The organism is Lactobacillus leichmannii, assembly GCF_024701915.1.
In the GTDB taxonomy this organism is placed as follows: domain Bacteria; phylum Bacillota; class Bacilli; order Lactobacillales; family Lactobacillaceae; genus Lactobacillus; species Lactobacillus delbrueckii.
The window spans coordinates 1-93295 of record NZ_QOCY01000054.1; the positions used below are offsets into that span (position 1 = coordinate 1).

Annotated in this window: 92 protein-coding genes, 1 tRNA gene, 5 pseudogenes and 1 riboswitch; of the genes and pseudogenes, 39 read left to right on the top strand and 59 right to left on the bottom strand. The window is 50.0% G+C overall.

Annotated elements, in window-relative coordinates:
* Positions 1-148 precede the first annotated feature (148 nt).
* Positions 149-784: a helix-turn-helix domain-containing protein gene (locus tag DS743_RS08215; RefSeq protein ID WP_035184031.1), complete on the bottom strand. Its 636-nt coding sequence runs from the start codon at positions 782-784 to the stop codon at positions 149-151.
* 48 nt (positions 785-832) lie between these two features.
* Positions 833-1921 (bottom strand): D-alanine--D-alanine ligase family protein, encoded by a 1089-nt coding sequence (locus tag DS743_RS08220; protein ID WP_016395952.1) that lies wholly within the window; start codon positions 1919-1921, stop codon positions 833-835.
* 147 nt (positions 1922-2068) lie between these two features.
* On the opposite strand from DS743_RS08220, the gene DS743_RS08225 reads away from it, so the two are divergent.
* Together DS743_RS08225 and DS743_RS08230 are read left to right on the top strand one after the other, a co-directional pair.
* Positions 2069-3388 (top strand): CAP domain-containing protein, encoded by a 1320-nt coding sequence (locus DS743_RS08225; protein ID WP_141372444.1) that lies wholly within the window; start codon positions 2069-2071, stop codon positions 3386-3388.
* Positions 3389-3425: 37 nt separating this feature from the next.
* A complete protein-coding gene (locus DS743_RS08230) occupies positions 3426-4076 on the top strand; it encodes a Crp/Fnr family transcriptional regulator (protein ID WP_141372446.1) in 651 nt (216 codons plus the stop codon).
* Between the two features lie 39 nt (positions 4077-4115).
* Here the strand turns inward: DS743_RS08230 and DS743_RS08235 are convergent, their stop codons facing one another.
* The 5 genes and pseudogenes from DS743_RS08235 to DS743_RS08255 all read right to left on the bottom strand — a co-directional run bounded on the left by DS743_RS08235 (position 4116) and on the right by DS743_RS08255 (position 8350).
* The gene (locus DS743_RS08235; protein ID WP_035160908.1) at positions 4116-4949 is read right to left on the bottom strand and encodes a hypothetical protein; all 834 of its coding nucleotides are present in this window, start codon (positions 4947-4949) and stop codon (positions 4116-4118) included.
* A 10-nt stretch (positions 4950-4959) separates the two neighbouring features.
* Positions 4960-5630, bottom strand: a pseudogene (locus tag DS743_RS08240) (TetR/AcrR family transcriptional regulator).
* Between the two features lie 181 nt (positions 5631-5811).
* Complete coding sequence (locus tag DS743_RS08245) at positions 5812-6813, bottom strand: ribose-phosphate diphosphokinase (protein WP_171031037.1); 1002 nt, start codon at positions 6811-6813, stop codon at positions 5812-5814.
* Between the two features lie 93 nt (positions 6814-6906).
* Positions 6907-7566 carry an alpha/beta fold hydrolase gene (locus tag DS743_RS08250; RefSeq protein WP_003616211.1) on the bottom strand — a complete coding sequence of 220 codons (660 nt, stop codon included), beginning with the start codon at positions 7564-7566 and terminating at the stop codon, positions 6907-6909.
* Positions 7550-8350, bottom strand: coding sequence for a glycosyltransferase family 2 protein (locus tag DS743_RS08255; RefSeq protein ID WP_051977302.1), 801 nt, complete (start codon positions 8348-8350; stop codon positions 7550-7552). Before DS743_RS08255 ends, DS743_RS08250 begins: the two co-directional genes overlap by 17 nt.
* Before the next feature lie 206 nt (positions 8351-8556).
* On the opposite strand from DS743_RS08255, the gene DS743_RS08260 reads away from it, so the two are divergent.
* The gene (locus DS743_RS08260) at positions 8557-9513 is read left to right on the top strand and encodes a DUF1002 domain-containing protein (RefSeq protein ID WP_013438967.1); all 957 of its coding nucleotides are present in this window, start codon (positions 8557-8559) and stop codon (positions 9511-9513) included.
* 87 nt (positions 9514-9600) lie between these two features.
* Here DS743_RS08260 and DS743_RS08265 read toward each other — a convergent pair whose 3' ends face one another.
* Positions 9601-10368 (bottom strand): ribonuclease H family protein, encoded by a 768-nt coding sequence (locus tag DS743_RS08265; protein WP_035184043.1) that lies wholly within the window; start codon positions 10366-10368, stop codon positions 9601-9603.
* A 72-nt stretch (positions 10369-10440) separates the two neighbouring features.
* Here DS743_RS08265 and DS743_RS08270 point away from each other — a divergent pair, with 72 nt between their 5' ends.
* Together DS743_RS08270 and cls are read left to right on the top strand one after the other, a co-directional pair.
* A complete protein-coding gene (locus tag DS743_RS08270) occupies positions 10441-11385 on the top strand; it encodes an alpha/beta hydrolase (protein ID WP_013438965.1) in 945 nt (314 codons plus the stop codon).
* Position 11386: 1 nt separating this feature from the next.
* Positions 11387-12850 (top strand): cardiolipin synthase, encoded by a 1464-nt coding sequence (cls, locus tag DS743_RS08275; protein WP_035184045.1) that lies wholly within the window; start codon positions 11387-11389, stop codon positions 12848-12850.
* Positions 12851-12901: 51 nt separating this feature from the next.
* On the opposite strand, the gene DS743_RS08280 is transcribed toward cls, so the two are convergent.
* Positions 12902-13381, bottom strand: a complete 480-nt coding sequence (locus DS743_RS08280; protein WP_035184046.1) for a hypothetical protein — start codon at positions 13379-13381, stop codon at positions 12902-12904.
* Positions 13382-13491: 110 nt separating this feature from the next.
* Here DS743_RS08280 and DS743_RS08285 point away from each other — a divergent pair, with 110 nt between their 5' ends.
* Positions 13492-14190, top strand: coding sequence for an NAD-dependent protein deacylase (locus tag DS743_RS08285; RefSeq protein WP_035184049.1), 699 nt, complete (start codon positions 13492-13494; stop codon positions 14188-14190).
* Here DS743_RS08285 and DS743_RS08290 read toward each other — a convergent pair.
* The gene (locus tag DS743_RS08290; protein ID WP_002877770.1) at positions 14177-14548 is read right to left on the bottom strand and encodes a DUF488 domain-containing protein; all 372 of its coding nucleotides are present in this window, start codon (positions 14546-14548) and stop codon (positions 14177-14179) included. The two genes, DS743_RS08285 and DS743_RS08290, sit on opposite strands and share 14 nt — an antisense overlap.
* 82 nt (positions 14549-14630) lie before the next feature.
* On the opposite strand from DS743_RS08290, the gene DS743_RS08295 reads away from it, so the two are divergent.
* From DS743_RS08295 to DS743_RS08305, 3 genes are all read left to right on the top strand, one after another.
* A complete protein-coding gene (locus DS743_RS08295) occupies positions 14631-15257 on the top strand; it encodes a DNA-3-methyladenine glycosylase (RefSeq protein ID WP_003611679.1) in 627 nt (208 codons plus the stop codon).
* 93 nt (positions 15258-15350) lie between these two features.
* Positions 15351-15526, top strand: a riboswitch (Lysine riboswitch).
* Positions 15527-15645: 119 nt separating this feature from the next.
* Complete coding sequence (locus DS743_RS08300) at positions 15646-17229, top strand: ABC transporter substrate-binding protein/permease (protein WP_035184053.1); 1584 nt, start codon at positions 15646-15648, stop codon at positions 17227-17229.
* Between the two features lie 3 nt (positions 17230-17232).
* The gene (locus DS743_RS08305) at positions 17233-17994 is read left to right on the top strand and encodes an amino acid ABC transporter ATP-binding protein (protein ID WP_035184056.1); all 762 of its coding nucleotides are present in this window, start codon (positions 17233-17235) and stop codon (positions 17992-17994) included.
* Between the two features lie 47 nt (positions 17995-18041).
* Here the strand turns inward: DS743_RS08305 and DS743_RS08310 are convergent, their stop codons facing one another.
* From DS743_RS08310 to DS743_RS08325, 4 genes are all read right to left on the bottom strand, one after another.
* Positions 18042-18500 carry a hypothetical protein gene (locus DS743_RS08310; protein WP_231128245.1) on the bottom strand — a complete coding sequence of 153 codons (459 nt, stop codon included), beginning with the start codon at positions 18498-18500 and terminating at the stop codon, positions 18042-18044.
* A 200-nt stretch (positions 18501-18700) separates the two neighbouring features.
* Positions 18701-19828 (bottom strand): C40 family peptidase, encoded by a 1128-nt coding sequence (locus DS743_RS08315; protein ID WP_035184058.1) that lies wholly within the window; start codon positions 19826-19828, stop codon positions 18701-18703.
* Positions 19829-20057: 229 nt separating this feature from the next.
* Complete coding sequence (locus DS743_RS08320; RefSeq protein ID WP_035184060.1) at positions 20058-20969, bottom strand: HNH endonuclease; 912 nt, start codon at positions 20967-20969, stop codon at positions 20058-20060.
* Positions 20970-21090: 121 nt separating this feature from the next.
* Positions 21091-21225 carry a hypothetical protein gene (locus DS743_RS08325; protein WP_003616231.1) on the bottom strand — a complete coding sequence of 45 codons (135 nt, stop codon included), beginning with the start codon at positions 21223-21225 and terminating at the stop codon, positions 21091-21093.
* Between the two features lie 591 nt (positions 21226-21816).
* Between DS743_RS08325 and DS743_RS08330 the strand changes: the two genes are divergently transcribed.
* From DS743_RS08330 to DS743_RS08345, 4 genes are all read left to right on the top strand, one after another.
* Positions 21817-22974: an SLC13 family permease gene (locus tag DS743_RS08330; RefSeq protein ID WP_003616233.1), complete on the top strand. Its 1158-nt coding sequence runs from the start codon at positions 21817-21819 to the stop codon at positions 22972-22974.
* Between the two features lie 157 nt (positions 22975-23131).
* Positions 23132-23686, top strand: coding sequence for a LemA family protein (locus DS743_RS08335; RefSeq protein WP_003616234.1), 555 nt, complete (start codon positions 23132-23134; stop codon positions 23684-23686).
* Between the two features lie 16 nt (positions 23687-23702).
* On the top strand, positions 23703-24602 hold the full coding sequence (gene htpX, locus DS743_RS08340) for a zinc metalloprotease HtpX (RefSeq protein ID WP_003611681.1): 900 nt from the start codon (positions 23703-23705) through the stop codon (positions 24600-24602).
* A gap of 145 nt (positions 24603-24747) precedes the next feature.
* Complete coding sequence (locus tag DS743_RS08345) at positions 24748-25413, top strand: helix-turn-helix domain-containing protein (protein WP_231128246.1); 666 nt, start codon at positions 24748-24750, stop codon at positions 25411-25413.
* A 168-nt stretch (positions 25414-25581) separates the two neighbouring features.
* On the opposite strand, the gene DS743_RS08350 is transcribed toward DS743_RS08345, so the two are convergent.
* From DS743_RS08350 to DS743_RS08380, 7 genes are all read right to left on the bottom strand, one after another.
* Positions 25582-25761, bottom strand: coding sequence for a hypothetical protein (locus DS743_RS08350; RefSeq protein ID WP_035184062.1), 180 nt, complete (start codon positions 25759-25761; stop codon positions 25582-25584).
* A gap of 92 nt (positions 25762-25853) precedes the next feature.
* Entirely contained in the window at positions 25854-26006 is a 153-nt protein-coding gene (locus DS743_RS08355; RefSeq protein ID WP_181406065.1) for a hypothetical protein, read from the bottom strand.
* Between the two features lie 32 nt (positions 26007-26038).
* Positions 26039-26803, bottom strand: a complete 765-nt coding sequence (locus DS743_RS08360) for an ABC-2 family transporter protein (protein ID WP_035184063.1) — start codon at positions 26801-26803, stop codon at positions 26039-26041.
* A complete protein-coding gene (locus tag DS743_RS08365) occupies positions 26800-27546 on the bottom strand; it encodes an ABC-2 family transporter protein (RefSeq protein WP_035184064.1) in 747 nt (248 codons plus the stop codon). The genes DS743_RS08360 and DS743_RS08365 overlap by 4 nt, the downstream gene beginning before the upstream one ends.
* A complete protein-coding gene (locus tag DS743_RS08370; protein ID WP_035184065.1) occupies positions 27543-28367 on the bottom strand; it encodes an ATP-binding cassette domain-containing protein in 825 nt (274 codons plus the stop codon). The genes DS743_RS08365 and DS743_RS08370 overlap by 4 nt, the downstream gene beginning before the upstream one ends.
* A gap of 138 nt (positions 28368-28505) precedes the next feature.
* Positions 28506-29354: a helix-turn-helix domain-containing protein gene (locus DS743_RS08375; protein ID WP_035184066.1), complete on the bottom strand. Its 849-nt coding sequence runs from the start codon at positions 29352-29354 to the stop codon at positions 28506-28508.
* Positions 29355-29417: 63 nt separating this feature from the next.
* The gene (locus DS743_RS08380; RefSeq protein ID WP_035184067.1) at positions 29418-30893 is read right to left on the bottom strand and encodes an MFS transporter; all 1476 of its coding nucleotides are present in this window, start codon (positions 30891-30893) and stop codon (positions 29418-29420) included.
* 299 nt (positions 30894-31192) lie between these two features.
* On the opposite strand from DS743_RS08380, the gene DS743_RS08385 reads away from it, so the two are divergent.
* The 3 genes from DS743_RS08385 (at position 31193) to DS743_RS08395 (ending at position 33722) form a co-directional block, all read left to right on the top strand.
* Entirely contained in the window at positions 31193-32548 is a 1356-nt protein-coding gene (locus DS743_RS08385; RefSeq protein WP_035184069.1) for an ATP-binding cassette domain-containing protein, read from the top strand.
* Between the two features lie 9 nt (positions 32549-32557).
* Positions 32558-33226, top strand: coding sequence for an energy-coupling factor transporter transmembrane component T family protein (locus DS743_RS08390; RefSeq protein WP_072544262.1), 669 nt, complete (start codon positions 32558-32560; stop codon positions 33224-33226).
* Between the two features lie 130 nt (positions 33227-33356).
* A complete protein-coding gene (locus tag DS743_RS08395; RefSeq protein WP_002877735.1) occupies positions 33357-33722 on the top strand; it encodes a pyridoxamine 5'-phosphate oxidase family protein in 366 nt (121 codons plus the stop codon).
* 64 nt (positions 33723-33786) lie between these two features.
* Here the strand turns inward: DS743_RS08395 and DS743_RS08400 are convergent, their stop codons facing one another.
* From DS743_RS08400 to yycF, 10 genes are all read right to left on the bottom strand, one after another.
* On the bottom strand, positions 33787-34128 hold the full coding sequence (locus tag DS743_RS08400) for a hypothetical protein (protein WP_003611927.1): 342 nt from the start codon (positions 34126-34128) through the stop codon (positions 33787-33789).
* A 98-nt stretch (positions 34129-34226) separates the two neighbouring features.
* Complete coding sequence (locus DS743_RS08405; RefSeq protein ID WP_231128247.1) at positions 34227-34421, bottom strand: hypothetical protein; 195 nt, start codon at positions 34419-34421, stop codon at positions 34227-34229.
* Between the two features lie 18 nt (positions 34422-34439).
* Positions 34440-34562 carry a hypothetical protein gene (locus DS743_RS08410; protein WP_257786108.1) on the bottom strand — a complete coding sequence of 41 codons (123 nt, stop codon included), beginning with the start codon at positions 34560-34562 and terminating at the stop codon, positions 34440-34442.
* A 228-nt stretch (positions 34563-34790) separates the two neighbouring features.
* Complete coding sequence (gene rlmH / locus DS743_RS08415) at positions 34791-35270, bottom strand: 23S rRNA (pseudouridine(1915)-N(3))-methyltransferase RlmH (RefSeq protein ID WP_003620648.1); 480 nt, start codon at positions 35268-35270, stop codon at positions 34791-34793.
* A 499-nt stretch (positions 35271-35769) separates the two neighbouring features.
* Positions 35770-37053, bottom strand: a complete 1284-nt coding sequence (locus tag DS743_RS08420; RefSeq protein WP_035160882.1) for a S1C family serine protease — start codon at positions 37051-37053, stop codon at positions 35770-35772.
* Positions 37054-37147: 94 nt separating this feature from the next.
* Entirely contained in the window at positions 37148-37945 is a 798-nt protein-coding gene (locus tag DS743_RS08425; RefSeq protein ID WP_035184071.1) for an MBL fold metallo-hydrolase, read from the bottom strand.
* Positions 37946-37963: 18 nt separating this feature from the next.
* The gene (locus DS743_RS08430; RefSeq protein ID WP_003616258.1) at positions 37964-38764 is read right to left on the bottom strand and encodes a two-component system regulatory protein YycI; all 801 of its coding nucleotides are present in this window, start codon (positions 38762-38764) and stop codon (positions 37964-37966) included.
* Positions 38765-40339, bottom strand: a complete 1575-nt coding sequence (locus DS743_RS08435; protein WP_035184073.1) for a hypothetical protein — start codon at positions 40337-40339, stop codon at positions 38765-38767.
* Positions 40329-42224, bottom strand: coding sequence for a cell wall metabolism sensor histidine kinase WalK (gene walK / locus DS743_RS08440; protein WP_072544264.1), 1896 nt, complete (start codon positions 42222-42224; stop codon positions 40329-40331). The genes DS743_RS08435 and walK overlap by 11 nt, the downstream gene beginning before the upstream one ends.
* Before the next feature lie 46 nt (positions 42225-42270).
* Positions 42271-42999, bottom strand: coding sequence for a response regulator YycF (gene yycF, locus DS743_RS08445; RefSeq protein ID WP_035184076.1), 729 nt, complete (start codon positions 42997-42999; stop codon positions 42271-42273).
* 126 nt (positions 43000-43125) lie between these two features.
* Here yycF and DS743_RS08450 point away from each other — a divergent pair.
* The 4 genes from DS743_RS08450 (at position 43126) to DS743_RS08465 (ending at position 45822) form a co-directional block, all read left to right on the top strand.
* Positions 43126-43198, top strand: a tRNA-Lys gene (locus DS743_RS08450).
* Between the two features lie 62 nt (positions 43199-43260).
* Entirely contained in the window at positions 43261-44037 is a 777-nt protein-coding gene (locus tag DS743_RS08455) for a lysophospholipid acyltransferase family protein (protein ID WP_035184077.1), read from the top strand.
* Between the two features lie 27 nt (positions 44038-44064).
* Complete coding sequence (locus DS743_RS08460) at positions 44065-44889, top strand: glycosyltransferase (RefSeq protein WP_035184078.1); 825 nt, start codon at positions 44065-44067, stop codon at positions 44887-44889.
* A 63-nt stretch (positions 44890-44952) separates the two neighbouring features.
* Positions 44953-45822, top strand: a complete 870-nt coding sequence (locus DS743_RS08465; RefSeq protein WP_035184080.1) for a 1-acyl-sn-glycerol-3-phosphate acyltransferase — start codon at positions 44953-44955, stop codon at positions 45820-45822.
* Between the two features lie 44 nt (positions 45823-45866).
* On the opposite strand, the gene DS743_RS08470 is transcribed toward DS743_RS08465, so the two are convergent.
* From DS743_RS08470 to DS743_RS08480, 3 genes are all read right to left on the bottom strand, one after another.
* The gene (locus tag DS743_RS08470; protein ID WP_003616266.1) at positions 45867-46115 is read right to left on the bottom strand and encodes a hypothetical protein; all 249 of its coding nucleotides are present in this window, start codon (positions 46113-46115) and stop codon (positions 45867-45869) included.
* 734 nt (positions 46116-46849) lie between these two features.
* Positions 46850-48973: a glycoside hydrolase domain-containing protein gene (locus tag DS743_RS08475; protein WP_035184082.1), complete on the bottom strand. Its 2124-nt coding sequence runs from the start codon at positions 48971-48973 to the stop codon at positions 46850-46852.
* Between the two features lie 160 nt (positions 48974-49133).
* Entirely contained in the window at positions 49134-49328 is a 195-nt protein-coding gene (locus tag DS743_RS08480; RefSeq protein WP_003611908.1) for a hypothetical protein, read from the bottom strand.
* A gap of 166 nt (positions 49329-49494) precedes the next feature.
* Between DS743_RS08480 and DS743_RS08485 the strand changes: the two genes are divergently transcribed.
* A complete protein-coding gene (locus tag DS743_RS08485; protein ID WP_003611906.1) occupies positions 49495-50115 on the top strand; it encodes a LexA family protein in 621 nt (206 codons plus the stop codon).
* Positions 50116-50221: 106 nt separating this feature from the next.
* Positions 50222-50767 carry a hypothetical protein gene (locus DS743_RS08490; protein ID WP_072544265.1) on the top strand — a complete coding sequence of 182 codons (546 nt, stop codon included), beginning with the start codon at positions 50222-50224 and terminating at the stop codon, positions 50765-50767.
* A 300-nt stretch (positions 50768-51067) separates the two neighbouring features.
* On the opposite strand, the gene DS743_RS08495 is transcribed toward DS743_RS08490, so the two are convergent.
* The 4 genes and pseudogenes from DS743_RS08495 to DS743_RS08510 form a co-directional block, all read right to left on the bottom strand.
* Positions 51068-51304: a hypothetical protein gene (locus tag DS743_RS08495; protein ID WP_072544266.1), complete on the bottom strand. Its 237-nt coding sequence runs from the start codon at positions 51302-51304 to the stop codon at positions 51068-51070.
* Between the two features lie 2 nt (positions 51305-51306).
* Positions 51307-52497 (bottom strand): ATP-binding protein, encoded by a 1191-nt coding sequence (locus DS743_RS08500; RefSeq protein ID WP_035184085.1) that lies wholly within the window; start codon positions 52495-52497, stop codon positions 51307-51309.
* A gap of 146 nt (positions 52498-52643) precedes the next feature.
* Positions 52644-53132: pseudogene (locus DS743_RS08505) on the bottom strand (hypothetical protein).
* Between the two features lie 212 nt (positions 53133-53344).
* On the bottom strand, positions 53345-55222 hold the full coding sequence (locus DS743_RS08510; RefSeq protein ID WP_035184223.1) for a flavocytochrome c: 1878 nt from the start codon (positions 55220-55222) through the stop codon (positions 53345-53347).
* A 160-nt stretch (positions 55223-55382) separates the two neighbouring features.
* On the opposite strand from DS743_RS08510, the gene DS743_RS08515 reads away from it, so the two are divergent.
* A complete protein-coding gene (locus DS743_RS08515) occupies positions 55383-56309 on the top strand; it encodes a LysR family transcriptional regulator (protein ID WP_035184087.1) in 927 nt (308 codons plus the stop codon).
* A 44-nt stretch (positions 56310-56353) separates the two neighbouring features.
* Here the strand turns inward: DS743_RS08515 and DS743_RS08520 are convergent, their stop codons facing one another.
* The 3 genes and pseudogenes from DS743_RS08520 to DS743_RS08530 all read right to left on the bottom strand — a co-directional run.
* Complete coding sequence (locus DS743_RS08520) at positions 56354-56497, bottom strand: shikimate dehydrogenase (protein ID WP_035184089.1); 144 nt, start codon at positions 56495-56497, stop codon at positions 56354-56356.
* A 115-nt stretch (positions 56498-56612) separates the two neighbouring features.
* Complete coding sequence (aroD, locus tag DS743_RS08525) at positions 56613-57167, bottom strand: type I 3-dehydroquinate dehydratase (RefSeq protein WP_080730893.1); 555 nt, start codon at positions 57165-57167, stop codon at positions 56613-56615.
* Positions 57168-57200: 33 nt separating this feature from the next.
* Positions 57201-57597, bottom strand: a pseudogene (locus DS743_RS08530) (shikimate dehydrogenase family protein); the annotation flags it as partial.
* A 184-nt stretch (positions 57598-57781) separates the two neighbouring features.
* On the opposite strand from DS743_RS08530, the gene DS743_RS08535 reads away from it, so the two are divergent.
* Positions 57782-58702: a LysR family transcriptional regulator gene (locus DS743_RS08535; protein WP_035184092.1), complete on the top strand. Its 921-nt coding sequence runs from the start codon at positions 57782-57784 to the stop codon at positions 58700-58702.
* Between the two features lie 33 nt (positions 58703-58735).
* On the opposite strand, the pseudogene DS743_RS08540 reads toward DS743_RS08535, so the two are convergent.
* A pseudogene (locus tag DS743_RS08540) lies at positions 58736-59032 on the bottom strand (hypothetical protein); the annotation flags it as partial.
* On the opposite strand from DS743_RS08540, the gene DS743_RS08545 reads away from it, so the two are divergent.
* The 3 genes from DS743_RS08545 to DS743_RS08555 all read left to right on the top strand — a co-directional run bounded on the left by DS743_RS08545 (position 59022) and on the right by DS743_RS08555 (position 62168).
* Entirely contained in the window at positions 59022-59174 is a 153-nt protein-coding gene (locus tag DS743_RS08545) for a hypothetical protein (protein ID WP_231128248.1), read from the top strand. The pseudogene DS743_RS08540 and the gene DS743_RS08545 sit on opposite strands and share 11 nt — an antisense overlap.
* A 117-nt stretch (positions 59175-59291) precedes the next feature.
* On the top strand, positions 59292-60518 hold the full coding sequence (locus DS743_RS08550) for an MFS transporter (protein ID WP_035184096.1): 1227 nt from the start codon (positions 59292-59294) through the stop codon (positions 60516-60518).
* Between the two features lie 726 nt (positions 60519-61244).
* Positions 61245-62168, top strand: coding sequence for an L-lactate dehydrogenase (locus tag DS743_RS08555; RefSeq protein WP_035184097.1), 924 nt, complete (start codon positions 61245-61247; stop codon positions 62166-62168).
* A gap of 51 nt (positions 62169-62219) precedes the next feature.
* Here DS743_RS08555 and DS743_RS08560 read toward each other — a convergent pair whose 3' ends face one another.
* Positions 62220-63158, bottom strand: a complete 939-nt coding sequence (locus DS743_RS08560) for an ROK family glucokinase (protein WP_002877686.1) — start codon at positions 63156-63158, stop codon at positions 62220-62222.
* A 166-nt stretch (positions 63159-63324) separates the two neighbouring features.
* Positions 63325-64449 (bottom strand): 5-methyltetrahydropteroyltriglutamate--homocysteine S-methyltransferase, encoded by a 1125-nt coding sequence (locus DS743_RS08565; RefSeq protein ID WP_035184098.1) that lies wholly within the window; start codon positions 64447-64449, stop codon positions 63325-63327.
* 135 nt (positions 64450-64584) lie between these two features.
* On the opposite strand from DS743_RS08565, the gene DS743_RS08570 reads away from it, so the two are divergent.
* The 9 genes from DS743_RS08570 to DS743_RS08610 all read left to right on the top strand — a co-directional run bounded on the left by DS743_RS08570 (position 64585) and on the right by DS743_RS08610 (position 76712).
* Positions 64585-65493, top strand: coding sequence for a LysR family transcriptional regulator (locus DS743_RS08570; RefSeq protein WP_003612481.1), 909 nt, complete (start codon positions 64585-64587; stop codon positions 65491-65493).
* 238 nt (positions 65494-65731) lie between these two features.
* Positions 65732-66433 carry a hypothetical protein gene (locus tag DS743_RS08575; protein WP_025895635.1) on the top strand — a complete coding sequence of 234 codons (702 nt, stop codon included), beginning with the start codon at positions 65732-65734 and terminating at the stop codon, positions 66431-66433.
* 80 nt (positions 66434-66513) lie between these two features.
* A complete protein-coding gene (locus DS743_RS08580) occupies positions 66514-68421 on the top strand; it encodes an endonuclease MutS2 (RefSeq protein ID WP_035184101.1) in 1908 nt (635 codons plus the stop codon).
* Positions 68422-68688: 267 nt separating this feature from the next.
* A complete protein-coding gene (locus DS743_RS08585; RefSeq protein ID WP_014564481.1) occupies positions 68689-69858 on the top strand; it encodes a hypothetical protein in 1170 nt (389 codons plus the stop codon).
* Positions 69845-71407: an ATP-binding cassette domain-containing protein gene (locus DS743_RS08590; RefSeq protein ID WP_035184105.1), complete on the top strand. Its 1563-nt coding sequence runs from the start codon at positions 69845-69847 to the stop codon at positions 71405-71407. The genes DS743_RS08585 and DS743_RS08590 overlap by 14 nt, the downstream gene beginning before the upstream one ends.
* On the top strand, positions 71404-72981 hold the full coding sequence (locus DS743_RS08595; RefSeq protein WP_025895631.1) for an ATP-binding cassette domain-containing protein: 1578 nt from the start codon (positions 71404-71406) through the stop codon (positions 72979-72981). Before DS743_RS08590 ends, DS743_RS08595 begins: the two co-directional genes overlap by 4 nt.
* Before the next feature lie 162 nt (positions 72982-73143).
* Entirely contained in the window at positions 73144-74739 is a 1596-nt protein-coding gene (locus DS743_RS08600) for an acyl-CoA dehydrogenase family protein (protein WP_035184107.1), read from the top strand.
* A gap of 586 nt (positions 74740-75325) precedes the next feature.
* Complete coding sequence (locus DS743_RS08605; protein WP_002879583.1) at positions 75326-75805, top strand: S-ribosylhomocysteine lyase; 480 nt, start codon at positions 75326-75328, stop codon at positions 75803-75805.
* A 25-nt stretch (positions 75806-75830) separates the two neighbouring features.
* Complete coding sequence (locus DS743_RS08610; RefSeq protein ID WP_035184109.1) at positions 75831-76712, top strand: MetQ/NlpA family ABC transporter substrate-binding protein; 882 nt, start codon at positions 75831-75833, stop codon at positions 76710-76712.
* A 44-nt stretch (positions 76713-76756) separates the two neighbouring features.
* Here DS743_RS08610 and DS743_RS08615 read toward each other — a convergent pair whose 3' ends face one another.
* Positions 76757-77188: a peptide deformylase gene (locus DS743_RS08615; protein WP_003612488.1), complete on the bottom strand. Its 432-nt coding sequence runs from the start codon at positions 77186-77188 to the stop codon at positions 76757-76759.
* Positions 77189-77376: 188 nt separating this feature from the next.
* Here DS743_RS08615 and DS743_RS08620 point away from each other — a divergent pair.
* Positions 77377-78774: pseudogene (locus tag DS743_RS08620) on the top strand (FAD-binding oxidoreductase).
* Between the two features lie 289 nt (positions 78775-79063).
* Complete coding sequence (locus tag DS743_RS08625; RefSeq protein ID WP_035184111.1) at positions 79064-80065, top strand: D-2-hydroxyacid dehydrogenase; 1002 nt, start codon at positions 79064-79066, stop codon at positions 80063-80065.
* A gap of 257 nt (positions 80066-80322) precedes the next feature.
* Here the strand turns inward: DS743_RS08625 and DS743_RS08630 are convergent, their stop codons facing one another.
* The 10 genes from DS743_RS08630 to DS743_RS08675 form a co-directional block, all read right to left on the bottom strand.
* Positions 80323-80886 (bottom strand): cob(I)yrinic acid a,c-diamide adenosyltransferase, encoded by a 564-nt coding sequence (locus DS743_RS08630; protein ID WP_002879589.1) that lies wholly within the window; start codon positions 80884-80886, stop codon positions 80323-80325.
* Positions 80879-81427 (bottom strand): ECF transporter S component, encoded by a 549-nt coding sequence (locus tag DS743_RS08635; RefSeq protein WP_003616303.1) that lies wholly within the window; start codon positions 81425-81427, stop codon positions 80879-80881. Before DS743_RS08635 ends, DS743_RS08630 begins: the two co-directional genes overlap by 8 nt.
* A 1-nt stretch (position 81428) precedes the next feature.
* The gene (locus DS743_RS08640; protein WP_013438904.1) at positions 81429-81866 is read right to left on the bottom strand and encodes a DUF4430 domain-containing protein; all 438 of its coding nucleotides are present in this window, start codon (positions 81864-81866) and stop codon (positions 81429-81431) included.
* A 64-nt stretch (positions 81867-81930) separates the two neighbouring features.
* A complete protein-coding gene (nrdJ, locus tag DS743_RS08645; protein WP_035184117.1) occupies positions 81931-84150 on the bottom strand; it encodes a ribonucleoside-triphosphate reductase, adenosylcobalamin-dependent in 2220 nt (739 codons plus the stop codon).
* A 296-nt stretch (positions 84151-84446) separates the two neighbouring features.
* Positions 84447-85304 (bottom strand): aldo/keto reductase, encoded by an 858-nt coding sequence (locus DS743_RS08650; RefSeq protein ID WP_016396011.1) that lies wholly within the window; start codon positions 85302-85304, stop codon positions 84447-84449.
* 118 nt (positions 85305-85422) lie between these two features.
* Complete coding sequence (locus tag DS743_RS08655) at positions 85423-86331, bottom strand: L-lactate dehydrogenase (RefSeq protein WP_035184120.1); 909 nt, start codon at positions 86329-86331, stop codon at positions 85423-85425.
* A gap of 187 nt (positions 86332-86518) precedes the next feature.
* Positions 86519-87058, bottom strand: coding sequence for a cyclophilin-like fold protein (locus tag DS743_RS08660; RefSeq protein ID WP_002879652.1), 540 nt, complete (start codon positions 87056-87058; stop codon positions 86519-86521).
* 79 nt (positions 87059-87137) lie between these two features.
* A complete protein-coding gene (locus DS743_RS08665) occupies positions 87138-87965 on the bottom strand; it encodes an exodeoxyribonuclease III (protein WP_025895623.1) in 828 nt (275 codons plus the stop codon).
* Between the two features lie 57 nt (positions 87966-88022).
* Positions 88023-88181, bottom strand: coding sequence for a hypothetical protein (locus DS743_RS08670; protein WP_035184121.1), 159 nt, complete (start codon positions 88179-88181; stop codon positions 88023-88025).
* 49 nt (positions 88182-88230) lie between these two features.
* Entirely contained in the window at positions 88231-88944 is a 714-nt protein-coding gene (locus DS743_RS08675) for a YjjG family noncanonical pyrimidine nucleotidase (RefSeq protein ID WP_002879656.1), read from the bottom strand.
* Positions 88945-89341: 397 nt separating this feature from the next.
* On the opposite strand from DS743_RS08675, the gene DS743_RS08680 reads away from it, so the two are divergent.
* Positions 89342-89893: a biotin transporter BioY gene (locus tag DS743_RS08680; RefSeq protein ID WP_035184123.1), complete on the top strand. Its 552-nt coding sequence runs from the start codon at positions 89342-89344 to the stop codon at positions 89891-89893.
* Positions 89894-89984: 91 nt separating this feature from the next.
* Here the strand turns inward: DS743_RS08680 and DS743_RS08685 are convergent, their stop codons facing one another.
* The 4 genes from DS743_RS08685 to DS743_RS08700 all read right to left on the bottom strand — a co-directional run.
* The gene (locus DS743_RS08685; protein ID WP_025895621.1) at positions 89985-90806 is read right to left on the bottom strand and encodes a hypothetical protein; all 822 of its coding nucleotides are present in this window, start codon (positions 90804-90806) and stop codon (positions 89985-89987) included.
* 75 nt (positions 90807-90881) lie between these two features.
* Positions 90882-91535, bottom strand: coding sequence for a histidine phosphatase family protein (locus DS743_RS08690; protein WP_035184125.1), 654 nt, complete (start codon positions 91533-91535; stop codon positions 90882-90884).
* Entirely contained in the window at positions 91532-92116 is a 585-nt protein-coding gene (locus DS743_RS08695) for an SGNH/GDSL hydrolase family protein (RefSeq protein WP_035184128.1), read from the bottom strand. Before DS743_RS08695 ends, DS743_RS08690 begins: the two co-directional genes overlap by 4 nt.
* Before the next feature lie 381 nt (positions 92117-92497).
* A partial coding sequence (locus DS743_RS08700; RefSeq protein WP_258945823.1) for an RNA-guided endonuclease TnpB family protein occupies positions 92498-93295 on the bottom strand: 798 nt, incomplete at its 5' end.

Genomic DNA, 93295 nt, shown 5'->3' on the forward strand with positions numbered 1-93295 from the left:
AAGACACTAGTAAAGACTAGCGACTAGCATTTAAACATATTTTGACATTTAAATCGCCTACTGCAAGATACCCTTATTATTTTAAGCAAAAAAGGACCGCTTTCGCGGTCCCCTTTGATTCTTAAGTATAACTTAGCAAATCACGCGATTATTTGAAAATCTTCTTCCACCAGGGAGTCTTCTTGGGCGCCAGCTGCATGTCAGCCAGGGTCCGGTAGGTTGGCGCCCCCTTGGCCGCGTTCTCCTGGGCCCGGCTGAGCAATTCCTTGTGAACTTCCTGGTCGCTCTTGGCCATGTCAGCCACGACCTGGGCCCTTTTCTGCTCCGGAGTGACCGGCTCATCTTCTAAAAAGCCGTCATCAAAATCCGGTAGGTCCAGGACATCAGCCGCTTGCTCAAGGGAATCTTCCGGCTTTTCCGCTGCCTTAGCCGCTGTCAGCTGGGCCAGCTGCTCTTTCAGTTCAGCAATTTCCTGGTCCTTGGCGGCCAGGGCAGCTTCCAGCTGGTCTTCCCTGGCTGTCTTGACCGGTGCTTCATCCTTTTTACCAGCAAAAAGTTCTTGGGCCGCCTGGTCGACCTTCTGCCCTGCCTTGACCAAGTCCTGCATTTGCTTCAAAACTGTCAAGTCTTCCGGCCGGTAGCGGCGGGTATTCTTGACCCGGGGAAAGTAAGCTGGTGAAGCAGCCTTCTCCACCGCCTGCGAATACTTGCGCAGGGTGTTCTCGCTGACCCCAAGGGCCTGGGCGGCTTCACTGGTCTTCATCTGCTCACTTTTCTCACTCATGTTCTAACTTTCTTTCGCAAAAAACTAAATTTTCAAAGTACTTTTTTCTTAGTCGTGCTTGTGCAGGAGAGTCTTCTTGTGGGCGTAGCGCTCTTCAGCCAGCCTGATCAAGCGGGTGATCAAATCTGGGTAAGAAATCCCGGCTTCTTCAAACAGCTTCGGGTACATGCTGATGTTGGTAAAGCCTGGCAGGGCGTTCAATTCGTTGAAGATGACTTCCCCGTCGCTTTCTCTAAGCATGGAGTCAATCCGGGCCATGCCGCTGCACTCAGTGATCTGGTAGATCTTCAAGGCGTTTTCCTGGACCTTTTCCGCGGTTTCTGCCGGAATCTGGGCTGGAATCTGCAGGGTCGTGGTTGATTCTGTGCTGTACTTGTTTTCGTAGCTGTACCAAGTATTGTCGGCGTTGATGATCCGGCCGACCCCGGAAACTACCGGGTGGTCGTTACCCAAAACGGCGGTTTCAACTTCAGTGCCTACGATCCCTTCTTCAACCAAAACCTTGTCATCGTACTTGAAGGCTTCGGCCAAAGCTTCAGCGTAGTTGCTGTCGTCAGTTACGTGAGTGATGCCGACGGAAGAACCCTGGTTGGACGGCTTGACGAAGAGGTTGCTGGTGCCCAGCTGGCCGCTGACCCAGTCGTAGCTGAGCTTTTGGTTCTTGGCGTCCTCATATTCGTAGCGCTTGATAGATACCCACTTGGCTACCGGCACGCCGGCTCTTTGGGCCAGGATCTTGGTAAATTCCTTGTCCATAGTTACGGCTGCCGCTAAAACGTCAACCCCGACGAAAGGCTTGTCGATCAAGCGGAAGAGGCCCTGCAGGACCCCGTCTTCACCCAGGTTGCCGTGGACGATTGGGAAGAGCACGTCCAGTTCCGGCCGGGAAGCCAGCTCGATCAAGTTGGAAAGGTTGGCCGTCTTGTCAGTCTTTTCCACCATGTAGCCCGGCTCTTCCAGAACCTTGTATGAATCAGCTTCACTGGCCACGTAGCCGGAGTTCGTGATCCAGATCGGGTGCACGTCAAACTTGTCCTTGTCGATTGCCTTGTAGATGTTGCCGGCTGAAGTGATTGAGACTTCGTATTCGGAGGAGTTCCCACCAAAAATCAAACCAACTTGTGTTTTTTTCGTCATTGTTTCGTCTCCTTTTATCAATCTGTATTATACCGAAAACTCGGGCTTTTGGCGCACTTTCCAAGCAAATTTTAAGTTTTTTTAGCAAAAGCGCTTAATGGCGAAAAAAGCAAAAAATCAGCTATAATATAAACTAGAAAGGGGTTGATGAAGATGCGTCATAAGCCAGCACTGCTTTTACTGCCGGCAATCCTTCTGGCAGTAGGGCCCACGGCTGTCCAGGCGGCAGAATTCACGCCGCAGGAACAGGCAGAGGTGCTCCGTTTTCAAAGAGAATACCAGGCCTTGAGCAAGACCGTCTACACCCAGCAGAATATCTATGCCAGCAAGCCTTCCTTGAAGAAGAAGTTCAAGGCGGGCAGCTTAAAGTCTAGCTACATCAACGAGCAAGTCGCCTACATCAACTACTACCGTGACCTCTTCGGTTTAACTGCCGTCAAGACAACAAGCCATGGCAACAAGAATGCCCAGACGACGGCCGCCGTCATGGCCGCCATTAATGCCAACCCGTTCGTCAACCAGCACGGGCTGCCAAATGAGAAGCAGCCAAGCTACATTTCCAAGAAGAACTGGCTTTTGGCCCAGGACGTTTCCAACTCGGCCAACCTCAACTTCAATGCCAGCCCGCAGACGGCTGGGGACGTCGTGACCGACCTCTTGACCGACCGCTATAATCTGTCGGGTTCTGACACCGGCCACCGGGCCTGGCTGCTTTCCACCCGCTTAAGCAAGGTTTCAGTCGGGGCAGCTTACGGGACCAACGGCTACCGCTACTCAGTCAACCAGGTCTTGAATGTGGGCGACAGCGCAAGAACTGCCAGCCGGGAAATGGTAGCCTATCCAAATGCCGGGGTCTTCCCCCTGGAGCTTTTAAATGGACAAAACATCGCCTGGTCTTTATACTTTTCAAACAAGGTCGTGACCTCAACCCCGAAGATCACCGTTACTGACGATGACACCGGCAAGACGGTCACCGCCAGCCAAATGGCCAACTACAGCGAGTATGGCTTTGGCAACTTCCAGACCGTGATCACCTACTACCCAAGCAAGCTGCAGCTGACGGCCGGCCACAAGTACACGGTCAGAGCCGGTAACCTGGCCACTTACAGCTTCAAGCTCTTCAAGCAGAGCAGCAGCCAGACTTATTCAAGCAAGGTCTCCTCTTCCAGCACCCAGAGCAAGAACAAGGTCAGCCAGAAGGACCTGCAAAACAAAGGCCTGGCCAAGTACCTCTACAAGGTCGGCAAGAACATCTCCACCGTCAAGAGCAAGAAGATCACCAATGCCAAGGCAGTCAAGAAGACCAGCAAGACAAAGAAAACTAGCAAGAAGACTAGTAAGAAGACTAGCAAGAAATCTAGCAAGAAGTCTAGAAAAAAATCTAGTAAGAAAGCTAAGGCTAAATCTAAAAAGACCAGTAAGAAAGCTGCCAAAAAGTCTAATAAGAAATCTAGCAAGAAAAAGTAAACAAGTAAAAGTATAAGTTAAAGCAAAACAGACAACCATGCACCAACACGACGAGTTAAATTGTATCAGCCACGTGCCGATTTTTAAGAACCTCCCCCTGGACCTGCGCCAGGAATTGGTTCACATTTCGACCCACCAGCAGTTTTTTAAAAAAGGGAGCTTGATCCACGCCCCGGGCGACGGCCGCCTGTCAGTCATATCCCTGGACTCAGGCCGGGCCAAGATCTACAGCCTCAGCCCCGACGGCCATGAGCAGGTCCTCAGCTTGATGCAGGAAGGCGACATCAACGGGGAGGAAAACCTCTTTGACACGGAAAACGATGACCTCTTCATCGAAGCCCTGGAAGACAGCACGGCCTGCTCCATCAACTATTCCGACTTCCAGGACCTTCTGCTCAAGTCCCCGGAGCTTTCCTTGTACCTCTTAAATGAATTCGGCCAGCGCCTGGTCAGCGCGCAAAAGAACGCCATACGCCGCAACAGCCTAGAAGCTGGCCCCCGCCTCTACGCCAGCTTGAAAGACTACGCTGACGAAGCCGGCTCCGCCACCTTCACCCTTCCCTTGAAGAAGAAGGACCTGGCCAGCCTGCTGGGCATCACCCCTGAAACTCTCAGCCGGGAGTTCTCCAAATTAAAAAAGGATGGCTACATCGCCGCCAAAGGCAAGCAGATCACCATCCTTAAATAGCAAACTAAAAAGGCAAAGCCCAACGGCTTTGCCTTTTTGCTATCTTGAAGTCGCCTGCCATGGAATGGCACTGACCACGTATAAAATAACGCCGGCGATCACGAAGTCCAGGAAGACCCCGCTGGCGATTTCCAGCCAGTAGCCCAGGTCCGCCACGGTAATCACCGAAGTGTCCATAAAGATCGGCACCATGGCCAAGAGCCCGTAAACCAGGATGAACCAAAAAGCGGTCCACATCAGCCCGGCTGTCATGTCGTGAACCACTGCCCGCTTGGTGTGACTGGCAAAAGCCTCCCGCAAAATCGAGACTATGGCCACCAGACAGAGCAGGATCACCAGCAGGTTGACGATCCGGATGATCGTGATCAAGTTGGCCTCTAACATGACCGTGGCCAGGTCAAAGGCATTGCTGACGATGTAGACTGAAGAATCGCTCTGCTTCTTCAGCTTCTTGCGGATAGCGGTCACTTGGTCGGTATCCGTCTGCTCCTTCTTCAAGATCACGGCCTTGATGTCTTTAGCCAGGTCCAGATTGCTGGTATGGATAAAGTGCCAGCCATACTTGTAGTCGATGATCAAGTCGGCAACTTCCCTGGCCTGGTCATCAGAGATCAAGTTCTTTTCATCGCTGGACCCGTTGACGATTGTGGCCAGGCGGTTGAAGTGGCTGTTGACCTGCTGGCTGATTACGACCGTGTTGCTGTCGGTCTTGATAGTCTCCTTCATAAAAGCAGGATTCAGGAAAGTTCCCGTGGCCAGCAGCAAGCTGAGCAATAAGAAAGCTATAAAGGCCAAGGGACGCTTGTATTCTAACGCGTTGTCCACGATTTCATAGTTGTTCCTTCGTCTGTGCGTTCCGGAACTTTCTGCCATGCGCTTGCTCCTAACTGTAAATTACCTTGCCTTCGTCAAACATGGTGTCGATCGCGTGGTGGACCTCACCGATGTTGCTGTCGTCAATGATCCCGTGACCTTCTTCCAATACGGCGTCGATTTCCGCAGGATCCGCGTGCAAAAAGCCGTACATCAGGGATAGTCCGCCATTTGTTCGGCGTTAAGACCGTGCTTTTCCCGGTCACGATACAAACGGCCAACCCCCGTAATGATAAAGGCAATCCCGGTCCGGATTTCCTGGTAGTTGCTGTATTCGGAAAAAGCATTGTGGGACTTCATCCATTCGTCCAGCATCCGGCTCCAGTTGTCCAAAGAAGTCTGGTCAGTAAAGGCCTCCGTAATTACCCGGTCCAGGCCCTTGTCCGTCATCCCCAAAGTCGCGATCGTGTAGATTAAAGCGTCCACCCGGGTGAAGGGGTTCTTCTTTGGCGCGTGATAGTTTATTTCTACCTGGTCCCACATAGTATTGAACAGGTTTCTGACAATGTCAGTCATCAGTCTTGCCTTGTGGGGGGAGTAAGACTGTAGCAGAGACTTGGAAATTCCTGAGTTCTCCGCGATCATCTGCAAGGAAACATGGTCAAAGCCATTGGCTCTGATCAAACGGAAGGTGTTGTCCAAGATCTCCCGCCGTCTCTGCATGTTCTTTCTTCTTGCCATCGATCATCTCATCCTCTCTGTAAAAGTTAATAAAATTATAGCAAGATTTCCTTGCCTAATTACAGCAATAACATTCGCTTTTACCCAAATCTGTTATTTTTCTTGTTTTATTAAGTCACATTCCCAAAAACAAAATAAATAAAAACAGGAGACCGCTAGCGGTCTCCCGGTTTATCGCGCCTTAGTCTTTGGTGAAGCGGTTTTGTTCATCAAAAATATCGTGAATTGAGCGATCGGTGTAAATATGGTCAATCCCCTTGGCCAGCAAGCGGTCAACTGAGATCCGGACCATCCGGTCAGGATACTTTTCATGCTTGATGGTATCCGTAACCACAATTTGTTCCAGCGGCAAGCCATTCACGATCTTAATCGCGTCTTGTGAAAGCAAGGCGTGAGTAGCAGCCGCGTAAACCTTGGTCGCGCCGGCAGCGAAGACTGACCGGGTTGATGAAGCCAGGCGGGTACCAGTGTCGATCAAGTCGTCAACGATGATGCACTTCTTGCCCTTAACGTCACCGATCATGTCGTGGACGCTGTCATCGTAGCGGGCCCCGCGCTGGTCAACGATGGCGATCGGTGCGTTGAAGTACTGGCCGAAGACCCGGGCCAACTTGGTCCCGCTGTGGTCTGGTGAAACAACGACCACGTCGTCGTCATCCTTAACCGCGATCCCGTTGTCCAGGAAGTATTGGGCCAAAAGCGGCATCGCGTGCAGGTGGTCAACCGGCACGTTGTAGAAGCCCTGGATTTGGGAAGCGTGCAAGTCGATGGTCAATACCCGGTCGATCCCAGTCAGCTGGAGCAGGTTGGCAATCAGCTTGGCCGTGATTGGTTCCCGGGACCGGGTCTTGGTGTCGGAACGAGAGTAGGCCAGGTACGGGATCACGCAGTTGACCGTGTGGGCTGAAGCCCGGTGGAGGGCATCCAGGACAATTTCCAGTTCCATGAAGTTTTCATTGACCGGATCTTGAATTGACTGGATGACGAAGACGTCACAGCCCCGGACGCTTTCTGCGATGTTGACCTGGATTTCACCGTCGCTGAAGTGGTGAACCGTCGTTTCGATCAAAGGAACGCCCAGCGTGCTGGCTACCTTTTCGTTCAATTGCGGATTGCCGCCGAGCCCGATCACCTTCATCGGGTTGAGCAACTTATGAATTTCTTCTTTTGTAATTGATGTCATCATGAACCCCTTAGAAACACTCTCATTAACAGAATCTATTGCATCTACAGTAACATTATAGCAAAGGTTCGGCTTTGATCGGCCTTTTTCTCATTATTCCTTGCAAAAATCTTTGATCAAGTCTAAAATCTTCAAGCTGTTTACCACGTAGGAATCGTGGGTCTGCCGTGGCATCAAGGCCAGGCGGCCATTTGGAATCAAACTGCTGTACCAGCGGACATGTTCGACTTTGACCCAGTCATTTTCCCCGACCACGCAGAGAACGGGAATCTGGATCTGCTCCAGGCTTTCCGGCTCCATGTAGGATTCGGTAAGTTCCACCCGGCTGTCGCGGTCAAAGCGGAGAAAGCGCCGGACCCCTTCAGTCAAGTAGTGGTACTTGTGGATCCCCCGGCCGTCGATAAAGACCCCGGCCACGACCGCCTTGCCCAGGATATCGGGCTGCTGGCTGGCCAGCATCAGGGTCACCAGACCGCCGGAGTCATAGCCAAAGACGTAAGGCTGCTCCAGGCCCAGCTCCTTGATGAAGACAGCTAGGTCTTCCACTTCAGTCTGGTAGTGCTCAGCCCCGTCGCCGCCGCTTAAGCCGTGCCCCCGCATGTCCAGGGTATAGACCGTGTAATACAGTGACAAAGGCGCGATCACCTTGCTGTACATTCCACCGTCCAAGTGGTGGCCGTGCAGCAGGATCAGGGGCTGGCCCTGACCGAGCTTTTGGTAGTAAAGATCGACTCCATTAACTTTGATGATCATCTTTGATCCTTTCCCTTACATAACTGCCTTGGTATTCCTGGGTTTGCGGCCGCTTGCCGAGAGCTTTCTGCCGCAAGTGAGAAAAAATGCTCTTGTAAATCGAAATATTGGCCCCCACGATGCTCCAGAAGTGGTCCCAGCTGACCGTGTGCACCGCGCTGTCGGTTCTTTGCCAGTAGTGGTAGAGCGGCACGGAGCTGTAGTAGCAGCCTTCCGTCTGCATCAGATAGTCAATATTGAAAACCTGGTCTTCCATCAAGTCCAGGTCCTCGTTAAAACGCAGGTGCAAGCAGCGGACCAGCTGGGTCTTGTAGCACTTGTTCCAAGTATAGCCCTTAACCGGCGAATGGGCACTGCCCAAGACCTTTAACACGGCCTCAAGCCGGGTCAATTCCCCCTCAACCGGTTTAGTAATCGGCACGGACGGCTTCCCTGCCTGGTCGACATAATAGCCGCAGGTTACCATGTCATCGTCCGGGTGGCGGTCAAAAGCCTTGATAAAGTAGTCCGTGTAGTCTGGCTCAACCCAGTCGTCTCCATCGTGAAAAATAAAATACGGCGTGTCAACCATGTCCAGGCCTAAGTTCCGGGCAGCGGCCACCCCTTCATTGGCCTTACTGACCAGGTCGAAGGCTTGGAAGCGGTCCTGGTAGCTGGCCGCGATTTCCGCGGTTGAGTCAGTCGAGCCGTCGTCAATGACCAGCAGCTTGAACTGCTGGTTCTTCTGCTCAAGCAAATAGTCCAAGGCTCTGGCCAGATATTTCTCTTGGTTGTAAACAGTCATGATGACCGTCAGCTTCAAGTCGGCATTCGCTCGCAAAGCCGCATCCCCCCCTCTCCAAATCTATCTTTTTCATTATATCATCTTCGCCAGGAATCTGCCGCCAGCCGGGGCCTGCTTAAATTTTTGCTAAGGGAGATACCCCCAAAACAAACTCTAGTATAATTATAGGCGGAGCATGAAAACAGAAAGCAAGGAGACTTATCAAAATGAACACGAAAATCAAGAAAATCATTACGGCCTGCGCCCTCTTCCTGGGCCTGGGCTTGACGGCTGGCGGGGTCTCTGCCGCCGAAGACACCACCCCGGTTATTACCCTGGGGACCTCATTAACTGCCAGCCAGAAGCAAGGCACCCTGGACGTTTTAAAGAGGGCCCTCAGCGACTCCAGCAGCTACAACACCTTGACAGTAACGGGCAGCGACCTGGTTACCTACCTGAACCCGTCCGGCAGCTCCTTTACCTCTTCTTCCGGGGTCTGGTCCAGTGCTGCCATTGAAAAAAACAGCTCCGGCAGCGGGATCAACGTCCGCATCCTCAACTACAACGGGCAAAACAACATCACTACCATCACCGCCAACCAGTACCGAAACGCGGCGGTAACGGCCGGGATCACTGACGCCAACATCTACGTCACTTCCGCGATCCCGATCGATGGTTCCGGCGCTCTGGCCGGGATCTACAAGGCCTACGCCAAGAGCGGGGAGAAGCTGAACCAGAAGCAGATCACCGCGGCCCAGGACGAATTGAACACCTTAAGCGGGATCACCAAGGAAAACAAGGGCAAGGAGGGCTACTCTGACGCCCAGCTCAATAATGCCGTAGCCGGGGCCAAGAAGGAAATGGCCCAAAAAGGCTCAAACATCACCAAGAACCAGATCATCACGATCGTCAACAACCAGATCGAAAACAACAATCTGACCAACGTGATCACCAACGAACAGAAGCAGCAGATCGTCAACATCCTGGTTGAGATCCGGGACTCCGGCGCCCTTAACTCCTCTTCTTTCAAGCAGCAGGCCAGCCAGGCCATGAGCGCCATCCAGAAGAGCGCCAAGGGGATCTTTGCCAAGCTGAACACCAGCGAAAACCGCAACGCCCTGCAGAAGCTCTGGGACGCCATCGTCAACTTCTTTACTAGCCTCTTCTCCAGTTTTAGCAAGTAATGAAGCAATTGAAGCTGGACGATATCTGAAAAATCAAATATTCATGCAAAAAGCCCGCGCCAAGCGCGGGCTTTTTCTGTCTCTGCCTTACATCTGGTCCATGTACTTGTTGAGCAGGCCGTCGACAAAGTTGTTGCCGGCACTGTTGGCGTGCCCCTTGACCCATTCAAATTCCGGCTGGGCAAACTTGGCCATTTCCTTGGCAATCTCCTGCCAGAGCTCGCGGTTGGCAACGGGTGACCCGTCCGCCTTCTTCCAGCCCCGTCTCTGCCAGCCCTTGATCCAGGCCGGACCCTGGTCATTGTCGCTGACGGCCTTGATGACATACTGGGAGTCTAAAGAGAACAAGAGGGGCTGGTCATTTAAGCCCAGTTCTTCCAGCTTCTTCAGGCTTTCCAAAAAAGCGGTCATTTCCATTTCGTTGTTGGTGGCCCCAAAGCGGCCGCCGCTGGCGGACAGCTTCTGGCCGCCGTATTCGATCAAATAAGCCCAGGCTGCCTTGTCGTCTGCCTGCACGTGCCCGCCCTTGTGGGTCCCGTTGTTCCGGCAGCCCCCGTCGGTAAAAATGTGGGCGGCATACTTCGAACTTGCCGCAAATTCTTTTTTATTTTCAGCCTGCTTTTTCTTGCTTCCGCCCTGTCTGACCTTGGCGATCGCGGCCTGCAGCTTGTCCTCTGCTCCCTGCAAGGCCTTGAGGGCGTCTTCCGGGTCCATTTCCTGGTAGTCCAGGGCCTCCATTATATTGCTAAAGGACTTGTATTCTGCCCCGGGAAAGCCCTTGACCTGCTCTTCAGCTTCAGGCCAGCTGTGGTAGATTCCTGGCCGGTAGCCTTTTTTAACAACATAAACTTTCATCTGCTCCCTCTCTTCTGCTAATAATGGTATGATGTTTACAAAGCAATTGTATCAGAGAAAGGAGGGGCGACTGTGCTCTTTTTTAATTCTAAAAAGTATGCTGAAGAAACTGAAAAAAAGCGCGGCAAAAATCCCGATCCCCGGGACCACTCCCTGACCATGATGTTCTTCTTGGGCATCCTGGCAACCTTTCCGCCTTTCCGGATCTTTCTGAAGCTGCGGGGCAAGCGGGTCAGCGACCTGGCTGAAAACCAGGCCAGCGGCTCTGACCAGGTTCCGATCATCTACGTCCATGGCTTCCGCGGCGGGGACTACACCACCAGGATGATGGTTGAAGACGCCCTCAAGCAAAAAGGGGACGCCCGCTTTTTGAAAGTCGAGGCTGACTTAACCGGCCGGATCAAGCTGACCGGATGCTATACCGGCGACAAGCAGCCCATCATCCAGCTGGCCTTCAAGGACCGGATTGCCGGCTACCAGGCCATCAACTACTATCTCAGCTTTATCCTGCCTTTTCTGAGCAAAAAATACGGCTTTACGCGCTACAGCGCCGTGGCCCACTCCCTGGGCTCGCCCTGCGTGGTCGCTACAGAAATGCGCTATGCCAAGCGGAAAAACTTCCCCCACCTGGCCAGCTGCGCTTTGATCGCCGGCCCTTTCAACGGAGTCATGTACCTGGGCGACATCCCCAATGTCAACCGCCTGACGGAAAGTGGCCGGCCCAGCATGATGACCCCGCACTATTCCTACATGCTCCGCCACCGGCGGGACTTCAGCCCCAGCATCCGGGTTTTGAACATCTACGGCAACGTCCTGGACACGACCAATTCCGACCGCTTTATCTCCGTGGTTTCCGCCAAAAGCATCCGCTATATCCTGGCCCCGGACGCGGTCTACTACCAGGAAGTCGAGGTCCGCGGCGACAACGCCGAGCACTCGCAGATGCATGACGAGCCCTTCGTCATCGGCATCCTGAACCGTTTTTTAGGCTTAGATAAAATCAAGAAAGGACTTTAAAGTGACTGCCATCTCTTGGATCGATATTTGGCACATCATCTTCTTCGCCAACGCCATCCTGGCCCTCTGGACCGTCTTCCACAGAAAGCGGTCCGTGGCTGCCTCCTGGGCCTGGCTGATCGTCTTGATCATCCTGCCCGTAGTCGGCTTCATCATCTACGGCTTCGTCGGCCGGGGGATTTCCCAGGAAAACCTTTTTGCCATCAACCGGCAAAAGCACATCGGCCTCTCCAACGTGCAAAAAATGATCACCGAGGCTCCGGCGAAAATTGACCAAAACGACACCTCCCCCAGCGCCCACATCTTGATCAAGTACCTGGACAAGAACCAGGAGTCGCCCATTACCAAAAACAACAAGCTTAAGCTTTACACCGACGGGCATGACAAGTTCCGGGACCTTTTCGCCGATATCCGCCAGGCCAAGTCCAGCATCAACGTCGAATACTACACTATCTATAACGACGCCATCGGCAACGAATTCCTCAAGCTTTTGATCCAAAAAGCCAAGGAGGGGGTCCAGGTCCGGGTCCTCTACGATGCCTGGGGGTCATTCGGAGCCTCCAAGAGCTGGTTCAACCAGCTGACTGAAGCCGGCGGCGACGTTTTGCCCTTCATCACCTCAAGAAACATGATTTCCCGGAACCGGATCAACTACCACCTCCACCGGAAGATCGTGGTCATCGACGGGGTTACCTCCTGGACCGGAGGCTTCAATGTCGGCGACCAGTACCTGGGCAGGAAGAAAAAATTCGGCTACTGGCGGGACACCCACCTCCGCCTGGTCGGGTCAGCCTCCCTGCTTTTGCAGGAAAGATTCGTGATGGACTGGAACGCTTCCGCCGTCAAGGAAGAAGAACTGATCAGCTTTGACGAAAAGCTCTTTCCTGACCTGGATGAAAACGACATCTCCAAGGGCGACATGGCCGTACAGGTTGTTTCTGACGGCCCCGACAACGACGAGCCTTACATGCGAAACGGCCTGGTCCGCTTGATGATGCTAGCCAGAAAGCGGGTCTGGATCCAGACTCCTTACTTGATTCCAGATGAGGCCATGATTGCCGCCTGGCAGATCCTGGCCAGCTCGGGGGTTGACCTGCGGATCATGATCCCCTGCATGCCGGACCACCCCTTCATCTACCGGGCAACCCAGTGGTACGCCAACCAGCTGGTCAAGATCGGGGTCAAGGTCTACACCTACAACAACGGCTTCATGCACGCCAAGACCATTATCGTCGACGACAAGTACGCGACTGTCGGCAGCGTCAACCAGGACTACCGGTCTTATGACTTGAACTTTGAAGATAATGTCTTCGTCTACGACCGGGCCTTTAACAAGGAGATGTCCGGCCAGTTTGAAAAGGACATGGAGCAGTCGACCCTCCTCACGCCGGAGATGATCAAGAAGCAGTCACGCTGGCTGCGGTTCCTGCAGAACTTCTCCCGCCTCCTGTCCCCGATTTTGTAAAAAACAAGAAAACAGAAATTTAGGGCAGATAAAAATGGATTAGTCACTCGACTAACCCATTTTTCTTACGTCAATATTTACCCCGCGTTCCAGGCGCTGCGTCAAGAAGGAGGCCACATCGCTGGCCTGCTTGTTGAAGCGGAGGTAGTAGATTTGGTGGCGGCTGGTTTCCAGGGCCACGATCGACAGGTCGCCCACTTCCGGCGGCGCCGCGGTCAGGATCACCTGGCTGATTTCGCTGTATTTCAAAGTCCGGCGGAAGTAGCCGCTCAAAACCACCCGCTTGTCAGCAAAGCCCGACATGGCTTCCAGGATCCCCGTCAAAATGAAGAGGGCTAGGAAGACGATGAAGCCGGGAGTTCCCAGGTCCAGGTAGCCCCAGCTGGCCCCCAGCCAGACCAATAGGATTGGCATGACCACCGCCGTCATCCGCCAGCGGGCCCGCAGGATCACCGTGGCCTGGCTGTACCAGCTGTAGCCGGCATAGGCCGCCAGCAGGGTGTCGGCGACCAAGTAAAATAACGTGTCCATGGATTACCTCAAATATAATATCTTCTGCAACTAGTAGCTTAATTATAGCAAACCAAGCGCTTATAATGAAATCAAAAGGTATCAGCCGTTTTTTAAGAAAGAGGCAAAAAATGGACCAAGCAAAACTTGCGGAATTTAAAGCAGACTTAAAAAAGGCCAAGCACCCTGTCTTTTTGACCGGGGCAGGCGTGTCAACCCACTCCGGCATCCCCGACTACCGGTCTAAGACTGGCATCTACAACGGGGTCAGCGAGCCCCCGGAAGTCATCTTGAGCGAGGAGACCCTTTATGACCGGCCTCAGCTTTTTTATGACTTCGTCATGCAAAATATGTACTTCCCGGACGCCAAGCCAAATATGATCCACGAAAAGATCGCGACCATCTGCAATGAAAAAGGGGCCCTCATCACCCAGAACATCGACACCCTGGACCGGCAGGCCGGCAACCAGCACGTGACCGAATTTCACGGCAACCTCTACGACATCTACTGCTCCAAGTGCAAGCAAAAGGTCAGCTATGAGGACTACGCCAAGGGCTACAAGCACGAGTGCGGCGGGATCATCCGGCCCGGCATCGTCCTTTACGGGGAAGGCATCAACCCGGCCAATGTCAACCAGTCCATCCTAGAAATGCGGCAAAGCGACCTGGTCGTGATCGTCGGCACCAGCTTCGTTGTCTACCCCTTCGCCGGTCTCTTAGGCTACGCGGCAAAAGACGCCAAAATCTGGGCCGTCAACTTGACTGAGATCCCGGCACAAGGGATCAAGCAGCTGACCGGTGACGCCTTGGAGGTCTTTAAGGAAGTTTAGCCAGAGCTTCCTCAGCTGCCTCCTTTAAAACTACGGCCTGGTTGTGTTCTTCATCTTTAGCCCCGTACAAAAAGAGGACGTCCCCTTTTTGCAAAAGCTCTTGCAAATGCTCCACGAAAGGCGGCCATTCCGGATTGTCTGCCAATTCTTCCAGGTAATCTTGGCGGAAGTCCGTGTACCGGGCCGGGTCATGCTTAAACCAGGTCCGCAAGTCCCGGCTGGGAGCCAGCTCTTTCTTCCACTCGTCTAAATTGGCGGCTTCTTTTTTGATTCCCCGGGGCCAGAGCCGGTCGACTAAGATCCGGTAGCCGGCGGGCTGCTCTTTGGCGTAGATACGGACAGTTTTGATCGTTGACATAGGCGCACGCTTTCTCTTAAAAACAGTTTTTATTACAGCTTTTACTACATTCCCTATTTTAGTTAGAAAGATTAATTAAGCAATGGACTACAGGAATTTTTTCACCGGCCGGCCCACCAGCGAGATATGCCGGGATTTGATCGGCCGCCCCTTTTATTATCAAGCCGGCGGGAAAAAAATTGGCGGCTATATCGTTGAGGCCGAAGCCTACCTGGGCATATACGACCGGGCCGCCCACTCCTACGGGGGCAGAAGAAGCCAGGCTAACGAGGGCCTGTGGCGGGCCGGCGGGACCATCTACATCTACTCCCAGCGGCAGTACGTCTTTTTTGACATCGCCTGCCAGGAAGAAGGCAACCCCCAAGGGGTCTTAATTCGGGCCATTGAGCCGGTCTGGGGCCTAGACCAAATGCTTAAAAACCGGGGCGGCAAAGACGGGGTCCTTTTGACCAATGGACCGGCCAAATTAATGCAGGCCATGGGGATCAAGTCAAGAAACTGGGACCTGGCCCCTTTGGCGGACTCCCCTTTCGTTATTGACTTGACTGAGAAAAAGCCGGCTAAAGAAATCATTGCTTCGCCCAGAATCGGGATCGTCCAGGCTGACCCGGCCTGGGCCCAGGCGCCTCTGCGCTATTATGTGGCCGGCAACCCCTACGTCTCTGGCATGAAGAAACGGGACTGGGTGGATGATCACGGCTGGCTGTAAATAAGAAAAGGGCAATCACAAAAATTCAGAAAACTAATTTTTTCTTGACTTTTTCTTAAAAGTAATTTAGCCTAAATGTAGTTAAAAATTATCCAATACAATAGAGGTCGCGATCGTTCACAAACACAAGGGGAGCTCACTGACAGTGTTGAGCCTTGTTATTAAGGGATATCGCCGAAATCAGCAGTGGGGTCGTGCGCACTGTTGGTTGGGCTGCAGGAGAAGATTCTGCAGACTGTCCTAGTTTTCTAGGGAGCGCTATAATTTTTGGTATTCATACTGAATTTTACAGAATCAAAGCAAGCCTCATTGTATACCGCAATGGGGCTTTTTTGCCGCTTTTTATTGTATTTCATAACTACTAAAAACATATCGGAGGTTTATTCAGATGAAGAAGCACAGCAGCTGGATTAGCGCCTTAATGGCGGCGGTCATGACGCTTGTCTTAGCTGTCAGTTGGAGCCAGCCGGCGCAAGCCAGCGGCACCTTGAAGATTGGTATGGAAGCCAACTACGCTCCATACAACTGGACCCAGACCACGTCCGCCAACGGCGCGGTCAAGATCGACGGGACCAGCTCTTACGCCAATGGTTATGACGTCAAGATCGCCAAGATCATCGCTAAGAAGCTGGGCAAGAAGGTTATCGTGGAAAAGACCCAATGGGACGGGCTTTTGCCAGCCCTGACCAGTGGCAAGATCGACTTGATCATTGCCGGGATGAGCCCGACGGCGGAAAGACGGAAGGCCATCAACTTTACCAGCCCATACCGGACCACCAACTTCGTGGTCATCGTCAACAAGCAGAGCAAGTACGCCAAGGCCAAGTACCTAACTAACTTCAAGGGGGCCAAGCTGACTGCCCAGCAAGGGACCCTGCACTACGACCTGATCAAGCAGCTGCCAGGGGCCAAGCGGGAACCAGCCTCCAAGGACTTTGCCGCCATGCGGGAATCCCTGGAAGCCGGCACGATCGACGGCTACGTGGCTGAAGACACGGAACTGACTTCCTTCCAGATGATGGACTCCAACATTACCGGGGTCAACCTGTCTAAGATGAAGGGCTTCAAGGTCTCCTCTTCTGACGCGGAAGTTTCCATCGGGGTCAAGAAAGGCAACGACCAGCTGCTCAGCCAGGTTAACAAGGTTTTGGCCGGCATTTCCACTTCAGAAAGAAACAAGCTGATGAAGGAAGCCGTGCAGCAGCAGCCGCAGACCAGCACCAAGAAGGAAAACTGGCTGGTTTCCATGCTGAAGAACTACGGGCAGATGATCCTGGAAGGGATCGGGATGACTCTCTTGATCTCCCTGGTCGGCACCATCGCCGGTTTCTTCATCGGTTTGCTGGTCGGCATCGTCCGGACTATTCCAGAACCAAAGAACAAGTTCAAAAAGTGCCTGTTAGCCTTCTGCAAGTGGCTCTTATCCGTCTACGTTGAAGTCTTCCGTGGCACGCCAATGATGGTACAAGCCGCGGTTATCTACTACGGGATCGCCCAGTTCTGGCACATCAACCTGAACAGAACGGTTGCCGCTTTGATCATCGTCTCCATCAACACCGGGGCCTACCTGGCCGAAGTTATCCGCGGGGGGATCATCTCCACACCGAAGGGGCAGTTTGAAGCCGCCAGTGCTTTGGGGATGACCCACAACCAGAGAATGTGGAGCATCATCCTGCCACAGGCTATCCGGAACTGCCTGCCGTCAATCACCAACGAATTTATCGTCAACATCAAGGACACTTCCGTATTGAGCATCATCTCAGTATCAGAACTGTTCTTCGTTGGTTCAACGATTGCCAGCCAGAGCTTCCAGTTCTTCCAAACCTACCTGGTCATCTCGGTCATCTACCTCTTCTTGACCTTTACGATCACCCGGATCTTCAACTTGATTGAAAAGCACATCGAAGGTCCTGAAAACTACAACATGATGGTCAACCAAGTTCAAGTCGGCAAGCAGGAAGGAGACAAGTAAAAAATGGCTGATTACAAGGATAATGAAATTATTTTAAACGTTCAGCACCTGCAAAAGGCTTACGGTGAACACCAAGTTTTGAAGGATATTTCCTTTGAAGTCCACAAGGGCGAGGTTATGACGGTCATCGGTCCTTCCGGTGGTGGTAAGTCAACCATGCTCCGCTGCATCAACTTGCTGGAAGATACAACTGGCGGGGAAATTCTTTTCCATGACCAGAACATCCTGGATGAAAACTACAACATCCCCCGCTACCGGTCCAAGGTCGGCATGGTTTTTCAGCAGTTTGAGCTTTTTGAAAACAAGAACGTCTTGCAAAACTGCATGATCGGCCAGGAACTGGTTCTGAAGCGGTCAAAGGCAGAAGCCAAGAAGATTGCCCTGGAGAACCTGAAGACCGTTGGGATGGATCCCTACGTCGACGCTAAGCCCCGTCAATTGTCCGGTGGGCAGAAGCAGAGAGTAGCGATTGCCAGAGCCATCTCCATGAACCCGGAAATCCTCCTCTTCGACGAACCGACCAGTGCCCTTGACCCAGAAATGGTCGGGGAAGTTTTGGAAACCATGAAGAAGCTGGCCAAGACTGGTTTGACCATGATCGTGGTTACCCACGAAATGACCTTCGCCAAGGAAGTTTCCGACCAGGTCCTCTTCATGAGCGACGGTTACGTGGCTGAGCAAGGCAGCCCGGATGAAATCTTCAACCATCCGCAAAGCGAAAAGACCCAGAAGTTCTTAGCCAACTTCCGTGGCCCGCAAATTTAATTACACGCAAAAAGCAGCCTCACGGCTGCTTTTTTTCTGTTTGCGATTTAGTTGTTTCCCCCGCGATTAGTAAATTTTTCCGTCAAGGCAAAAGCAAAAATAACTACGATAAACAGCATGAACAGGTCAAAAATAATTGTCCATGTTTGCTGACTATCATAAACCTGCATAGTCAGTGACGAGGCCAAGCCCAGGCAAGCTAACTCATTAATGATCAGCTGCAAAAACCAGACAAGCTTCTGCCAAGCTTGTTTTACCTTGTCTTGCTTGAATTCAAAGAAGTAAGTCCAAAGAGTGGCGACCACGATCATCACTAGCAAAAGCAGGTAGGCCAGGAAGAGCGGCCAGGAAACACTTTTGGCCACCCGGTCCATGAAGCCCAAAAAGCCATTGGCTGGTCCGGACAAGCGCCACTTGGGAGAATTGTCTACAATCAAGCGCAAAGGCCAGGTAGCAAAATAGCCATTAGCAATCAGCTGTAAAACAAAAACAATTTTCTTTTTCATTCTTCCCACCTCATAAGAATCAGCAATTTTTTATTTTCAAAACAATTATATACACAAAGACTTGTTAAAGACTACACATTTTTCCTAAATAAAGCGATTATAAATAAAATAGTACACCTTTAATTATAGCCAGGCAAAAGAAGACAGCGCCAGCCGGCTGGCTGACGCTGCTTAAACTGTTTGATATCGATGGGAAATTTTTAGCCTAAAACGCGAACGGCAAAGCTTGGCGTGTATGATGACACGCTGCCAGTCATCACGTTTTGGCCTGGGGCTGGAGCCATGACGTATTGGCCGCCGCCCAAGGCGATGGCTACGTGGTAGGCTGAGCCGTATGAACCCCAGAAGTAGAGGTCACCAGCTTGGGCGCTGGCCACGCTAATCTTAGTGCCGGCGTATTGCTGGGTGTAAGTAGTCCGGCCCAGGTTGATGCCGAAGTGGCTGTAAACGTATTGTACAAAGCCGGAGCAGTCAAAGCCGCTTGGCGTGGTCCCGCCCCAAACGTAAGGCACGCCCAGGAAGGTCAAAGCGTATGAAGTAATCGCGCTGGCACTGGCTGAGGCAGTTGTAGTTGCAGTTGAGGTTGAAGCAGTTGGTGCCTGGCTGACTGCTTGACTTCTGCTTGCTGCAGTGTTAGTGCTTGAAGTAGTGTTAGCATTTGATGCTGCAGTATTAGTGTTGGTCGTAGTGGACGCACTGCTGTTAGATGCAGTTGACTGGCTTTGAGTGTTGGCACTAGTGCTGGTGTTGGAATTGCTGCTAGTGTTAGTAGTAGTGCTCTTCTTGGCCTTTGGCGCCTGGCTGGAAGCAGTCGTGCTGGTTGATGAAGCAGTGTTAGTGCTTGCTGCAGTTGAGCTTGAGCCAGTAGTTACGCCGTTTACCCCGTAAGCAGTCATGCCAGCCCGCAAGTTTAAACTTTGGCCGATCAAGATGGTGCTGCTTGACAAGTTGTTGGCCTTCATCAAAGTACTTACTGAAACGCCGTACTTCTTAGCCAAACTCCACAAAGTGTCACCCTTTACGACCGTGTGGGTCGTTGAAGTAGTGTCAACGGTACTGGTTGAAGTGCTAGTCTTAGCAGTCTTGGTTGCCTTGTTTGACTTAGTTGGGATTTGCAGCTTCTGGCCCACGTAGATCAAGTGGCCGGAAACGCCGTTAGCCTTCTTCAAGTCGCTTACTGAAACGCCGTACTTCTTTGACAGGCCCCACAGGGTATCGTTCTTAACAACAGTGTAGCTGTCAGCCAAAGCGCTGGCCCCAGTAGTTAAAAGGGCGCCAGATGCACTCAGAGTTGCCAAAGCAGTCATCAACAGGTTCTTTTTCTTCATGAAACGTCTTTTCTCCTTTAACATGTGGTTTGATTTGATAACAATCTATAGTATAACTTTCAATTGTTACAGGAATGTATCGGTCTGATTACAAAACGAAAAAGCGCTACAAGTTGTCCTGTAGCGCTTTTTAAAGCTTTTTAAGCCTGTACATTCTGGAGACTTTTTCCGTAAAAAGTTTCCTGGTCTAACTTTTAATGTTCTCTGCATAAGCTTTAAATTATCAAAGCTAGATGATTTCCTTGTCCTGCTGGGCCAGGTAGAGCTTCCAGCCCAACTTGAAGTGGTCCTCGCGCAAGCGGCGGGCCGCGTCATAGTCACTCTCTAAACTGTCAATGGCATCCCGCAGTCGCTTGTTTTCCTTGCGGATGGCGGCCAGTTCCGGGTCATTCACCACGCCCTTTAAATGAACCTTGGCGGCCAGCATGTTCCGCCGGTCTTGGAATTCTTTTTCCAAGGGGCCCAGGGCGTTCTCGTACTTGACCAGCTTTTTGTTTAAAGGCTGCAATTCCTCGTTGAGCTTGACGAAAAGGTCATAAGGCATATTAGACTTGATCCGGTTACACTCGCTGCAGGACAAAATCAGATTGTCCAGGCTGTTATCGTGCGAGACGGAGACCGGGTCCTTGTGGTCCACGCTCCGCCCCCGCCGGCCGCAGTACTGGCAGCGGTACTTGTACTTGGCCCGGATCCGCTCCCGGTCGATATAGTCAACCTCGTTTAACTGAAAGTCAACGCTGAGGCCTAAGGCCTGGAGTTTTTCCGCGAAAGGGAGTTTTCCTGGCAAAAAGAAGCTGGGATCATCCTCAGCCTTGATCACGGCCTGGTTGAAGTCTGCTCTGGGCAGCTGCTGCCTGGCCAGGACATTTCCATCATATTCCTGCATGAGGGCCTCGTAGGACCGGCGGATTTTTAAGTCCGGCAGAGAAAAGTCCCCGCTTGCTTCCCCGTCCTTGCCCACAAAGGCATAGAGGAGGTTGGCCGCGAACAGCTTGACCACGGGATTGGGGTAAGCTGCCGGATCCAGCCCCCGCTGCCGGCAGATGTCACACAGGCTGGCCAAGCGGTCATTGACCAGGCCGGGCAGCTTGAAATGCAGGGATTCCAGTCTTAAACCGCAGCTGCTGCACTGAAACTTCATTTTTGCCTCCTTGTTTTCTTTCTTACTCGTCTCTTAGCTTTTTCCTATCATAAGGCAAAAAGCAAGCGAAAAAAAGACCCTGGCCAAAAGCCAGAGTCTTTATTGTCTGTTTAAAAACAAATTACTTGTTTTCGTCCTTAGCTGCTTGGTTCAGGAAGCTGATTATAGCAGCGGCGTGAGCAACGCGTTCCTTAGCGTTAGAAGCGTTACGTGGACGACGGTGTGGGTTGATACCCGTGTGGATATTTCTTGACATGTCTCTTCATCCTTTCATCGATTTTCGAAAATCAGTAGTCATTATACCCCTCTTTCCCCATGTTAGGCAAGCCTTTTCGGCATTTCTTTGCCCCTCCAGCCCCTTTTTAGCTAAAAGCAAGGGCAAATATCTTCCGTCAGAAATGTTAAATGGATTTAGCAAAATGTCCAAGGGGGATTTTTGCCAATTTGTCACTTCTGTTTTCACTTCCGGCAGCGCTTACATTATTTTGGAAATCAAAAGCAGGCTTTTGACTTTTTTGTGGCCGTGTAAAAAGTCGACACGTTTTAATCTCTTAAAAAAGGTAGCAAAGTCCGTTTTTTGTCTTCCGGAATAAATCCCTTATTTTAGCCATATAAACCGCTTTCTAAAGTCTTTTCTATTTTTTTAGCAAGCTAAAAAATTCAGATTTTTGACCTGCCGCGTTTCGCCAATATCTTTTCAATAACATTTGTTCGTTAATTTCGAACTATTGAGATTTAGGGAAAAATGGTTGACAATGGAACTACACGAAAGTAAAGTTCATTTTCGCTTTTCGTTAACTTTACGTAAATTTTGTAAACACCATTCTAGCTGAGTAGAGGATTTTATATGGAAGCCGCCAAAAGCAAAAGTTCAAATAATTTTTTGACCATCTTTTTGACCACCTTAAAGGAAATTTTTAGCGACCGAATTCTGCAGATCACCATCGTGATCACCATCATCAGTCTTTTCTTTGCCCGGCCGCTCAGCGCCGACATGAACTGGCACACGATCGAGTCTGTCACGACCATGCTGGTCTTGATCCAGGTCTACAGCTACCTGCACGTTCTGGACATCATTGCCTATAAACTGGCGGCGATCGCTGACTCTACCCGGAAGCTGATCCTCCTCTTTACTCTCTTGTCCGTCTTCTCGGGCATGTTCCTGGGTAACGACATTACCTGCTTGACCATGATCCCCCTGTACTTGAACATCGCCAAGAAGTACAAGCTGCCGGAAATCCTGCCGGCCACTTTGATCGGGATGGGGGCCAACATCGGGGCGGCCTTCACCCCATGGGGCAACCCCCACAACATCTTCGTGGTCTCCAACTACCACTTAGTGCCCGCTATCTTCTTTAAGTGGACCCTGCCTTACCTGATCGTGGCCATGGTCGTCTTTCTCTGCATCTTCTTCTTTATCCCGAAGAAGAACATCCCGACCCAGGAAGTCGTTGAAATCAACGTCAGCTGGCCAATGACGATGATCACCACGGTCATCTTCTGCTTCTTCTTCGTTGGCGTCTTCAAGTTCGTTCCAATCTGGATGCCGATGCTGGCCTCCATCATCTGGGCCTTGATCGTCAACTGGAAGATCCTGCTCCACATTGACTACTCCCTTTTGCTGACCTTCACCCTCTTCTTCGTCTTCATCAGCGACATCCAGCAGATTCCTTTTGTCGTGACCCTGATCCACGGCCTGGTCGGCACTGAAATGAGCACTTACTGGACATCCATCCTGTCCAGCCAGGTCATGAGCAACGTGCCATCAACCATCCTGGTCGGCAAGTTCTCCAAGTACGCTGAAGCCTTGACCCTTGGTTCCAACATCGGCGGCTTCGGGTCACCAATCGGGTCCATGGCCAACATGCTGGTCATGCGGACCTTCTACGCCCACGCTTCCAAGGATGCCAAGAAGAAGTTCTTCCCGAAGTGGCTGGGCTACCAGATCGCCGGCTTGATCATCCTGTCCCTTATCGGCTGGGTCATCGTCAAGCTGAACCTGTAGTAAGATATTAAATCTCTCGCGCGTCTCCTTATTGGAGGCGTTTTTTGCTTAAAAACTAGTGCTCAGTTGCCTTTTAATATATAATTTACTAAAACGGCCGGAAGCATCTGGTCAAAGTTGATTTCGCCCCTCTGGGGCCTAGAAAGGGAGGCAAAAAATGGCAGTCTGGATTATTGCTATTTTAGTCGTATTAATCGTTATTTTTTACATTTCAGCCTACAACGGCCTGCAAAAGGCCAAGGTTAACACTGAAGAGGCCTGGAGTCAGATCAGCGTTCAGCTCAAGCGGCGGAACGACTTGATCCCTAACCTGGTGGAAACCGTCAAGGGCTATGCCAAGCACGAAAAGGAAACCCTGAGCAAGGTGGTTGAACTCAGAAACCAGCTGACCCAGTTGCCAGCTGACGACCACGAAGGGGCCATGCAGCTGTCCAACCAAATCACTGACAGCTTGAAGACCATCTTCGCCCTGTCTGAAAGCTACCCAGACCTGAAGGCCAACACTAACTTCGCCAACCTGCAGGAAGAACTGACCAACACGGAAAACAAGATTGCCTACTCACGGCAGCTCTTCAACTCCAGCGCGGCTGTCTACAACAAGATGCTCCTGGTCTTCCCATCCAACATCGTGGCTAACATCCACCACTTCACTAAGGTTGACTACCTGGAAATCCCTGAAGAAGAAACCAAGGTACCAAAGGTATCCTTTTAAAGGCTAAGGGATCGCCATGCTATACCAACAAATTGCCCAAAACAAGCGGAAGACGGCCGGAGTCCTGGTCGTTTTCGTTTTGATCTTTGCCCTGGTGGGCGCGGGCCTGGGCCAGCTGATGTGGGGCAAGCCCCTGCCGGGCGTATTGACCGCCGGCGTCATTGCCTTGATTTACTCTTTCCTGGTCTTCCAGGATCCGGTCAATGTCGTCATGAGCATGAACCATGCCCAGCATTTAAATAAAGAGGACAATCCCCAGCTTTTTCATATCGTGGAAGACATGGCCTTAGTGGCCAATATTCCCATGCCCGAAGTCTACTTGATTCCGGACAAGAGCCCCAACGCTTTCGCGACCGGCCTGTCGCCGGACAAGTCAGCCATTGCTGTTACCCAGGGCCTGCTGGACATGATGAACAGAGAAGAGCTGGAAGGGGTCCTGGGCCACGAGATTTCCCATATCCGCAACTATGACATCCGCCTGTCCATGGTGGCCCTGGTTTTAGTCAGCGCCATCAGCTTTATCGCCGACTTTGCTCAGCGCTGTGTCTGGTTCGGCTTTGGCCTTGACCGGGACGATGATGACGACCGAGAAGGCGGAACGATTGGGATGATCATCGGCGTGATCGGGGTTATTTTCGTTCTGATCCTGGGGCCTTTGGCGGCCAGCCTGGCCCAGATGGCCCTGTCCAGAAACCGGGAATACCTGGCCGACGCCAGTTCAGTTGAGCTGACCCGGAACCCGCACGGCTTGATCAGCGCCTTGACCAAGATTGAGAACAGCCCGCCCATGCAGGCGGCCAGCAGCGCCAGCGCGTCCTTGTATATTGAGGACCCGATCAGACGGCACAGCTTAAGCCACTTGTTTGACACCCACCCAGCTACGGCTGACCGGATCAAGCGCTTGGAAAAAATGTAAGTCAACACAAAAGCTTCCAGATGAAAATCTGGAAGCTTTTTAGCTCTGCCTAAATTTAAGTTATATTTATCTCCCGGCTTCTATTTGCTATAATGTGCGTATTAAATTGCTGTTTTTTCAAAAAAGTGTATTAGAGGAAAGAAAAATGTACGGACAATATTTTAAAAGACTGCGGAATTATAAGAAGATGACGCTAGGTGAAGCAGCAAAAGATATTACTTCAAGCCCCGCCTTGTCACGCTGGGAAAATGATGTCGACGATATTCGGCTCAAAAAGTTTTTAGCCCTCTTAGACCGGTTTGATATCACCCCCAGGGAGTTTTTCGCATATACGGAAGTCCAAGGGAATCTAGACAACTCCTACTATGATGAACTGCAATTGCTTGTCCAGCAAAAAGATCAACAAAAACTCTACCAGATCTTTTTACGTCAAATCAGCAGCTTTCATCAAACAAAAGATCCAGATATTTTAGGAAAGGCCGTCGCCGCGACCAACAGCTATTTTACTTTGACTAAAATAAACTATTTAACAGAAGCTGACCTAAAGAGTTTTAAAGATTTACTGCTTGATAGCGAGTACTTAGATTTCAAAAGCCTGCGTTTTCTTGAAAATTCTGTTTATTTGATTGACTCTGACCTGCTCATTTCATACAGCAGTAAAATCATCCACCAACTCAACCACTTAGAACAGGTAGAATATGAACTGTATTTGAATGCCTGGACGGCTCTAACCAATATTGTTTTCAAGCTTGATCCAACAAAAACAAAACTCTGTCGCAAGCCACATTTTGAATCAGTTGCTGACAATTGATTTGCCACAGCAAATGGCCACTTTTAAAATCAGAATCGTTTTTTTAAAAAAATTGCTGGCTTACCGTGAAAGCGGCGATGACCGAGAAATCAATGCTTATTTAAAATCTCTAACTGAAATTGGCTTAAGCAATTTGGTAAGTGAACTATTGGATTATTGGGGTAGCGTTTACTGATAGCCATTGCCACTCAGCCTAGGCGTTACAATTTGACCTTCAAAAACCAGATTGAAGCGTTCAAAATGAGGTATTAACGACTGAACGAGTACAAAGCCCGGATCTTCTTTCACCACTCGATAATAAATTTTCCTGCCTTCTTGTCTAAACCTCTCCCTCTCATAGCTGATCATCTGGTCAACTTCTTTTGCATATATATCATATTGACAAGATCACGCAATATTGGCTTTCCTAAGAGATGCCATTAGCCGTGATCTTTTTTACTCTACTTAACTACTTCTGTTTTAACATTGCTTAATTGGTCAGATAATTCTTTCGTACTGCTCATTAAAGCGTTGAAGAAGTTTAATTCTTCATCATTTAAGCCTTCCACAAGAAATGGTCCGCCTTTCGTTAATTCAGTTCTAGTACGTCCCATATCGCAACACCTCCTTTCTAGATAGCCATTTCTCAATTAGCCGATGAATAACGCCTCAGCCCCCGCTGCCAAAACTTAACCGAGAGCCAGTAAAGGATGGGCAAAAAAACAAGCAGATACAAGAGCAGGCTTTTTCCCCGTCCTAGCAGCCAGTACACCGGCAAATTGCTGACTAACAAAAGTGGAATGATCCAGGTAAAAAACTGTTGAATGACTCGCGGAAAAATCTGTTTCGGCCGTCCGGCTAAGCTAACCAAATCTTCTACAATCCCTCCCAAAGCCGTCAGTCCTTCAAACCAAAAGAGCAAGGTTAGGCATAATTGGTTCAAAATGAAAATCAAGGCTGCTGGTAAGATGACCATGCAATTGATCAGCATAATCTGGCCAAAACTAGCCCCTTCACGAGTAAGGTAATAAGCCAGTAGTCCAAGCGAAAGCAGCAAGTTGAAAAAACTTGGAATATCCAAACTTCTGCCAACCGCCAGCCAGTAACTCGAACTTGGCCGAATCAGCAGATAGTCGAGGTTACCTTCAAGAATGTCTTCACCTAGTCCTTCATGGCCCAAAATGAAAAACAAATTGTAAAGATAGGTCGCGCTATTCATGAAACTGATCATGACGTAGTAGCGGTTCGCTGTCCAGCCAGCCAAGTTCTCACGCTGACTAAAATAAATTTGCCCCGCAAGTAGCTCAATCAACAGAAAGACAGTTGCCAAAAGAAAAGTAATAATGCTAGTACCGCGGTAAATCATAAACTCTGCCAGACTTTGCCGCCAAATAGCCTTGATCTTTCTCATGCTCCTGCCCCCTCGAAAGTTTTAATACCTTTTTTGAACAACGTTTTTTCCAGCAGCACGCTAAGAAACAGCCAGCAGCAAACAGCCAGACAATTTGCGAAAAAATCGCGCCAGTCTGTTGTTCCCGTCAACAAGCGGGCAGGAAAATCCGTCACCAAAGAAAAGGGATTGTACTTCAAATATTGGTAAGCCGGGCCTAATAAATTCAAAGGAAAATATAATCCTCCTAGCAAGAGGTAAACTGCGTTAATCCCACTTCTAAGCGGCCACATATTGATCAACCAAAAGCTGAGCATAGCTAGGACCATCATCAAGCTGAAAAACATCAGACTGCTCAAAAACAGGTAGATCAAGAGCAAAAACACTGGTCCAGCGCTTTTTAACAAAAACAGAAGCAAGATCAAATACAGCAGCAATAGTGGCGTCTGCAGGCCTAAATTGTAATTGAACAGGTACCAGTACAAAGATAATGGCCTGGTTAAATAGAGGGAAAGATTCCCAGATTCGACCATGTCCGCGAATTGGAAAACCGGCCCGGTCGTAAAAATCAAACTAATCAAATTGGTTGCCAGCAGATAACAGGCCATTTGCTGAAAGTTGCCGGACTCTGCCAAGATAAACTTCCACATTAAAACCGTAACCAGCAGACTCGCCAATTGCAGGACCAGCTTCATAATCATATTAGCCCGGTAGATCAAACTGTTTTTTAAGCCAAGATAATAAACAGGCAGATATCTTTTCATTGTTTCTCTCTTTGATATATTTTCAAGATAACCTCTTCGATTGATATTCCACTTTTGCTTAAAGAAATGATCTGTTCCGGCTGAAACTTTTCCATCTTCACAAAAAGCTGCTGAGGATCATGAATGATTTCTTCACGCACGTCAGCCTGATCATTGATCCAGTACTTCAAGCAATAGCTATCAGCATGATCGATCTGAAGAGGCAATTTGTTCAAGCTGTCATTAAAAATCAGCTCCCCTTTGCTCAAAATCAGCAAACGCTGGGCTAAGGCCTCAATATCACGGACATTGTGCGAAGTTAAAATAATCGTAGTCTGATGCAACCTGTTTTCTGTTTTTAAAAAATTGTAGATTTTCTCCTGGGTCAATAGGTCCAAGCCAATGGTTGGCTCATCCAGAAACAGATAGCTTGGTTCATGGATCAAGGAGCAGGCAAGTTCACAGCGCATCCGCTGGCCCAAAGATAATTTGCGGACCGGCGTTTTTACGATCTCGACAATGTCCAGCAAATCACACAATTCCCGCAATCTGGCTTGGTAACGGTCTGGCTTTAATTGATAAATAGCCGCCAGCATATTCAAAGTATCAACAGCAGGTAAGTTCCAGGACAGCTGCGACTTTTGCCCAAACATGACCCCAATTTGCCGCAACAGCTTCTTTTGATGACTTCCCGGAATGAGTCCCGCTACTTTCACGCTGCCACTGGTTGGCTGAATAATCCCTGTCAGCAGTTTGGTCAATGTCGTCTTTCCTGCTCCCTTTAATCCCGGTTCCTTGCTAAAAGTCCGATAATCAAAAGAAAGCTGGTCGATTTCAATCACTTTTCTCCTCATATTTCGTTAATAATTGTTTAACATTCTAGCGCTCAAACTGTTCCTGCATCCTTACTTTTCATATTTGAAAATTCCTGTTTTTTCATGCAAAAACCGCTGAACTTACAGTTCAGCGGTTTTCTATTTTCATAAATTGATGCCCTGCTGACGGAAGAGCTCCTTACGCTTGGCCGCCGGCGACATCCCGTAGTACTTGCCAAATTTTTCATAAAAGAAGGACTTGCCCCGGTAGCCAACCAGGCCGATGATCTGCTTGATCGACAGGTCTGGCCGGGCCAAAAGGCGGACGGCTGCTTCCATCTTCTGCTCGTCAACCAGCTCAATAAAGCTCTGCCCGGTCTTCTTTTTGACCAGGTCGGAAAAATAGTTGGGACTGAGCTGGTAGTAAGCCGCGGCATCCTTCACGCTGGTCGAGACATAGTTTTCACTAATATAGCGGCGGATCTCCCGCTCACTCAAGCTGCCCACTTCATTTAGTGCCCGCAAGGCCAGAGCCAGGGCAGTTAGCAGCTGGCTTTTGAGCAAGACTGAAGATACAGAATCGCTAGTCTGGTACTCATTCAAGGCCGCCAGGAAAGCCGCCCCAGCTGGCCCGTCAACCGCCACCCGGCCGTGGGTCCCTACTTCTTCAGCTTCTCCCAGCATGAGATCCTTTTTCAAGTCTTTCACTGAAAAAGCTTCTGGCAAGACAAGCTGGACTAGGAGCCCCTCTTTCAGACTGGCCTTGCAGTCCTGGCCAGCTGCCAGGAGGAACCAGTCACCGGGCTTAACCTGCCACTTTTTCTGGCCAGCCCGGAAGTGCCCCGTCCCCGCTAAAAGCAGCAAGGCAGTCAAAGAGTCATTCTTCCAGCCTTCAGCCTTGTCGCCTAGTAAAACAAACGTACAGGCCGCGGTCTGCCCCTTCCCCTTGCTCAGCGGCAGGGTGGCATCCCCCGCTTCCTGCAATTTTTTCTGCAGCTTGGCAATTTCAGTCATCAGCTCTCTCCTTTCCAGCAAAAACTTATCTTCTTTTTATCCTATACTGGGTCTTACCAGATTTTACCACTTGCCGGCCAATTTTTTCTCCCGCCAGCGGGCCCAGATGGCCAAAAGCAGAGACAGGAAGACCAGGATAAAGGCCGCCCAGAAAATCGCGTGAATAGCCCCGTAGAGGATATTCTCCATCTGGACCAAATCCTGCTTGGGCAGGCTGGCCCGGGTCTTGGCGTCTGACAAGTGGTTGAGCATGGACAAAGTGATCTTGCCTCCGCTAGCCTTGACCCCTTTAGCCAAGTGCTCATTCAAGATGACCCCGAAGACGCTGGAAGAAATCGCCATGGCCAGCGTCCGGATCAGGTAGGAGAAAGAAGTAGCAACCGGCACGTCCTGGCTTTCCGCGTCTTCTTGCACCTTAACCTGAAGCTGGTTGAACATGACCCCGTGGCCCCAGCCCTGCAGCATCCCGGCCAGCAAGATCCCCCAGTAAGGGAAATAGCGCGGAGCCACGGCCATAGCCAGGTAGCCTGCCGCCAAAAGCCAGCAGGTGGCCAGCATAACCTGGTAGGCTGACCAGCGCCGGCGCATTTTTTCCACGGACAAGGAGCCCAGCATGTCGGTAAAGGCTCCGGGAATCTGTGTCATCCCCCCGACCAGGGCAGTCGTGGCCATCAAGCCTTCAGCCCACATCGGCGCGTAGACGCTGTAAGCCGACATGGCGGCCCAGATCAAAACGAACAAAGTAAAGTCGACCACCAAGGGGATATTTTTGAACAAGCGGCCTGGAATAATCGGGTCCTCTGCCCGGCGCTCAATAATGACCAAAAGTCCGATGAAAATCAAGGCCGCCGCGAAGATCAAAAGCGCCGTGGCCAGACTGGCTGAACCCACCAGCTGGGTCCCCAATAAGAGGGCCACCACCCCAAAGGACAGGCAGATGGCCCCGCCTAAGTCGACCCTGCGAGCTGGCCGGTCTTTTTTCTCATCCAGGAAAAAGATCTGGATCAAAACGATGGAAATCAAGGCCACCGGGATGTTGATATAAAAGACCCAGCGCCAGGACAGGGCATCAACGATCCAGCCCCCAAAGAGCGGTCCTAAGATGGTGGCCGTGGTGAAGAAGGCAGAGACCATCCCCAGCACCTTTAGGCGCTTGTGGGCGTTTGGATAAAGGTCAGAGTAGATGATATAAGGAAGCGACACCATCCCCCCGTTGCCGATCCCGGCCAACAGGCGGAAGGTCAAGAGAAAGGACATCTGCTGGGCACAGCCCTGGAGCAGCGCCCCCAGCAAAAAGCAGGCAGCCGCGAGCTGGTAGGCCAGCTTGTTCCCCCGCCGCTCGCCTAATTTACTCCAAAGCGGCGTGGAAACAGCCGTCCCCAATAAGAAGATGGCCACCAGCCAGCCGGTATACTCAATCCCGTGCAAATCAGCAATGATCCGCGGCAAGGCGGTGTTGATGATCGTGTTGTCCAGGCCGGACATGACGTTTGACAACATCAAGGCCACGGTAATTACTCGTCTTCGTTGATCTGACATTTTTCTCTCCCACTAAAGTCTAAAAGTCTGTAATTCTAGGATACAACTAAAAAATTTTTCGTTAAAGCTACTTCCCAGATTATTTTAAGAAAAGTGCTATAAATCGGCATTTTCAATCAGTTTGGACAAAGTTTGAATTAGACAGGCCTTAGTAAATCCAATATACTAAAATAAGAATCAATTTGACGAATCAACGGGGTGCCGGAAGGCTGAGATGATACCCATGGAACCTGGCCAGGTAATGCTGGCAAGGGAAAATGTTGCTTATGGTCACCCCAGTTTTGAGGTGACTTTTTATTTTGCAAGCAGAACTGACAATTGACCACTTAACTTTTTCCTACGGGGACCGGGAGGTCATCCGCGACCTGTCCTTAACCCTGCCGGCGGGGACTTTTTCCCTCTTGATCGGGCCGACCGGCTGCGGCAAGTCGACCCTGTTGAAGATCATGGCCGGCCTCTACCCGAAATACGGGGGCCAGCTGACCAGCGGGCAGGTTTCTTTGGGCGGGCGAAGTCAGGCCATGATGTTCCAGGAAGCCGGCGAGCAGTTTACCATGGCCACGCCTAGAGAAGAGATTATTTTTGCCATGGAAAACCTGGGCAAAAGCAAGACAGAATTTGCGGACCGTCTGAAGCTGGCCAGCGAATTCGCGGAAATCGACTCTCTTTTAGACCAGAAGATCGTAACCATGTCCGGCGGGGAAAAGCAGCGGGTAGCCTTGGCCGTCCTGGTCGCCATGGACGTGGATCTTTTCTTATTAGATGAGCCTTTTGCCAGCGTGGATCCGGCGGCCCGCCGCTTCTTGATTGGCCGCTTGGCCAAGCTGAAAGAGCAGGGCAAGACCATCATCATCACCGACCACCTTTTTGACGACTACCAGGGCAAGGTGGACGGGGTCTACCGCTTCAAAGGCGAGCAAGTGGACTTATTGACTAAGGATGAACAAGCGCTTCTCCTGGCTACTGAGCCAATCGGCCTGCACTTCCCCCTGCCGGAGAACGAGCCAGCGGCTTTTGTCATGAAAAATTTCGCCATCAAGCAAGGCCGGCCTTTGCTTGAGCAAAAGGAATTAGCCATCCCCAAGGGGAAGGTGACCTTGATCACGGGGCCAAACGGCAGCGGGAAGAGCTCTCTGTTTAAGGCCATGACCAAGTTGCTGGACTACCAGGGGTCTTTGACCTGGGAGGGCAAGGAAGTGGCCAAGCTCAAGGAGCGGACCTACTTCCAGCATGTAGCCCAGATTTTTCAAAATGCAAGTGACCAGTTCATGGCCATCACCGTCAAAGAGGAGCTGGCTTTGAGCCAAAAGCACGCTTCCCCCTACTTCACTCCGGAAGTCTTAGACCAGGCCCTGGCTGACCTGGATTTGGCCGACCACATGGACCAGGTGGTCTACTCCTTGTCGGGCGGGCAGAAAAAGAAGCTGCAGATCCTCTTGATGCTTTTGTCGGGCCAGGAAGTGCTCTTGATCGATGAGCCTTTGAGCGGCCTGGACCAGAAGTCGATTGAGCAGGTCGTGCAGCTTTTGCAAAAGTGCCAGGAAAAGAGCGGGCAGACGATCCTGCTGATCAGCCACCAGTTCTACGGAATCAGCACTTGGTGCGACTACCACCTGCGTCTGGCCGGCAGAGAGCTGGCTTTTGTCCAGGATTAGGAGGAGAAAATGACTAAAAGCGAAATGAATCCCAGCTTGAAATTCCTGCTGACCTTGATTATTTCACTGGAGTTATCTTTTAAGGTCAGCCTTTTCAGCAATATCATCGTTATTGTTTTATCCTTAGCCTACCTCTTATACCGGCGGATCAAGCCTAAGGCCCTGAGCGGGATGCTTTTGGCAACGGGCTTAGCGGCAATTACCGTCTTTTCTTCAGGCTACATCTTCAGTGACCACCGCGACCTCTGGTATGCTTTAGACATCTCCAGCCGGGCCTTCGTATATACCTTCACCACGGCCTGCCTGACCATTTCAACCACGGCAGAAGAGATGGCCCGGTCGCTGGAGCAGAACCTGCACTTGCCGAGCAAGTTTGCTTATGGAACTTTGGCGGCTTTGAACATCATTCCCCGCATGCAAGCCGCGGTCAAGCAGATCCGGGTGGCAGGGATGATGCGGGGAGTCTACCTCTCCTTTTGGTCCCCGGTCCTCTACTTTAACGCGATTTTGGTAGCTTTAAACAGTGCCGACAACCTGGCCCAGGGGATGGAGTCCCACGGCTACCGGGAAGGCGCTCCGCGGTCCGTGATCGTTGAGGTGCCGCTAACTAACAAAGATTGGCTGCTCTTTATTATTGCGGTTCTTCTTTTGAATCTGGGCGCTTTTTTACTCCCGTAGAAATTGCAAAAAAATTTATTAAAAAAGCTATAAAATTGATCTAAATCAATTTCTTTTGCCTGGAGAAGGCCTATAATACTAAGTATCAAGAGAAGAAATTACTACAGTAAAAAGAAAGGAAATTACCATTATGAAGAAATTAGACGCTACTACTTTGACTGCTGACCAACAAAAGTTCTTTAACGACGCTTTGGCCTTCGTTGCTTCCGTTGACAAGGACGGCAACCCACAAGTTGGTCCTAAGGAATCATTGACTGCTTTGGACGACAAGCACCTGGTCTGGAGTGAAGTTACCTTCTCCCACTTGTGGGAAAACATCAAGAACGGCAGCAAGGTTGCTGTTGTAGTTGCTGACGTGCCAAGCCACACTAACGTACGCGTGCTCGGCAGCGTGACTATCCACGAAGGCGACGACTTCGCTAAGGAATACGCTGCTAAGGTTGGCAAGAAAACTGATACTGCCGTAGTAGTTGAAGTTGAAGAAATCTTCGCTTAATCAAATCAGCATAAAGAAAATGGCTTCTAGGAGAAAATCCTGGAAGCCATTTTTGTTTACTGTTCTATTTTTTCGCCCATAAAAGGCCACAGGCCAGGGCAGCGTAAAGCAAGTACCAGATGCCGATTGAGATGTACCCATGAATATTGAAGACAAAAATTAAGACGATAACCGCTAATGCTGCAGCAGTTACGTAGCCAACCGCCGGGCTGAGCTTGGTCAGGGGAATGATTCCCAAGAAAAGGGTCAGCAGAGTGATCGCAATCATGCCGACAATTGCCCAAGATACTGGACCAGGGGTGCCTAAGGCAAAGATCCACTGAACTGCCATGAACAAGGCTAAACAGATGCCGGCCAGCAGAAAGACGGTTTTGACGGCTGGCTTAGTTGCAAAGTTTTTCATCATAATCACGCTCCTATTTTTTAAAGGCTATTTACTTATATTGCAAGCTCAAGTTCTTCTTTTGAGCAGTGATTCTTGCTAAGCTTAATAACTTTTGCTCTTCACCCAAGCCAGGCCATCACGCAGCTGACCAGGCTGACGGCCAAGAGGATGCCGGCCAGCCAATGGTTAAAGACTGCCTTCCCCCGCCAGCGGTAGCTGACCAGACTGACCGCCAAAGCGACAACAGCCAAAGTCCAATACCAGGTCAAGCCAAAATACAGGCCTACCACCCGGTCAATTACAAGGCCCAGCAAAAGGCAGACACCAATTACTCAAGCCGCTGCAGGAGCCAGCCACTTGCTCAGCCAGGCTCCCAAAGCAGCCGCGGCAACGAGCAAAATAAAAGCATCATAAAAGCAGTTCTGTTGCCTGCCCATGACTGCCGCTAAAGGCATAACCGGAAGCCATCTAGCCAACTAAATTAATGATCAGCGACACTGCCGCTGCCGTCAAAAGCAAGTCATTGGCCAGCCACATGTAACGCTCTGTTTTAGTCATTTAAATCATCCCTTTCATGACTAAAATACTTTATTTAAACACTTTCACCCTAGATTCTAGCACTAGACTGATTCGTATATAAGCTCCTCCTGCTGATTTCCCAGGAGAGGCTTATACTTTCTATTCTACTTGTGGTAAGGACTGCCGGAGTTGATCATAAAGGCCCGGTAGATCTGCTCAATCAAAACCAGCCGCATCAATTGGTGGGGCATGGTCAGCTTGCCGAAACTGAAGAGGTCGTTGGCCCGCTTGTTGACCGCGTCACTGGTCCCCAGGCTTCCCCCGATCACGAAAGTAATGTCGGAATGCCCGTAGGTCCCCAGGTCCTTCAGTTCCTTGGCGAACTCTTCACTAGCCCGCTCTTTGCCCTTAATGGCCAGAACGTAAACATATTCCTTGTCCTTGATCTTGCTCAAGATCCGCTCGCCTTCCCGCTTCTTGACCTCTTCCATCTGGGCCGGGCTGAGGCTTTCCGGCGCCTTCTCATCCGGCACCTGCACGATCTCCACCTTGGCAAAGCGGCTCAGCCGCTTCTGGTACTCCGCGATCCCGTCCTTAAAATACTTCTCTTTTAATTTTCCAACGCAAACAATTTTGATATTCATAATGCCCCTATTTTACCATTTTTACTTCTATCCCCACAATTAACAGTTTATCAACCGCCTTTTTCCACAGCTGTGGAAAGGCCTTTTCTAGATCTAGTGGACTAAAGCCGAATTCTATCTAGGTCTAGCTTTTTGCAAAAAAATTTCTAAAATCCCGTGTAACCATTCCACAAACCACCTGTGGACTGGACCTTTTCACAAACAATCACCAAAAAGGCCCGGCCTGCCGCCTTGAACAGATGTTTTAACAAGCCTTTTACCTGTGGAACTTACACACAATCCACAGCTTATCCACAGTTTTTTTAGCGATTTTTACTCTGTTTTTTGCACAATTCACAGTCTTTTCCACAGGATTGGGGATAAAGTCTCCTTAAAAACTTCCCTTGACAAGAAATATATACGAACTTTACCTTCCTTTCACCCTGTTTTTGTTTTGAAAAAAAAAAAAAAAAAAATAATCCAGCAGATCTGCTGATCCACTGGATTATTTGTTCTTAAATTAGTTGCTTGCCTGCAGGGTTACCGTGAAGGTCATGGTCTTGCCATTCCGGTTGACCGTAATCTTGACCTTATCACCAACACTGTGGCTGTACAGGATGCTGTGCAGGGTGGCTACGTCGTTGACCGTCTTACCGTCAGCCGCCGTAATCACGTCGCCCTTCTTGATCCCGGCACTGGCTGCCGCGCTGCCTGAAGTTACGCCGGCCACGTACAGGCCCTTCTTCAGACTAGTTGAAATGCCCAGCTGCTTCTTGTAGTAGCTGTTCAGTTCATCAATTGCTGCTACCTTGATGCCCAGTTGCGGCCGGGTGATCTTCCCATTCTTGACCAATTGGTTGACGATCGTCACAACTTCGTTTGACGGGATCGCGAAGCCCATCCCTTCGACGGAGTCGCCACTGCTGGAGCTGGACAGCTTCATGGAGTTGATCCCGATAACCTGACCGTCAGAGTTGACCAGGGGCCCGCCGGAGTTACCGGAGTTGATGGCCGCGTCAGTCTGGATGACCGTCATCTGGTTGGAGTTGTAAGTGATCGTCCGGCTTGGTGAGGAAATGATCCCTTGCGTTACCGTAGACGCGTATTCATACCCTTCTGGTGAACCGATGGCAATCACCGTCTGCGCGGACTGCAGGCTGCTGGAGTCACCAAATGAAGCAGTCTGAGTCACGTACTTGGAGTCGATTGACAAAACTGCCAGGTCACTGGTTGAGTCCTTGCCGACAACCTTAGCGGCAATCGTCTTCCCGGAATCCAGCATAACCTTCACCTTGGCTGCCCCAGAAATAACGTGGTTGTTAGTGACGATGTAGCCCTTACCGTTTGCCGTCGTGTAGATGACCCCGGAACCCTCAGAGTACAAAGTCAAAGACTTCTTGGAGCTGGATGAGTCTGAACTGTCCGAGTCACCGTAACCAAATATACTGTAGATGTCAGAGCTTGATGATGAACTGGAAGTGTACTTGTAGTTCAAAACTGAAATAACCGAGTTCTTCACCTTCTTGTAGGCGGAAGTCATCGTCCCGCTGGTAGTCCTGGACTTGTTGACCTTAGTCGTGCCGCTGGATGAAGTCGTCACTGACCCGGTTTCACCAGTGTTGCTACTGCTTGAGCTGGCCGTGGATGATGAAGCATTGCTGTTCAAATTGGCTGCTGACAAGCCGCCGTAGGCAATCCCCCCGCCCAAAAGACCGGCAACGACCCCAATGATGGCCGCTTTAGTTAGCAAACGGTTGTTTTCCTTCTTGCGCGTGTTTCTTTGCTTATCTTGTTCTTCAGACATGGTTATCACTCCTTATCGTTGCCATTATCATATCCTAGCTTTTTGAAGTATATATGAACAAAACGTATTAATTAAAAGCTTTAAATCCTCTGTATTATAAATTAATTAAATAACTCGGCGTCATCGGCTCGGTATCGTGCAATTCCAGGTCACTGGCCACGTCGGCGTCTCTGGCCGCCAAAACCTCTTCCGCCACGTCCCGGGCCAAATAGTTTAAATTGTTCTGCTGGCTGCGGTGGGCCATGAAAACATGCTTGGTTTTAGAACTGATAACCCTGGCCAGAGTCTCAGCCGCCTGCTCGTTTGACAGGTGGCCGTGGTCTGACCGGACCCGCTGCTGCAGGCTCCAGGGATAGGGGCCGCTTCTCAGCATCAGGTCGTCATAGTTGAACTCGAGCAAATAAGCATCCGCGTCTTGAATCTCATATTCGACTTCTTCAGACACGTAGCCCGTGTCCGTCAAGCAGGCCAGGCGCTTGCCCCCGCTGGAAAAAACGTAGTACTGGGGCTGGGCCGCGTCATGGCTAGTGGCAAAAGCCGTCACTTCCAAGTCCCCATAGCACTTGGTCTGGCCCGGCTCAATCACATTGATCTGGTCTTTCGGCAGGCAGCCGATCTTCCCGGTCTCCTCCAAGTACTTCCAGGTGCCCGTGTTGCTGAAGGCATTCAGCTGGGGATAGCGGCGCATAAGGACCCCCATCCCCCCGCTGTGGTCGCCGTGGTCATGGCTTAAAAAGACAATGTCCAGGTCCTCGATCGCCACGCCTACCTTGGCTAAAAGCTCCTTGGTCTTCTTGCCTGAAAGGCCGGCGTCCATCAAAATCTTGTGCTGGTCAGTCATCAGCAGGCTGCAGTTGCCCGCTGATCCGCTCGATAATACCGCGAATTGCAAATTTTTTCCTTCCTGCCCTTAATCGTCCAATGTACTGTTTTGCAAAAGCTGGCCGCTGAAGGCGTTGACCCGCTTCAAGCAGCTGCTCTTGCTTCTCTTATTTTCGATCCAGACCAGCCAGGTCGGGACGAAAATCACGCTGCCCCGGACCTCGGTCAATTTGGTGTAGCCCAGCTTGACCTGCATTACCCGGGAGTTGTCGGCCAGTTCCCGGGTGGTGTAGAGGTTGGTGACCGCCCGCAAGGGGCTGATAGTTGCCTGCAGCTCGCGGACGCTGGACAAGTCAGTCAAGTAGGTCTGGTAGTAGCCCGTGATCTTCTTGTTCTTGACATTGACTACCAGCTGGGCCAGGCTGCTGTAAACCAGGCCGTACTGGGACTTCTGCACGTAAACGTAGCTGCTGTTGCTGGAGAGGTTCTTGGCATAGACATACTGCTTGCCATGCGGGACGTAATTGCTGTCATTCTTGAACTCGCCCACCGTCATCCGCTCCAGCGGAATCGCGGTCTTCATGGTCGCGTACAGGGTCTTGTCCCCTTCAGCGTAGCTGGTGGAGACGTCGCTGCTGAGCTTCTTGGCGGCTTCCTTCAAGTCGCTCTTACTTCTAGTGGCCAGGTAGTAGCCCGAGTCCCCCTTTCTGGACAGGGAAGGAACCGTAATATTGTCTGACTTCATTTCAGCCTTCAAGCTGGTTGAGGTCGTCACCGAATTGGTCGATGAGGTCAAGGTAACCGGGGCCCGCCAAAGCTCAATCAAGAGATAGATGTCGACTAAGCAGAAGAGGATCAGAAAAAGCCATTCAATTTTGCGATGATCCATTTACTTTTCTCCTTCCTTTGAGCTGGCAGAGCTTGCTGATACGGCGGAACTTGAACTGGAGCTGCTGGAGCTGGAGCTTGATTCAGCCGCCGGCTGGCTGCGGCTGCTGGAATATGCTTCCTGGCTGCTGGCCGGTGCCTGGCTGCCCGCCTGGCTGACGCTGGAACTTGCGCTTGAGTTGGCTTCACTGCTCGACTCATTGCTGGAATAGCTGGAAGACGAGTAGCTGCTGGAGCTGGAACTTGACCCCTCCATTAACAGATCCGTGTTTTCCGCCTTAATCTTCTTCCAGCCGGCCAGGCTGTTCCAGCTGCCGCCAACCTTGATGAAGTAGGTCGGCACCAGGGTAATCAAGTCGCTGCGCTTCTTGTCGGCCTGGATATGGTAGCCTATGGTGATTTTTTCAATTTCGCTTTCCTTGATGCCGATGCTATTCAGCTCCTTCAGCAGAGTCGCGGTTTTCGGCAAGGTCTTGACACGGCCGTCATACGGGATCGGGATCTGCAGGTTCATGCTGCTGAAAGCCACGCTGACCGACTCCGTCCCCATGGTTACCTGGGTCTGAGCCAAAGCGTCGTTGGCAAAAATCGGATAGCCTTCAATATAGTTGATGTAGGACACCGTCTTGCCGCTGCTTTCAAAAAAGCGCAGGTCCTGTTCAGCCAGGCCCAGCTGCTTGACATAGGCAGCACTTTCCAGCATCTCCTGGGTGACCGTCCGCTCCTGGCTGGTCAAGTAGTTCTGGTACAGATACTGGTGGTCATTGCTCTTGCCTTCCTTAGGAATCTGCAGGCGCTTGGAATAACCAGCCGTGTAGACAGTGCGGCCGTTCTTAGCCACTGACTTCCGGTAGCTGCTGCCCAAGAGCCGGGAAGCATAGTAGCTGCTGGACTGGTAGCTGATCAGGTAGCTGTATTCCTTGGCCTTGATTTCCTTGGCATAAAAAGGCACGTAGAGCTTCTTTAAGTGCAGGAAGCTGACCTCCTGCCGGTCTTGGGCGCTCTTGACGTACTTTGCCAGCTGCCGGAAGGAGCCGGAATTGATCTTTACCCGGTAGACCCGGCTGCCCTTGTCGTTGCCGAAATAGAGGTAGCGGGTCTTGCTCTTGACCGGGACAAAGACCCGGTTGAACTGCAGGCTGGAATTAGCTTGTTTTTTGCCTAAAAGGACCGTGAAATTGATCTGGTCCGGGTAGGCAAACATAATATAGTTCTGGTCAGCCAGCAGTCTCTCATAATCACTGGCCGTGGTTGACATTTTCTCGATCGTCCCCAGCTTGACATTTTCCAGGTACTGGACAAACTTCAAAGGCAGGTTCCGCTTGGCGTCATGGACCTGGTAGCGGACCCCGTTTTGAAAGACATAGGTCTGGCCCGGGGCGTAAAAAGACTGGACATTCCGGTAGTGGGTCGACAAAGAAGCCGAGCTCTGGGAGGATGATTCATTGCTGATCCGGCTGAAGCGCTGGTCACTGGTCATCACCGTGACCCAGAGGCCGATCGAGATCAAAATCACGGTCAAGGTCGCCAGGTGGAGGAGAAAATCATTGAATTTGAACTTGAATTTAAACTTCATCCCATTCATCCTCCTCATCCATTGGTTCGTAAGGCAGGGCAATATAGAAGGTTGACCCGTGCCCTTCCCGGCTGTCTGCCCAGATCCGGCCGCCATGGGCCGTCACGATTTCCTTGGCGATGGCCAGGCCCAAACCGGTCCCGCCTTGGGCCCGGGACCGGGCCTTGTCTGCCCGGTAGAAGCGGTCAAAGATCTTACCCAGGTCCTTCCTTGGAATCCCCAGGCCCTGGTCGCTGATGCTGAGCAGGATCTGGTTCTGGTTCTGGGTCAGGCGGACCGTGATGGTCCCCCCGTCAGGGGAGTACTTGATAGCGTTGTTCATGATGTTGTCGATCACCCGCATCATCTGGTCAGTGTCGATTTCCACCCAAAGGGCCTGGTTGCCCAGGTCCCGCTTGATCACGTATTCCTTGGTATCGCTCTGGGCCTCGCCCTGGTCATGTTCGACAATCATGTCGAAGCGGTTGAGCAGGTGGGAGACAAAGTCAGTAAAGTTAACCCATTCCGGTTCCAGCTTGGTGGCTCCCCGGTCCATTCTGGACAGAACCAGGAGGTCGTTGACCATCCGGATCATCCGCTCAGTTTCCTTTTGCGTCACATCCAAAAACTGGGGGGCAATCTCCGGATCCTTCCAGGCCCCTTCATTCAAGGCTTCAATATAAGCCCGGACACTGGTCAAAGGAGTCCGCAATTCATGGGAAACATTGGAAACGAACTGCCGCTGCTCGTCTTCGTTCTTGATCTGCTCAGTCACGTCATGCAAAACACAGACGGCCCCGGAAACAAAGCCCGTGACCCGCTTGATCAAGGTAAAGCTGGCGTGCAGGATCATTTCATCATCCGTGCCGGCATTGACCGTGACCTGCATGTCGCTTTGGTTGGAGATCAAGTCCTGGGAAGTGTAGTCCTCCCCCAGGCCTAAAACTTGAGAAATCGGCTTCTTGATCGCGTCTTCGGCCTTGACGTCCAGGAAGTCCTGGGCCATCTGGTTCATGATCGACACATTCCCGTGCCGGTCGGTCGCGATCACCCCGTCAGTCATGTGAGACAGGACGCTGTCCAGCCGGCGGCGCTCAGATTCTGACTGCTCATTGGACCGCTCGATCTTGGCTGAGAGGGTGTTAAAGGCCGCCCCCAGCTGGCCCAGTTCGTCATTAGAGTAGATCTTAACCTGGGTTGAGTAGTCCCTGTTAGCCACCTGGATGGCCTGCTGGCGGAGCTCTTCAATCGGCCGGGTTATTGCCCGGGAAATAAATATGGAGGCAATCGCCGCCACGACTACGGCCAAAAGTGAGGCCGTCAAGAACATCATCGAAATATTTCGCAAGTTATTGAAGACGTCAGCCATGCTGGCCCGGACGTAAACCGCCCCGACGATGTTGGTTCCGCTGGTCAGAGGCACGATCTGAACCATGAAGCTGCCCTTCTGGTCACTGGCAACCTGGGTCTTCTGCTGGCCAGAGTTGATCACTTCCCGGATATCGCCGTTGTTAGACAATTGCCCTACCCGGTTCTTGTCGTTTAAGTTGGACACTGCCCGGATCACGTTCTTGCTGTCCACGACCTGGATTTCAGAAATCGCGTCATTGCTGTAGTCAGTGATAATCTGGTTCATCTTCCGGTCAGCACTCTTGCCGTTCTTGACCAGCTGAGCAGTCAGCTGGTCGGTCACGATCGACTGCAGCTGAATCGTGGTTTGAAAGTTGTTGATGCTGGTCTGTTCCATCTGCCGGGTAAAGTAGGCCCCGATGATTTCAATCGTGGCCAGCAAAAGGAGCATGAAGATAAGGGCGATCTTGGTCTGGATCGAGCTGACCGCGCGCTTAAGCAGGTTGGTCTTCTCTTTCTTCACTTTCTCTTTGCGTGCTTTTTTATCTTTCTTCATTAATCCATCCACATAAAGAAAGCCACCTCAAACAGTGGCTCCCAAATTATTCTTCTGTTTGCTGCTTGACAAAGTAGCCGACTCCCCGCCGGGTAACCAAAATCTTCGGCCGGACCGGGTTGTCCTCGATCTTTTCCCGCAAGCGGTGAACCGTAACGTCAACCGTCCGGACGTCGCCAAAGTAGTCGTAGCCCCAAACCGTCTGCAAGAGGTGCTCTCTGGTCATAACCTGGTCCATGTGCTGGGCCATGTAGTAGAGCAGATCGAATTCCCGGTGGGTCAGTTCGATCTTTTCCCCGTTCTTTTCAACCAGGTAGGCATCCGGCTTGATCAGCAGGTTGCCGATCTGGATGTCATTGCTTTCCTGTTCTTTTTCCTTCTGCTGGTTAACTTCCACTGCCTTCTTGACGATGTCCCGGCTGCGCAAATTGGCCTTGACCCGGGCCACCAGCTCACGGTTGGAGAAAGGCTTGGTTACGTAGTCATCCGCCCCCATTTCCAGGCCGAGGACCTTGTCGATCTCACCGCCCTTGGCAGTAACCATGATGATCGGCATGTCATGGGTCTGGCGGACCTCCCGGGCTACTTCCAGCCCGTCTTTCTTCGGAAGCATTAAGTCTAAAATCATTAAGTCAGGGTTGTATTCTTCAACCTTCTCGACAGCTTCCTCGCCGTCATAAGCGGTCTCTACATCAAAACCCTCTTTGGTCAAGTTGAACTTGATGATATCGGAAATCGGCTTTTCGTCGTCAACGACGAGAATTTTTTTAGGCATTATGAACCTCCTTCACTGTGACTATTATACTTGATTTGCCCGCCAAATTAAGAAAATTACAATTAATGTAAAAAAGAAGATTGCTTTTACTGAAATTTATGGCATAATAAAATTGTTGGTTGACACGGGTCGTTAGCTCAGCTGGCAGAGCACCGGACTCTTAATCCGGGTGTCCAGGGTTCGATCCCCTGACGACCCATCATCTCTAAGCACTGCGCTCGCAGTGCTTTTTTTTATTTTACAGCAAGCGGGGGACTTTTGATGAGTAAAAAGATTTACTACTACCACAGCGAAAGCGAGGACCTGGTCAGTTCCGCCCAGCAGGACTTCCAGCTCCCAGATGACTACCAGGTCTTCCGGAAAGGGGCGGCTTGGCAATTCTGGAACGTCCTGGTCCGCAGCCTGGCCTGCGCCTTTGCCTGGCTCTACTCCCGCCTCTTCTTACTAGTTAAAGTCAAAGGCAAGGAAAAGCTGCGCCCTTTTAAAAAGCAGGGCTATTTTGTCTATGGCAACCACACCCAGATGCTGGGTGACCCCTTCACCCCCATGACCATCGTCAACCCCTACCACTACTATGCCCTGGCCGCCCAGGCCAACTGGGGGATTCCTTTTTTAGGCAAGTACGTGATTCCGGCAGCTGGCCTGCCGATTGGGAAAAACATCAAGCAGTCCATCCGCCTGCTCAAGGACGTTAAATACGCCTATGAAGAAAAGCAGGCGGCCATCGTCATCTACCCGGAAGCCCATCTTTGGCCCTACTACACCAAGATCCGCCCTTTCCCGGCGACCAGCTTCAACTTCCCGGTCAGCCTGAAGGCCCCGTCTTTTGCCATGACGACCACCTACCAGCCCTGCCGCTGGCGCAAGCGGCCGAAAATCACGGTCTACATCGATGGCCCCTTTTACCCGGACGAGAAGCTGGGCAAGAAGGCGGCTCAGGAAAAGCTGCACGGTGAAATCGCCAAAAGCATGCAGGAGCGGGCAAAACTGAGCACTTGCGAGTATTGCTCGTATGTTAAAATTGACAGTAAGAACTAGGACTTTTTCTACTAAGGAGGCAAAACCATGAACTTTCTTTTTTGTGGTGACCACAACGCTGAAAGAGGCGTGCTGATTGCCGTCTTATCCCTGCTCAAAGCCGAACGCGGCGAAGAGGTTCACGTCTACATCCTGACCATGAGGGCCAAGAGCAAATCCAGGTCCTTCAAGCCCTTCAGCCAGCACGCGGCCGACTTCATCCGCTCGCTCATCGTGGCTGACAACCCCAACAGCAGCCTGGAGCTGATCGACTGCACCGAAAACTTCATCAAGGAACCGCCGACGGCCAACATGGGCACCCGCTTCACCCCCTACGCCATGCTCCGGCTTTTTGCCGACGAACTGCCGCAAATTCCCGACCGCATCCTCTACCTGGACGATGACGTGATCATCCGTCGGCCGGTTGACCAGTTTTACACCCAGGACTTGACCGGGACGGAACTGGTCGGGGTCCTGGACTACTTTGGCCGCTTCTTCTTCCACAATCAAAAGAAGATTTTTGACTACTTGAATTCCGGGGTCCTCCTTTTGAACATGCCGGAAATCAAGCGGACTGGCCTCTTTAAACGGGTCCGCCACTTGATGCAGGTTAAGAAGATGTTCCTGCCTGACCAGACGGCCATCAATAAATTAGCCAAAGAAAAGCGGATTGCCCCGCGTAAGTACAATGAGCAATACGCCCTCCAGGACGATACGGTCATCCAGCACTTCACCACCAGCTTCCGCTTCTTCCCTTATTTCCGCACCCAGACGGTCAAGCCTTGGGACGTGAAACGGGTCCACAGCGTCTTGCACCTGCATGAGTACGATGACTTGTTAAACGAATATCTCAAGTTAAAAGATCAACTATAGTTACACGTGAAACTTACGGGTATCACAGAGATTAAATGAAAAATAAATAGGAAGGTATACAAGATGATTATTGGTGACCACCGCCTGGACGTCATCCACAATATCGAGCTAGCCGCAAACAACCGCGACTTTACGGCGAAAACCGAAATCGGCGACCCGCAAATGTCTATGGAAGAGCGGGTTAAGCTGGTTGAGGACTTCTGGGCCAAGCAGGATAAGTTCAAGACTAAGGCAGAAGGCCTAGCCGGCAACCTGATCTTGCAGGTTTTGACGCAGAAATTTTTTGGCAAGATTCAAGTAACAGGCTTAGACAAGCTGCAGCACCTAGCTAAGGGCGGGGCCATCGTAACCGCCAACCACTTCAACCAAGTTGATGCCTTAGCCGTCAACCGCCTAGCCCAAAAGACCCACCACCGGATGGAGATCGTGATTGAAGACACCAACTTGAAGCTGCCGGGCTTCTTCAGCTTCATCATGAACAATATGGGGTCCATTCCCCTGGTACAAAGTCCCAACTACATTGGGCGGGAATTTATCCATCACCTCAGCCACGCCTTCAACAAGGGCCACTGGGTCTTGATTTTCCCAGAGCAAGAGATGTGGTGGAACTATCGCAAGCCAAGAAAGCCGCAGCGCGGAGCCTACTACTTCGCGGCTAAGTGCAACGTGCCGATTATTTCAACTTTTGTGGAGATTCAAGACCTGCCAGACGTTGAAAAAGACAACGAGCACTTTTACCAAACGCGCTATACCTTGCACGTTTTGGGGGTGCTGTATCCAGGCCCAACCAAGTCGGTGAACTTTAACGCGACGGACTTGATGGAAAAAGACTATGCCTTGAAGGTGCAGGCTTTTGAAGACTGCTACCATAAAAAGTTGGACTACGACTTCACTCCATGGGATATCGCTGGCTGGCGCGGTGAAGATGATTAATGAACAAAAGACGCAGAGCATCGAGGTGCTCTGCGTTTTGCTTTCTATTCGACTTTATCTAGCAATTTACTGTCAACAATTTTCTCGATTTGCGCCACATCTTCACTAGAGAGCTTGAAACCCTTTTCCTTCAAAATAGCCGCAATCGAATTCACGATGTTCTGCTTTTCCTGATTAGAAAAGCCAATCCGGCGGTAAAGAGCAACGTAGTCGGCAAGAACTTGCTCTACTATAGCAACGAATTGCTCTAGCTTTCGGTTCTTTACATGGATTCGCCTTAAGATAGTTAACAAGGCGAGGCTAGCGAGCCAGATGGCAAACGCAATTAATTCTGGATATACACTTATATGCTTTTCACCTCAGTTCTTGATAGAATGTGCTAAAATCAAAACATAAATTAATTTTTCAAGAGGTAATTATGGATACTACTAATAGCATAACCTTTACTAGCAAGCTAACATTCTGGGATAAGTTTAAATGCTTTTATTTGCTACACCTTTGCAGTCTTATTTTTTTAATACGATTTCAAAAGAAGTGGCAAAAGATTCTTATTTATCTGTGGTATACCAGTGTTTGTGGCTTTTCACTTGCGATTCTTGTTGTTTCCTATCCTTTTGTCACCATTAAAATGTTTATTGATGTCTTTTTAACGCTATCTTGTTTTTCGTGGGTACCAGCTATCACTGCATTCCTAATTTCACTAAAGTGCCCATCTATTATAAATCTTAAGCTTTCACCCGATAATAATTTAGGAAGAGCGCCTATAGTAAAAATAGGTGATTCAAATTCACAGATAGTATACTTAAAAAGTTCTTTACTACTTGATACTAAGAATTTCTATTTGATAATGTGCCCAAATTATTTGCCAAAGCATAAAAGCAGAGTATTCTATAGCTTCATTTCCAAAAGCCAAAACACTACAGCGCTATCTAAAGTCAACTTTATAGCTTCCGTAAAACCACATTTTAAAAAATTCATCAAGTTGCATATTTGATGTTAAAAAATACGAACTTATTAGTCTGGGATTCTAACCTACTAACAACCCGGTAAACAATTGTGGAATAAGATCTAATAAGACTGAAAGAGTCCCTCCACTAATAAAAATAGATACTCCAGCTATTGCAACAACCGTTGAAAAGCCAATTAAGGTCTCCCATGATTTCTGATCAGTTTGACTTTGGGTTACGAGCTTCGGAACATCAACGTTTGGAATTTTCGTGCCAGTAAATAGATCTGTTGGCTTTGAAGTGACAGTGATAACTACAGACAGTTCATTATCCAATTGCTTATCCTTAGCTTCTAAAATATGGTAGATAAATTTAAGCTTGCTTTCACCAGAGTTGTTAATCGAAGCTTCTATCGCCAGGTTACCATTGGTAATGCTTGCGCTTGAGATCACCTTATTTGCTTCGTTTACAACCGCATCAACACCATTTCCTTTAATATGTCCTGAAGTTTGAAGCCAATTGGCAAAACTGATTGAATCTAACTTACCGTTTGAAATAGTAATTGCAGGAGATTCATCAGCTACTGACAGCGAATTAACCAATTCTACTGAAATCTTTAAAGAAGGGATATCCACTAATTCAATCTTCTTGTTGAACTCAGCAGATACCGACTTACCAAAGCCCTTTAGTACATCAGCTGCTACTTCCCTATAAGAAATAGTACCGTATAACTGGGGAGAAAACTTATTGACACCGGCATCTTTGCCAGAAGCTGCTACTTGGTCAATATCCGTGCTGCCGATTGGATATTCGGTGAACTGGTCAAAAGCCCAATTTGTTGGCATTCTGAAACCGAGATTACCACTCCAGCCATAGGACATATCCGCCACGAAGCTGTACTTCATCCCAACTTCTTCACCATGCAAACAGACATTTCTAGTACCATAAATACCTGGCTCATATGGACTAAGCTTCACGGCATCGATGACGCCTTTCATATAAGGAACGACTGTCCCTTCAATGTCGCCATCTTGAATATCGACATCTACTGCAAAGTAAATTACTGTCCCACTTGGGAAGCCTAGCTCAGCTGCTTTCTTAGCAGCAGTAATCCCATCTTGGTAGCCGCGGTTTCTGCTAAAGTATTCGATCTCGTACCCACCATCTTCATAGATTGGGAAGACCCGCAGCCCCGCATCAGTAATCCGTTCCAGCTCATCAGATGTTAGGTATTTGTTTCTCTTGCTTGCACCAGTACCAACAGATCCGGTTAAGTATCGGCCGACAACGCTAAAGCCATATCTCTTAAAGTTAGAAATATCCTTATCAGTAAGCTGAGCTGAAGTATCCAAGGCAATTGAATCACGATCAGTATTACCGTTACTCGTTAACAGTCCCTTAATGACTGAAAGGTCAGACTTGCCTGTAAATGGCGGCAGGTTCATAAACTTACGGAAAGCAATTACGGCACTAGTCACATCCGCATCATACTTGCCATCGCAATCACCATCATAAAAGCCGTTAACTAGCAAACCGTATTGGATCACCTGAACCACTTCACTGCTAGCGCCTTCGCTAACCGTCGGCGTTGCCGCTACAGTACCTGGACCATAATTGCCATTTGCACCCGCTACGCCAATTGCCTTTTGCAAGGCGAAGATCAAGGCTGTGTTGGTTGCTCTTTGATAGATGCCATCACAGGGTAAAATCCCCAACTCATCGCCATACTTACCATTAAGATACTGCTGCATTTGTCGAACTTTTGACTTGCCTTGACCAGGGATTAAAACAAAAGCACTCATATCAAACAATGCAGCCATTAAATTAACAGTAAGCTGACCATTGGCAGTAATCCCCGCATCGCCTTGCAAGCTCTTAATAGCGGTAGTTAAATCACTGTCAAAGCTATCCGTAAAGTTATTAGGACTGATCCCTTTGCACCAAAATGCACCCTTAACCAAATTGATAATATTGCCATGATAGCCACGCTTTAAGTCGCCAATTTTCGCACTTAAAGCTTTTTTAGTGCTATCGCCAAAGCCTTCTGCAAGAGCAGTAATCCCTAATTCGTGTTGCAAGCCTTCTCTTAAGCTATAAATTGTTGGCCAACCAGTTAAGCCATTTTCTGGTGCCTTTTTAAAACCAGATACCTTGCCATAGGTTTGATTAAGCCAAACCTGTACATCTTTTACTCTTTCGTCCATTTTGATATTCTCCTTTATTTTTTCTACTGATTACTACGGCATCGTTTTAAGTAAGAATCACATCACTATCACCTCCTTTCAAACAAAAAAGCCGGAGCTATTACTTGCGCATTTAAACGCTTAGTAATAACTCCGGCTATTTAGTATCTCTCTTTCGGATCTATTGCTCGGTAGTGTAACTATTTTTACGTGCTTGCATGACTTCATTTAAGAAGTCATCAACTAAGATAGTCCTTCTGATTCTTTGGTATTTAAACTCTAATAGCTCAGTTCCATCATCAGTTTTGATGTAGTTGCAAATTTTCGTTTTTATTCTTCCCTTAGATCTTGGGTCCCGGATATCAATCTCCTTCATTTTTAATCCCCTTCCCTTCAACTATATTTTAGTACTAGTTTGTTATTTATACGAGCTTTATGTACTAAATGTACTACGTATTTTTAGTTCGGCCAAGAGAAAAATTGCTAAAAATACTAAAAAGTTGTAGTGTAGAATTGAAAGATTTAGTGAATAGGTAAATAAAATGAAGATTGGGACTAAAATTAAGCAGCAAAGAAAAAAGAAGGGCTTGACCCAAAAAGAGTTGGCGTCAATTCTAGGTCTTGGCGGGGTAACCACGGTAGCATCTTGGGAACAAGGATTAAGCAACCCACCAGCTAAAAGAATTCCAGCAATTGCTGATGCACTAGATATTTCAGTTTCAGAGCTACTAGGTAATGATGATGCAAAACCCAAAAACTTAGTTGATTTAGCAGATGCCAAGGTCATCAGCATCCCTATCCTGGGAACTATCGCCTGCGGTAAGCCAATTTTTTCTGAAGAAAATTACGAAGGGCATTTAAACAAGGTCTATTTTGGCGATCCACCAACTGGAGAACTATTTGCCTTAACATGCCAAGGCGATAGCATGGCGCCATACATCCTTGACGGCGATAAGGTAATCGTCAGAAAGCAAGAAACGGTAGAGAATGGTGAAATTGCAGCTGTTTTAATTAACAATGAAGCTACGCTAAAAACTGTCAAATATGTTGGCGATAAAACCCTTTTAATCCCTAAAAATGATGCCTACGACCCTTTAGTGCTGACGCCAGATAATCAAAATCAAGTACTAGGTAAAGTTGTCAGCATCATTCGGGATATTTGATGTTGAAAAAATACAGAGACCAGAAATGGTGCTCTGTGTTTTTCACCTCCGTCCTTTTTAGAATGTGCTAAAATTAGAATATAAATTATTTTTCTAAGAGGTACTTATGGATACTACCGAGAGCATAACCTTTACTAGCAAGCTAATATTCTGGGATAAGTTTAAATGTTTTTATGTGCTGGCCCTTTACAGTCTTTTTTCTTTATATAACATAAAAAAATGGCAAAGAAGATTGGGACATCTGATTTACATTTTCATTTTGATTGTCATGCCTGTCATGATTTTTTTAGACGATAGCCTTGGCACGAAACTTTTCGACATTTTCTGCCTTCTCTCTTTTTTCTGGGTACCTGCAATAACATCGTTTAAAGGCGCGAGAAATATTCCTGACAACTTACAACTTACTCTTACCCCGGGAAACGCAACTGAGACCCCTGATACTCCAAGTTTAAAGGTTCGTTATGCTGATACCAAAATTGACCGCTTCAAAAATGCAATCTTATTTGATACCCCTAATTTCTACATCATCATCTGCTACAACAACGCGGCCGATAAGAAAGTGCGATTAATATACAACATAATTTCTAAAAAGCAAAACAATAACATATTGGCAAAATTCAACTTTGTTAAAACAATTTCTCCAGACCTTTAAAAAATAATCAAACTGCATATCTAAACATTGTTATTGCTGATTCAATATTATTCTACTGCTAGTGCTCCAGAGGAAAATAGTTTCTGAGCAAGATACAATAATCCTGCAGCAGTCCCACCCGTAGAAATGGATAAACCCACAAATGATAAACCCACAAATGCTGAAACTGCGGTAACTACCAGAATCCTGGTTAGAATAGCCCACGCATTTGTATTAGTCTGAAGCTTAAGTTTCAGAAAAAGGCCCTTGCTGGAACAAGAGCCTTCGCAGAACCGTTAATAGCGGTGGCATTAATAATAATTAGCTAAAAAGCCGTGAACTTGCCAAAGTAATCAGCGGCTTTTTTGCTTGTTCTTTTTTCTCCGCGTTAAGCGAAAGATTAGACCTAACATGTGGATCCGCATCAGCAAGTTGCCTAGGCACTGGCAGAGCCAGGCTAGAGCAACCGCCAATATTGCAAGGCGGATAGCCAACAATGTCAGCCAAGAAATAGTAAAGACGCAGAGCCTTATACATGGCTCTGCGTCTTACTTTCATATTCATTCCCCCATCAACCAATCAATAATGTTCACCTGGCTGATCCCCTGGTCGTCAAAATGCCCCGGATCTTCAGTCAAGATGATCTTGGGATAGTTGTCATCGATCAGCCGCAGACTTCTAACTTCCCGTTGATAGGTCTGTTCATCGTCCAAAGACAGCGATACCTGGTAGTACTCCCGTCTTCCATCCTTCACCACCACAAAGTCCACCTCAGTCTGCTGCATCACGCCAACATAAATCTCATATCCCCGCCGGCGAAGCTCCTGATACACAATCGCTTCCAGCCGGCTCCCCTTGTTGGGCCGCTTCTGCCCCACTAGGGCCCGGCGCAAGCTAATATCAACTGGATAATATTTGGGATTGATGCTCAGATACTTTTTTCCGCCGATATCAAAACGGTCGCAGCGGTAAAAAAGAAAGGCATTTTCTAAGAGCTCCAGGTAAGAGGCCACGGTGTTCGGCGTCGTCTTCTCTCCCATTGAGGTCAAGGTACCCGCAATTTTCTTAGGGCTAGTCAAGCTACCTGCTGTGTCTGTTAAAAAAGCTGCTAATCGTCTAACCAAAGTTGAATCGCTCTTATCTTTTCTGGCAAGCACGTCCTTGACTAAAACCGTGTTTACCACGCCATCAATGTAGTCGCGGAAACTTTCATCATCTGGCAGCTGCAAAGCAAAAGGAAAGCCGCCCCTGAGCAGGTACTGCTGGTAGCTCTCTTGCAAAGATTGATCAGGCTTAGCTTGGGCAAATTCCTTAAAAGATAAGGGATATACCGGAATTTCGATATAACGTCCAGAAAGCAGCGTCGCTAATTCACCTGACAGCATAAAGGCGTTAGAACCGGTAATGTACAAGTCAACATTGCTTTTAATAAAAAGACTATCAACTGCTTTTTCAAAATTAGGAACATTTTGGATTTCATCCAAAAAGATATAGTTCATCTGATCAGGCAGCAAGCGTTGACTTAGGTAGCGATAGAGTTCCTGGTAGTCAGTCAGCTTGGAAAAAGCTAGGTCCTCAAAGTTGATTGCTTGAATCTGCTCTGGTTGAACGCCATCAGCTAAAAGCTGTTGCTGAAACAGCTGCAACAGGCTAGATTTGCCGCAGCGTCTAACCCCGGTTAGAACTTTAATAATCTGCTTATTAGCTAATTTTTCTAGTTTTTGTAAGTAAGTTGGTCTTGGTACTAGCATAAAATCATCTCAATTAACTTCAACAAAATCGGATCTTCTAGATCTATTTTAAGTTAATTGAGACAAAATTGGAAATCTACTGTTTTGTTTAAATTAATTGAGACAAAATCAAAAAACAAGTTCCATCCGGAACTTGTTTTTTTCTATTATTTAGTTAAAAAGTCAACCACTCTGGTATAAACTTCCTCGCGGTTTTGGTGCAAACCGTGGTCACTGCCGTACAAAGCCAAGACTGGACCGTGGAAGGCACGCGCAACTTCAAAGGTATTGATAAACTTAGCCGTTCTAAAGTACCAGTCGTTCAGCTTAAATTTTTTGAAATCAAGCTTAGCTGGAACATGGTTAGGATCGTAGTCAATCCCGATGCGGGCATCATCAACCAAGGTGGCAGTTGGGGACATGTTGTCCAGTGGTCCTTCGCTTAAGCCATGGCCGTTAAAGTCAAAGCGAACGGTTGCCAGGCCTTTTTCCTACAATTTTTCTGCTAAAACTGGCAATAGGTCGTTAACCTTAGGGTCCATCATCCCCACAAAGCCGTAAGCCAGGATCGCAATGTCGTATTCTTTACTTTCCGGAATTGAAACCTTCGCTGCTAGCTTTAAACCGTCACGCATGATCGTGATATCTTTTTTCATTTTTACTTTTCTCCTAAAAAATGTTACTTGTTTTTTCTATTTTAGAATATTTTAAAAAATCTTTTCTGCCTTGGCTATTGCTGCTTTTGACTGCCTGATTCTGGGAAAGTCAAGAAGAGCCTAGGTAAACCTAGACTCTTTTGACGATCATCGTGTAATTGTTAAAGTCGTACCAAAGTGGCTCTTGTAATACATACTGTTTCCTCGCTTTTTTAATGAGATGCCCCGCTAACCGCGTCGCTAGCTGGGGGTTCCTCGTCAGCCGTGTCAGCGGCGATCCGGCCGAATGTGAAGATGTCAGCCAGGGAGTTCCCGCCCAAACGGTTGCCGGCGTGCAGGCCACCCGCGTTTTCACCAGCTGAATACAGGCCGGCGATCACGTGGCCTTCTTCATCCAGAACGTGGCCCTTAGTGTCGATAACCAGACCGCCCATAGTGTGGTGGATAGCTGGCTTACGCGGAGTTGCGTAGAATGGTGCTACTTCACACTTCAAGTGGAAGGCACTCTTGCCGAATTCCGGATCGTGGCCGGCGTCAACGTAAGAATTGTACTTCTTGATGGTGTCGGTCAAAACTGCTGGGTCCATGCCCACCTTTTCAGCCAGTTCTTCCAAAGTGTCAGCTCTGAACAAGGTGCCGGCTTCCACTTGGGCATCGATTGATTCTTGCGTGGTGTTGTAGGCAGTTTCCTTGATCTTGTCGTCGGCGATCAGGTAGAAGAGGCCGCCGTTGTCGATCGCTGCCTTAGCCAGAGTGTCGCGTTCAGCAAATTCGTTGACGAAACGTTCACCCTTTTGGTTAACCATAATGAAGTTTTCAGGCGGAGTTTGCAAGCCAGTGAAAAGTTCCCCGGTTACCGGGTCAGAAACTGGCATGAGTTGGATGAAGCCCATCCCCGTCAAAGCAGCGCCGGCTTCCTGGCCCAAGGCAATCCCGTCACCGGTAATAGCTGGTGAGTTGGTCGTAGCGATGTCGTCAGCGATTTCAGTCCAGTAAGTGTTGTACTTTTGCACCATCTTGGTGTTGGCCCCGAAACCACCGGCCGCCAAAATAACGCTCTTAGCGTGGACAGTTACCTTTGAGCCGTCAGTCTTTTCCGCGATCACACCGGTCACCTTGCCACCTTCAATGATCAAGTGCTTTGCCCGGGTTTCAGTCAAAACGGTTGCCCCATGCTGCTTAACCCAGTCGCCCAAAACGTGAATGAAGGCAAAGCCCATTGGTTCAACCGGCTTGTGGCCTCTGCGCCATAAAGCACCAACTGGCATGGTTACGTCGCTGCGGTCAAACTTCACACCCAAGTCGGTCAGCCAGTTAACTGAGTCCAGGACATTGTTGACCAAGGTCGTTACCAGTTCATACTTGCCGTGGATTTCGTTGCCCTTGAGGTCCACCCGCTTGCCGCCGAGGTAGGTTTGAATTTCGTGCAGCAGGACTGAGTCGAAAAGGTAGTCTTCACCTGAGTCAAGGTAGGCCTTGATCTGGTCACGCAGCTTTTCGAAGTCTGCCACGTATTCCGGGTCGATTTCGCTGGTTGGCGTTTCAGCCAGTTCCTGCAAGGTTTCCTTTTCACCTGGCAGGGCCTTGAAGCCCTTTTGCCAGTCTGGTTCAGCCGCGTTCATTGGACCGCCGGCCCGGGCAGTGTTGCCGCCCAGTTGCGGGAACTTTTCCAGAATAACAACTTTCTTATCATGCTGCAGAGACCGGGTAGCAGCGGCTAAACCAGCCCCGCCGGCACCGATGACAACCACGTCAGTGTCGTATTCTTCATCCTTGGCGGCTGAGGAAGCCGGCTTGTCCCGCTTCTTCCATTCTTCAGCATCCCCGCCGGCTTCATTGATCGCTTCAGCAACCCCGTCGATCACCCCTTGTGAGGAGATTGAAGCCCCGGAAACAGCGTCGACATTCAAGGTTTGCCCGTCGATGATAGCCTTTGGCAGGCGCTTGAAGACTTCATCAGCGATCCCGCTGGTTTCACCCGCTGAGTCAACCGTGATGTTCGCCACCTTGTCGTTTTCAATGGTGACTTCCATCGGCATGAATGATGAACCGTGGCCCTTGGCCTTAACCCTATAAGTACCTGATTTCATTGACATGATTTTACTCCTTTTTCTTTGTTAGCGTTTTCTTTACTTGATAGCTTAATTCTAATATTATTCCTGGAAAAAATGAACGACTTTAAATATTATCAGTCAATAACATTTGTGTTATCGTAAAAACGAAACTTTTTAACAGAGGAGAAAAAAGAAAATGAACGATCCCGACATCATGCTCAACTACCTGGAAACCCTGCTCAAGGAAAGCAACTTCACCCGGGCCGCCGAACACCTCTACATCTCCCAGCCCTACTTGACCCAGCTGATCAAGCGGGTGGAGAAAAAACTGGGGACCACCATCATCAACCGGGACAAGGTTCCCTTTACCCTGACTGAATCCGGCCAGATCTACTACCAGTATTTGGAAAACATTTCCGCCCAGCGCCACCAGCTGGCCAACGCCCTGGAGCGCTTCAGCAACCAACAGGAAGAAGTCATCCGGATCGCCATTCTGGAAAGCCTGGGCACCTTCCTTTTGCCTAAGATCCTGCCTGCCTTTTTGGCAAAACACCCCCAGGTCAAGATCCAGATCGCTGAAGGCTTCCCCCACACCAGCGAAGACCGGCTGCTGGGCGGGGATGTTGACTGCTATATGGGGCAGACGCCGGAAACCGTCGCGCAAGGAATTGATACTTATATCAACGGCGGGGAGGTCTACTATATCGTGATTCCGGAAAATTCCAAGTTCTATCTCAAAGACCACTTTATCCTGGATCCGGCTGATTATGATCCCAAGGAGCTGCTCCAGCAGCCTTTTGTCTTAAGCAACGGGGAATCCGCCATCCGCCACCAGGTCAACGGTTTATTTCATTACTTCCGCGTGCAGCCAAATATCCGGATGACCTCCAACAGCGTTATCACGGCCACCAACCTTGCCGTCAACGGGGTCGGCTTCACGATCTCCTCAGCCAGTATCTTGAAGCGGCTGGAGCACCTGCCAATCAATCTCTACCCCCTTGACCCCCGCCAGATCAAGCTTACCTACTTCATCGGGGTCCGGTGCGGGGCTGACCTTTCACCGGCCTTAAAAGACCTGGTCGAGGCCTTCCAAGCGGCCGAGCTGCAGGAAAAGATCAGATAATTTTGCCAAAAATAAAGCGGACAAGTTTGCCTTGTCCGCTTTTCTTACGCCTTAGCGACGATTTCCTTAATGTAGTCAACCGGCATTTCCTTGCCAGTCGAGAGCTTGAAGGACTCTGCCCCCTGGCCGACTACCATACCCAGCCCGTTATAGATATGCTTGACACCAGCCTCTTTGGCGATCCGCATCAGCTTGGTCTCCCGCTGAAGTGTCCTACAATTGTTAGACATAGACATCTAATGATTGTAGGGCACTTCATTTGATACGGGAGCTCTTTTTTAGAAAAGCATTTCTCTTAGCTGATTAGTGCAATTCCAAGTGATTTTCAGCGTTTCTCAAGTCTTCGATTGACAATTGGCCAGGTGCTGAAGTCTTACCAACAGCACCGAATGACAGGCAGGAGCCAAAGACTTGGCCGGCAATCCGGCTGACCTTGCCCAGGTCGGCCATTGCCATGGTGATGATTGGGTTGGCAAGAGCCTTGTGGGCGTCATTAGTAGCACTGAGCGGGGTCACAACGTCGTCAGCGCTGTGCGGCATGCAGGCAAGTTTTGGCACGTCAGCGCCCAAGTCAGCCATCTTCTTCAAACGGAATTCGATGACATCCTTGGCTGGCACCTTTTCAAAGTCGTGGTTGCTCATGATAACTACCACATTGTAGTTATGAGCCTGCTTAACCAGGTCCTTGACTCTTTCTTCATCGTGGAAAAGTTCAATGTCGACCGCGTCACCCAAACGGTTGGTTACTACAGTAGCCACCAGGTCCAGGTATTCGTCTTCACCAAGTTCCAGGACGCCGCCTTCATTCTTGGTTCTGAAAGTAACCAGGATTGGCAGTTCGCCAACTAAGTCCCGCAAAGTCTTGGCCGTCCTTCTTTAAGGCCCGCAGCCAGCCCATGCCGTCAGCGGTGTAGCCGGTCAAAACGCCGTGTTCGTTGACGATAGTGTTTACCGCGTCACACATTTGTGAAGTCTTGTTCAGCTTGTCAAGGTAAGGGATGACCTTCTTCTTGTTAGGCATTGAAACATTTGACCCCCGCATGTCCAGAGTCCGGATAGCGTCGATAGCGCCTGGAAGCTTTTCGCTGTCGATTTCAAAGCAAAGGTAAGCCCCGTCCAAGCCCAACTTGGCAAAAGCGTTGTTGTGCATGGTTGGTGACATGGTGTGGCAGATTGGGTAAGCCATCAAACCGACCAAAATCGTGTGCCCGTCAAGCCAGCCGGTGATTGGGCCGTTAACGCCTTGAATCTTCGTTTCTTCGATCTCGTTGTTTCTTTCGTCTGCCATTTCTGGAATCTCCTTTAAGCTTTTTCAACAAGTTACATTTTTCTCAATTCACTGTTATGTTATCGTTTTCACTCTTCGTGATAAATAAGGCAAAGCGAAATTATTGATAAAAGCATTTTATTAATTTTAGATTAACGGTACACTGTAGGTATGGAAACCTGTTGTGCATTATTTGGAGGCAAATATGAACATTCGACATTTACGTTTCTTCGTCGAACTGGCGAAAACGGAACACATGGCCAAGACGGCCGAAAAGCTGGGCATCTCCCAGCCTTCCCTCTCCTACGCCATCAGCAGCATTGAGGATGAGCTCGGCGTACCCCTGTTTGAAAAAAAGGGCCGGAACATCCGCTTGACCAACTATGGCAAGATCTACCTGGAATACGCCAAGAGCGGCTTGAGCAACCTGGACCGGGGCGGCGAGTACATTGCTGAATTGCTGGACGTCAACCGGGGTCATATCAGGGTTGGCTTCACCTTTACCATGGGCCAGGACCTGATTCCCCAGCTGATCTGCAAGTTCAAGCAGGAAAAAGACACCAAAGACATCACTTTCTCCTTCGTACAGGGAACCACTGACGATTTGGTGAACCAGCTGGTCAATGACGAACTGGATTTGGTCATCTCCTCAGCTCCTGACCTGCCTGGCCTGGAAGACAAGGTCGACATCTCCCATCTGGTTGACCAGGAAATGCTGGCTGTCGTTCCCTTTTCCAATCCTTTAGCCAAAAAGGACTCTGTCTCCCTGGCTGATTTGGCCAAGTACCCGATGATCTACTATAGCAAAAGCAGCGGCCTGCGCCCCCGTCTGGACAAGATGTTCGCTGAAGCCGGCGTCAAGCCGAAAATCATCATGGAGTCCATGGAAGACCATACCATCATCGGCTTCGTTCACTGGGGCTACGGGGTAGCCATCGTGCCCCACCTGCCCCAGCTGGACCCGCGGACGGTCAAGCTCTTGCACATTGATGAAAATGTCGGCGTTCACCCGATTTTTGTCGTGAAAAAGTCCGACCACTTCCTGACCCCGGCCGTAACCAGATTCGAACAATTTATCAAATCCTACTGCCGGAAGCATTACAATAACGAATATAAGTTCGCTTAAGAAGAAAAAGCCCAAGCATCAGCTTGGGCTTTTTTAGCAAGTTTTTGTAAGGAAGAAGGTTCCCGCGGCCAAAAAGGGCAAAGTGTATATTTTCATATAGCTTATTTTGTGCCCGGGAGAAAATTTGTGAAAAGTTGCTTCTAGCTTAGGAGCCGGAGCATGACTGGCGCTGGTAACAACGTCAACGGCGTAGTTGTTGGCATTGTCAGCAGCTGCCGTACCAGCCACGAAACCGGAAGCGTAGGACCAGGAGTTCATCATTGACGGCATTGAGTCCTTGCCGTTGGCCCCGCCAACCAGTTCGCCGACAGCGTAGAAGTTGGCAACGGGCAAAGTCTATGCCGTTAATATCGGCACCCTCCTTTTCCTCCTGATCAACGGGCCGATGATTGCCCTGGCTGGCCAGCATCTTTGGCATAATCTCCACCACAATATTACCCTGCCGAAGGCCATCAGCGACCGGGCTGAGTAATTAAATAACGATTGTTTTGCAAGAGCCCTTGACAATCTTAAGAAAAACGCAAACAATTGTTACCGATACAAAATAAGTAATGTCCGTGAGCATTAATTTTGGAGGTACAAGTTAATAATGGATAATACCAGCTCAATGTCCACTAACCAAAAGTGGGTTTTGGCCTCCATGTCTTCCGGCTTCCTGCTGGAAAACATGGACGTCATGTTCCTGTCTTTCTCCCTGTCGGAAATCATCGCGCAGATGCACATCAGCTCCGCGGCCGGCGGCTGGATCGGAACCTTTACCAACCTCGGAATGTTCTTCGGTGGCGCGCTCTTTGGGCTGCTAGGAGATCGTATCGGCCGGGTCAAGACTTTCAGCTATACGATCTTTCTTTTTGCCATCGCGACTGGCTTAACCTACTTTGCCCACAACATCACCGCCCTTTACGCTCTCCGCTTCTTAGCCGGGATCGGGGCCGGCGGTGAATACGGGGTCGGAATTGCCTTGATCGCGGAAAACTTCCAGACTAATCAAATCGGCCGGGCCAGCTCGGTGGCGGCCGTGGGTGGCCAAATCGGCTCTATCGTGGCCGCTCTTCTGGCCGCCTGGATCATTCCGGCTTACGGCTGGAACACCCTCTTCCTCTTTGGGGTAGTGCCGGTTGTCTTGACCTACTTTGTCCGCCGCAACGTCAAGGAAAGCGACGAATTTTTGGCCGCTCACAAGAAGGCGGAAGAAACGAGTGAAAAGATCTCCTTCGGCCGCTTGTTTGAGACGCCCCGCCTGGCTTTGCAGACCCTGGGCTTGATGCTGATGACGATCGTGCAGATTGCCGGCTACTTTGGCTTGATGAACTGGCTGCCGTCAATCGTGCAGAAGAAGCAGGGCCTGTCAGTTTCCGGCTCTTCTTACTGGATGATCGCTACTATCATCGGGATGAGCCTTGGGATGATGGTCTTCGGGACGATCATGGACAAGATCGGTCCCCGCTGGGCCTTCGGCATCTTCCTTTTGGGCAGTGCGGTCGTGGTCTTTGCCATCGTCAACGTGACCAGCTACTGGGCCATGCTTTTGGCCGGAGCCTTGACCGGCTTCTTCTCCAACGGGATGTTTGGCGGCTACGGGGCGGTAATCAGCCAGCTCTACCCGACTGAAATCCGGTCCACGGCTAACAACTTGATCATGAACACCGGCCGGGCCATCGGGGGCTTCTCTTCCGTCATCATCGGCGCCTTGATGGACCACTACAACCTGTACGTGGTTATGGGCTTCTTGTCCGCCCTCTACATCATCAGCTTCCTGGTCATGATCAGCCTGCCAGGCCTTAGGGAAATCCAGGCCAAGAAGCGGGCAGCTTAAGGCTGGAAAGACAAAAGCAAAAAAACCAGCAAACTAAAAAACAAGATTTAAATATTTACCATGTCACGGCTTCAGCTCTGCTGGAGTCGTTTTTCTTTAGCTAGCTATTTTTTCTGAAAGTTAACCAAGTCACAAGCTTAATTTTTTGCAGTTCTCATTTTTCTCCAACCGCTTACAAATAGCTCACTTTTTTAATAATCAAAAAAGTGAGCTATTTTTTTGATTATTAGCATAAACCGTAGTACTATATTTTTCGAAAGTTATGCGGCTAGTTATTTTTCTCATTTTTTCTCCTTCAGTCGTTATAATTTTCGGTACTACTGACAGGTGGCGATCCGAGCATGCCACCGGTTGGTGTAGCTCTTAACAGGTTCATGAGCAGCCCAGTTGCCATGCTTTTGCTTTTCTATTATGTTACTTGTTTTTTATAGGCAAGGGCCGGCTCTGAACTCAGATATGTATTTCAACATTTTTCGGTTCCTGTCTCTTACAGACAGACAAACTTATTTTTCCTTACTCATCACATGCGGCGCCTCTACGCCTATCACTAACAGGCGTCGCCAAGCAAACTACTTTGTCGTAGCAAGCTTAAGTTTCATCACATCACATCACATCACATTTCTAAGAAACGCAGTCCTCTGGGCCGCGTTTTTTATTTTCCGGGAAATTTTCCAGCTAATTCAGTTATAATATGGTTAGCTAATTTCCTTGAAGGAGGATTAAATAATGAGCGGAAAAGTCCTGCTGGTTGGCGACGGTGCTGTCGGTTCCAACTTTGCCAACGATTTATTGCAAACAACGCGGGTGGATGAACTGGTCATCTGCGACTTGAATAAAGACCGGGCTGCGGGCGACTGCCTGGACCTGGAAGACCTGACCTACTTTACGGGCCAGACCAAGCTGAGAGCTGGTGACTACAGCGACGCGGCTGACGCCGACGTGGTAGTTATCACGGCCGGCGTGCCCCGCAAGCCTGGTGAAAGCCGGCTTGACTTGATCAAGAAGAATGAAGCCATCTTGCGGAGCATCGTTGATCCAATCGTAGCTTCCGGCTTCAGCGGCATCTTCGTCGTTTCCGCCAACCCGGTTGACATCTTGACCACTTTGACCCAGAAGCTGTCCGGCTTCCCAAAGAAGCGGGTCATCGGGACCGGGACTTCCCTGGACTCAGCTCGTTTGCGGGTAGAACTGGCCAAGCGGTTGCAAGTGCCAATTGAATCAGTCAACGCCTGGGTTCTGGGTGAACATGGCGACAGCAGCTTTGAGAACTTCTCAAGTGCCGTGGTCAACGGCAAGCCCTTGCTTGACTATCCGGGCATGACTAAAGAAGCCTTGGATGAGATTGAAGCCCACGTCCGGGAAAAGGGCGGCGAGATCATCGGCAAAAAGGGCGCGACCTACTATGGCGTGGCCATGATGCTGGCCAAGATCGTGGCGGCCATTTTGGAAAACAACGACTTGGCCCTGCCTCTTTCCGCGCCATTGCACGGCGAATACGGGATCAAGGATGAGATCTATCTGGGCACCCTGGCCATCATCAACGGGCAAGGAATCAGCCACGTGCTGGAATTGCCGTTAAATGACAGCGAATTGGCCAAGATGCAGGCCTCAGCCGCGACGATGAAGGCAACCCTGGACTCTTTAGAATAAACAAAATAAGCACCAGACTTTAAAAGTCTGGTGCTTTTTCTATATTCAAAATTACAGAACCATCTTAACGGCGCCGTACATACCGGCATCGTTGCCCAGTTGGGCCAGGGCGAATTCAGTACCTTCAGAAGCGTGGAAGGCCGCGTCAACGAAGTGCTTTTGCACAGTGTCAAGCAAGATTTGACCAGCCTTGGAGACCCCGCCGCCGATAACGTAGACTTCTGGGTCAAAGACGCAGGAGATGGAAGCCAGGGCAGTGCCCAAAGTTTCGCCGACAAAGTCGACGATTTCCAAAGCCAGCTTGTCGCCTTCCTTAGCCGCGTCAAAGACTGCCTTGGCGTCAAGCTGGCCTACCCCGCGCAGGCTTGATTCTTCGCTGCTTTCAGCCAGAAGTTCCTCGGCCTTGCGGGCAATGCCAGTAGCGGAAGCGTATTGTTCCAGGTGGCCCTTCTTGCCGCAGCCGCAGAGCTGGGTTTCATCCTTGTTGACCAGCATGTGGCCGATTTCCCCGGCAGCCCCAAAGGCACCAGCGACGATCTTGCCTTCAGAGATGATCCCGCCGCCGACACCGGTACCCAGGGTAACCATGACAACATTTTGGTGGCTTTCACCACCACCTTGCCACATTTCACCCAAAGCAGCAGCGTTGGCGTCATTGGCTACCTTGACTTCGTCCAGGCCAGTCAGCTTGCGGACCTTTTCAGCCACGTTGAAGACGCCCCAGCCCAGGTTGACGCAGCGGTTAACGATTTCGTCGTCCAGGATTGGACCTGGCACGTCGATGCCGATCCCGGCTACTTCTTCCTTAGGAATGTCCAGTTCCTTCAGCTTGTCGTTCAGAGAAGCTGCGATGTCAGGCAGGATCTTAGCCCCGTTGCCTTCTTTTCTGGTTGGGATTTCCCACTTTTGGGACAATTCACCGTTGGTTTCAAACAAACCAATCTTTACAGTGGTACCACCGATGTCAACACCAAATGCATATTTCTTCAAAGTAGTTGCCTCATTTCTTCAATGTTCTCTTTTTGCTAGTCCTATTATAAAGAAGAATTTGGCTTTTCGAAAGCGCTTCGGCTGACTTTTTGAAAAAATTATCAGACTTGTGACATTTTTTCCAAATATCAAAAAGATGCCCCGCGCAAGGAGGCATCCCTATTGATTATTCAGCGTCTGGCCAAACTTCCTTAGCCGTGTCGATGACCAGCTTGATCTTGGCCCATTGTTCTTCATCAGTCAAGTGGTTGCCTTCTTCAGTTGAGGCAAAGCCGCACTGGGTGCTGAGAGCGGTAGTAGCCAATGGGTGGTACTGGCCAGCTTCCTTGATCCGGGCCTTCAAAGCTTCCGGGTCTTCCAATTCCGGCTTCTTGCTGGTTACCAGGCCCAAAACAACTACCTTGTCGGCTGGCACTTCAGCTAAAGGAGCGAAGTCGCCTGACCGGTCATCGTCAAATTCCAGGTAGAAGGCCTCCACCCCTTTTTCCTTGAAGACATAAGGAGCAGCTGGGCCGTAGCCGCCTTCTGAAGCCCAAGTTGAGTCGTAGTTGCCCCGGCAGATGTGGGTCGTGATCCGCAAGTCTTCTGGCAGGTCAACCAAGGCATTTTCATTGATTTCCTTGTAAAGCTGCAGGATTTCTTCACGCTTAAGGTGTCCTTCGTCAAAAGCATGCCAGAAGCTGTCGTTGACCAAAACGCCCCAAGTACAGTCGTCCAGCTTGATGTCGCGGGCACCGTGCTTGTACAAGTCCAAAATCAACTCCCGGTAGACCTTGGAAACGTCCTTAGCCAGTTCTGCCCGGTCTGGGTAAACGGCATCAGTAGCCGCGATCAATTCATCGTTGCGGCAGATCAGTTCACAGTAGAGCTGAGCCGGGGCTGGGATACTCTGCCGGGCTTCAACGCCAGCTGCATCCGCCAAAGGCTTGAGGAAGTCGAAAGCTGCCACGTCCGGGTGGCCGGCTTCATAAGTCAATTTGCCAACCAACTTGGCCGCGTCTGGCCGGGTTTCTTCATCACGGAAGAAGTAGCCATGCTCAGCCCGTACATGTTCTACCCCGCCAAAGCCCCAAAAAGTGTCCAAGTGCCAATAGCTGCGGCGGAATTCCCCATCAGAAACTACCTTTAAGCCGGCAGCGACTTCTTTTTGCACCAGGTCCTTGATTTCCTGATCTTCTACGGCCGTAAGCTCAGCCTGGCTGATTTCGCCGCGGTCAAATTTTTCCCGGGCTTCCTTTAATGCTGCTGGACGCAAGAAACTGCCGACAATATCGTAACGTGGAAATGACATCTGAATTACCTCCGAAGTTTTTAAATCGTATTTTTAATTTGCTCTTAATGCTTGTTATTATAGCCAGATCTCGTTATGATTGAAAATAGCTATTTTTATCGTGTATCGATAGATTTAAACTATGGAGGTTCAAGCATGCGCATCCAGCAACTGCTCTATCTGCAAAAAGTCGTCGCCCTCGGCAACATGACCGAGGCAGCCAAAGAACTTTTCATCGCCCAGCCCACCCTGTCCAGCGCCATCAAGCAGCTGGAAAAAGAAATGGGGATCACCATCCTGATCCGGGGCAAAAAAGGGGTTAGCTTAACCGAAGATGGCCGGGAGTTCATGCAATACGCCCAGCAGATCCTGGACCAGGTCCAGCTCTTGGAGCGCCGCTATGGCGACCAGTCCAGCGCGCCGAAGATTTTTTCCGTGGCGGCCCAGCACTATGCTTTCGCCGTTGACGCCTTCGTCCAGCTGTTAAAAGAAATCGGCCAGAGCGACTACCAAGCCAGCCTCAAAGAGATGCGGACCTATGAAGTCATCGAAGACGTGGCCAACCTCCACAGCGAGATCGGCATTGTCTACCTCAGCCGCTACAACCGCCAGGTCATGGAAAACAGCTTCCAGGAAAAGGAACTCAGCTTTATGCCCCTCTTTAAGGCCCACCCCCACGTCTTTTTATACAGAAACCATCCCCTAGCCGGCAAAAAATCTATCTCCTTAGCAGACCTCTTGCCCTACCCCAAGCTCAGCTACGACCAGGGCCAGCACAATTCCTTCTATTACTGGGAAGAAACCCTGGCTGACCAGCATTCCCCAAAATCCATTATTGTCAGTGACCGGGCTACCCTGTTTAACCTGGCAATCGGCTTAAACGGCTATACCATCTCTTCAGGGATCATCAACGCTGACTTAAACGGGGACGACATCATCGCCCGGCCTTTGATCAGCGACGAATACATTGAAATCGGCTACCTGACCAACCGTCTGCACCAGCTTTCTTCCATTGGGCAAAAGTACCTGGGCTACTTAAGGGAAAGCATTGAAAAGAATGCCTAGCGCTAACTTAATTTATTTCTAATAAGGATCAGCTGCTTTTTTCTTAAAAACCCCGTCTCCGCTTAATTTTAATAACTTTGCGGCCTATACAAGGTTTGCCAAACGGCTATTTTGTAGTAAAATTAAAAGATATAAACGGGCTTAGCGCTTAGCTTTGAACCAGATAAATTTTAACTTAGCATTAATCAAGCATTTTTTCAGCTCGGAAGAAATGCCTATACTGGAGGTTTAGACAACTATGGGTTGGATACTTTTATTATTGGTCATCATCATCGGCGTTGGTACTTACATCAACTCCCGCAATGAAAAGAAGAAGCAATCCCAGCTGTGGGCACAGCGTCAAAAGGACAGCAATGTTCCGCCAATGCCGATCACCATTCTGGAGACCGTTGATGGCGCAAGCAAGCTGGTTGTCAAGAACGACTCAAGCGTCTACTTTACCCAATATGAAAAGGGCAAGGCTCCTTGGCCAGGTGGCGTTGAAAACTTCAGCGTATACTACGACAAGGATACTAAGCACTTGTTGATCTTGTCATTGGTACAAGAAAACGACAACATCGACTTTGGTGAAGTTGACCCTGAAGCAACCGAAAAGTTCCTGGCTGTCTTCCAAAGCGTTGGCGGTCACCTGGCTCAGCACTACGAATTGCTGACCTTGAACAAGGTTGACTCCAGCGACCTCAACCTGGCAGTCAAGTCCTTCCCGGCCAAGGTTTACTTCTACACTGAAAAGTCAGTAATTGACGGCAAGAAGCGCCTGTACTTCTCACCAGACCCGACTTCAACTGCCTACAAGCTTTTGGGCGTGGCAGTCAGCGATGGCAGCAATGGTGAAAAGAGCGTCGAACTTAGCCTGGAAACCTTCAAGGGCGTTAAGTATTCAATCTACACCACCCTGTCAGAAGCCGGCGTGAAGGACCTGCAGGAAAACTTCGCTTAATTAAAGCAGAATATTATCAACCGGTCTCCAACTTATTTGGAGACCGCTTTTTTACACATATCAGATTAAAGGAAAATTAGATGACTGAAATTTTTGAAAACAGCCAATTGCAATTTGCACAAGTCCTTACCCAAGTAGCGTCTTACGCCAAGTCCCCCGAAGCCAGAAACTTGCTTCTGCAGGCCCAGCCATTGACCAAACCGGCAGCTGTTACCCACTTGCTCGATGAAACAGAAGAAGGTACGCGGCTCTTAGAGCGGAGCTTGCAGCTGCCGTTTGTTTCTTCAGATTCCCTTTTGCCATTGATCAATCGCGCTCAGAAGGGGCTCCTTCTATCAGCAGATGATTTGGAAAAAGTTGCTGATTATCTCCGGGTCTGTGAATTGCTGCAACGCTTTTTGTACAGAGAAAAAGATCTGGTTCCAATCCTTAATTCCTATGGTGAAGAACTCCAGCTTTTTCCAAAACTAGTTGAACAGATCTATCAGTCAATAGAACATGGTCAAGTTGCCGACAGCGCTGACCGCGACTTACGGCGGCTGCGGCGGCAAGAACAGGAACTAAGCCAGGAAATAAAAGATACGGCTGGTAAGCTGCTGCAAAGCAAGAAAGTCAGCCAAAGTTTGCAAGAACAGCGGCTAGTAGAAAAAGATGGTCACTTGACTCTGCCCGTCAAAAGCAGCTTTAAAAAGACAATCGCTGGACGAATCATCGCTTATTCAGCCAATGGACAGACGGCCTTCATTCTTCCACGCAAACTGGACCAGCTGAGCAGCGAAAAGATTGCTGTCAAGGGACAAATTGAAGCTATTGAAGCGATGATCCTCGGACAGCTGACCGCTGCCGTCTATGAAGAAAGCCCCGGCCTATTACGTAACATTGATGTCGTCGCGGCAATTGATCAAATTATGGCCCGGGCGCAATATAGCCGGGAGCTGAATGGCAAGCGGGCCAGATTAAATCAGACAAATCAGCTGCTTTTACGGGGGATGCGGCATCCCCTGCTTAGAAATCCCGTTCCACTTGACCTGGAAATCAAGCCACCAGTTCGTGGCTTGATCATTACTGGACCAAATGCCGGTGGCAAAACAGCCACTTTAAAAAACTGCGGCCTGGCTATCATGATGACAGAGATTGGGCTTTTTCTGCCCAGCCGGGAAATCTGTGATATCCCTGTCAGCCAGCAGATTTTCAGCCAAATTGGTGACCAACAGGACCTAGATAACTCCCTGTCGACCTTCTCAGCAGAAATGACCAATATTGCCAAAATTGTCACTCACGCTCAAAGCCGCAGTCTAGTTTTGCTCGATGAACTGGGTAGTGGCACTGACCCCGATGAAGGAGCTGCTATTGCTATTTCCGTCTTGCAAGCCCTGCAACTTAAGGGCTGCTTGGTTTTAGCCACGACCCACTACAGCAGAATTAAAGATTATGCTGTTAAGCATCCTAATTACCGGACCGCGTCAATGGACTTCAATGCCGACACCCTCACCCCAACCTACCGTCTGCTCTTAGACCAAGTCGGTCAGAGCCGGGCTTTTTGGATTGCTCAAAAAGTAGGGATGCCAAAAGAAATTATCGACCAGGCGCAAAAAGTTTTAGCCGGTCAATTGCCACTCAGCAGCAGTACAGTCGTTTTGAAAGAAAAAGCTACTAGCAAAATAGTCAAAACACATTTTTGCAAAGGAGACGTGGTCTACGCGGGCAATCTGGAAAGAGAGGGTATTTTCTACGCCTTAGAAGCAAACCAAACCTTGGCAAAAATTTTCGTCAACAAACAATTTTCTGTCGTTCCCGTTAAACGGTTAAAATTACGGCGAAAAGCTGCCGACCTTTATCCAGAGGGCTATAACCTGGACCTGCTCTTTATAAGCGACTGGCAAGAATATAAATTTAACAAGGACTTGAACCGCGGGAGCAAAAAAGCTTATAAGAAATTAGTAAAGTATGAGCAAGAAGTGAAAAGTAATAGCAGTAAAAATAGTTAATGTTTTCAAAAAAAAAAAAAAAAGCTTATAAGAAATTAGTAAAGTATGAGCAAGAAGTGAAAAGTAATAGCAGTAAAAATAGTTAATGTTTTCTGCTTATACCAGTTGACTAAGTAATAGAATTAGACTAAAATTACTAATAAATGATAAGAAAGTGATAACAATGGATTTGGAGAAAATGATTGAAGATTTAGACAACAACACGATTTCTTATTTTTCAGATATCGTGCTTTCATGGAATCACAATGTAATTACTAAGGGAAGAGCATGAAATTTGAATCATTTTTAAGTTCTTTCAAGTCAGGAGATTCTTCATGGCAAGAATCTCCTGTTTTGTTTGAAAGAATACAATACGCAAAAGAAACAGTTTTACAAAACAAACCCGCTCACAGCAGAAGTCTAAAAGCACCTGAGTTCTTAACAGACTTCGGACTGCGCAAATCGACATCACAATTCTACTTTATTGAACAAGTCAGTAAAAAGCTTGGGATAACTTTACCAACCGAAGAAGAGATCGTAGCCCAGCTCATGACAATTGACATCTCCGACCTGGCAACTTGGATTGACTCTATCGTAATGATCCTCGGCTACTATTCGTCTTGTCACTCCGTGGTCACAATCCGGCAAGATGAATTATGTCAGATAGATTCCCCAGCCGATTTGGTAAAACTCGCTACGCTTTGCGGTATTGAGAGAGATGCAAGCTTAGCAGAAATAATTTTTAACTTAGCTTTAGATAAAGCAGAGGACCCTGAAATTCAAAGACTGATACTTCATCGCTTGTGCGTCTTAAAACTAAAACGTACTAATAATACTGAGGATTTTTATAAGACGATGTCAGTCTTGACCTCTAAAATGATTCTTCAAGATCAAACCGAGGAATCTTTAGTTCTTATTGACAACTTACTTGCGCTAGCTCTAATTTCTACCACCGATAATCACTATCAGCATCTGCAAGACGCCCGTCTCCTGCTGCTTAGTGCCAGTACAATTCTAAACAGCTGTATTACAACAAGCGATGCTGCCAACACTACATTGATTTCTGAGCTTGTTCGTTACTATAGTCAAATTTCAATTAATCAAGTTCAATTGGAACTGGAGTTGCAAAACTATGATCTTGCCAAAAAACTCATAAAAAACAGCATCAAACTGACTTCCGCGTATAACAGTGAGTATTTAGCTGAAGAACTTGCTACAGCTGCTTATATCGACTACAAGATCGAAGATTTCTCACTTGCCATATCTGGAAGCATTGATGCTCTATCAGAATACCGCCAGTTGGGCGATGTTCTAGGTATAAAAAGAATGAAACAAATCTTAGCAGCCTCTCTAGCAAAACTAGGTCTAAAAAAAGAGGCCGAAACCGTTATGCAACTCATATCGCAAGATCCTTTAGGAGAAAAAGACTACACGATTTTTGCCCATGACTTTACGTAAACTAATCAACAGCAACCGGGGCCGCTTCGCCATTATCTTTGCCCTGCTGGTCATGACCCAGGTCATCGACGTTGCTTCAACTTACCTGTTCTCGCCAATGGTCAACCAAGTTTCCGCCGGCCGTTTTAACATTTTTTGCAGCCTGCTTCTGATTCAGTTTGCCCTGGCCTTAGTCCTAAACTTTGCTTTCAACGGGGCCAACTACCTCTTCAGCAAGCAGACCCAGCAGTATCTGCACGGCGTCAGAGACAGACTGGCTGACCACTATTACCAACAGCCTGCCGGCCTCTCCGAGATGACCAACCATTTTAGCCAAGACCTTGACACTTTGACTTACGATTACGCTACTGTTCTCTTTTACTTGATCTGTGACGTTATCAACGCGCTTATGGTTGCCGCCAGCCTCTTGTCTTTTCACTGGCTCCTGCTCCTGGCCAGCCTCTTAACTACCGTGACTTCCTTCGCGATTGCCCGCTTACTGGAAAAATACAGCAACCAGGCCACCGATCAATTGTCTGCCGCTAGTCAGCACTTTTTAGCGACTATCGCCCAATGGACTGCCGGCCTGGCAGAACTTCGCCGTTACTTTGCCAAAGGCCCTTATCAAAAAGCCCTGCTTAAGTCCGGCCAAGAGCTGGCCGACCGGCAAGTCAGCCGCCGCAAGATCAACAGCCAGATCCAGTGCCTGCAAAGCCTTAGCAACGCCTTAGGCACAGTCAGCATCCCCCTCATCGCCGGCTTCCTCTTCTTTAAAGGACAAATGTCCTTAGGTGGCGTTATCACGTCTGGTTATTTCGCCAGCAGTATTTTTTCCGTCCTGGAAAACATCGCCGGCAGCTATTCTTATCTAAATTCGACCAAAAGCCTGCGCCAGCAGCTTAGCCGCCTGCAGGAAAGCAAGAAAAATGACAATCTGCAGCCGGTCAACCGGATGGCCCAAATCGAGATCAAACAAGTCTCCCTGACCCACGGCAAGCAGCTTTTGTCCTACCCCGATTTGACCATCCATGCTGGTGAAAAAATCCTTATCACTGGCGACAGCGGCAGCGGTAAAAGCACCCTTTTAAAACTGCTTTTAGGCAATTTACAATCTGAAAAAGGCCAGATCATCTTTAAAGACGCTGCTGGCCAGGCTTTCCAGCCGGACCCTTACTCAATCGGCTACCAGGCCCAGGACCTGGTCCTGTTCCCCGCGACTTTGGCGGAAAACGTGACCATGCATACCCCTGGCCTAAGTGCTGATCCAAAAGATTACCTGAAAACAGTCGGCCTCCAGCTTGATCTCCAGCGCCAGATTACCCCAGACGATTTGACTCTGTCCGGCGGTCAAAAGCAAAAACTGGCTCTTGCCCGGACTTTAAGCCATGGCTTTCCCCTGCTTTTGCTGGATGAGTCACTGAGCGCGGTTGACCGGGCCGGCCAGGATCAGATCTTGCGGACCCTTTGTCAATTGCCAGCAACCGTCATTTTCGTTGCCCACAATTTAAGCCCTGAACAAAAAGCCCGCTTTGACCGGGAAATCAGCTTAGCTAAGAGGGAGCATGTATGACTTTTAAAGAATTTTACCTCCGCAAGCCAGTCAAAAGCAGCCTGCTCTTCTTGGCCTCGGCTTTAAGTTCCTTGCTGCTGGTCGGGTCTTCTTACGCCTTAACTTTGGAATTCAATGCTTTAAGAAACCGGCAGCCCGTGCTTTTTGCCCAAATGCTGGCCTTGCAGCTGGCCTGCCTGGTCTTCAGTGCCCTGCTCACCTACTATGGCAACCTGTCCCTGGAACAGCTGATCCAAAGCTACCTGCAGCAGATCCGGCAAGAGCTTGCCCTGCATATATTCAATGATGGCCAAGCACACGATCCAGCCCAGGCGCAAAACCAGCTGCTTAAGGAAGGGGACTTGCTGACTGTCAGCTACCTGCGCAATATTTACAGCAGCTTTAAGGCCGGCATGACTGTCCTGGCTTCTGGCGGTGCCCTGCTCAGTTTTCACTGGAGCCTCTTCATCGCCTGCCTCATCTTTGCCTTGGTGCAGATCTCCCTTCCCCGCCTGCTGGACCGCCAGCTCAACCACGCCAATCAAAGACTGGCCACGCAGAACCAGGCCTATCTCAAGGTTCTTGGCGACTGGCTGCTCGGCCTTGGCGACTTGCACCGCTGCCTGTCCTTGGCCTGGTTTAAGGAAAAAGCCGGCCTGGCCGCCAAAGAACTGGAAGATGCCCATGTGCACAAAAGCGCCGTCTCTGCTCGCTTGGATTACCTCAATCAGCTGGCATATTCTCTTGGCAGCAGCCTGATCCTGCTCTTGACTGCCTTTCTGGTCATCCGACACTGGACGGCTTTTGGCCTGCTCAGCAGCATCGCTTCTTTTAACAGTGACTTTTTTGGCAATCTGCAAAACGCGGCTGACTACTTAGGCGAAATTTCCGGCAGCCGCCAGCTGCGGCAAGACCTGCTTAAGCAAAGAGAAGCCGTCCCGGAGCAAAAAGAGGCTGGCCAAGCGCCAGCGGCTTTTGCCAGCAGTCCTTTAACCGTTGAATTTAACGGCCTCAGCCTGGCTTACCCGGCCATCAAGCTGCAGCCCGGAGAAAAAGTTCTGCTGACCGGCGCCAGCGGCCGGGGGAAAAGTACTTTTTTCAAGCTGCTCTTGGGTGAAGTCAAGGCAGCCAGTGGAGAAATTCACTATCTGGACCAGAAGGGACAGGTCATTCAGCCCAACTTGAGTCAAATCGGCTATCTCCCCCAAGATCCCCAGCTTTTCCCCGGCAGCGTTGCTGAAAACATGACCATGTTCAATCCGGCTTTAAACGATCAAGACTTGCTCCGCCAAACAGCAGACCAGGTGAACTTAAGTGAGGACCTGCGCCTGTGGCCGGCTGGGCTTGATACAAGGGTTGCCGTAGAAGACAGCAATATCTCTGGCGGTCAGCGGCAAAAAATCGTTCTGGCCCGCAGCTATCTTTACCACAGCCAGCTGCTTTTGATCGATGAAGGAACCAGTGCCATTGACCAGGCCGCCACGCGGGAGATTATTGCCCGCTTGCTCAAGACGGATAAAACGATCATGTTTGTCGCCCATAATCTGACCGCGGATAGCCGCCAGCTTTTTGACCGCGAAATTCAACTTGATTAAACTATAAAGGTTCACGCAAGTGAGCCTTTTTTATTCCCCCTATTGCACATTACTACTAGTTCGTGATAGTATATTAACTATAAAAGCGTTTTCTTTATTTCGGCTGTACGAAATAAAAATCGTTGCTTCTCTATATGATAAAAGAATGATAAGGATACTAGCATGACTAATGAAACCAAACTTTTGCAAGCCGTTCAGCAATTGGCAGACAAGGACGTAGCGCCTTTTGACCTGCAGATCGACCGCCAGGCCAAGCTGCCAAACGGCCTTTTCCAGAAGATCGTTGACCTGGGCCTTTTGCGGGCAAAAATCCCTAAGGAATATGGCGGACTGGACGTTTCCGCTCAAACCGCCGGCAAGATCATCAACATCCTGGCCAAGGCCAACGCCAGTGTCGGCGTAATGCTGGAAGGCCACTACAAGAGCTGTGACCAGCTGGCTAAGTACGGCACTGACGCCGCTAAGAAGCGCTACTTTGCCTGGGGTGCCCAAGCCATCCTCGGCTTCTCCAACACTGAACCGGAAGGCGGCTCAGACCCAAGCAAGCACCAGTCCTACGCTGTTGAAAAGGACGGCCGCTGGATCATCAACGGCGACAAGGTCATGATTACCAACGGGACCCTGGCTCAAGTTTACTCAGTCAACGTGAAGACTGGTCCTGACGAATACTCTGTCTTTATCGTGGACAAGGGGATGCCAGGCTTCTCCTTCGGCTATGTTGAAAAGTTCATCGGCCTGCGGGGGATTCCTTGCGGTGAAGTTGTCATGAACCAGATCGAAGTTGGTCCGGAAAACATGCTGGGCAAGCGGGGGCAAGGTTTGGAAATTGCCAACAACGCCCACGATGATGCCCGCTACTTGATGGGGGCCGTTTTGACCGGGATCCAGGAACACGCCCTTGATATTGCCAAAAACTACGCGGCTAAGCGCAAGTCAGGCAATACCCTGCTCAAGGACATGCAAGTTACCCAATACAAGATCAGCAAGATTGCGACCAACAAGGAACTGACCCGTTTGGTTTACGAGGAAGCTGCCCGCCGCAAGGATGCCGGCCTGCCATACATGGAACAATCAGCTATGGCTAAGTGCTTCGGCAGCAAGGCAGCGGTTGAATCCTGTGACTTGACCCTGCAGATCATGGGCGGCTACGGCTACAGCGCTGAATTTTCTCCAGAACACCTGGTAAGAGACGCCAGAGCTATGGAAATCGCTGAAGGCACGATCGAAAAGATGTACACGGAAATCAGCAACGCTGAAATGGCTAATGTACCAAGCCAGGAAGTGGCAAGAAAGCAGGCTGACTTGACTGACCTTGACCAAATCCTGCCGCTTTTGGAAGCAGCCAAGACTCCAGCCGGCGCGGTTGACGCGGTAAGCAGCCCATCACAAGCAGCCGGCCTGCCAAAGGCCAAGATCGTTCTGGCTCTGGGCCGCGGTGCCAACCAGCCGGAAACTATCGCTCTGGCCAAGCAAGTAGCTGAAAAGCTGGGTGCTGAAATCGGGGTTACCAGACCAATGGTCGGCTCAGACTTCAACCGTGGCCAGCAGCTCGGCGTCAACGGCCATAAGATCAAGCCGCAAGTTTTGATCAACCTGGGGATTGCCGGCGCGCCGCAATACACCTTTACTGTTGACCATGCTGAAAACATCATCTCCGTCAACACCAACCCTAACGCTATCGTCTTCGAAAGCTCAGACTACCGCTACGTCGGCAGCACTTACGACTTCTTGAAGGAACTGCTCAACCGTTTGGGCTAAAAATTAATAACCGCCAGCCGCTGGTATTTAACCGCGGCTGGCGGTTTTTTCTTTACTTCATCTTCTTCGTGATTGCCTACTACTTTGCCAAGTTCCTAGTAATCAAACTGACCCCCTTAATCCTCAAGATCAAGCGCGAGGAAGAAACCAAGCAGGACCACGGCCAGGACAATTAGCCGGTTTGGATAATTTTTTCCGCGAAAGGTTGACAAGTGGCTGTCGTTATTATATTATGATTAAAAAATGAAAACACGTTGACAAGGAAAAGATAAGTAGCTGGTCAAATCTTCTTTCAGAGAGGCGCGGTGGCTGAAAAGCGCTGAAGAGGCCCCGGCGAACATGGTCTTTGAGTCATACGGGAGGCGAGCTCCGGCAAGCTTCCCGCGGGAGGCGCCCGATACCGCGCCCGAGTATAACTCCGCCCAGGCGGAGCGTACTTAAAGGCGGCCTCTTTTGGCCGTGAAGATGGGTGGTAACACGCTAATACGTCCCTGAGCGAAAGCATTTCGTTCAGGGACTTTTTTTGTCACGTTTTTTCAAGTAATTTAGTTAAGCAGTATTTTTAGAAATAAGGAGAATTATCATCATGGCTAAAGTAGAAAGTTTTGAATTGGACCACACTAAAGTTAAGGCACCTTACGTCCGCCTGATCACCGTTGAAGAAGGCCCTAAGGGCGACAAGATCTCCAACTTCGACCTCCGCCTGGTGCAGCCTAACGAAAACGCCATCCCAACTGGCGGCCTGCACACCATTGAACACCTCCTGGCCAGCCTCCTGCGCGACCGCTTAGACGGCGTCATCGACTGCTCCCCATTCGGCTGCCGGACCGGTTTCCACTTGATTACCTGGGGTGAACACAGCACCACTGAAGTAGCCAAGGCCCTGCGCGACTCCCTCAAGGCCATCAGAGACGACATCACTTGGGAAGACGTGCCTGGTACCACCATCGAAAGCTGCGGCAACTACCGCGACCACTCCCTCTTCAGCGCCCAGGAATGGTGCAACGACATCTTGAAGAAGGGCATCAGCGACGACCCATTTGACCGCCACGTGGTTGAAGACTAGTTTTTAACTTTTAGGAGCAAAAATCATGAGAAGAAAGAAAAAGCAGCAACGGCTCATCGCCGCCGCCATCGCCCTCGTCGTCATCATTGCCGCCTTCTTCGCCCTGCGCCTGACTTCTTCCCGGCAAACGGCCAAGAGCCAGACGACTACCGTCACTGTCGGCTCTATCGGCCCCGACGTCCAAGTCTGGCAGCACATCGCCAAGAGCAGCCAGGCCAAAAAGCTGGGCCTTAAGATCAAGGTGAAGGCTTTTACCGACGGGCCAAGCCTCCTGCGGGCAACCTCTGACGGCAGCATCAGCGTCAGTGCCTTCGCTTCCTGGGCCTACCTGGAAGCCTACAACAAGTCCAAGAGCAACACCGGCCAGCAAGTAGCCCTGGCCACGACCTACCTGGAACCAATGGGGATCTACTCATCCAAGTACAAGAAGCTCTCCGACCTGCTTAAAGGCGCCACCATCGCCCTGGCCAACAATGCCGCCAACGAAGCCAGAGGGCTCCTGCTTTTGCAAAGCGCCGGCCTGATCAAGCTGAAGAAGAACTTTGACTCAGCCAGCGGCAACACCAACGACATTGTTTCCAACCCCAAGAAGTTCAAGTTCAAGCTGATCGATGACACCACAGGCCCGCGGATCATCAAGTCCGTCGACGCCGTCCTCATCGGCAACACCATCGCCCTGGCCGGCAACTTGAACGTGCTGAAGGACTCTCTTTACCACGAAAAGATCGACCAGAGCACCAAGAACAACATCAACGTCCTGGCCACTGCCAAGAAGAACAAGAACAATGCCGCTTACAAGAAGCTGGGCAAGCTCTACCATAACAAGCAGATCCAGAAGTGGATCGCCAAGAAATACTCCGGCACCAAGGTCGAAGTCAACAAGCCGGTCTCCTACCTGACCGATTAAAAAAAGCTGAGCCGTTTGGCCCAGCTTTTTGCTTTCCTACCTTATTAAATTAATTTACCCTTGCAGTGATCGACCTCATGCTGGATAGTTTCCGCCACAAAGCCCGTAAAGGCCTGCTCATGCTCTTTTAAGTCCATATCCTGGTACTTGACCGTAATCTCTTCATAGCGGTCAGCCGGCCGCTCTCCAGGCAAAGACAGGCAGCCTTCTTCTGCCAGGTAGTGACCGGATCTTTTAACGATCTTGGGGTTGAGCATAACTATAGGTAAAAAGCCGGCGTTGACCGCGATAATCGCCTTGTTTACCCCAATCATGTTGGCGGCCAGGCCAGCGGCGGGCGGCAGGCCGTCAATGCTTTCCCGGTGGGCCAGCAGCGTGTCCAGCAGGTCCTGGGCCGCTTGCCGGTCATTGGCCGCCGCTTTAGCTGCCGGCTGGCTTAAATTGAGGGGATCGTGGATGATTTTTTGCACTGTCATTATCGTTTCCTCGATTTTGATTTTTACCTAAAGTTTACCAGGTTAAAGGTATTTTTGAACAAAAAACTATTTATTTACAATTGCTGAGCATTGGTGTATACTAAGCTTACTTACTAATTGTTAGTAAAAATAACAAGACACTCATTCGTGCCCGTGAAAATCACTATTGCTTAAAAGGAGAATTTACCATGGGATTGAATTTTTCAGCCTACAACACAGACGAAATAATTGATTTTTTGTAGGAACAAGTAAAAGATGGGATCGTCAAAACTGATAAAGACAGCTTACAAACCGCATCCTATAGCCAAAACCTGCCTGGCCAGCACGGCCTGGCTCTAGCCCTGGTCGAAGCAGGCTCAATCGCTGACGTCCAGGGAGTCATGCGGGCTGCCCGCCGCTTCCACCTGCCAGTTGTTTCCCAGAACCGCTTCACCAGCACCGTTGTTGGCGCTGATGCTGTTGACCACGCCATCATTCTTTCAACCGCCAAGATGAACAAGATTCTGGAATTGAACGCTGAGGATGCCTATGCCGTCGTTCAGCCAGGCGTCATCAACAATGACCTTGACCAAGCCGCGAGAAAGCAAGGGCTCTTCTACGCTCCAGATCCAGCTTCAAAGAAAATGTCAGGCATCGGCGGCAACGTCGCGACTAACGCCGGCGGCTTGAGTGGCGTTCGCTACGGATCAACCCGCGACAACGTCCTGGGCTTGAAGGTCGTCCTAGCTGATGGTCGCCTCCTTGACCTGGGCGGCAAAACCAGCAAGCAAGCCTTTGGCTACAACTTAACTCAATTGTTTGTCGGCTCAGAAGGGACGCTGGGTACGATCGTGGAAATTACGGTCAAGTTGCTGCCGCTGCCTTTGGGCGAATCCTTGATGGGCTTGGCCTACTTCAAGGATATGCACACTTTGGCTGAAGCCACCAAAGATCTGCGGATGTCAGGGATCTACCCTGCCATGTTAGAAGCCATGGATTCCCACACCCTGCAGGCAGTCAGCGAATTCCGTGATAACAAGGAGATGGCCGGCCGCGGCGCAGCTTTAATTTTCCGCGTCGACTCCATTTCTGATGAAGGCAAACAGATCGTCAAGAACATTATGGACAAGTATCATGTGACCGACGTCCAGCTGGCTACTGACCCAGCTGAGCAAGACAAGATTATCAGCGTCCGCCAGGACATGTTACCAGCCATCTTCACTGGTCGCAGCGCAGTTATGGAAGACATGGCCGTGCCAACTTCACGCATGGCTGAGTTGGTTGACACGATCCAGGCTTTGAGCGACAAGTACCCGGAACTGGAAATCTTCACCGCCGGACATGCTGGCGACGGCAACCTGCACCCAACCGTTACCTGGTCCAAGGATGCCAAGGAAATGCCTGAAAGTGTCAATATCGTCTTGCACGAAATGTTTACCAAGGCCTTAGAACTGGGTGGAACTATCTCTGGCGAACATGCCGTAGGGATGTTGAAGAACCAGTGGAACAATGTTGAATTGGGTGAAGACGTTGACTGGATCCAACACCAGATCAAGAGCTTGTTTGACCCAATGAACCTGCTCAATCCAAAGCGCAAGATCGATTAAGCGGCAGCAATCAGCAAATAACATAGAAGAAAAGTGGCATAACATTCTTGTAAGAGAGGATATTATGCCGCTTTTTGCTTAAAAACTCCGTTACTATAAACTAGCTGCAGTCAAAACATTTTCGACTTTGTGAAAGATATTTTTTTCACTTCAAAAATCATCTTGTCCATATTGATGTTTAGCGCTTTCATCCAAATTATATTGTTCACGTGACTGGTTTTTAGTGTTATCTTTCACCTTTTTGTGTTACTATTATCAATGTAAGAGCAAGAATAACGGAGGGACAATTATGACTAAAATTTTTGCTTACGCAATTCGTGAAGATGAAAAGCCATTCTTGAAGGAATGGGAAGACGCTCACAAGGACGTCGAAGTTGAATACACTGACAAGCTTTTGACCCCAGAAACTGCTGCTTTGGCAAAGGGTGCTGACGGTGTTGTTGTTTACCAACAACTTGACTACACCGCTGAAACTCTGCAAGCTTTGGCAGACAACGGCATCACTAAGATGAGCCTGCGTAACGTTGGTGTTGACAACATCGACATGGCTAAGGCTAAGGAACTTGGCTTCCAAATCACCAACGTTCCAGTTTACTCACCAAACGCCATCGCAGAACATGCTGCTATCCAAGCTGCCCGCATCCTGCGTCAAGACAAGGCTATGGACGAAAAGGTTGCCCGTCACGACTTGCGTTGGGCACCAACTATCGGCCGTGAAGTTCGCGACCAAGTTGTTGGTGTTGTAGGTACTGGCCACATCGGTCAAGTCTTCATGCAAATCATGGAAGGCTTCGGCGCTAAGGTTATCGCTTACGACATCTTCCGCAACCCAGAATTGGAAAAGAAGGGCTACTACGTAGACTCACTTGACGACCTGTACAAGCAAGCTGACGTTATTTCCCTGCACGTTCCTGACGTTCCAGCTAACGTTCACATGATCAACGACAAGTCAATCGCTAAAATGAAGCAAGACGTAGTTATCGTTAACGTATCACGTGGTCCATTGGTTGACACTGACGCGGTTATCCGTGGTTTGGACTCAGGCAAGATCTTCGGTTACGCAATGGACGTTTACGAAGGTGAAGTTGGCGTCTTCAACGAAGACTGGGAAGGCAAGGAATTCCCAGACGCACGTTTAGCTGACTTGATCGCTCGTCCAAACGTTCTGGTAACTCCACACACTGCTTTCTACACTACTCACGCTGTTCGCAACATGGTAATTAAGGCCTTCGACAACAACCTTGAATTGGTTGAAGGCAAGGAAGCTGAAACTCCAGTTAAGGTTGGCTAATCTAGCCGCTTAGAAATCCCTTTTTTAAAACTTACAGATTTTCTTACAACAATCTACTTAAAAATTACTTACATTACTTTACAAACACATACTTTTAAACTTATCCATTAAAAGCTAAAACGAAAACCCGCGGGGCCTTCTCACCCGCGGGTTTTTGCTTGCTTATTTTTGGAGTAGAATATACTGAAAGTAACTGTAAAAGAAAAAGTGTTGGATGCTTGCTCTCAAAGTCATCCAACACTTTTTAATTTGCTAGCTTATTTTTTCGGACGCCGCCGCGGCCGGGCGGGCTTGCTCTTGACATCAGCCACGCCCTCCAAAAGGTTGGCGTAGCGGGCCATGACGAACAGATAGTCTGACAGGCGGTTCAGGTACTTGAGGCTGTCGCTCTTTACCTCCCCGCTTTCGTCCGCGTACAGCACGCAGACCCGCTCGCTGGTCCGGGCCAGTGCCCGGGCATACTGGAGGTTGGCGCTGGTCTTTGACCCGCCCGGCAGGATGAATTCCTTCATTTCCGGCAATTCTTCCGTCCAGGCATCGATTTGCTCTTCCATGTAAGTCACTTCAGCCAAGGTAATCGTATGGTGCCGCTTGACCACCAGGTCAGCCTGCAATTCATACATTTCCCGCTCCAGCTTGATCAGCTTTTCTTCCAGGCCCTGGCAGGCCGGAGAAAGGTTGGCCACCGTAACCCCCAGCCAGGACTGCAGCTCATCGAGAGCTCCCAGTGTCTGGATCTGCGGGTCGTATTTGGCGACCATCTTGCCGGTCACCTGCTTGGTTTTCCCCTGGTCACCGACTTTAGTGTAGACTTTAAGCATTTTGCTTCCACCCTACTTTCTTTTTAAACCGGTCCAGGCCCAAAACCAATGGCAGATAAAGGATAGGATAAAAGGCCAGGTTGCCGGCAGCATGATACAAGTCAAAGGTCAGGCCACTGACCCAGTAGGCAATGAAGGCTGCCCAGCCGCCCCAGCCGGCCATGCCCAGGCTGACGAAGAAGCCGTATTCCAGGCCCAGAAAGCCGGCCAGGAGCTCCTGCAGCCAGAAGAATTTCCGGCTTTTCAGCGGCAAAAGCCTGGCAAATAACGCCACGGTCAAAGCGCAGGCCGCGTAGGCAAAGATCTGCGGCAAGGTCCAAATGCCAAACCCCAGGAAGATATTAGAGATCACCATGACCAAAATGGCCAGGAGAATCCCCGTCCCTGCCCCCAGTTCCAGCGTCGTCAGCATGATAATGTCGGTCACCGGCTGGACATTGGGGATATCGATGATTTTAAAGATCCGCAAAACCACGCACATCGCAGTCAGCAAGGCCAGCAGGGTCAGCCTTTGCAGCTGGTAGCGTTCCTTGGTCTGCATTTTAGTATTTCTTCAAAGTGAAGACAACCTTGGACTTGTTCTTAGTCAGCTTTTGCTTGTCAGCTGCCACCTTGGCCATCTTGCCGTCAACGGTGTAAGTCCAGTAGAGCTTCTTCTTTTCATTGCCCAGGCCTTTGATCTTGGTAATGAAGACACCATATGAAGACTTAGTGTAGTTGACTTTCCAGGCCTTCTTCAAAACAGTGAAGACAGTCGTCCCCTTCTTGACCTTGAAGGTCTTCTTTGCCAGGGTTTGCTTGTTCTTGGCCTTAGTCGTGTCCTTCAAAGTGTAGGTCACGCTGATTTGCTTAGCCTTGGCCTTCTTAGCCGTTTTAGTGGTTTTGGCTGCTTGAATACTTTGCTTTTGGACTGGCTGGCTAGCAAAAAGGCCCACGAAGGCTGCCAAGGCAACTACGACTGCTAAAATCTTCTTTTTCATCTTTTGTTTCTCCCGTTTTTTATTTTAGTTTTTTCTTATGTCTTTTATCGCTATTTTGCCTGCCTTACTTAATTGGGCAGGCGCCGCCTTCACAGTCGGTCTGGTCGACCAGTTCCAGGTCCTTGACGTCGCTGTTCAGCTGGCTGAAGACTTCCTCCACGTTGCCGGTAATTTCCTGGCTGCGCTTTTCGTAAGTCTCCTTATCGATCGGTTCCTTTGGCGCTTGCTGCAGGGAACCTCCAAAGTATGGCAGAAGCGAGGTTGACTTGGTGATAAAGCGGTACTGGCGGAGCAAGGATTCAACCTGGTCACCTTCGGAATCCTGGAAAGTAATCGTGCAGGAAACCGCGTTGTCCGACCAATAAGTCTGCAAGAAGGCCTGGGTGGCAAACTGTTCCGCGATTGAAACCGTCCCAGCTGAGGCAAAGTTAGGGTTGTCCGCCCCTACTGCCTTGATCGGGAATTCCACGCAGGTCGTGTTTTCCGTGTAGATGTCGGCTTCCGTCCGGTAGCCGCAGGCCTTCAAGGCTGGCAAAAGCGGGTCAGAATCCTGGAAACGGATCCGCTGGATCAAGTAAGCCCCGTAGTGGAAGTGCATGCCTTCACTGGCACCGGCCAACTTGGCCACCGTGCCTGATGGCTTGACCGTGGTGTGCTTGATTGATTCATTGCAGCCCAAAGTCTTACTGTAGTCCTGGTCAGCCTTGACCACGGCCTTGTAAAGCTGGTCAACCATCTTAATGGCCCGCTTGTCGTAGACTGGCACCTTGATAGCTTCATGGGTTTCCGGGTCAAAGTCATCCTTGAAGCCGGTAACCACCCGGTTGCCCAGTCTGGTCAAAAGCCAGTCCTGGATCCCGGACATGGAGATCCCGATCCGGCGGTTCTTTTGAATTATTTCCCGGGAAATTTCCCAGTCATAAGGACTGAAGGTTACCCGCTTGGCGTAGCGGGCCGCTAAGGCAAAAACTTCCTGCAAATCCCAGCCCTGTTCTTCCGCGATCAGCGGGAAGACTTCAAAGAGGTTGCAAGGTTCCCCGTTGGCCAGGGAGATCTCCCCGCAAGGGTTGGTCCCTTCCACGTCCCCGTCAATTCCAGCCTGGTAGCCATCAACAATCCGGCCATAGTTCTTGGACAGGTCCAGGTTCACGATCCCTGGCTCCCCGTTTTCCCGGATCCCGGCAGCGATCGGCTGGTAGCCGCTGAAGGCTGAATCAACTGCCACGCTGTTGTTGGATGCCCAGCGGTGGTGCATCAGCTTCTCTTGGTCCTGCTTCATAGAAATGAAGTCCTGGTCATCATTTGAGCCCAGGGCCAGTTCCGCTGACCGGCGGACATTGCCGGCCACGACTGCCTTGCCGATCAAGTTGCAGATGTCGGCGGCATCAACAGCCGTAAGGCGGCCGCCAGCCTTATTATTCAAGACTTCGTTAACGTCCAGCAGCATGGAGATCAAGGGCATTGGGCCGGAAGCCGTGCCGCCGAAGCCATGGATTTCTGCCCCGTAAGGACGGATGTCGGACAAGTCCAGGATCAGCTTTTGCTTACGGTCTGGGTTGGTCTGGGCAAAGTGGAGGTCAATCAAGAGGGCATTGGCCAAAACCCAGCCCTCCCGGGTATCCGGCAGGCGGTAGTAGATGCTGTCAGCATCTTGAACTAATTCATTCTTACCGACGGCCCCGACCTTGACGGAAGCGTCGTAGGATTCACTGGTCTCATCGACCACCAGCTGCAGGTCGATGGCAAAGTCGACCCGGGGAATCTGGCTGATGTTGGATCTGGCAACTGAGAAGCCAACCCCGCCCCCCTTCATCAGTTCGTCAAAGAGGAAGGAGAAAGGCATGGAAACGGCCTTTTCCTGCTTGCCAAGGTAGCTGGGCACGATCTTGCTGTCCCCATACTTTTGCGGACGGATGGCCACAAACCAGCAGTTGTTCAAGGAATCCCCGGTCCGTCTCTGGTAGTCAGTCCCGGAAATCCACAAGTTCCGGCCAGATGGCGTCGCGCCCAGGCCGTAGATCAGCTTGTAGAGCCGCTCTGCTTCTTCAGTCAAGCTCTGCTTCAGTTCCAGACTTGGGGAGTCTTGAAGGCGGGGATCCAGGTTGATGTTGCCTTCAACCACCCGCTTGACGGTTTCATCCCAGTTTTCACTCCGTCCCTTTTCCGGCAGCCAGCGGGCGTAGGTACGCTTGTAGGTGACCCAGCCCAGCTTGCCCCAGTGAGGTTTTACACTCGCTTTCACCCGGTCGATAAATTCCGCCGAGAGAGATATTTCTTCACTCATCTTCTCAGGTCCTTTCTGCTTGTCTCATTATTTTTTAAGCACTCCATATATTAGCACTCTTCCTGTGAAACACAAGATGTAGTGTTGTGTAACTAGGCGAACACGAGAAACTGTATGTTGGCTCAATTCAAGCCCCGTAAGCCTTCACCCGCTATCAAATTTTTTTGAAAAAATTTTTAGCAATTTTTGTTCGGCTTTTCCGGATATATACAAAAAGACTATATAACCACCAATTCGTTTTTCGGCATATTATATAGTCTTTCTTATAATTTTTTTACTTCTTTTTGCTTTTGTCTTTAAAATTCGGCTTGGTCCGGATCCAGGACTGGCTGGCCGATCCCTTGCAGGCCATCCAGCTTGGCCATGTCATCTGCAGTAAGCGCAAAGTCAAAGACCTCAGCGTTGGCCTTGATGTAGTCCGGGTGAACTGACTTCGGTAGTGGTAAAAAGTTATGCTGCAGGGACCAGCGGATCAAAACCTGGGCGCTGGACTTGCCGTACTTGGCCCCAACTGCCTTGATGGTCTCATTGCCCAAAAGACCGCCCGTGCCCAAAGGACTGTAAGCCTCGCTCAAAAGGCCGTATTCCTTGTTAGCGGCCGTTACTTCCGCTTGCAAGTCATTTGGGTTGAGGCAGATCTGGTTGACCACAGGCTTGATTTTTGCCGTTTTTAAGAGGGCTTCCAGGTGGTGGCGGCGGAAGTTGGAGACCCCGATTGCCCGGATCTTGCCAGCTTGAACGGCTTCTTCCATGGCCCGCCAGGCTTCCGCGTTGCCTTCTGCCCAGTGGTCCCGGATGGCAACTGGATTTGGCCAGTGAATCAAGTACAGGTCCAGGTAGTCCGTGTCCAGCTTGAGCAGGCTGTCGTCAATAGCCGCCTTGGCCCCTTCATAGCTGTGGGACCCGTTCCAAAGCTTGCTGGTCACGAACAAGTCGCTCCGCTTGACACCGCTGCGCTTGATGGCCCGGCCCACGCTGGCTTCATTGCCATAAGCTGCGGCCGTGTCGATGTGCCGGTAGCCGGCATTCAAGGCTGTCTCAACTGCTTCTTGGGCTACGTCACCGTCTGGCGTCTGCCAGGTCCCGAAACCGATTACCGGGATCTTGACCCCATTGGCTAATTCGTAAGTATCTTCCAAACCGTGCAAAGTCATTTTTTGCCTCCTGTCATTTTCCTTACTTTTTGTAATTAGGCTCATTATAACAAAAATCCTCCCGCCCGGGAGGATTTTCTTACGCTAAAATTCTTTTAACTTGTCAGAATCGTTTTAATTATTCCAAGCTGGCCAGGCTGTCCTTCAGCTTCTTAGCGGAAGCTTCCAGCTTGTCTTGTTCGTCAGCTGGCAAGTCCAGAACTGGCACTTCTTCTACCCCATGCTTGCCAACGATTGACGGGTAGCCGATGTAGGTCCCCAGAGATTCAACGTAGCAGCTGGTCGGGCCGTAGAACTTGGCGTCAGAGAAGACGGCTCTGGCCAAACGGACCGCGCAGGTAGCGACAGCGTAGCAGGTGTAGCCCTTGCCCTTGCCAACCATGAAGGCATTGTCCTTGCTCAAGCGGTCCATTTCTTCTTTCTCTGCTTCATTGAAGAGGTCCTTGGCTGGCCGGTTGTTGACCCAAACAGTTGACCAGGCCGTAAACTGGCTGGACCCGTGCTCGCCCAGGTTGAAGCCGGACACGTTTCTCGGGTCCTGGCCCAGCTTTTCCCCGACAACCCGCTGCATTCTGGAAGTGTCCAGGAAGGTCCCGGTCCCAAAGACCTGGCTCTTTGGCAGGCCTGTCACCTTTTGCAAGATGGAGGTTACCACGTCACAAGGGTTGGAGATGTTGATGATGACGCCCTTGAAGCCGCTGTCCTTGATCTTCTGGCCAACTTCAACCGCGTTCTTGGTGTTGATCGGGAATTCCGCGAACCGGTCTCCTGTCGTGATTGAGGCCGCCACGTCACCAAACGCGGTGATGATCAAGTCAGCGTCCGCCAGCTCTTTCCAGTCGCCCCACTTGACGTTGACGTAGAAGTCGTTTCTGCCCAGGGTGTCGCGCAAGTCGCCCCATTCAGCCCGGCACTTAGTCTCATTCTTGTCCAGCAAGACCAATTCGTCCGCTACCCCGTGGGTAAAAAGAATAAAGGCCGCCGTGGCCCCAACGTGTCCCATGCCGATCACTGCTACTTTTCTCATTAAAGATTCCTCCTTATTTTTTAATATATAATCAATCGTTTTCTCATAATAAACAATAAAACAATTTTGTCCAAAGTGCAAGCCTTACTTAATTAAAAAAGTTTCAAGCCGGTTAAAAATTCAGAAAACAAGGCAAAAGTAACAAGAAAGAAAAAAGGACTGCCGCTTAAAGCGAAAGTCCTTCTGCTTAATCTTTAAAACTGAATTCCAGCGGATCCTGGTCGGCACTCAAACTAGCCGGGCTCGGTTCGTTCCGCTTCAAATTACCTAAAGGATAGAACCCCCGGCTGTAGTTCTTGTCACTGGCAAAAATCAAGACCTTGTCGCTGTCCGGGTCATAGCCGATTTCACCAACCGTGGCATGAGTCAATTCCTGCCCCTTAGGGGTTGGCAGCTTAACCGTCTGCTTGCTGATCAGCACGCTGTCCTTCTTGCTGGCCGTAAAATCCAGGTCAACCTTCTTGCTCTCCCACTGCTTGAGCAGGCTGACAGAAGTCGGCGTCTTGGGCAGGATGCCAGTAATCTTGCTCTTCTTGCCGGACAATTCCACCTTCATGTTCTTGAAGTGGTGGTTGTCGGTTGACTTGACTGCCTTCCGGTACTCTGAAGTATCGAAGGCGTCTGAACTGCTTTCTGCTTTCTGGCCACCGCTCGAGACGGCCATAATCACCGTGCCGGCAAAAATGACCAGGATCAAGCCGATGACCCCTTTTTCCAATCTCTTCATATACACATACGCCTCATACACTAAAAATTAACTAAAACTTCTCTGTTTCTTCAACCTCTAACTTCTAATTGTAACCGAATCACAGCTTAATTTCCAATAAAATTGGACAATGATCCGCTCTTTCTCCAGTCTCGATCATTTCCGACTTCTCCACCTGGTCAGCCAGGCGGTTGGAAACCAGCCAGTAGTCGATTCTCCAGCCGGAATTATTGGCCTTGGCCGTCCGCACCCGCTGGGCCCACCAGGAGTAGACGCCCTCCACCTGGCCGTGGATCTGGCGGAAGGTATCCGTGAAGCCCGCCGCCAAAAGCTGGCCAAAGCCTGCTCTTTCTTCATCCGTAAAGCCGGCGGAATGGTGGTTGTTTTCCGGGTGCTTCAAGTCGATTTCCTGGTAGGCGGCGTTGAAGTCCCCGCTGGCCAGGACTGGCTTCTTCTTGTCCAATTCTTCCAGGTAGGCCCGGTAGCACTTGTCCCATTCCTGCCGGTCACCCAAGCGGACCAGACCGTTGCCGGCATTTGGCGTGTAGACCTGGGTCACGTAAAAGTCCGGGAATTCCAGAGTCAAAATCCGCCCTTCAAAGTCCATCGGCTCCGGGGCCCCGATTTCCGGCCGGGTCACTACCGGATCCAGGCCCTTCTTATACAAAAACATCGTGCCCGCGTAACCCTTCCGGGCTGGCTCCATGCTGGACCGCCAAACGAAATCGTATTCCGGAAAAAGATCAGCCAGAGCCGCCTGATGCTTTTTGCTTGGCCCGCTGGCCGGCAGCTTGGTTTCCTGCAGGGCCAGGACATCTGGGTCCAGGTCATGCAAGTTTTTCAAGACCCCCCGGGTCATTTCCGCCCGCGGGGAAGTCCCCGTCAAGGCCGCGTTCAATGAGTCAATGTTCCAAGAAATCAGTCGCATTTTATCTTCACTTTCTGTTTTTCTTTACTCTCTGTCGTTTTTACTCTTTGCTTTTTTCTAGATCGCCAAAATTTCCAGGGGATAGTCGACCGTGTAGTCAGCCTTTTCCTTCTTCAGGCTAGCCGGGTCAAAGGCGCCCCAAGTGCAGGCACAGGTCGCGTAGATGCGGCGCGATTCGCAGATCGTGCCGTCGAAATCAAAAAAGTAATTTTCCATTTTTCCCCAAATCCTTCTTAAAGTCTGTTTGCTTTAAGTATAACGGAAACTAACGCAGAGCGGTCGGGGCGAAGTCTTTTTTCAAGATCCGCTGGAACTGGGCATAGTTGTCCACCTCAAAGAGGGGGTGGACTGGCAGGGTCTTCTGCCTGTGGCGGTGGTTGAACCAGATGCTGGCAAAGCCGTAGTTTTCCGCTCCCATGATGTCAGAGGACAGGCCGTCGCCGAAGAAGACAGTTTGGTTGGGGCTGTAGCCGCTTCTGGCGAAAAAGTAGTCAAAAATTTCCGCGTTTGGCTTCTGCACCCCGGCTTCCTGGCTGGTCACGACCAGGTCAAAGTAGTGTCTTATCCCGGCTAATTCCAGCCGGTGCTCCTGGCCAAATTGCTCCCCGTTGCTCAAAACCGCCAGGCTGTAGCCCAGTCTTTTGGCATAGCGGAGGGTGTCCTTGACCCCGGGCAGGAGCTTGTGGCCGGTGTGGAAGTAGCTGTGGAATTCGTCAGCCGTCTCCATCCCGTCGACTTCGACCCCGCAGTATTTTTTGATAATATCCGGGAACATGATCTCGTAGAGCTGGTTCAAGGTCAGCTCACCCTTTTCCAGCCGCCGCCAGAGCCCCTGGTTGTAGGCGTGGAATTCTTTTTCAAATTCGTCACTGATCTCCCAGCCATGGGATTTGAAGAGCTGAACCAGGGAGTCGTGGACCGTTGCTTCAGTGTCGAGCAAGGTGTCGTCAACGTCCAGGATAATTTGCTGATAGCGCATGTGGCCTCCTTATTTTCCGTTACATTGCTTGTCTCTATTAGGCGTATTAAGTTTCCATTATAGACAAAAAACTAAAGCAGTGCAAAAAATTACTTTCAGTTTATCTTACCCCCATTTTCTCCTTTTCCACATCTTGGGCCTTACTCCGGCAAGCAACTACGATATATTGTGGATAACTCCTGTGGAAGCTGTGCATATCTAGTAGCATCCCCGGCGCTTAGCCACTATACCTGCTTTTCCCCATATTTTTGCATCTTTTTACCTAACCTTTATCTTTGCTACTTTTCCCTCCAGCAATCGCTATACATGTACTTGATAAAATATCTTATTGACAAAAAGCCCCAGTAAAACTATATTAATCAAGTAAGCAATAGTTTTACTGGATTGGAGGAGAAAAATGTCCAGAAAAAACACTTTTCAGCTCTGTCTTTTGGCCTTATCCACGGCCTTGATCATTGTCGGCAGCCAGTTGGCGGTCCCCTTGCCGGGCGGAGTCCCTTTTACCCTGCAGACCCTGGTAATCCCCCTAATCGCGGCTGCCTTTGGCTGGCAGCTGGGAACCGGCGCCGTCGCCCTCTACCTACTCTTAGGGGCCGCCGGTCTCCCCGTCTTCAGCGGCGCCAGTGGCGGCATCGCCGTCCTTTTCGGGCCTAACGGAGGCTTTCTCTGGGCTTTCTTGCCCCTGGCCCTGATCACGGGCCTGGCTAAAGGAAACAGATTTTATTTGACCCTGGCGGCCGGGATTGCCCTCTTCTTGCAACTGCTCCTGGGCGCTGCTTGGCTAGCCTGGATCAGCCACTTGCCATTCGCGGCCGCGGCTAACGCTGCCATCTGGCCTTTTTTGCCCACAACCTTAGCCAAGCTGGCCCTGGTCGTTGCCTTGGCCCCACGCTTGCGGGGGATTTTTGCCGTTTACGCCGGCAAGATCAGCCGCGGCTACCAAAAATAAGCTGGAAGAAAGCATGTACAGATAAAAGAAAAGGCGAAGCCCTTCTTAGAGTTTCGCCTTTTACTTTGTTCAATTTTGCCTTGTTTTGGCCTTACTGCTGGTAAATCGTAAGCAATTGCTGGGCCAGGTCGGGCTGCTTGAGCTCGATCTGGGGCACCAGTTCCATGGCGTCGATCTTCCCGCTGTGGATCCGGGAGATGTTTTCCGGAGTCAAGCCTTCCGTCTCGATGATTTCCAAAGTGGTCGGCAGCTTGTGGTACTTGTACATTTTTCCCCGCAAAGCCTCCTGCCGGGTTCCGTCCAGCATCCGTCTGAGCAAGTCCCGCAGTTCATCTTCCTGCTCGTCCGTTACAGTGAAGCCGATCAGGCGCAGGGAACGGGGCACGGCGTTGATGGTCTCTTCCACCGTCTTGCCGTAGCTGACCGAGTGCAGCTGGGTCAGCGCCTCAAAGAAGGCTTCTTCCAGCCGGTCGTCGCTGAGGCCTGGATTGCTGTCTTTCAGATACTGGCGGTACTCTTCCGTCGCCGTGGTCCGTTCATAATACCATTCGTTTTCCCGGCGCAAAAATTCATCCTTCTCCGGCACATAATAGAGGCGGTTGTGCTGGAGCTTTTTGATCCGCTTGAAATCTTGTGGCAGGTCCATCAAGACCCAGTCGCCGTAAAGGTAGAATTCCTCATCCTCATCTTCGCCCCGCTCTTCCACCAGCAGTTCCCTTTCACCGGCCACATTGTAGTCCTGGTCGCTTTGGTCCAACATGGTGAATTCCCAGAAGTCGTCCTCGTCAATGTTGAGCAATGGGTTCTGGTGGCTGAAAATATGGTACGCGTGTCTCAGCGGAATAATGCCGTACATGTTGATCATGGCGTAAAGATAGCGCCGGATCAACAACTTGTTTTCTTTACTAATCATCTGTCTCACCTACCATTTTCGATAGATCTTTCCCTACTTCTCCCTACAAGCTATTATAGACCAGCAGGGCAAAAATCAGTACATCGGCCGGCCAAATTCTTCCAGGCTGACCTGGCCGTTATCATCGACATTCAAGACCGTCATCTCGTTGTGCTTAGGCAAGTCGGTTCTGAGGTGCTTGCCACCGTAGATGCAGGCCAGGCAATGGATGACGCAGGCATGGCCAACCAAAAGGATCCGCTCTGACTCATCATGGTTGACCAGGTAGTCGATCCCCCGCTTTAGGCGGCTTTCAAACTCGCTCCCGCTTTCAGCATCCCCCTCCGGGTCAGCCGCGTGGAATAAGTCCCCGATTTCCTGCCAAGTGTAGCCGTCCTTGACCGCGTCGACCAGGCGGGGGTACTTGGTGGACTTGAAGGCCGCCGCTACTCCTTCCGTATCATGAAAGGCCTCGTAGTAGCCAAAAAATAGCTCCCGCAAGTCAGCGGTCTGGGTCATCTCGGTTGACTCCCAGTTGTCATTTTCCGAAACGATGATCTTCCGGGTGTCAGCGGCCCGCTTCAAGTCGCTGGAGGCCACCAAGTCAAAATGCTGGTCCTTCAAGGCCTTCCCCATCCGGTGGGCACCCTCGATCCCTTCTTCAGTCAAAGGGGCGTCAGACCAGCCCTGCAGGCGCTGGTACTTGTTCAAATAGGTCCGGCCATGGCGAACCATGTAGATCTTCTTCATTGTTCAACCTCTTCCTTGGGCAGCTGCTTCATCATTTCCGCTGCCAGCAATTGATAACCGCGCGGGCCAAAATGAAGGCCGTCGTCAAGTTCTCCCCGGCACAGGGCTTTCAGGTTTCCCTCCTTCAGCATGGCCGTGAAAAAGTCGGCATAGGCAACCTGGTATTCAGCCGCGACTTCCTCCATTACTTTAGCATACTTTGCCAGTTTTGCGTTGGTCCGCCCCCGCTGCTTAACTTCATCCACCGCCGGCCCGGAGACCAGGACGGTTTTGGCCCCCGGATAAAAGCAGACCAGGGCGGAGACAATAGCCTGGAGGTTCTTCCGGTACTGGTCTAGTGGCACTTGCTTATGGCTGGCCGCGTCATTGACCCCGACCATTAAGAAAAGCTGGTCAGCCCGGGGCCGCTTTAAGGCCAGGTCTCCTAACAGGGCTAAAAGGGCGCCGGAATTGATGCCAGACACCGCCGTATTGTCGATTTCCAGGTCAGGCTTTTTCTCTTTCAGGGTCCAGTTGATTCTAGGCTGATCCAGCCCTTCCTTGCGGGCAAAGATGCTGTCACCAAGTAATAAAATTCGCATTTGTACCGAATCATAAAACTTACTAAATCTTGATAATCACATCAATATTGGTAAGTTTTTCTGATATTTCTTTCTAGTTAAATCTATGAGTAGATTCAACTTGGCAAAAGAAATCAGATTTTTAACCTTTTGAAGTTAAGGTCAGTGAGTACGGTTGGCTGTCAAATAACGCCAGATGGCGTCATCCAATAGCTTTTTATCTGCCCCACTGAAAACTTTTAGCATGGCAGTCGGAAAGGCATCTCGCCCGCAAAAAGCAGGCAAGCATATCGTGATGCCTTCTCGAAGCAGTCAAGCCGCGATTTTAATACCCCGAACTGAGTTCGTTAAAGCTGACTGCTCTTACATGCTAGAGCCTTCAACTTTGTAGTATTGCTTGCCTTATGCTTCTTTTATCCGACTGGCAAGAATCTCCTTAACTCGCTTGTAAGGCGTGTAAAGCGTGATTTCTTCGTCAGTTAATCTACTCAATATGTTTTTGGCTGCGGCGATGTTCGCATTCATCTTGCCGCATTTCTTGCATTTGGTCAGTTCATGATGACTGCCGTATCTTTCCTCAAAATGCTGCCCGCAGATCGGACAGTACTGAGAAGTATATGCTGGGTTGACATCATGAGTTTCAATCGAATTCTTGCTTGAAAGATATACAATGCGCTCATCCAGTTGGCCCTTAGTCCATGAATTCAAGCGTTTGCGCATCTTTCTTGCGAATCTGCTGTTATCTGATTTGACGCCTTTTTCTTTTACGAACGTCAAGTCTTCCTTGGCAATGACCACCGGATGCTCTTTCTCAATCATCCTGTTTATCGCACAGCTGATAAAGCTTCGGATGGTTTCTTGAGCTGAGCGATAACTCTTGTCATACGACTTTCTGCCGATATTGTTTTGCTCCAGATTCTTGAGCTTGCCAAGCAGTTTTCTTTTCTTCCTCAAAGCAGTCTTAGACAAAGGTTGGTTTGCCTTTTCCAGCAGCTCAAGCTGCTGATTGAGCTGCCAGCGCAGGTTCATATAAGGCTGCCGATTTGCGTTTCGCTTGCCGTACTTGTCAACGATGGTATTGGTAAGCTTGCTGAAGTTTTTACCATATTCATTGCCACTGCTGCTGGAAAGCAGGGTGGCAAGCCCCTTGTCAATGCCGATTGCCTTCTTTGAATCATTGCTGTAACGCTTGCTAGAGAT

Excerpts from the sequence above, each read along its gene's own strand:
- DS743_RS08500 (WP_035184085.1), bottom strand. The coding sequence starts at position 52,497 with ATGCTAGTACCAAGACCAACTTACTTACAAAAACTAGAAAAATTAGCT.
- DS743_RS08555 (WP_035184097.1), top strand. The coding sequence starts at position 61,245 with ATGAGCGGAAAAGTCCTGCTGGTTGGCGACGGTGCTGTCGGTTCCAAC.
- DS743_RS08550 (WP_035184096.1), top strand. The coding sequence starts at position 59,292 with ATGGATAATACCAGCTCAATGTCCACTAACCAAAAGTGGGTTTTGGCC.
- DS743_RS08350 (WP_035184062.1), bottom strand. The coding sequence starts at position 25,761 with ATGATCAGCTATGAGAGGGAGAGGTTTAGACAAGAAGGCAGGAAAATT.
- DS743_RS08225 (WP_141372444.1), top strand. The coding sequence starts at position 2,069 with ATGAAGATGCGTCATAAGCCAGCACTGCTTTTACTGCCGGCAATCCTT.
- DS743_RS08365 (WP_035184064.1), bottom strand. The coding sequence starts at position 27,546 with ATGAAAAGATATCTGCCTGTTTATTATCTTGGCTTAAAAAACAGTTTG.
- DS743_RS08355 (WP_181406065.1), bottom strand. The coding sequence starts at position 26,006 with ATGGGACGTACTAGAACTGAATTAACGAAAGGCGGACCATTTCTTGTG.
- DS743_RS08665 (WP_025895623.1), bottom strand. The coding sequence starts at position 87,965 with ATGCGACTGATTTCTTGGAACATTGACTCATTGAACGCGGCCTTGACG.
- DS743_RS08410 (WP_257786108.1), bottom strand. The coding sequence starts at position 34,562 with ATGCCTTTAGCGGCAGTCATGGGCAGGCAACAGAACTGCTTTTATGAT.
- DS743_RS08320 (WP_035184060.1), bottom strand. The coding sequence starts at position 20,969 with ATGAAGTTTCAGTGCAGCAGCTGCGGTTTAAGACTGGAATCCCTGCAT.
- DS743_RS08390 (WP_072544262.1), top strand. The coding sequence starts at position 32,558 with ATGACTAAAAGCGAAATGAATCCCAGCTTGAAATTCCTGCTGACCTTG.
- rlmH (WP_003620648.1), bottom strand. The coding sequence starts at position 35,270 with ATGAATATCAAAATTGTTTGCGTTGGAAAATTAAAAGAGAAGTATTTT.
- DS743_RS08685 (WP_025895621.1), bottom strand. The coding sequence starts at position 90,806 with ATGATTAGTAAAGAAAACAAGTTGTTGATCCGGCGCTATCTTTACGCC.
- DS743_RS08330 (WP_003616233.1), top strand. The coding sequence starts at position 21,817 with ATGGAAGCCGCCAAAAGCAAAAGTTCAAATAATTTTTTGACCATCTTT.
- DS743_RS08345 (WP_231128246.1), top strand. The coding sequence starts at position 24,748 with ATGTACGGACAATATTTTAAAAGACTGCGGAATTATAAGAAGATGACG.
- DS743_RS08655 (WP_035184120.1), bottom strand. The coding sequence starts at position 86,331 with ATGAGAAAAGTAGCAGTGATCGGCATGGGACACGTTGGGGCCACGGCG.
- htpX (WP_003611681.1), top strand. The coding sequence starts at position 23,703 with ATGCTATACCAACAAATTGCCCAAAACAAGCGGAAGACGGCCGGAGTC.
- DS743_RS08375 (WP_035184066.1), bottom strand. The coding sequence starts at position 29,354 with ATGACTGAAATTGCCAAGCTGCAGAAAAAATTGCAGGAAGCGGGGGAT.
- DS743_RS08475 (WP_035184082.1), bottom strand. The coding sequence starts at position 48,973 with ATGGACGAAAGAGTAAAAGATGTACAGGTTTGGCTTAATCAAACCTAT.
- DS743_RS08605 (WP_002879583.1), top strand. The coding sequence starts at position 75,326 with ATGGCTAAAGTAGAAAGTTTTGAATTGGACCACACTAAAGTTAAGGCA.
- nrdJ (WP_035184117.1), bottom strand. The coding sequence starts at position 84,150 with ATGAGTGAAGAAATATCTCTCTCGGCGGAATTTATCGACCGGGTGAAA.
- DS743_RS08420 (WP_035160882.1), bottom strand. The coding sequence starts at position 37,053 with ATGTCTGAAGAACAAGATAAGCAAAGAAACACGCGCAAGAAGGAAAAC.
- DS743_RS08295 (WP_003611679.1), top strand. The coding sequence starts at position 14,631 with ATGGACTACAGGAATTTTTTCACCGGCCGGCCCACCAGCGAGATATGC.
- DS743_RS08360 (WP_035184063.1), bottom strand. The coding sequence starts at position 26,803 with ATGAGAAAGATCAAGGCTATTTGGCGGCAAAGTCTGGCAGAGTTTATG.
- DS743_RS08585 (WP_014564481.1), top strand. The coding sequence starts at position 68,689 with ATGAAATTTGAATCATTTTTAAGTTCTTTCAAGTCAGGAGATTCTTCA.
- DS743_RS08300 (WP_035184053.1), top strand. The coding sequence starts at position 15,646 with ATGAAGAAGCACAGCAGCTGGATTAGCGCCTTAATGGCGGCGGTCATG.
- DS743_RS08520 (WP_035184089.1), bottom strand. The coding sequence starts at position 56,497 with ATGCGGATCGCCAAAGAGGCTGGTGTCAAGCATATCTATAACGGGCTG.
- DS743_RS08400 (WP_003611927.1), bottom strand. The coding sequence starts at position 34,128 with ATGATGAAAAACTTTGCAACTAAGCCAGCCGTCAAAACCGTCTTTCTG.
- yycF (WP_035184076.1), bottom strand. The coding sequence starts at position 42,999 with ATGCCTAAAAAAATTCTCGTCGTTGACGACGAAAAGCCGATTTCCGAT.
- DS743_RS08695 (WP_035184128.1), bottom strand. The coding sequence starts at position 92,116 with ATGCGAATTTTATTACTTGGTGACAGCATCTTTGCCCGCAAGGAAGGG.
- DS743_RS08490 (WP_072544265.1), top strand. The coding sequence starts at position 50,222 with ATGGATACTACCGAGAGCATAACCTTTACTAGCAAGCTAATATTCTGG.
- DS743_RS08310 (WP_231128245.1), bottom strand. The coding sequence starts at position 18,500 with ATGAAAAAGAAAATTGTTTTTGTTTTACAGCTGATTGCTAATGGCTAT.
- DS743_RS08640 (WP_013438904.1), bottom strand. The coding sequence starts at position 81,866 with ATGAAAAAGAAGATTTTAGCAGTCGTAGTTGCCTTGGCAGCCTTCGTG.
- walK (WP_072544264.1), bottom strand. The coding sequence starts at position 42,224 with ATGAAGAAAGATAAAAAAGCACGCAAAGAGAAAGTGAAGAAAGAGAAG.
- DS743_RS08260 (WP_013438967.1), top strand. The coding sequence starts at position 8,557 with ATGAACACGAAAATCAAGAAAATCATTACGGCCTGCGCCCTCTTCCTG.
- DS743_RS08690 (WP_035184125.1), bottom strand. The coding sequence starts at position 91,535 with ATGAAGAAGATCTACATGGTTCGCCATGGCCGGACCTATTTGAACAAG.
- DS743_RS08315 (WP_035184058.1), bottom strand. The coding sequence starts at position 19,828 with ATGAAGAAAAAGAACCTGTTGATGACTGCTTTGGCAACTCTGAGTGCA.
- DS743_RS08630 (WP_002879589.1), bottom strand. The coding sequence starts at position 80,886 with ATGCTTAAAGTCTACACTAAAGTCGGTGACCAGGGGAAAACCAAGCAG.
- DS743_RS08635 (WP_003616303.1), bottom strand. The coding sequence starts at position 81,427 with ATGCAGACCAAGGAACGCTACCAGCTGCAAAGGCTGACCCTGCTGGCC.
- DS743_RS08460 (WP_035184078.1), top strand. The coding sequence starts at position 44,065 with ATGAACTTTCTTTTTTGTGGTGACCACAACGCTGAAAGAGGCGTGCTG.
- DS743_RS08395 (WP_002877735.1), top strand. The coding sequence starts at position 33,357 with ATGAAGAAATTAGACGCTACTACTTTGACTGCTGACCAACAAAAGTTC.
- DS743_RS08480 (WP_003611908.1), bottom strand. The coding sequence starts at position 49,328 with ATGAAGGAGATTGATATCCGGGACCCAAGATCTAAGGGAAGAATAAAA.
- DS743_RS08430 (WP_003616258.1), bottom strand. The coding sequence starts at position 38,764 with ATGGATCATCGCAAAATTGAATGGCTTTTTCTGATCCTCTTCTGCTTA.
- DS743_RS08625 (WP_035184111.1), top strand. The coding sequence starts at position 79,064 with ATGACTAAAATTTTTGCTTACGCAATTCGTGAAGATGAAAAGCCATTC.
- DS743_RS08660 (WP_002879652.1), bottom strand. The coding sequence starts at position 87,058 with ATGAAGAGATTGGAAAAAGGGGTCATCGGCTTGATCCTGGTCATTTTT.
- DS743_RS08675 (WP_002879656.1), bottom strand. The coding sequence starts at position 88,944 with ATGCGCTATCAGCAAATTATCCTGGACGTTGACGACACCTTGCTCGAC.
- DS743_RS08575 (WP_025895635.1), top strand. The coding sequence starts at position 65,732 with ATGGGTTGGATACTTTTATTATTGGTCATCATCATCGGCGTTGGTACT.
- DS743_RS08220 (WP_016395952.1), bottom strand. The coding sequence starts at position 1,921 with ATGACGAAAAAAACACAAGTTGGTTTGATTTTTGGTGGGAACTCCTCC.
- DS743_RS08305 (WP_035184056.1), top strand. The coding sequence starts at position 17,233 with ATGGCTGATTACAAGGATAATGAAATTATTTTAAACGTTCAGCACCTG.
- DS743_RS08290 (WP_002877770.1), bottom strand. The coding sequence starts at position 14,548 with ATGTCAACGATCAAAACTGTCCGTATCTACGCCAAAGAGCAGCCCGCC.
- DS743_RS08280 (WP_035184046.1), bottom strand. The coding sequence starts at position 13,381 with ATGGACACGTTATTTTACTTGGTCGCCGACACCCTGCTGGCGGCCTAT.
- DS743_RS08615 (WP_003612488.1), bottom strand. The coding sequence starts at position 77,188 with ATGACAGTGCAAAAAATCATCCACGATCCCCTCAATTTAAGCCAGCCG.
- DS743_RS08485 (WP_003611906.1), top strand. The coding sequence starts at position 49,495 with ATGAAGATTGGGACTAAAATTAAGCAGCAAAGAAAAAAGAAGGGCTTG.
- DS743_RS08580 (WP_035184101.1), top strand. The coding sequence starts at position 66,514 with ATGACTGAAATTTTTGAAAACAGCCAATTGCAATTTGCACAAGTCCTT.
- DS743_RS08435 (WP_035184073.1), bottom strand. The coding sequence starts at position 40,339 with ATGAAGTTTAAATTCAAGTTCAAATTCAATGATTTTCTCCTCCACCTG.
- DS743_RS08590 (WP_035184105.1), top strand. The coding sequence starts at position 69,845 with ATGACTTTACGTAAACTAATCAACAGCAACCGGGGCCGCTTCGCCATT.
- DS743_RS08230 (WP_141372446.1), top strand. The coding sequence starts at position 3,426 with ATGCACCAACACGACGAGTTAAATTGTATCAGCCACGTGCCGATTTTT.
- DS743_RS08510 (WP_035184223.1), bottom strand. The coding sequence starts at position 55,222 with ATGAAATCAGGTACTTATAGGGTTAAGGCCAAGGGCCACGGTTCATCA.
- DS743_RS08495 (WP_072544266.1), bottom strand. The coding sequence starts at position 51,304 with ATGAAAGTAAGACGCAGAGCCATGTATAAGGCTCTGCGTCTTTACTAT.
- DS743_RS08465 (WP_035184080.1), top strand. The coding sequence starts at position 44,953 with ATGATTATTGGTGACCACCGCCTGGACGTCATCCACAATATCGAGCTA.
- DS743_RS08515 (WP_035184087.1), top strand. The coding sequence starts at position 55,383 with ATGAACGATCCCGACATCATGCTCAACTACCTGGAAACCCTGCTCAAG.
- DS743_RS08325 (WP_003616231.1), bottom strand. The coding sequence starts at position 21,225 with ATGTCAAGAAATATCCACACGGGTATCAACCCACACCGTCGTCCACGT.
- DS743_RS08670 (WP_035184121.1), bottom strand. The coding sequence starts at position 88,181 with ATGGAAAATTACTTTTTTGATTTCGACGGCACGATCTGCGAATCGCGC.
- DS743_RS08650 (WP_016396011.1), bottom strand. The coding sequence starts at position 85,304 with ATGACTTTGCACGGTTTGGAAGATACTTACGAATTAGCCAATGGGGTC.
- DS743_RS08570 (WP_003612481.1), top strand. The coding sequence starts at position 64,585 with ATGCGCATCCAGCAACTGCTCTATCTGCAAAAAGTCGTCGCCCTCGGC.
- DS743_RS08610 (WP_035184109.1), top strand. The coding sequence starts at position 75,831 with ATGAGAAGAAAGAAAAAGCAGCAACGGCTCATCGCCGCCGCCATCGCC.
- DS743_RS08680 (WP_035184123.1), top strand. The coding sequence starts at position 89,342 with ATGTCCAGAAAAAACACTTTTCAGCTCTGTCTTTTGGCCTTATCCACG.
- DS743_RS08335 (WP_003616234.1), top strand. The coding sequence starts at position 23,132 with ATGGCAGTCTGGATTATTGCTATTTTAGTCGTATTAATCGTTATTTTT.
- DS743_RS08235 (WP_035160908.1), bottom strand. The coding sequence starts at position 4,949 with ATGGCAGAAAGTTCCGGAACGCACAGACGAAGGAACAACTATGAAATC.
- DS743_RS08595 (WP_025895631.1), top strand. The coding sequence starts at position 71,404 with ATGACTTTTAAAGAATTTTACCTCCGCAAGCCAGTCAAAAGCAGCCTG.
- DS743_RS08215 (WP_035184031.1), bottom strand. The coding sequence starts at position 784 with ATGAGTGAGAAAAGTGAGCAGATGAAGACCAGTGAAGCCGCCCAGGCC.
- DS743_RS08565 (WP_035184098.1), bottom strand. The coding sequence starts at position 64,449 with ATGTCATTTCCACGTTACGATATTGTCGGCAGTTTCTTGCGTCCAGCA.
- DS743_RS08245 (WP_171031037.1), bottom strand. The coding sequence starts at position 6,813 with ATGACATCAATTACAAAAGAAGAAATTCATAAGTTGCTCAACCCGATG.
- DS743_RS08265 (WP_035184043.1), bottom strand. The coding sequence starts at position 10,368 with ATGAAAGTTTATGTTGTTAAAAAAGGCTACCGGCCAGGAATCTACCAC.
- DS743_RS08455 (WP_035184077.1), top strand. The coding sequence starts at position 43,261 with ATGAGTAAAAAGATTTACTACTACCACAGCGAAAGCGAGGACCTGGTC.
- DS743_RS08535 (WP_035184092.1), top strand. The coding sequence starts at position 57,782 with ATGAACATTCGACATTTACGTTTCTTCGTCGAACTGGCGAAAACGGAA.
- DS743_RS08255 (WP_051977302.1), bottom strand. The coding sequence starts at position 8,350 with ATGACTGTTTACAACCAAGAGAAATATCTGGCCAGAGCCTTGGACTAT.
- DS743_RS08600 (WP_035184107.1), top strand. The coding sequence starts at position 73,144 with ATGACTAATGAAACCAAACTTTTGCAAGCCGTTCAGCAATTGGCAGAC.
- DS743_RS08380 (WP_035184067.1), bottom strand. The coding sequence starts at position 30,893 with ATGTCAGATCAACGAAGACGAGTAATTACCGTGGCCTTGATGTTGTCA.
- DS743_RS08250 (WP_003616211.1), bottom strand. The coding sequence starts at position 7,566 with ATGATCATCAAAGTTAATGGAGTCGATCTTTACTACCAAAAGCTCGGT.
- DS743_RS08285 (WP_035184049.1), top strand. The coding sequence starts at position 13,492 with ATGGACCAAGCAAAACTTGCGGAATTTAAAGCAGACTTAAAAAAGGCC.